A 90,906-nucleotide genomic window follows, 5' to 3' on the forward strand; every position below is an offset into this window, starting at 1 on the left:
GGATTTCACCACATTGGCTACCCGCGAGGCCAATTGCCGCGAGGAAGTCCGCCTCAACCGGCGGCTCGCGCCGCAGATTTTTCTGGGAACGGCGCCTCTCTCCGAAAACGTCATCGGCGCCCGGGCGAACGCACAGGAGGGCCGACCACACCACGAGATACGATCCTCAGAGCTCTCAGCCTTTTGCGGCTATCCACGCGTCAAAGGGGGAAGGTTCATGAGCGCGGCCGAGTTCGGGAAGCTGCTGCCTGTAGCGGGTTACGATCCAGCGGATTAGTTCGGCAGGATCGTCGATGCAGCAACGGTTCCCGTCATGGCTGTCTTCGTTCGCGAGGAGTCACCGCTATGATGCGGCGTTGCGCGCCGGATGCTCCGCATTCTTGATGGTTATGTGGAGCGAGCGTGCGATCCGCTCGGCGCGTTCGACAACATGGGCCGCTCCAGCCGGTGTGCAGGTCTCGGCGGCGGTTTCGCGGAAGAGTTCCAGCCAGCGTTCGAAATGCTGCCAGGTTACCGGCAGGCCCGCATGTCTGACAACCGGACTGCCGTGATAGCGCCCGGTCATCATTGCGACCGAGGACCAGAAATCGACCATCCTGGCCAGATGCGGCTCCCAGTCGGAGATCCGTTCAGCAAAGACGGGCCCGAGCATCGGGTCGGCGCGCACCTTGGCATAGAAGCGTTGAACCAAAGCCGCCAACCGGACCTCATCCAGCCCGGTCTCCTCCATGATGCCGGCGGTCAGCGCCGGCCGGGTCGAGCGGATCGATGGAAGTATGGCTGGGTTCCGCGGCATGGGGACTCCGGTCGAACAGGGTTGTATTTCCGTCTAATGCCGTTAATAGGTATTGTAAATACCACTTATACAGATCTGGACGGCTATGCGCCTCACCTCCTTCACCGATTACGGACTTTGGGTGCCCTTGCGCATTGCCGGCGCGCCGGGGCGCGGTGTTTCCACCGCAGAGCCGGCGCGGGAATTTGTCGATGATCTGTCCGTGATATCTCGCCGTTTCACCATCGCGGCGGTCCACAACCGCCGGCGGACAGACGCATGAGCATGGTCACCATCACGGCGGACAGCTTCGTGGTCGACGTCGAAATTCTGGCGGAAGCCTTCGCGCTCGATCCCGCGACGGTGCGCGCGCGGATGGCCGCGGGAGAGATCACCAGCCGCTGCGAGACCGGGATCGATGAAGACAGCGGCCGCTTCCGGCTGACCTTCTATCATGGGCGCTGGGCGCTGAGATTGACTTTGGACGCACAGGGCCGGATTCTGTCGCGGTCGACATTTCTGCCGGGGGCATCCCAGCGGCGCCGGGTGTGAGCAGGGATACGGCCTGCCTCGACGGACCGGGTGCTATGGGCGACGTGGATCGGCCGACTTGGGTCGGATCATGTCCTGACCGGCTGTAAGATCGCGAAATCGCACCCCTCATCCGCCTGAAGCACCTCCTGGGCATAGATCTTGTCGTAGCCGCGCCGCTCGGACGCCGGTTTCGACGGCGATCGGAAGCTGCTGCGCCGCCGTTCCAGCTCGTCATCGTCGACCAGCAACTCGATCGTCTTGTTCTTGACCGACAGCTTGATGCGGTCGCCGGTGCGAACCAGCGCCAGCGGTCCGCCGATCGCCGCTTCCGGCGTAACGTGAAGCACGATCGTACCGAAGGCGGTTCCCGACATGCGCGCGTCGGAAATACGGATCATGTCCTTGACGCCCTTTGCCGAGAGCTTTTTGGGGATCGGCAGATAGCCGGCTTCCGGCATGCCGGAATCGCTGCGCGGCCCGGCATTCTGCAGGACCAGTATATCACCCTCCTCCACATCGAGGTCCGGTTCGTCGATGCGCTTCGCCAGATCGGCGAGCGATTCGAACACCACCGCGCGCCCTTCCTTTTCGAACAGCCCCTTGTCGGCCGCCGAACGCTTCAGGATGGCGCCGCCCGGCGCGAGATTGCCGAACAGCGCGACGAGGCCGCCTTCGGGTTCCAGCGGTTGCTCGGCGCTGGCGATGACCTTGTGGTCGACGGGGCCTGCATCCTCGCGAAGCCGGTCGCCGAGCGTATCGCCGGTCACCGTCAGACAATCGAGATGCAACAGCGGTTTGATCTCGCGCAGCACCGCGCCCACGCCGCCGGCGAAGAAGAAATCTTCCATGTAGTTGGCGCCGACGGGCTTGAGATTGACCAGCACCGGCGTCTCGTCGGACAGCTGATTGAGCCGCCGCAGCGAAACCGGAATGCCGAGGCGTCCGGCGATCGCCGTCAAGTGAATGATCGCGTTGGTCGATCCGCCAAGGGCGAGCAGGATTCGCAGGGCGTTCTCGACCGATTTTTCGGTGATGACATCGCTGGGACGAATGGGTTTGTCGATCATGCGCGCGGCCGCGAGACCCGTCGCCTCGGCGGCCCGCAGCCGATCGGCATGGACCGCCGGGATTGCGGCCGTCCCGGGCAGCGACATGCCGAGGGTTTCGGCGATGCAGGCCATCGTCGATGCCGTGCCCATGACGGCGCAGGTGCCGGCGGTGGTCGCCAGACGGCCCTCGATGTCGCCGATCGCATCGCCGGAGATCTCACCGGCGCGGTATTTTCCCCAGAACCGGCGGCAGTCGGTGCATGCGCCAAGCCGTTCCTCGCCGTAGCGCGAGGTCATCATCGGACCGGCGACGATCTGGATCGCTGGCAGGTTCGCCGATGCCGCCCCCATCAACTGCGCCGGCACGGTCTTGTCGCAGCCGCCCATCAAGACGACGGCATCCATCGGCTGGGCCCGGATCATCTCCTCGGTGTCCATCGACATCAGGTTGCGAAACTTGAGGCTCGTCGGATTGAGAAAAACCTCGCCGAGCGAGATCGTCGGAAACTCGATCGGCAGCGCGCCGCCGAGCAAGACGCCGCGCTTCACCGCCTCCAGCATTTCCGGAAAATGCCGGTGACAGTTGTTGAAGCCGGAAAAACTGTTCGCGATCCCGACGATCGGCTTCTTCAGGACCTCACGGGAATAACCCATCGAACTGGCGAAGGAGTTTCTCAGATAGAGCGAGAAATCCTTGTCGCCGTAGTTGGTCAGGCCGCGCGCGAACCCTCTTGCCTCGTCTTCACTCATGTTCAGCGCGCTCGCTCTTCCAGCTTGATCTTGACGTATTTCGTCTCGAGATAATCGCCGATGCCGAAGGAGCCGCCCTCGCGCCCCATGCCGCTTTCCTTGACGCCGCCGAACGGCGCTTCCGCGGTCGCGAGCAGCATCTCGTTGACGCCGACCATGCCGACTTCGAGATCTTCATAGGCCCGCGTCGCGGTGCGGAGATCATTGGAGAAGACGTAGCCGGCGAGACCGAAAGGCAGCGCATTGGCCCGCTCCATCACCTCGTCATAGCTTGTGAAGGTGGTCAGCGGCGCCACCGGCCCGAACGGCTCCTCACGCATGATGCGGGCGTCGTCGGGAACGTTGCCGAGGACGGTGGGCTCGAAGAAGAAGCCGCGGTTGGCTTCGGCCGGGACGCCGCCGCCGGCCAGAACCTCGGCGCCCTGCTGCCTGGCATCCGCGACGAGCTCCTGGATCGTCTCCAGTCCGCGCCGATTGGCGAGCGGCCCCATCTGGACCCCTTCCTCCATTCCGCGTCCGACCTTCAGGGATTTCGCGACTTCGGCGAAACGGCGGGCAAACGCCTCGTATTTCGACTCGTGGACGTAAAAACGCGTGGGCGAAATGCAGACCTGGCCGCAATTGCGGAACTTGGTATTGGCGCAGACCTCCGCGGCCTTTTCGGCGTCGACGTCGTCGAAGACGACGACCGGGGCGTGGCCGCCCAGTTCCATCGACACCTTCTTCACGCCGTCGGCGGCAAGGTGCAGGATCTGCTTGCCGACGGGCACGGAACCGGTCACCGAGACCTTGCGCACGATCGGCGAGGCGATCAGGCGCCGGGCGATCATGTCGGATTGGCCGGTGAGGAAATTGACCACCCCGCTCGGGACGCCGGCGTCGTGGCAGGCTCGCACCAACGCCGCGCAAGAGGCGGGTGCCTCGCCGGCCGGCTTGATGATGATGCTGCAGCCCGCGGCAAGCGCGGCGGCGATCTTGCGGGCTGGTAGCAAGGCCGGAAAATTCCAGGCGGAGAATGCCGCCACGACCCCGACCGGCTGGTGAATCACCGCCATGCGGCTATCGGCCGTGCGGCTCTCGATGAGCTGCCCATAGATGCGCTTGGTCTCTTCCGAATACCATTCGAACTGATCGGCCGCCGCGTTCACCTCGCCCTTGGCTTCGGCCAGCGGTTTCCCGGTTTCCAACGACATCAGTGTCGCAATCTCTTCGGCGCGTTCGCGAATGAGATCGGAGGCCTTGCGGATCAGCTTGGCGCGCTCCCAGGTCCCGGTCCGGCGCCATACGGAAAAGCCGGCCTGTGCGGCCGTCAACGCAGCATCGATATCGGCGTCGGTTGCCTCGGCGATGGAGCCGAGCGTATCTTCCGTGGCCGGATCGGTGACAGCCCGAGTTGCGCCGTTCGCGGCGCCACGCCAGGCGCCGTCGATGTAGAGTTCCAGATCACGATACATGGCCGGTTCCATTCAGATTTTCTGTTCGAGATAGCGGGCCTGGACGTCATCGACCCAGTTGCCGACATTCCAGGAGCCATAGGCTCCCATTTCCGCGATCGGATCACGACCGGCGTAGACGGGGATATGCACCAGCGACAGGCCGTCATGAGCATGGGCTTCGTCAAGCGCAGCGCGCAGAGTATCCCGTGTCGTGCCGCCGAATAGGGCCTTTACGCCGGCGAAGGCGCCGGCCATCGCGACATAGTCCACCGCGACACTGTCGTTGGTGCGAAATTCCTGCCCATACTGGGCGTATTGCAGGCTGGTTATGGCCCCCATCCGGCGATTGTCGAACAGCGCGACCATCCCCTTCACGCCGTGCTCGACCGCATCGATCAGGATCTGCGGGTTCATCATGAACGAGCCGTCGCCGGTGAAGGCGATGCCGTAGCGTGCCCCCTTCACGCCTGCGGACCCCAGCAGCGCCGAGGCGGCAAAGCCCATATAGGACGCGCCGGTTTCGGTGAACGTATCGCCGACCGTATCGTCTTCGACGATCTGAAAACCGTTGGCCTGGACATCGCCGGCATCGAAGAACTTGGCGGCTCCGATCCGCTTGGCGAATTCCGCGACGGTATGAATCGCCGCCGGCTGCGTCAGCACAGGCTGCTTCCAGACCGAATCCTCCAGCGGCGCCGCACCTGTCCGCTCGCGCTTGAACGCCCTCCACTCGGCCTTCTTGTCCGCGCAAAAGCGGAGCCATTCGCCGCGATCGTCTTTCAGGGCCGGCTTTTCGCGCAGAACATCGAGCAGGCGCCCGGCGACGCATCCGATATCGCCGGGCAGAGGCAAGGTGTTGGCGTAGTGGGTGACATCGGCGATGGCGCCGTTGATGTTGATGACCGCCTTGGCGTTGGGATAGCCGACGCCGGAGCAATCGGCCTGGCAGACACCGCGCGAGCCCACGAAGACGACCAGATCGGCCTCCTCCATGGCATAGTTGCCGCTGATCGTGCCTTTCGAACCGCCAACATGCATGTTCTGCGGGTGATCGTCGGGCAACACGCCGGTCGAACCCGGCGAAAGGACGACCGCGGCGCCGATCGCCTCGGCCAGGTCGCGAACCGCGGACGCGTGCCGACGGGCTCCGCCGCCCGCCTTGATCACGACCTTGCGGTGGCGGCCAAGCAGTGCCGCCGCGGCCGCATAGGCTTCCGCACCGGCCGGCGCCACGGCAGGAAGCGCCATGCGACCGGGAAGCGTCTCGACATTCAGCTTCATCGATTGCGGCTGCGTGTTGATGGGCAGCAAGATGAAGAACGGGCCCGGCATGTAGGGGTGATGCACGCAGTTGGTTCCGCGCCGCATGCACTCGCGCAGGGATTCCGGCGTATGCAAGGTGTGGGACTGGCCCATCAGCGCCGTGATCTTGCCGAAGATCCCCTGTTCGGGTTTCGGCACCTGCTGCATGTTGTAGCCTTCGCCGCGCGTCGTCTCGTCACCATAGATGTGGTACACGCCGACGCCGTTGGACGCGGCGGCCAGCGAGCCGGCCATGGCCTGCAGGCCGCCCGGCCCGATCGAGGTGACCACGGCCGGTGTCTTGCCATACTGCCAGGCGTGCGCCGTGGCGGCGTGCGCCATCTCGACCTCGTTGCGGCAATTGATCACCGTGACGACGCCGGCTTCGCTGTAAATTCTCAGAACATTTCCCAGATCGGTCGATCCATGCCCGAAAATCGCGAAGTAATGCGTCACACCCTGCTTCAGCAGCCCGATGACCAGCGCCTCGGACAAGCTGGTCTCGATCGGCATCTCGATATCAGGCGCGGCAAGAGCTGCATCGACGCTGTCATGGCAAGCGAGAAGCTCCGCCCTTCGCCTGATCTGGCTTTCCTCGTCCCCGGATCGGAACTCACTGTTAAGCATTGCTGGCTCCGACTTTCATCTTATTCCGTCTTCTGGCGAAAAACTCTCCCGACGTCTGCAGCGCGATGATGAACGCCGCGAGACCGAAGAACAGCAGCGCGGTTGGCGACGTGTAGAAGATGGCGAGATCGCCGCCGGAAAGGTTCATGGCCGTGCGGAATTCGCCTTCCAGCGTCGGCCCGAGCACCAGGCCGAGGATGATGGGGGTCACGGGAATTTCGGCCTTGATCACCGCGTAGGCGAGCAACCCGACGATCGCCATCGTGTAAATGTCGAAGATGCTATTGCGCACGGTGAACGCCCCGATGCCGCAGAGGACGACGATAACGACCGCCATCAGCCGGGGCGGCACTCTCAGGACATGGACGAACAGCCGGATCCCCACCAACTGCATGAACAGGATCGCGACATAGGCGACGACGATCGAGACATAGATTCCATAGACTTCGGTCTGGTGATTGAGGAACAGCGCCGGTCCCGGGACGATGCCGTGGATCTGCATTCCGGCCAGGACGATCGCCGTTGCCGGATCGCCAGGGATACCGAGTGACAGCAGCGGGATCATGGTGCCGCCGGTCACGGCGTTGTTCGCGGTTTCGGGCGCGACGACGCCCTCGATCGCGCCCTTGCCGAAACGGGAGGGATCCTTCGAAAAGCGCTTGGCATGATCGTAGGCAAGAAAGGAGGCGATCGGGCCGCCGGTGCCCGGAATGGCGCCGATGACGGTGCCGATCGACGAACAGCGGATCATCAGCCAGAAATTGCCCGCGATCAGCCGCAATGAGGGCAGTTCGGCACGAATGTCGCTCATCCGCGCGGGCGGCGCGATGCCTTTGCGGTGCTCATCGAAAACCTGAATGATGAAGGGAACGGCGAACAGCCCGATCATCGCTACCAGAAGGTTGACGCCCTGCAGCATGGTTGTGGTCCCGAAAGTCATGCGCGGCACCCCGTCCATGTTGTCGAGACCGATCGTCATGGCCATCAGGCCAAGCAGCCCGGCGATCAGCCCGCGCAACATCGACTTGCCGGCCATGCCGCAAATCGTCGACAGGCCGAACACGACGAGAGCGAAGATTTCGGCCGGACCGAACGACATCGCCATGCGCGACACGAGATTGACGGAAACGACCATCACGATCAGGCTGAAAATGCCTCCAAAGGTGGAAACGATCACAGCCATGCCGAGGGCGATGGAGGCGCGGCCCGTCTTGGCCATCGGATAACCGTCGATGACGGTGGCCGCGGCCGACGGCGTGCCGGGAATGCCGAGCAGAATGGCCGAGACCGACCCGCCGGTCATGCCGCCGATATAAGTGCCGAGCAGCAGCCCGATAGCCGGCACCGAGCCCATGCCGAAGGTGAGAGGCAGCGCCAGCGCCAGCGCCACGGTGAAGGTCAGTCCGGGGATGGAGCCGAAGATCAGCCCGATGAAGGAACCCAGGACCACCGCACCAAGGCTTTCAGGTTGCATCGCAATGACGGCCGCTGTCAGAAAGCTGTCCATGTCAGACCATCAACCCAAATTGATCCACGAACCGGTCGCCAGATAGACGCCAAGGATCTTTCCGAAGATCAGCCAGCAGGCGAAGGTAACGCCGAGGCTCATGGCCCCGATGCGCAAAGGCGACCGGTCGCTCGTGCAAAACAGCATGATCGACGCCACGACGACGAAAGTGGCGAGAACGAAGCCGATGCGTTGCATCAGAAATCCGTAGGCAAGAAGATGCGCAACGGTCAGGATCGGTGCGGCGAGATCGCCGCCGCCGCCCTGTTTTTCCGCTCGCGCGTCGTCCGCCGACACATCGGCCTCCAGCGCACCGGCACTATCACCGCGCTTGCGCAGCGCGGCGACCGTCAGCCACAGCGAGAAGAGCGCCAGGAACGCTCCCAGCAGGAGGGGGAAAGCGCGGGGACCGACGTCCCCGCCTCCCGTGCCCGGCGGTATCGTGCGCCAGACAATCAGCATCCAGACCGAAGCGAGAACAAGGAGCAGCGTGCCGGTTACGACATCACGCATTTTTTCCGACATCTGCCCCTCCCCGAAACGAAGTCTGCCGGTTTATTTCGTCATGCCCAGTTCGCCGAGGAGCTCGGCGTAGAACTTATCATCGCGGGCGATGATTTCGCCAAATTCCGCGCGCGACTTGAAGGCGGGCTCGAAGCCGATATTCTTTGATGCCGCGACGAATTCCTCCGACTCGGCCGCAGCCTTGGCCGCCGCCTCGAGCTTCGCAATCACCTCGTCTGGCGTTCCCTTGGGCGCCGCCAAGCCGCGCCACATCGAGATGTCAACGTCATAGCCCTGGCTCTTGGCGGTCTTCACATCGGGCAAGACGCTGACCGGCTCTGCCCCGGTCGAACCGAGGACAGTCAGATCACCCGACTGGACATAGGAAAGAAACTGGCCCGGCCATTGGATGGCGGCATCGATGCGGCCAGCCAGCAACTCCACGGGCGCCTTGCCGTCCCCGTAAGAGACGTAGTTGACCTGATCGGCGATGCCCATGGCGTCGAACAAGGCGGCCGAGGTCAAATGGGTAAACGAGCCCTTGCCGGAGATGCCGACATTGATCGTCTTGCCGCCTTCCTTGACGGCCTGGGCCATCTCCTCAAGCGTCTTCCATCCCGACGAGGCGTTCACCGCAAGCACCGGCACTTCAACCGACACTTGGGCGATGGGAGCGAATTCCTCATAGTTGAACGGCAAATTGCCGAGGTGATACGTCGTGTTGATGGAGTTCGAGTTCCAGACGATGTTGTAGCCGTCGGGACGTGTCGACTGGACGTGGGCATAGCCGATGGCGCCGCCACCGCCCGTGCGGGCGACCGGCACGACAGGCGAGCCGAGTTCACGTGACATCAGTTCCGACAACAGTTGCGCCGTGGTGTTGGCGGTGCCGCCGAACAGCACGGTCATTTCAACGGGCTTTTCGGGGTACTCCGCCCGCGCTGGAAGACTTCCGGCGAGTGTGACCGCAGCCACTGCGACAGCGAAGAAACCGCCACTCGATTTTAACGATTGCATGTTGTTCTCCTCCCAGTAATGCGCGCAGCGACGTCCCGCCGCGCTGAAATTCAACGTCTCCGGACGCACCTCCGGCCAGCCGGGCGAAAGTGTCCGGCCGATTCGAAAGCGCTGTCAGGGCCGTCAGTTGGCCATCTCCAGTTTGGCGGATTTTTTCTCTTCCAAACCCTGCAAGATGGATTCCGGTGTCGCCGGCAGCGCGGTAATGCGCACGCCGATCGCGTCGTAAATGGCGTTCATGATGGCTGGCGCCGTCGGCACCAGCGCCGGTTCGCCGATGCCCTTGGCGCCGAGCGGACTGCGCGGGTCGCGGTCTTCCACAAGCATCGTGTTGATCTGCGGAATGTCGAGCGACGTCGGCAGGATATATTTGGAGAAGCCGTGGGTCGTCGTGTGGCCCCGATCAAGCTGATAGTCTTCCATCAGCGCCTGACCCAAGCCTTGCACGATGCCGCCTTCGATCTGCCCCTCCACACCGCGAGGATTGATCGCGCGGCCGACGTCGTGAACGGCCCACATGCCCAGCACCTGAACCTCGCCCGTCAAGGTATCGACCTCGACCTCGGCGACCTGGCAGCCGAAGACATAGGCCTGCCAGGGAGCACCGGAGCCGTCTACGGGATCGAGACCGGTGCCATGGGCCGTGAACGAGCCGGAGCCGACGGGCACGACCCCCCGCTTCTTGCAGAGAGCCACGGCCTCATCGACGGTCATCCGGTTGTTGGTGCCCTCGGCCCAGATTTCGCCGTCGAACGCCTTGATCGTCGCGGCGTCGACCTGCCAGTGATCGGCCAGTTCGGCATCGAGTTTGGCGCGGGCGTCGCGGCATGCGATCGCGACGCTATTGCCGATCATGTAGGTCTGGCGCGTCGCGCCGGCGTGCGCGGCCTCGGGCGAGCGCGCCGTATCGTTATCGCCGATCGTCACGTCGTCGGGCCGGATGCCGAGCTCTTCGGCGGCGACCTGCGCAAGCACCGTCAAGATGCCCTCGCCGATCTCGGTGACGCCGGTGACGACTTTCGCGGTGCCGCCGTCGTCCATTTCCACCCAGGCGCCCGCACGGTCGATCGTCGCGGTCCGGGCGATGCCGTACCAGGATGCGGCCATGCCGCGGCCTCTCGCCCAGCGTTTCATCACGCCACCTCCTGCTTGCGGTCCGCCGCCGGGCGAAAACGCGCGCCGAGGGTGCAGGGCTGGCGCGTATCGGGACCGCCGAGATCGGATCGCGTGCCGCCGCGCCCCGTCGGCGCGCCTGTTTCCCATCGGCAGAACGTCTCGGCGGTTTTCAGCACCTCGCCGATGGAAACCGTGTCGAGCCGCTGCCCGGTATGGGTGCGCGACCCAACCGTCATCATGTTCCGTCGCCGGATCTCGAACGGATCGAGCCCCAATCTTTCGGCGCAGATGTCGAGGTGGGATTCGGTGGCGAACTGCGCCTGCATGGCGCCGAAGGTCCGGAACGCGCCCGACGGCGTGTTGTTGGTGTAGACGCCGAACGTGTCAATTTGCGCGTTGGCGATGTCGTATGGCCCGAGCGACAGAATCGCGGCCTTGCGCATGACACCTTCGGTGGACATGCCGTAGGCGCCGCCGTCGCTGATCATCTTGAACGAGACGGCCGTGATCCTGCCGTCGTTCTTAAGGCCCATCCTGTAGGTCACCTTCGAGGGGTGGCGCTTGGCCGTGGTGACGATCGATTCCTCGCGGGTGAAGACAAGGCGCACCGGGCGTCCGCTCTTCATGGCGGAGAGCGCCAGCATGCCTTGGTAGATCATGTCCTCCTTGCCACCGAAGCCGCCGCCGACCGGGCTCATGATGAAGCGGACCTTGTTGATCGGCTTGTCGATGATGGTCGACAGCATGTGGCGATGGTGGGTGATGTTCTGGCTCGGGGAAACGACGGTGACCACGCCGTCGTGATCGACATAGGCAAGCCCCGCCTCGGGCTCGAGATAGGCGTGCTCGACCTGTTGGGTCGAATAGCTGTTCTCGACGATGAGATCGGCATCGGCGAAGCCCTGCTCCACATCGCCTTTGCGGATGGGGATGTGCTTGACGACATTGTCCTGGGCATAGTCGTGCACGACGACCGCGCCGGGACGCATCGCCTCCTCGGCATCGAAGACGCCCGGCAGTTCCTCGTAGGCGACCTTGATCAGGCCGAGCGCCCTGCGCGCGATTTCCTGGGTTTCCGCCGAGACAGCGGCGACCGCCTCGCCGACATAACGCACCTTTTCGCGCGCCATCACCGGCTGGTCGTAGACGAAGACGCCAAACCCATCCTGGCCGGGCACATCCTGATGGGTGATCACGCATTCCACGCCTTCCAGCGCCTCGGCGGCGGACGTGTCGATCGACAGTATCTTCGCGTGGGGATGCGGACTGCGCAGCACCTGCATGTGCAGCATGTCCTGCATCGTCATGTCGCCGGCGTATTTCAGCGCGCCAGACACCTTGCTCGGCGCATCGAGCCGACGGACATTGTTGCCGATATAGGAGGCGCCCGCGCCGTCCGCGTCGAGCGCGGTGGCGGGAAGACGGCCGTTCATGACGTCGCGGGCCAGTTCGACCGCCTCGAAGATCTTCGTGTAGCCGGTGCAACGGCAGATGTTGCCGCCGAGCCGTTCCTTGATCTCTTGAAGGTCGGCGAACGGATTTTCGCGCAACGCCGACGTCGCCGCCATCACCATGCCCGGGATGCAGTAGCCACACTGGCTCGCACCGGTCTTGTGAAAGGCCTGCTGCAAGGTGGTCAGCTCGCCGCGCGGGGCGAGCCCCTCGATGGTCTGGATGTCCGCGCCGTCGGCTTTAACCGCCGGCATGAGACAGGATTTCACCAGCTTACCATCGACGAAGACCGAACACGTGCCGCACTCGCCAGCGCCGCAACCTTCCTTGCTGCCAGTAAGGTTGATCTCCTCGCGCAGATAATCGAGCAGGCGGTAACTGCCATTGAGCGGCCGGACGAATTTGCGGCCGTTGACGGTCATGGTCAGGACGCGGTCAGACATGGGCTGCTTCCCTCTGCTCAGCACTTGGAACCGGCGCGCCGCACGCAACGAGCGCGTCTTCCAGCGCGGCCTCGACGAAGCCGGTCACGACCCGCCGGCGATAGGCGACCCGCGAGCGCGAAGCGACGCGCTCAGCCGGCATCACGCTGGCTTCGGCCACCAACTTGCGGGTGATGGGCTGGCCGATCAGCATGGTCTCGATATCGTGCAGCCGGACGGGCACGGGACCGACCCCGCCGAGGGCCAGCCGGACGTCTTCGAAGACGTTGCCCACGGCATTGGTCTTGACCAGCGCGACGGCCGAGACCCTGGAGATGACGAGAGAGCGTCGCTGGCCCACTTTTTGAAACGAGCCGCCATAGCCTCGCATCGATTCGCAGATCACAGCGCTGATCAGTTCGCCGGGTCGCATCGCGGTGCGGCCGGGACCAAGAATGAATTGGCCGATCGGGATTGTGCGCCGGCGGATTTCGCCACTTTGCAGAGACGCTAGCTCCACATCCGCGTTCAGCGCGAGCAACGGTGGCACGCCATCCGCCGCTGGAGACGCATTGGCGATATTGCCCGCCAAGGTTGCCTGCTCGCGCACCTGGTCGTCGGCGAACCAGATCGCGCAATAGGGCATACAGGGCAGATGCTCGCGCAGGACGGGGTCGGTCAGAAAAGCCTGAAAGGCGACATTGGCGTTGAGCCGAACCCGGTTGCCGTCAAGTTCGTACCCCTGAAACTCGCGGACCCGGCTCAGATCGACGACGATCGAATAATGCACGTCGCCGCCCCGGCCCTCGCGGGCATAGGGCAGGACATCCGTCGCCCCCGCGATGACCTTGCCGTCGGTCGGCAGCGCGCCGACTGCCTGAAGCGCTTCCCGCAGGTCGCGCGGCGTAACGTACTCCTCAAAGGAAAACATTGTCTCGACCTTCGATCCTGATCATTCCGCCGCGATCGACTGGGCTTGCGCCTGCTTGTTGCGGACGACCACCTTGATCGCGTCTTCCACACGGTCCTTGGCGTAACGCAACGCCTCGGGCAGGTCTTCCATCGCGAAGGTGTGGGTGTGGATTTGGGTGGCGTCGAAGCGCTTCTGACGCATGAAGGCCTCGGCGCGGTGTGTCGCCGCCTTGCCCTCGCCCCGGATGCCGTAGACATAGATGTTGTTGCGGACCAGATAGGCTACGTCGACAGGCACCGGCGCGCCGGGGAAGGCCGCCAGGCAGATCTTGCCGCCGCGATTCAGCATCTGCGCCGCCTCGTTGACCGCGTTCGGCGCCCCCGAGCATTCCACCACATAGTCGACGCCCTTGCCGTCGGTCAGACGGCGAACGGCTTCGACCGGGTCTTCATTGCGCACATTGATCACGTGGTCGGCGCCGAGGCGCTTGCCGATCTCGAGCCGGTTGTCACGGGTTCCGGTCAGGATGACCGGCTGCGCGCCGAGCGCCTTGGCGACGGCGGCGCCCAACAGGCCGATCGGGCCCGGTCCGCTGACGACAACACTTTCGCCCGCAACGAGACCACCGAGTTCGGTCAGACCGTACATCGCGGTTCCGGCGGTAACGACGAGCGTCGCCTCTTCATCGCTCATGGAGTCGTCGACATGCACCAAGGTGTTGATGTTGTTCACCTGGTACTCGCAGAAGCCGCCATCGGTCGTAAAACCGTTGGCGCGGTGGCCCTTGTCGACGTCGCCGTAATTCTTGCCGTAGTTGTGGCAGGACGTGTACATGCCCTGGCGGCAGCGCTTGCACTGGCCGCAGCCGGCGTGAATCTCGACCGTGACGCGCTCACCGATGGCGTATTCGTCGACGCCCTGCCCGAGCGCGACCACGGTTCCCATATACTCGTGGCCCGGTGTGAAATTCTTGTTAAACGGCGCGCCACCCTCGATCTGTGCGGGCGGGCCGTGATGGATGATCTCGAGGTCGGTGGCGCAGATGGCGACCGCGTCGATGCGGACCAGAACTTCCGCTTTCTTGGGCGAAGGAACGGCCTTGTCGACAAAGGTCAGCTGACCCGGATCGCCCAGAACCCAGGCTTTCATCGTCTCGGGAACCGGATAGTCCGGGTGGGTCTTCACACCTTGTTCCATAGCCATCTCTTTTCCTCCCACGACGTCGCAACTGACCGAAACGACTGCTCTTAAAATTGGCCGACACGCAGCCTGTTGGATAATCTGCGGGCGCACTCGATCACCGCCCGGATCATGTGGGCGCGGTACTCGGTGGTCGCCCTGCTCTTCGGGATCGAGACGCTGATCGAGCCGAGCACCGCGCCGCTGCCGTCGCGCAGGGCCGCGCCGTAACAGATGACGTTCGGCTCCAGTTCTTCCTCGTCGACGGAGAAACCCGAACGGCGCACGATCCGCAATTCCTCGATCAGTGCGGAGAGCGAGGTGATCGTCTTTGCGGTAAACGGCGTCAGGCCGCTGTTGGAAACCACGCGCGCCAACTCGGTCTCGGGCAGCCAGGCGAGGATCGCCTTGCCCGTCGCCGTCGCGTGCGCCGCGCGCATCTTCCTCACCTCGTCCGGCTCCACATGGGTCGGCATCAACGACCCGAATTTCAGCCTGGTCATCAATATCGAGTCGCGCAGCACCGCGAGCTGCACGCTTTCGCGCAAGTTGACATTCAACTCCTGCAACTCGTCGCGAACGAATTCGCAAAGGTCGAATTCGCGGCTGGCGAGCGCCGCCAGATCCGCCAGTTTCGAACTGAGCATGTAGCCGCGGCTCCGGCCGGCATGAATGACGTAGCCGCGCGTCACAAGCGTCGCCACCAGATGATGGCAGGTCGACAAGTTGAGATCGGCCGCCCTGGCCAGTTCATTCAGCAAAATCGGACGGTCCTTGCCGGCGATCAGCTCGATCAGCTTCAGGGCGCGGTCCACCGATTGGATGACCCGCCCTTCGGCCGACTTCTTTTTATCGGCGCCGGAAGGCTCTTCATATTTGTCGTCGGGCTTGGCGGGAGACGACGACATTGGCTCGGCTTCGCTCATCTTCGGAAGGCCGTCGGCCCCTCTCTTCAAGTTGGTCGCAGACTACGGGCGATCTGGCTTTAACGTCAAATAAAATCCACATCGTCGAATTATTTTTCATAATGTGAAATTTGATTGGATTTTGTTGTGGTCTATATCGTGCCCGGGTAACAGACTTCGCCTCCACTCCGCCGGGCGGCGGAGGCTCGGAGGCGGGCAATCAGCGGGAGCCGGGGGCGTTGGTGAATTATCTGGTGTATGTCAGCCAAGCGCGGCAGGGGCTCGACGCCGCGGATCTCAGAGCGATCCTGTCGACGAGCCGAAACTACAATCCACTTCACGGCATTTCGGGGATGTTGCTGTTCGCCAGCGGAAGGGACGGCCGGCGCGGCAGCTTCATGCAGCTTCTCGAGGGCGATCGCCGCGCGATCGAAACCCTGCGCACGACGATCTTTGCCGATCCGCGTCATCACACCAAGATCGTCGTCGAACAGGGCGAGAAACCCGAACGCGACTTCGCTGACTGGTCGATGGCCTTCAGGAACGTGACCCGCGAAGATCTGACCGGATATCCGGAATTCGCCGATCTGGGGAGCGATCATTTCTTCGCGCGCTGCGAAGCCGGCGCGACCCATCGCTCACTGGAGTTTCTCAAGGATTTCTGGGCAGCCGAACCCCGGGAAGACGTTCCTTGATGCCGCCGGCGAACGTTCGCCATTAGAGACCGCCGGCGCTCGGCAGAAGAGACGTCAGCTGCGGCTCAGTCTATCTGCAGCGGAACGACTTTCCCGGTGTCGATGGTGACGGCCCGGTCCATGCGCGCGGCAAGTTCGTGATTATGGGTTGCGATCAGGGCCGCCACGCCGGACTGGCGCACCAGCGCCGTCAGCGCGTCGAAGACGTAGCCCGCCGTCGTCGGATCGAGATTGCCGGTCGGTTCGTCGGCAAGCAGCACATGCGGTGCGTTGGCGACGGCCCGGGCGATCGCGACGCGCTGCTGCTCGCCCCCCGACAGTTCGGCCGGGCGATGGTCGGCCCGCTTGCCGATGCGCATGTAATCGAGCAGCTCCCGCGACCGCTCAGCCGCTTCCGCACGGCTCCGGCCCAGAATCATCTGAGGCAGCATGACGTTCTCGAGCGCGGAAAACTCCGGCAACAAATGGTGAAACTGGTACACGAAACCGATCGAGCGACGGCGCATCTCGGTCCGCCGGTCGTCGCCGAGACTGCCGCAAGCCTCGCCATCGATATAGACCTCGCCGGCATTCGGCCGTTCCAGCAGGCCGGCGATGTGAAGCAGAGTGGACTTTCCCGCACCGGACGGCGCCACCAGAGCCACCATCTCGCCGGCGCTGATGCCGACATCCGCCGCGTCCAGAATGGTCAGGCGATCATCGCCCTGCTTGTAGTGCCGCTCGACCTGTTCGAGCCGCAGCGCAAAACTCTCAGCCATCATTCGTACCGCAACGCTTCGACCGGATCGAGCCGCGACGCCTGCCACGACGGCAGGATCGTCGCCAGAAACGACAGACCAACCGCCATCGCCACGACCAGCACCACCTCGGTCGGGTCGATCTCGGCGGGAAGCCGGCTAAGGAAATAGAACTCGGGATTGAACAACACCGTCCCGGAGAGCCAGGAGAAGAACTGCCGTATGTTCTCGATGTTCAGTCCGAACAGCACTCCCAGAATCAGTCCGGCGAATGTACCGGCGAGACCGATCGAGGCGCCGGTGATCAGGAAAACGCGCATCACCGCGCCCCGGGTCGCCCCCATGGTCCTGAGGATCGCGATATCCCGCCCCTTGTCCTTGACCAGCATGAACAGGCCGGAGATGATGTTGAGGGCGGCCACCAGGATGATCAGCGTCAGGATGATGAACATGACGTTCCGCTCGACCTCCAGCGCCGAGAAGAACGAGGCGTTCTGGTCCTGCCAGGTGACGGTGTAGTTCGGACGCCCGGCCGCCGCCTCCACCTTGGGCTGCAGCGCGCGGACAGCATCCGGATCATCGACGAACATCTCGATCGACTGCACCTGTTCCTCCTGATTGAAGAACAGCTGCGCTTCCGACAACGGCATATAGACATAGGCCGCGTCATACTCCGACAGGCCGATCTCGAAGATCGCAGTGACCGGATACGCCTTCACCCGTGGCGTTGTCCCGAGAGGCGTCACGTCGCCCTCGGGCGAGATCAAGGTGATGTTGTCGTTCAGCCGTAGCCCCAGCGACTCGGCCAGCCGGATGCCGATCGCCACACCACCGCCGGTGTCGAATTCGGCCAGCGTGCCCTGCCGGATGTTCTCCGACACTGGGGCGAGTTCATCGAGATCGGCGCCGCGCACGCCCTTGACCAGCGCGCCGGTGTTCGATGTTCCGGCCCCCGAGGCCAGCACCTGCCCCTGCACCAAGGGCATCGCGAAATCGACGCCCGGCACCGTCGCGATGCGCTTGGTGACCTCGTCGTAGTCACGGAGCGGCTGATCGATCGGAAACATGATGACATGACCGTTGACGCCGAGAATGCGGGTCAACAGCTCGCCGCGAAATCCGTTCATCACCGACATCACGATGATCAGCGCGGCCACGCCCAGCATGATCCCGACAAAGGAAAAGCCGGCAATCACGGACACCCCCGCATCTCGGCGCCGCGATCTCAGATAGCGCCCGGCCAGCATCCATTCGAAGCGCGAGAACGGCCGGGTCGAGATGCGGCCCTCAGGCGCCGCACGGGCTGCAAATGTGGTTTCGCTCACGCCAGTACCCGCCCGACCACGGCGGTGAGCGGCAGCGTATCGCGCTTGCCGGTCGCCCTCACCTTGACCTCCGCCTCGCCCGCCTTGGCGCCACGCGGACCGACGATCACCTGCAGCGGCAGGCCGATCAGATCCATGCTGGCGAATTTGACTCCGGCGCGCGTGTCCTGATCGTCATAAAGGACGTCGAGATCGGCGGCCTGGAGCTGGCGGTAGAGGTCATCGCAGGCAGCGTCGCAGGCGGCATCGCCCGGCTTCATGTTGATGAGGCCGACATCGAAGGGCGCGACCGATTTCGGCCAGATGATGCCGTTCTCGTCGTGCGAGGCCTCGATGATCGCCGCCAGCAGACGACTCGGCCCGATGCCATAGGAGCCCATGTGAACCGGCACGTCCTTGCCGTCCGGGCCGGTGACCACCGCTTTCATCGGCTCGGAATATTTGGTGCCGAAATGGAAGATGTGACCGACCTCGATGCCGCGTGCGGCGATCTTCTGATCGTCCGGCAGCCCGTCCCAGGCGGCGGTGTCGTGCATCTCGTCGGTCGCCGCGTAAGGCGTGGTCCAGGATTTGACGATCTCGGCGAGACCGGCCGCGTCGTCGAAATCGACATCCTCGCCGGGCACGTGGAGATCGAGATAATCGCGGTGACAGAACACCTCGCTCTCGCCGGTCGAAGCGAGGATGATGAACTCGTGGGAGAGATCGCCGCCGATCGGCCCGGTATCGGCCCGCATCGGGATCGCCTTCAGCCCGCAGCGCTGGAAGGTCCGCAGATAGGAGACGAACATCCGATCATAGGCGGTCTTGGCGCGCTCGAAGTCGATATCGAAGGAATAGGCGTCCTTCATCAGGAATTCCCGCGAGCGCATGACGCCGAAGCGGGGCCGCACCTCATCCCGGAATTTCCACTGGATATGGTAGAGATTGAGCGGCAGATCCTTGTAGGAGCGGACGTAGGACCGAAAAATGTCGGTCACCATCTCCTCGTTGGTCGGCCCGAACAGGAGATCGCGCTCGTGGCGATCCTCGATGCGCAGCATCTCCTTGCCGTAATCGTCATAGCGGCCGCTCTCGCGCCACAGATCGGCAGGCTGGATCGTCGGCATCAGCAGTTCGATCGCCCCGGAGCGATCCTGCTCCTCGCGGACGATTCGGCAGACGCGGTCGAGCACGCGCTTGCCGAACGGCAGGAAGGAATAGATCCCCGCCGCCTGCTGGCGGATCATGCCGGCGCGCAGCATCAACCGGTGGGAAACGATCTCCGCTTCCTTCGGGGTTTCCTTGAGAATGGGCAGAAAATATCGCGACAGGCGCATGAGGTTTCCGGTGAAATCGGTTGCCGCGGCGCCATGGCCGCACGGTCGCGTCTTAAACGCTTGATCCCTGATTGGAAAGACGGCAACGCGTTGCCGCGCGTGGGCGACTGATCGGGCTGACGGCGGCATGATCGTGACGGCTGCGCGCTCAAAAAGTGACACAGCCGTAAAATTCGCGTGACATTCGTGGCGGTGCTGGCTAACCTTCGCTTGCACAAAAAGGCGCCGGCAAGGCGCCATATTTGCGGTCTAGTCTTGGGAGGACGCGGTTTCCGGCGCGGCAGTCGTCGCAGCCCCGGTCAAAGTCACCGGCGGGAAATCCAGGCACGCGACCTAGAATGCAAGGTGAAAGCCTTGCATTTTTTTTGCGTCCGCGCTCCTCCGCCGGCCGGCATCAGGTGCCGGGAATAATGTGCGGAAGATCGTCCGGTCCGAAGCCGTAAACCTGCGTCACGATGTAGAAGACCGCGAAGATCGCCGTCGCGAGGAGCGTCGTCTGCGCGAGCTTGCGCCCCATCCGTGCGTTGGATGGCGCGCTATGCGCGGTCCCGAGGATCACGTCGTCGTCGTCGATCTGCGAGCGCACGCCCAGTGGCAAGATGACAAACAGCGAAACCCACCAGATGATGAAATAGATCGCGATCCCCGAGATCCAGCCCAACGTCACACCTCCTCGAGTTCGGTCAGCGTGCCGAACATGTCACCGGGATGGATGAACAGAACCGGACGCCCATGGGCTCCGATCTTCGGCTCACCGTCGCCGAGGACCCGCGCCCCGCCGGCGACCATCCGGTCCCGCGCCGCCTTCAGGTCGGCCACCTCATAGCAGATATGGTGCATGCCGCCTTTCGGATTCTTGGCGAGAAACGCGGCGATGGGCGACGCCTCGCCCAGCGGCTCGAGGAGCTCGACCTTGGTGTTGTCGAGCTCCACGAAGACGACCGTGACGCCGTGCTCTGGCAACGCCTGCGGCTCAGACACGGTCGCCCCCAGCGTCTCGCTATAACGCCGCGCCGCCCTTGCCAGATCGGGCACGGCCAGAGCCACGTGATTCAGTCGACCGAGCATGGCGCTTCCTTTTACCCGTTTCAGGACCGCGTGACGAACACCGTGACGATCGGCTTCTTGCCCCACGCCTCGAAAGCCGCGCCCCGTACCGCGCGGCGGACCGACTCGCCCAACTTGTCGAGATCCTTGCGGCGGCCTCGCGGCGTGCTCTCGACAGCGCCGGCGGCGGCGTCGATCAGGAGTTCCTCGATCTCCTCGCCGGCTGCATCGTCTTGCGGCAGACCGAGCGCCACAAGGTCGGGGTCGTCGCGCAATTCCAGCTTGCTGTCCAATTCCACCAGCACCGCGACATGACCGACGAAGGACAGCCTGCGGCGCTCGTTGATGCCCATGGCCTCGGCCGTTCCGATCAGGCGCCCGTCCTTGTAGAGGCGGCCGACAGGAACCTCGTGGACGACCTGCGCGGCGCCGGGCGCCAGCTGGACGGCGCGTCCGTTGCGCGCCTCGACCACCTGCTTGATCCCCAATTCCCGCGCGAGCGCCGCGTGGGCGGTCAGATGCGCCGCCTCGCCGTGGGCCGGAATGGCGATCGCCGGACGCACCCAATCATACATCTGGCACATCTCGCTGCGACGCGGGTGGCCAGAAACGTGGACGAGTTTCTCGCCATCCTCCAGCACCTTGACGCCGCGTTCGATCAACGCGTTCTTGATGTCGATGATGAGCTTTTCGTTGCCCGGGATCGATCGCGAGGAGAAGATCACAAGGTCGCCCCGCGACAGCGCGACACTCGGGTGCTCATCCCGCGCGATGCGCGCCAGCGCGGCACGGGACTCACCCTGACTGCCGGTCAGCACGATGACCGCCTTTTCCGGCGGAATATAGCCGAAATCCTGCTCGCCCAGGAACGGCGGAATACCCTCCATATAGCCGAGTTCGGTCGCGACATCGATCATCCGGCGCATCGAGCGCCCCATCAGCAGCACCTGCCGCCCGGCATCGCGAGCCGCCGCCGCGATCGAGCGGATACGTCCGACATTGGAGGAGAAGGTCGTGACGGCGACCCGCCCTTTCGCGCCACGGATGATCTCGGCCAGCGAAGCCGAGACCGCCATCTCACTCGGGCTGTCGCCCTCGCGAAGCGCGTTGGTGGAATCGGCGACCATGGCGAGGACGCCTTCATCGCCGATCTCGCGCAGCCGCTTCTCGTCTGTCGGCGCGCCGAGCGCCGGTGTCGGATCGATCTTCCAATCACCGGTGTGAACGACCGTGCCGGCCGGGGACCGGATCGCCAGCGCCACCGGCTCGGGAATGGAGTGTGTGACGTTGATAGCCTCGATCTCGAAAGGACCCACGGCAAATCGGTCGCCTGCGGAGAACAGCTCCACCGGGATCTTCGGCGCGCCCGGCTCTCCTTCCCGCTTGGCCGCCAGCAGTGCCGCCGTGAAAGCCGTGGCGAAGACCGGAACCTTCAGCCTCGGCCAGAGATCGAGCAGCGCACCATAGTGGTCTTCATGCGCATGGGTAATGACAATCCCCTTCAGCGCATTCTTCTGCTTTTCCAGAAACCGGATATCGGGAAGAACGAGATCGACCCCCGGAAAGTCGGGACCGGCAAAGGAAACGCCGCAATCGACGACGATCCACTGGCGGTCATCATCCGGCCCATAGCCGTACATGGCGAGATTCATGCCGATCTCGCCGATGCCGCCGAGCGGCACAAACATTAGCTTGTTCAAACTTCTCTCTTCTTTCAAGTCATTGCGCCGCCCGGTCATGATCGACCCACGGGGCTCGTTCGGAGTCGTCTTGGTTACATTCGTCGTTGTTCGATTGCCGTCCTAGTGGATGGAATTCGACATTCGATGCCCCCGTGCGGCTGTCTGGGAATCAAATGTCGAATTTGAAACATCCATGCGAGTCATAGGGTTGCTAGTGGTCCTTCGATTTCGACATTTGCTCGCCAGGGCGCTCCAACGGCGACGCAAACGTCGAAATCGAACCACTAGACGGCGGAGACCGGTGGCGCCATGCGCTCGTCGCTCTCCAGAAAAAACAGATCGCCCGCCGAAACCGTGGTTGCCTCGCCACCTTCACCCCGCAGGACCAGCCGACCGCGCTCATCGAGCGCCTCGAAGCGCCCGGTCAGCACGCCGTCCGTCAGATTGACGCGGCAGGGCCGGCCGATCCCCGCGGCATGGGCCAGCCATTCGCGCCTGATCGCGGCAAATCCCTCCCCACGCCGGAAGACTGCGAACGCCCGTTCCACCTCGTCCGCAACGCACGCAAAGACCGTGTCCAGGTCGTCGACAACGCCTTCTCGCGCCAGGCTCGTCACCTCGTTGGGCGTGCCGTCGGGGACGTGGAGAATATTGACGCCGCAGCCGACAACGACCGCCATCCGGCCGTCGGCGAGCCGCTCGCTTTCGAGGAGAATTCCGACCGTTTTGCGTCCTTTGACAAGGACGTCGTTCGGCCATTTCACCGCGACCGCCCCGTCATCGGCACCCTTGAGCTTGGCGAGCCCGTTGCGCACGCCGAGCGAGGCGACCAAAGGCAGGTTCGACAGATGTTCCAATGGCGCCGGGTCGATGACCAGCCAACTGGCATAGAGGTTTCCCCGCTCCGAGACCCAGGCGCGCCCTCTGCGGCCGCGTCCTGCCACCTGCCGTTCGGCCGTGACCCACAAACGCCCCGGATCACCAGCGCGCGCTGCCTCCAATGCCACCGAATTAGTCGAGGCGACTTCGCCGAGGGCGAGACGCCGCCGCATTGCTTTCGTGCCCGCCGGCACCGTCAGAAGAACGTTCGCGCCGCAGCCTCGGCGGCGGTGAAGATCGGTCCCCCGATGAAAAGATAGACCGGGAAGATGAACAGCGCCGCGGCCCACAGGACCAGCCGCAGTTCCATCGCCATCGGCACGAACTCGGTCGATGGTTCATCGAACCACATCAACTTCACGATCCGCAGATAATAGTAAAGGCCGACGACGCTCGCCAGTACGCCGATGACCGCCAAGGCGTAAAGCTCGGCCTCGACCGCCGCCATGAACACGAAATATTTGGCGAAGAAACCGGCCAGCGGCGGCAATCCGGCGAGCGAGAGCATCAGGATCGTCAGGAACAGCGCCATCACCGGGTTGGTCTTCGACAGACCCGCCAGATCCTCGATTTCCTCGACCACGCCATCCTTGCGCCGCATGGCGAGGATCACGGCAAAGGTGCCGAGCGTCATCGCCAGATAGATTGTCATGTAGATCAGGACGCCTCGGACGCCTTCGACACTGGCGGCCGCGAGGCCGACAAGGGCAAATCCCATATGGCCGATCGAGGAATAGGCCATCAGACGCTTGAAATTGCGCTGACCGATAGCCGCGAAGGCGCCGAAAGCCATCGATGCGATCGAGATGAAGACGATGATCTGCTGCCAATCCACCGCCAGCGGCTCGAAGCCCCGCACAGTGAAGCGGGTGATGAGCGCCATGGCGGCGACCTTCGGCGCGCCCGCAAGAAAGGCCGTGATCGGAGTCGGTGCGCCCTCGTAGACGTCGGGTGTCCACATGTGAAACGGCACCGCCGAAATCTTGAAGGCAAGGCCCGCGAGCACGAACACCAGGCCGACGACAAGACCCAAGGAGCGTCCCTCGCTGGTAATCGCCGATGCGATCGCGCCGAATTCGATCTGGCCGGTAAAACCATAGACCATCGAAGCGCCGTAAAGCAGCATGCCCGAGGACAAGGCGCCAAGGACGAAATACTTCAAGCCGGCTTCGGTCGAACGGGCCGAATCCCGATTGATCGCGGCGAGAACATAGATCGCCAGGGATTGCAGCTCGAGCCCGAGATAGAGCGTGATCAGGTCGCCGGCCGACACCATCACCATCATTCCGGTCGTCGACAACACGATCAGCACCGGAAACTCGAACCGGTTGAACCGCTCGCTCTCGGCGAAACCGACCGACATGATCACCGCGGCCGCCGAGCCGACGAGCACCAGAACCTTCATGAACCCGGCAAACGGATCGAGCACGAAAGAGCCGCCAAAGGCCTCGCCATAGGGCGTGACGAAGACAAGCCAAAGCCCCGCGATGATGATCAGCGCGACCGACAGGCCGGTTACCGTCTGGGCGCTGCGCTCACCGGCGAAGACACCGATCATCAAAAGAAGCATCGCGCCTCCCGCCATGATCAGTTCAGGACCGACGATCGGCAGACTGGAGGCGATCATTTGCGAATACATGTGCGTCCGATCCCCGCTGTTACTTCGCCAGGGCGACCGATTCGGCCGCCTCCAGCGCTGCGGTGTAGGTATTGAGCATCGACTCGACCGATGCCGCCGTCACGTTGAAGACCGGCATCGGATAGACGCCGAAGAAAATCACCAGGGCGACGAGCGGATAGAGCAGGATCTTCTCGCGCCGCGACAGGTCGAGGATCGCGCGCAGGCTCTCCTTCTCCAGCGCGCCGAAGATCACCCGCCGATAGAGCCACAACGCGTAGGCCGCCGAAAGGATGACGCCGGTGGTCGCGAAGATCGCCACCCAGCTGTTGACCTGGAACACCCCGACCAGGGTCAGGAACTCGCCGACAAAGCCACTCGTCCCGGGCAGCCCGACATTTGCCATGGTGAAGATCAACATCGCGGTGGCGTAATGCGGCATCCGGTTGACCAGGCCGCCATAGGCACTGATCTCACGGGTATGCATGCGGTCATAGACGACACCGACACAAAGGAACAGCGCGCCGGAAACCAGCCCGTGCGAGAGCATCTGGAAGATCGCCCCCTCGACGCCCTGGCTGTTGGCGGCGAAGATGCCCATCGTCACGAAGCCCATATGCGCGACAGAGGAGTAGGCGATCAGCTTCTTGATGTCCTCCTGCATCAGCGCCACCAGCGAGGTGTAGATGATCGCGACGACCGAAAGCGTGAAGACGAAAGGCGCGAAATCGGCCGAGGCCAGCGGGAACATCGGCAGCGAGAAGCGCAGGAAGCCGTAACCGCCAAGCTTCAAGAGAATGCCGGCCAGTATCACCGATCCCGCCGTCGGTGCCTCGACATGGGCGTCGGGTAGCCAGGTGTGAACCGGCCACATCGGCATCTTCACCGCGAAGCTGGCGAAGAAGGCGACCCATAGCCAGGGCTGCATCGATGCCGGGAAGTTATGCTGCAGTAGCTCCGGAATCGAGCTGGTGCCGGCGTTCCAATACATCGCCATGATGGCGATGAGCATCAGTACCGAGCCGAGGAAGGTGTAGAGGAAGAACTTGTAGCTCGCGTAGATCCGCCGCTTGCCGCCCCATACGCCGATGATCAGGAACATCGGGATGAGGCCGCCCTCGAAGAAGACGTAGAAGAGCACGAGATCGAGCGCGCAGAAAACGCCCACGACCAGCGTCTCCAGCACCAGGAAGGCGATCATGTACTCCTTCACGCGGGTCTGCACGGACTCGTAGCTCGCGAGGATGCAGATCGGCATGAGGAAGGTCGTCAGGATCACGAACAGCATCGAGATGCCGTCGACACCCAGGTGATAGGTGATCCCGCTGCCGAGCCAGTCCAGCCGCTCGACCATCTGGAAATCCGGGTTCGCCGTGTCGAATTCGACCCAGATCCAGAGCGAGACGACGAAGGTAAAGACCGTGGTCAGCAATGCGACGGTGCGGATATTGCGCCGCGCCAGCTCGCTCTCATCCCTGATGAACAGGATCAGCAGCGCGCCAACCAGCGGCAGGAAGGTGACGGTCGAAAGGATCGGCCAGTCGCTCATCAGTTCGCCCCCCCGAGCATCGTCCAGCTGACCAGCGCAGCGACGCCGATCAGCATCGCGAAGGCATAGTGATAGAGATAACCGGTCTGCAGGCGAACCACGCGATTGGTGACATCCAGGACACGCGCCGAGACCCCGTCGGGCCCAAGCCCGTCAATGACCTTGCCGTCGCCGGTCTTCCACAGAAAACGTCCGAGCGCCTTGGCCGGGCGTACGAAAAGAAAACCGTAGAGCTCGTCGAAGTACCATTTGTTCAGGAGGAACTTGTAGAGGCCGCGGTGTCGCTCGACGACTTGGTGCGGCAGCTCGGGCGAGCGGATGTAGAAAAGCCAGGCGATCGCGAAGCCGATCGCCATCATGACAGCCGGCAGGAAGGCGATGGCGAAGGGCACGTCGTGGAGGTCGTGGAGCACCTCGTTCTCGGGCCCCGTATACAGCGATGCGAGCCAGAACTCCTCATAGCCCTCACCGATGAACGCTCCGGCGAAGAGCAGTCCAGCAAGGAGCGCGCCGGCGGCGAGCACGAACAGCGGCACCAGCATCACCATCGGCGATTCGTGGATGTGATGCATGACGTCGGCCGAGGCACGCGGCTTGCCGTGGAACGTCATGAAAATCAGGCGCCAGGAGTAGAAGCTGGTCAGCAAGGCGGCCATGACCGTCAGGCCCCAGCCATACGTGGCGAAGGCATTATCACCGACGAAGGCTGCCTCGATGACGGCGTCCTTGGAAAAATAGCCCGCCGTGAACGGAAAGCCGGTCAGCGCCAGCGTGCCGATCACCATCAACCAATAGGTGGCCGGGATGTGCTTCTTGAGGCCGCCCATACGGCGCATATCCTGCTCGTCGGAAACAGCGTGGATGACGGAGCCGGCGCCGAGGAACAGCAGCGCCTTGAAGAAGGCGTGGGTGAACAAGTGGAAGATCGCCACGCTGTAGGCGCCGACGCCTAGGGCAACGAACATGTAGCCGAGCTGCGAACAGGTCGAATAGGCGATGACCCGCTTGATGTCGTTCTGGACCAACCCGACCGTGGCGGCGAAGATCGCCGTCGTCGCGCCGATGAAGGTGACGAAGGTCAGCGCGGTGTGACTCAACTCGAACAACGGTGACATCCGGGCGACCAGGAAGACGCCGGCCGTGACCATCGTCGCGGCATGGATCAGCGCGGAAACCGGCGTCGGACCTTCCATCGCGTCGGGCAGCCAGGTGTGGAGCCCGATCTGGGCGGATTTGCCCATGGCACCCATGAACAAGAGCAGGCAGATGACGGTGAGCGCGGCGCCCATCGACAGCGAGTAGCCGGCGAAGTCGAGGACGGCGTCGCCGAGCGCGGGAGCGGCCTGGCCCCCCTCGCCGCCCATCTGGCCGGCAATGTCGGCGGCACCGGCGAAGATGGTGTCGAGATTGAGCGAACCGAACAGCACGAAGACGCCGAAGATGCCGAGCACGAAGCCGAAATCGCCGACGCGGTTGACGATGAAGGCCTTCATCGCCGCGGCGTTCGCCGACGGCTTCTTGTACCAGAAGCCGATCAGGAGATACGAGGCGAGACCGACGCCCTCCCAGCCGAAGAACATCTGCACGAGATTGTTCGACGTCACCAGCATCAGCATGGCGAAGGTAAACAGCGACAGATAGGCGAAGAAGCGCGGCCGATGCGGATCGTGGTGCATGTAGCCGATCGAATAGACATGCACGAGCGAGGAGACCGTGTTGACGACGACCAGCATGACCAAGGTCAGACGGTCGATCCTGAGCGACCAGGCGACGTCGAGGCCACCGGACTGCATCCATTGGAACAGCGTCAGCCGCAATGTCTCGCCCTCGCCGAGGCCGAACGAGATGAAGCCGATCCACGACAGGACCGCCGCGACGATCAGGAAGCCGGAGGTGATATATTCGGACGCCTTGGCGCCGATCGCGTTGCCGAAGAGGCCGGCGATCAGGAAGCCGGCGAGCGGCAGGAGAACGATGGTCTGATACACGCCCGATCAGCCTTTCATCGTGTTGACGTCATCGACGGCGATGGAGCCGCGATTGCGGAAGAAGACGACGAGAATGGCGAGGCCGATCGCGGCCTCCGCCGCCGCGACGGTCAGCACGAAGAGTGCGAAGACCTGCCCGACCAGATCGTTGAGGAAGGCGGAGAAGGCCACGAAATTCAGATTGACGGCCAGAAGGATCAACTCGACGGACATCAGGATCGTGATGATGTTCTTGCGATTCATGAAGATGCCGAAGACGCCCGTGACGAACAGGATCGCCGCGACGGTAAGGTAGTGTCCGAGACCGACTTCCATTGCGTTCATTCCCTCGTCCTCAGATGCCCTTGCCGCTTTCGACCTTGCGGATTTCGATAGCCGTCGCCGGGTTGCGCGCGACCTGTGCGGGGATCGACTGACGCCGGATTCCCTCCTTGTGGCGCAAGGTCAGAACGATCGCACCGATCATCGCGACGAACAGGATCAGGCCGGCAAGCTGGAAAAACAGGATGTAGCGGGTGTAGAGCACCGCGCCGAGCGCCTCGATGTTCGACATGACGGCCAGCGGCGGCGTCGGCATGGCCGTCGCGACGGACAGCTGCGGGTCGTAATAGTTGCCGGTAACCGCGATGATCAACTCGGCCAGCAGCACGATGCCGATAATCGCTCCGAACGGCGCGTATTGCAGCGCGCCACGCTTCAACTTGGCGAAGTCGACGTCGAGCATCATCACAACGAACAGGAAGAGCACGGCGACGGCGCCGACATAGACGACGATCAGAATAAGCGCCAGGAACTCCGCGCCAGTCAGCAGGAACAGCCCGGCGGCGCTGACGAAGGTGAGAATCAGGAACAGCACCGAATGGACCGGATTCCTGGAGAACACGACCATCAGCGCCGCGCCGACCGCGATCAGCGCGAAGATGTAGAAGAATAGTGCCTGAAGGCCCAGCATCCTCGGGCTCCTTGTGATGGTATCGGGCGCGGCCCGACGGTCCTCGCCCCTGCCCCGTCGATCTTGTCAAATCAGGCGGAGAATCGCGTCCGGTCTGGCGATCCTCCGGCCAAAAAAACCCCTGCCCGCTTAGCGGTAAGGCGCGTCGAGCGCAATGTTGCGAGCGATCTCCCGCTCCCAGCGGTCGCCGTTCGCCAGCAGCTTTTCCTTGTCGTAGTAAAGTTCCTCGCGGGTCTCGGTCGCAAATTCGAAATTCGGCCCTTCGACGATCGCGTCGACCGGGCAGGCTTCCTGGCAGAAACCGCAATAGATACACTTCACCATGTCGATGTCGTAGCGCACCGTCCGGCGGGTGCCGTCATTGCGTCGCGGTCCGGCCTCGATGGTGATCGCCTGGGCCGGGCAGATCGCTTCGCAGAGCTTGCAGGCAATGCAGCGCTCCTGGCCATTGGGATAGCGCCGAAGGGCGTGCTCGCCACGAAAACGCGGGCTCTGCGGTCCCTTTTCGAACGGGTAGTTCACCGTCGATTTCGCCGCGAAGAAATACCGCATCGACAGGCCGAAAGCCTTGATGAACTCGACGAGAAACAGCGATTTGACGGTCTGGGCGATGGCGTTCAAGAGACTCTAGCCTCCCAAGTTCGAGGCGACGACCGGCCCGGCGAACCAGCCGACGACCGGGAAGAGAACGAGCTGCGAAATGCGGGCGATATTCAGTGCCGTCCCGGCTCCAAGGCGTTCGGCGGGCCGGCGCCGAGCCATGACATCGATGACATAGCCGAGAACGAAGAAGTCCGCGAGGCCGATGGCGAGGCCGAGCACGGCACCGAGGATCGCGGGATCGGTCATGCGGCCGCGGCGCCCCAGCCCATGAACTGTACGACGAAGGCAACGATCGCGACCATGGCGAGCGAAAGGGGCAGGAACACCTTCCAGCCAAGCCGCATCAACTGGTCATAGCGGTAACGGGGTACGAAGGCCTTGACCATCGCGAACATGAAAAAGACCAATGCGACCTTGGACAGAAACCAGATCACGCCCGGAATCCAGGTGAACGGCACGAAATTGAACGGCGGCAGCCAGCCACCCAGGAACAGGATGGTCGTCAGGCTGCACATCAGCGTAATCGCCGCGTATTCGCCGAGCATGAACATCATGTACGGCGTCGAGCCATACTCCACCATGAAGCCGGCGACGAGCTCCGATTCGGCCTCCGGCAGGTCGAAGGGCGGCCGGTTCGTCTCGGCCAGCGCCGAAATGAAGAACACGATGAACATCGGGAACAGGCCAAGCCAGTGCCAGTCGAGGAAGGTATTCGGCAGGCCGACCATGGTTCCGACGCCGGTCTGCTGGGCCAGGACGATGTCGGTGAGATTGAGCGAACCGACGGCCAGAAGCACCGTCACGATCACGAAGCCGATCGAGACCTCGTAGGACACCATCTGCGCGGCGGAGCGAAGCGCGCCGAGAAAGGCGTATTTCGAGTTCGACGCCCAACCGCCCATGATGACGCCATAGACTTCGAGCGACGAGATCGCGAAGACGTACAAAATACCGATGTTGATGTCGGCGATCACCCAGCCCTCGGCGACCGGCACGACGGCGAAGGTAGCGAGCGCCAGCGTTACGGCGACCAGGGGCGCCAGCAGGAACACGACCTTGTCCGCGCTGGCCGGGATCACCGGTTCCTTCAAGACGAATTTCAGCAAATCGGCGAAGGACTGGAACAGCCCCCAGGGCCCGACGACATTGGGACCACGACGCATCTGCACCGCCGCCCAGATCTTGCGGTCCGCCAAGAGGATATAAGCGACGAGGACGAGCAGGACGACGAGAAACAGAAGACTCTGCGCCAGAATGATCAGGCCCGGCCAGACATAGAGGGAGACGAATTCAGCCACTGTCAGCCGTCCTTTACTCTGCCGCTTCGAGGTGTTCGGCCCTTGCGAGCTGCGAGCACTCGGCCATCACCTTCGATGCGCGGGCGATCGGGTTGGTCAGATAGAAATCCCCGATATTGGACGCGAACATCCCCGCCGCCAGTGGTTTCGCTCGATCGGCCAGCCCGGTGATGACCGACGCGTCAACCGATTCGATCCGATCCGAGCGCATGAAGGCGTGCGACTGATACAGTTCACGGCGCAGGGCCGCAAGCGAATCGAAGGGCAGCGTCTCGCCGAGAACGGCTGACAGCGCCCGGATGATCGCCCAGTCCTCGCGCGCGTCGCCAGGGGGAAAAGACGCCCGGCTGCCGACCTGGGCCCTGCCCTCGACATTGACCCAGGTGCCCGACTTTTCGGTGTAGGCCGCGCCCGGCAGGATCACGTCGGCGCGGTGCGCGCCCCGGTCGCCATGGGTGCCGATGTAGACGACGAAGGGTCCGCCCGCGATCTCGATCTCGTCGGCGCCGAGATTGAACAGAACGTCGACCTCGCCGCCGGCCATCTCGGCCGCGGTCCTGCCACCCTCGCCTGGAACGAAGCCGATGTCGAGGCCGCCCACACGTGATGCCGCCGAATGCAGCACGTTGAAGCCGTTCCAGCCATCCGTTACGGCGCCGATTTCGCGGGCCAGCGCCGCGATGGAGGCCAGCACGTCGGCCCCATTCTCGCCGACGAGTGCTCCCTGCCCGACGATGATCATCGGCCGTTCGGCGTTCTTCAAGGCGTTGAAGAAGCCTGGGTTCGCGCCCTCGAGGTCGCTCAGCGTGTCGGTGCCGGCGCCGAGATAGATGGTTTCGTAGCGCAGATCGACATTCTCGCCGATCACCCCGATCGGGAAGCCGCCCATGCGCCAACGCTTGCGGATGCGCGCGTTGAGCACCGACGCCTCGAAGCGCGGATTGGCGCCGACGATCAACAGTGCATCGGCATTCTCGATGCCGGCAATCGTCGTGTTGAACAGGTAGGAGGCGCGGCCGTCGGCGGGATCCAGCTTCGCCCCGTCCTGCCTGCAATCGAGATTCGTCGAGCCGAGCTCGCCCATCAGACGCTTCAGCGCCCACATCTCCTCGACGGCGGCGAGATCGCCGGCGATCGCGCCCAGTCGCGCACCCTCGACGCCATCGACCTTGGCCTTGATCGCGGCAAAGGCCTCCTGCCAGCTGGCCGGACGCAGGCGGCCGTTCTCGCGTACATAGGGCTTGTCGAGCCGCTGGGTCCGCAGACCGTCCCAGACGAAGCGGGTCTTGTCGGAGATCCACTCCTCGTTGATGTCCTCATTGATGCGCGGAAGAATCCGCATGACCTCGCGGCCGCGCGTGTCGACGCGGATCGCCGAGCCGACGGCGTCCATCACGTCGATCGTCTCGGTCTTGGTCAGTTCCCATGGCCGGGCCTGGAATGCATAAGGCCGCGAGGTCAGCGCGCCGACCGGGCAAAGATCGATGACGTTGCCCTGCAGTTCCGACGTCATCGCCTGTTCTAGGAAGGTGGTGATTTCGGCGTCCTCGCCGCGGCCGACGAGACCCAGCTCGGAAATACCCGCGACCTCGGTGGTGAAGCGGACGCAGCGCGTGCAGTGGATGCAGCGCGTCATGATCGTCTTGACCAGCGGGCCGATATATTTGTCCTCGACGGCGCGCTTGTTCTCTTGATAGCGCGACGAATCGACGCCGAAGGCCATCGCCTGGTCCTGCAGGTCGCATTCGCCGCCCTGGTCGCAGATCGGGCAGTCCAGCGGATGATTGATCAGCAGGAATTCCATCACGCCCTCGCGGGCCTTCTTGACCATCGGCGTGTTGGTGAAGACCTCCGGCAACTCGCCGTTCGGCCCCGGCCGCATATCGCGTACGCCCATGGCGCAGGAGGCGGCGGGCTTCGGCGGACCACCCTTCACCTCGACCAGGCACATGCGGCAATTGCCGGCGATCGACAGCCGCTCGTGGAAGCAAAAGCGCGGAATCTCGGCGCCCGCCTCCTCTGCCGCCTGCAGCAGCGTGTAGTGGTCCGGGACCTCGATCTCTTTGCCGTCGACTTTGAGTTTGGTCATAGACCTATCCTGCTTATTCCGCCGCTTCGAGCACAGGCCGGCGATCTGCGTCGGCATTGCGCGAGAACTCGTCGATCCGCCGCTCGATTTCGGCGCGGAAATGGCGCACCAGCCCCTGGATTGGCCAGGCGGCCGCATCGCCAAGCGCGCAGATCGTATGGCCCTCGACCTGCTTGGTCACGTCGAGAAGCATGTCGATCTCGCGCTTCTGGGCATTGCCGATGGCCATGCGCTCCATCACCCGCCACATCCAGCCGGTGCCCTCGCGGCAGGGTGTGCATTGGCCGCAGCTCTCGTGTTTGTAGAAATATGAGATTCGGGCGATCGCCTTCACGATGTCGGTGGAGCGATCCATGACGATGACGGCGGCGGTGCCGAGCGAGGTCTTGATGTCGCGCAACCCGTCGAAGTCCATCGGCGCGTCGATGATATCCTCGGCCGGAACCAGCGGTACGGAGGAGCCGCCGGGGATGACCGCGAGAAGATTGTCCCAGCCGCCCTGGATGCCGCCGCAATGCTTTTCGATCAGTTCTCGGAAGGAGATGCCCATCGCCTCCTCCACCGTGCACGGACGCTCGACGTGGCCGGAGACGCAGAACAGCTTGGTGCCGGTATTGTTCTGGCGGCCAATACCGGCGAACCAGCCGCCGCCACGACGCAAGATCGTCGGCGCGACCGCGATCGATTCGACGTTGTTCACCGTGGTCGGGCAGCCATAGAGCCCAACATTGGCCGGGAACGGCGGCTTCAGGCGCGGCTGGCCCTTCTTGCCCTCCAGGCTTTCCAGCAGCGCGGTCTCTTCACCACAGATATAGGCACCGGCGCCGTGATGGACGATGATGTCGTAATCCCAGCCGCACTTGTTGTCCTTGCCGAGCAGCCCGGCCTCATAGCACTCGTCGATGGCCCGCTGCAGCGCCTGCCGCTCGCGGATATATTCGCCGCGAATGTAGATGTAGCAGGTGTGCGCGCCCATCGCGAAACCGGCGATGACGCAGCCCTCGATCAGCGTGAACGGGTCGTTCCGCATGATCTCCCGGTCCTTGCAGGTACCGGGTTCTGATTCGTCGGCGTTGATGACGAGGTAATGCGGGCGCGCACCGGGCTCCTTCGGCATGAACGACCATTTGAGTCCGGTCGGGAAGCCGGCACCACCACGTCCGCGAAGGCCCGATTCCTTCATCTCGTTGATGATCCAGTCGCGGCCCTTGCCGATGATGTCGGCCGTACCGTCGAAATGCCCGCGCTTCATCGCGGCCCGCAGGCTCTTGTCCCGCAGACCGTAGATGTTGGTGAAGATGCGGTCCCTGTCGTGAAGCATCTAATGTCTCCTCGTCCGCATCATTCCGTGCCCTGGGACCCGGCCGCCCCACTCTGCAAGGCCCTTGCCTGGGCCGTCCAGCCGTCGCGCACGGCGCGGCCCCGAAAGTTCAGATAATCGTCGACCCAGGAAAGCTCCGCATCGCTCCATTTGGCGATTTGCCGGAAGTGAAAGACGCCGAGTTCGTTGAGCTTGGCCTCGATGACCGGACCTATGCCCTTGATCTTTTTCAGGTCGTCCGCCGTGCCCTCCGGCTCGGTCAGAAGACCGGAGGGTTTCTCGCCGGCTTCGTCCGCTGGCCCGACGTCTCCCGCAGCGGCCGCATCCATGGGCCCGGCGTTGGTATCGGAAGTCGCACGGCGCTTGCCCTCTAGCTTCGCGGCGTCGTCTTTTCCGGAGAGGTCGACCTTCGCGTCTGTGACGCCCGGCCCTCTCGACGAATCGTTCGGAGCCAGCGCGATATCCGGGACCGTCGCCGCACGGGCTGCCGCCTCCTTCCGGCGGAGCGTGCCGCCAGCGGGCGCCGCCGCATTCGGGCTCTCAGCCGAAACCTGACCGGCTTCCGCCGCATCCCGCTCGGCTTCTCCGGTCTCGCCCTCGACCGCGCCGCCGGTGCGGCCCGCGCCTGGCCGACGGCCATTTGCGGTCAGTTTGTCGCTGACATTCTGCTCGGCCGACTGCGGCACGTTATCATCGTTCGCCTTGCCCGGCGCCGCAATCGTCGGATCGGTTTCAGGTGCCCCGGTATCCGGCCTTCCGGCTTCCGACGGCGGGGTCGTGGTGGCCGGTCCTGCGCCGGTGCCCTTGAAAGGCGTGCCCCCTTTCGGCGCCTCGGATTTGTCAGACGGCAAATCCTTGATCAGATCGTCGTAGTCGCCAGTGAGGCTGGTCAGGCCGCCGATTGGAGCCGACAGGTGGCGTCCGTTCTGCGGTCCCGGCTCGACCTCCCCGCCGCGCCCCGCCTCGAACAGATCGATGATCTCCTCGAGCCGCTCCGGCGTCAGATCCTCATAGGTGTCCTCGAAAACCATGACCATCGGCGCGTTGACACAGGCCCCGAGACACTCGACCTCCTCCCAGGACAGGGTGCCGGCCTCGTTGCGATGGAAGGGCTCGGGATGTATCTTCGACCGGCAAACGGCTTTCAGATCCTCCGCGCCGCGCAACATGCAAGGCGTCGTGCCGCAGACCTGGACATGCGCCCGGGTGCCGACCGGCTTCAGCTGGAACTGTGTATAGAATGTCGCGACCTCGAGCACCCGAATGAGCGGCATCGCCAGCATGTCAGCGACGTGAACGATCGCTGACTTGGTGACCCAACCCTCCTGGTCCTGCGCCCGCATCAGGAGGGGAATCACCGCCGACTGCTGACGACCCTCGGGATATTTACGAATCGTCGCCTGCGCCCAAGCCGCGTTTTCGTCGGTGAAGGCGAAGCCATCGGGCTGGACGGCATCTTCCGCGAGACGTCTGACAGACATCGGACCTCGACTCTGCAACCGGTTCAACATGCGATATTGCGGTGCGTTCTATCATACGAACGGCAAAAGGCCAGTGGCTAAGGCCGCATGATTCCGCTCTCGCTCGATTGTCGGGGCGGCGACGATTCAGATGTCCAGAAGCGCCTCGACCGAAACCATGTATCCCGGCGGAGAAAGATCGATCACGGCATCGGTGCCAAGGATCAGCGTGGTGATTTCGCCCACCCCCGATTGCCGGCGATCATGAATCACGCGCTTTTCGTCACCGTCCGTAGACGATCAGATAACGCACGATGCTCGGGACCGACGCTCAGCGGTCGACCTCGCCGAAGACGATGTCGAGCGAGCCGAGAATAGCCGAGACATCGGCGAGCATGTGCCCCTTGCACATCACGTCCATCGCCTGGAGATGGGCGAAGCCCGGCGCCTTCAATTTGCAACGATAGGGCTTGTTGGTGCCGTCTGCGACCAGATAGACGCCGAATTCGCCCTTCGGCGCCTCGACAGCGGCATAGACTTCGCCCGCCGGCACATGGAAGCCCTCGGTGTAGAGCTTGAAATGATGGATGAGCGCTTCCATCGAGCGCTTCATCTGGCCGCGCGACGGCGGCACGACCTTGCCTTCGGCCGACGACACCGGCCCGATGCGCTCGGCGCCCGCCAGCAATTCGACGCACTGCTTCATGATCTTCACGGATTCGCGCATCTCGACCATGCGGATCAGATAGCGATCGTAGCAGTCACCGTTCTTGCCGACGGGGATGTCGAAATCCATCTCGCCGTAGCACTCGTAAGGCTGCGACTTGCGTAAATCCCAGGCCGCGCCCGAGCCGCGCACCATCACGCCGGAAAACCCGAGTGCCCAGGCATCGTCGAGGCCGATCACGCCAATATCGACATTGCGCTGCTTGAAGATGCGGTTGTCGGTCAAAAGGCCTTCGATGTCGTCGCAGACCTTCAGGAACGGATCGCACCAGGCGCCGATGTCGTCGACGAGTTGCGGCGGCAAATCCTCATGGACGCCGCCTGGCCGAAAATACGCCGCGTGCATGCGCGAACCGGAGGCGCGCTCATAGAATACCATCAGCTTCTCGCGCTCTTCGAAACCCCAGAGCGGCGGCGTCAGCGCGCCAACGTCCATGGCCTGGGTCGTCACGTTGAGAAGATGGGAGAGGATGCGGCCGATTTCGCAATAAAGCACGCGAATCAACTGCCCGCGTCGGGGCACGCCGACCTCCGCCAGCCGCTCGATGGCGAGGCAGAATGCGTGCTCCTGGTTCATCGGCGCGACGTAGTCGAGCCGATCGAAATAGGGAATCGCCTGGAGATAGGTCTTGTGCTCGATCAGCTTCTCGGTACCGCGATGCAACAGACCGATATGCGGGTCGACGCGTTCGACGACTTCGCCGTCGAGTTCCAGCACCAGCCGCAGAACGCCGTGGGCGGCGGGATGCTGCGGCCCGAAATTGATGTTGAAGTTGCGGACGTCGATCTCGGCCATGTCTAGCTATCCTGCCCGGCAGCGAAGGCTGCCACGACTTCCGGCCCGGTCATCTTACGCGTCGCATCTGCGAATCTGTAAGTCTCGGGCTTTTCGTCGATAAAGATTTCCTCGGTGAACGCGAAGCGCGATGGGTCGTCGAATCCCTGCATGGAGACGGCCGCGTGACTGCCGTCCCGCATTCGCCAGAGGAGGCTCGATCCGCAGCTTTTGCAGAATAGCCGCTCGGCCCAATCCGACGAAACATATCGACTGAACTGCGTCTCGTCCTCAAGAGTCACTTCCGTACAAGGAACGGCCATGAATACGCCGCCGCTCCACTTCTGGCACATGCGGCAATGACAGACATCCATTTCCATTTTCTGCGGTTTTGCGGTGAACCGCGCCGCACCGCACAGACATCCGCCCTTAAGCGCCTCGCTCATGTCCAAACCTCAGTTCGGTTTTGCCTTCTCATCACCCGGCAGCACGTAGTCGGTCCCCTCCCATGGCGAGAGAAAGTCGAAATTGCGGAATTCCTGCCGCAGTTCGACCGGCTCGTAGACCACCTGCTTGCGCTGTTCGTCGTAACGCACTTCGACGAAGCCGGTCAGCGGGAAGTCCTTGCGCAGCGGATGACCCTCAAAGCCGTAATCGGTGAGGATACGGCGAAGATCGGGATGGCCGGTGAACAGAATGCCGTAGAAATCATAGGCCTCACGCTCGAACCAGTCGGAGCCGGCAAAAACGTCGCAGACCGATGGCACGGGATCGTCCTCGCCGACACGCACCTTCACCCGGATGCGTTGATTCTGCCGTGGCGACAGCAGATGATAGACCACATCGAAACGCTTTTCCCGTTCGGGATAATCGACCCCGCAGATGTCCGTCAGATTGACGAATTGGGTCTGCGGATCGTCGCGCAAGAAGGTCAGTACCTGGACGATGTCTGCGGGCGCGACGACCAGCGTCAGTTCGCCATATGCCATCTGATGCTCGGCGAGGCTGTCGCCCAGCGTTTCGGCCACGTAGTCGGCCAGATCCTCGGTCGCGAATTCGCGCATCACAATCGTCAACCTCAGCGCTCGATGGTGCCGGTGCGGCGGATTTTCTTTTGCAGCAGAAGCACGCCATACAGCAGCGCCTCGGCGGTCGGCGGACAGCCCGGCACGTAAATGTCGACGGGCACGATCCGGTCGCAACCGCGGACCACGGAATAGGAGTAGTGGTAATAGCCGCCGCCATTGGCACAGGAGCCCATCGAGATGACGTAGCGCGGCTCCGGCATCTGATCGTAGACCTTGCGCAGCGCCGGCGCCATCTTGTTGGTCAGCGTGCCGGCGACGATCATGACGTCGGACTGGCGCGGCGAGGCCCGCGGCGCGAAGCCAAACCGTTCGGCGTCGTAGCGCGGCATCGACATCTGCATCATCTCGACGGCGCAGCAGGCCAGCCCGAAGGTCATCCACATTAGCGATCCGGTCCTGGCCCACTGGATGGGATCGTCGGTCGAGGTGACCAGGAAGCCCTTGTCGGCCAGCTCATTGTTGATGTCGGTGACAAATGGGTCATGCGTCGGGGCGACGGCGCTCGCGCTCGCGGTCCCGGTCGACGGCGCGTGCGCCACAAGCGGCCGGTAACCTTCACTCAATCCCATTCCAGGGCCCCCTTCTTCCACTCGTAAATGAAGCCGACCGTCAGAACGCCGAGAAAGACCATCATCGACCAGAAACCGAACCAGCCGAGGGTGCCGAAGCTTGCCGCCCAGGGAAACAGGAACGCGACTTCAAGATCGAAGATGATGAAAAGGATCGACACGAGGTAGAATCGCACGTCGAATTTCATCCGCGAATCATCGAAGGCGTCGAAGCCGCACTCGTAGGCGGACAGCTTTTCGTCGTCAGGCGCTTTGAAGGCGAGCAGAAACGGCGACACCAATAGCGCCAGACCGATGACGAGGGCAACGCCGACGAAGATGACGATCGGCAGATAGGATGCAAGCAACTCCGGCATCTCGATATTCCAATCCCTGACGGACAGCTTGAAGATCGCGACGGTCCAGACGACGACCGCCGCCGCGCGGTGCCACCGAGGCGTATGGCACGCTGCCTCCCGGTCGCTGTTCAACGCGGCGAAGAGACCGGGCGCTTCCTCGCATTGCGGCGAGGATTATCGCCTTCCTTCTGTTGAGGCAAGGCTTTGAGAGCCAATGGTCGACGACCATTCACGACGGGACTTGCGAGCAGCGGTTTCGGGCACGTAAAGCGGTGGCAGGCGCACCTCTGGTGTTCCGGGTCGCGCAAGCGCTAGATTGGCGATCGCGGCGCGCGGCAGCCGGAATGCGACGTGTGTCGGCAAGCGTCCGGCGCAGCAACGACGGAGAGAGCGATGACACCCCGTGAGGTGCCGCAATGGCAGTCCATGCGAAGCGCGCAACGCGACGGCAATCGCATTCTCGTGACGCTTCGGGCGAGCGAACAAGGCCCGGCGGAAGTCGACACAGTGCGCTGGACGACGCCACGCAACGCGCCGGAAAAATGCTGGGTCGCCACGGATTGCGATCCGCAATGCCCCGTCACCTATCAGGACGACGAACTTCTGGCCTGGATGCCGATGCCGGCGCCGCCATCGGGCAAGACCGCGAGCGATCCCGTAGTAGACTGGCCGGAGCCGGCCCTCGAAAGTGACTTCCAAGAGGCGGCCGGATCGGGAATTTGAGCGCCGAGGTGACGCGGACCCGGCCGGTCCGCGAGCATGAGGCCGCTCTCCCCCATCGGGGAAGCGGCATCGGTGTCGATTGTCGTGGATAAAATGGCGCGAGTGACGGGGCTCGAACCCGCGACCTCCGGCGTGACAGGCCGGCACTCTAACCGACTGAGCTACACCCGCGCTCGACCGCTTGCTGCGGCTTGTGAGGCGGTCGTTTACGGACATCCCCCTATGCTGTCAAGCAGAACCGGGCAAAGTTTCTCGGGCTATTCGCGGGAAGCTCGACGCGCTCGCGACGCCGGTCATTTTCGCTGTCGCGGCCAGTGGCCACCAGGCGGTGAAACGGGCCCCTGTTGCGAGGCGCCATTGGGCCGTCGCGCACAACGACCGGCTTGCCAGCAAGTCCTCGAACGCTTAGACGAAGCATCGGCGGGCGATTAGCTCAGTTGGTAGAGCGCCTCGTTTACACCGAGGATGTCGGGAGTTCGAGTCTCTCATCGCCCACCACGCTCTTGCCGGACCGAGCACAGGCGCGATTTTGGCGGTCGAACCCGCTACCTGCTCAGCTGGCGCAAGCCCTGCCCCGGCTACGCTTGCGGGATGGGCGATCGAGCCCTCGTCCCGGCAGGCAGACGACCGGGGCTCGCCAAACGGCCCCCCACCGCCCTTCAAGTCAAAATCTCGCGTCTCCCGCCTTCGGGTTCGATCTGCCTGCCGCGCGAGGACCTGAACGCAATTCGGCCGGGCGCTGACGCCCGGCCGACATTCGAAAAGATCGCGATATGTCATCGTTATCGGTTGTTGACGGCGTCCTTGAGGCCCTTGCCGGCAGCGAATTTCGGCACGTTACGCGCCGGGATGTCGACTTCGGCGCCGGTCGACGGGTTGCGCCCCTTCGATGCGGCGCGGTGGGACACGGAAAATGTCCCAAAGCCTACCAGACGAATATCATCGCCTTTGGCCATCGCGCCCTGAATGGCTTCGAAGACAGCGTCCACCGCGGAGCTGGCCTGCTGCTTGGACAGTTCCGACTTCTCCGCGACAGCAGAAACGAGCTCATTTTTGTTCATTAGGATACCCTCCTGATTCTTTTGGCAATAACGACTCCGTGAGCACGGTGCGCGACCTTCGCGGATCGAAACGCCTTCGGCAACGGCAAGATGCCCGATTTCTCGGGCTTTGCAAAAAAAATGCCGCCGAAATCGGCGGCATTTTCAACAAATCTTAACGGTGCGCCTAGTGGGCAACAGCCGTGGCGCCGTCCTCGACATCGGCGCGGCCCGTCAACGGTTCGTCGGCCTCGGACCATTCGACCGGCGTAAGCTCCCTGACGAGCGCGTGCTTCAATACCTCGCCCATCCGCGCGACCGGCACGATCTCGAGCTGATTCTTCACGTTGTCGGGGATTTCCGCGAGATCCTTGGCGTTCTCCTCCGGGATCAGGACTTTCTTGATACCGCCGCGCAGCGCCGCCAACAGCTTCTCCTTCAGACCGCCGATCGGCAACACCCTGCCGCGCAGGGTGATCTCACCGGTCATGGCGATATCCCGGCGCACCGGTATGCCCGTCATCACTGAGACGATGGCGGTCGCCATCGCGGTGCCGGCCGACGGGCCATCCTTCGGCGTCGCGCCTTCCGGCACATGGACGTGGATGTCGCGCTTGTCGAACAAGGGCGGCTTGATGCCGTAATCCAGCGCCCGCGAACGGACATAGGAAGCAGCGGCGGAGATCGACTCCTTCATCACGTCCTTGAGATTGCCGGTCACGGTCATCTTGCCCTTGCCCGGCATCATGACGCCCTCGATCGTCAGCAATTCGCCGCCGACCTCGGTCCAGGCAAGCCCGGTCACCACGCCGACCTGATCGTCGAGCTCGGCTTCACCGTAACGATACCGGGGCACGCCGAGGAAATCGCCAATGTTGGCCGCAGTGACTTCAACCTTGGCCGCTTCACCCTTGAGGATCTGCGTGACCGCCTTGCGGGCCAGCGTCATCAGCTCGCGCTCGAAATTGCGTACGCCAGCCTCGCGAGTGTAACGCCTGGCGATTTCCTGCAGGGCGTCGGTGCCGACGGAGAATTCCTCCTCCTTTAACGCGTGATCGCGGATCGCCTTTGGCAACAGGTGCCGCCGGGCGATCTCGACCTTCTCGTCCTCGGTGTAGCCGGCGATCCGGATGACCTCCATGCGGTCCAGCAGCGGACCTGGAATATTCATCGTGTTCGCCGTGGTCACGAACATCGTCGAGGACAGATCGTATTCCACCTCGAGATAGTGATCCATGAAGGTCGAGTTCTGCTCGGGATCCAGCACCTCCAGAAGCGCCGACGACGGATCGCCGCGGAAATCGGCGCCCATCTTGTCGATCTCGTCGAACAGGAACAGCGGGTTGGTCTTTTTGGCCTTCTTCATCGACTGGATGACCTTTCCGGGCATCGAGCCGATATAGGTGCGCCGATGACCTCGGATCTCGGCTTCGTCGCGCACGCCGCCGAGCGCCATGCGCACATATTCGCGTCCCGTCGCCTTGGCGATCGATTTGGCGAGCGACGTCTTGCCCACACCCGGAGGGCCGACCAGGCAGAGGATCGGGCCCTTCAGTTTCGACTGCCGGCTTTGCACCGCGAGGTACTCGACGATCCGCTCCTTGACCTTTTCCAGCCCATAATGATCGCCGTCGAGGATCGCCTCGGCCTTCTTCAGGTCTATCTTGGTCCGCGACTTGACGCCCCAGGGCAGACCGAGCAGCCAGTCGAGATAATTGCGCACCACGGTCGACTCGGCAGACATCGGCGACATCTGCTTGAGCTTCTTCATTTCGGCGTTGGCTTTCTCGCGCGCCTCCTTGGAGAGCTTGGTCTTCTTGATCCGCTCTTCCAGCTCGGCCATCTCGTCGCGGCCTTCCTCGCCGTCTCCGAGCTCCTTCTGGATCGCCTTCATCTGCTCGTTGAGGTAATATTCGCGCTGGGTCTTCTCCATCTGGCGCTTGACGCGCGAGCGGATACGCTTCTCGACCTGCAGCACCGAAATTTCCGATTCCATGAAGCCGAGCGCTTTCTCCAGCCGTTCGCGCACGCTGACCAAGGTCAGCATGTCCTGCTTCTCAGCAATCTTGATCGCCAGGTGCGAAGCCACCGTGTCGGCGAGCTTGGAATAGTCGTCGATCTGGCCGGCCGCACCAACGACCTCGGGCGAGATCTTCTTGTTCAGTTTGACGTAGTTCTCGAACTCCGACACGACCGATCGGGCGAGCGCCTCGATCTCAACGGGATCCTCGTCCGTCTCCGCGATGATCCGCGCCGAAGCTTCGTGCCACTCGGTGCGCGGACTGAAGGTGTCGATATGGGCGCGGCCGATGCCTTCGACGAGAACCTTGACCGTCCCGTCCGGCAGCTTCAGCAACTGCAGAACGTTGGCGACGGTGCCAACGTCATAGATCGCGTCGGGCGCTGGATCTTCGTCGCTCGCGTTCTTCTGCGTCGCAAGCAGGATCTGCTTGTCGGCGCCCATCACCTCTTCAAGTGCCTTGATCGATTTTTCCCGACCGACGAACAGAGGAACGATCATGTGCGGGAACACGACGATATCGCGCAACGGCAGGACCGGATACAGCAAAGCCTCACCGGCTCCCTGGCGTTCTGGCATCTGAGTCATGAGTTTCCTTTCCACGGCATATGCCGTCTACGGCCGTCCGCTTCGAGCCTTCGTTAAGCACTCGTGGCCGACGCCTTCATCGATCGTCAATGTGGGCGCCAATGGCCGGCAATTCAAGCGATTCGGAGCATAACCGAGCCGCAAACCAGTTGCCCGACACCAAAAAAGCCCGCCCCGGCGGGAAGCCGGGACGGGCTCTCATGCCGTCCGCCGATTCCCGAAAATCGAGACTGTCAGGCGCTGACGTTTTCCTTCTCGCCGTTGCGCTCGGCATAGATGTAGAGCGGGCGGGCGTTGCCCTCGATCACATCCTCGGAGATCACGACCTCCTGCACACCTTCGAGCGTCGGCAGATCAAACATCGTGTCGAGCAGCATCGCCTCCATGATCGAGCGCAGACCACGGGCGCCTGTCTTGCGCTCGATCGCCTTGCGGGCGATCGCCTTCAGCGCATCCTCATGGAAGGACAGTTCGACATTCTCCATCTCGAACAGGCGTTGATACTGCTTGACCAGAGCATTCTTGGGCTGTTCCAGAATCTGGACGAGGGCTACCTCGTCGAGGTCCTCGAGCGTCGCCAGAACCGGGAGACGGCCGACGAATTCCGGGATCAGACCGAACTTCAGAAGGTCCTCGGGCTCCACCTGACGGAAGACGTCGCCGGTGCGCCGTTCGTCCGGCGCGGCGACATTCGCGGCAAAGCCGATGGAGGTCTTGCGGCCACGATCGGAGATGATCTTGTCGAGGCCGGCGAAGGCGCCACCGCAGATGAAGAGGATGTTCGCGGTATCGACCTGCAGGAACTCCTGTTGCGGATGCTTGCGCCCGCCCTGCGGCGGCACGGAGGCGACCGTGCCCTCCATGATCTTCAACAGCGCCTGCTGCACGCCCTCTCCCGATACGTCCCGGGTAATCGAGGGGTTGTCCGACTTGCGGCTGATCTTGTCGATTTCGTCGATGTAGACGATGCCGCGCTGCGCCCGCTCGACATTGTAGTCGGCCGACTGCAACAGCTTGAGGATGATGTTCTCGACATCCTCGCCGACGTAACCGGCCTCGGTCAGCGTCGTGGCGTCCGCCATCGTGAACGGCACGTCAAGGATGCGCGCCAGAGTCTGGGCCAACAGGGTCTTGCCACAGCCGGTCGGACCGATCAGCAAGATGTTCGACTTAGCCAGTTCGACGTCGTTGTTCTTCGCCGCATGGGCAAGGCGCTTGTAATGGTTGTGCACCGCGACCGAGAGCACCTTCTTGGCAAAGGACTGGCCAATGACATAGTCGTCCAGGACCGCGATGATCTCCTGGGGCGTGGGCACCCCCTCGCGGGACTTCACCATGGAGGATTTGTTTTCCTCCCGGATGATGTCCATGCACAATTCGACGCATTCGTCGCAAATGAAAACCGTCGGGCCGGCGATCAGCTTACGGACTTCGTGCTGGCTCTTTCCGCAGAAAGAGCAATAGAGCGTGTTCTTGGAATCGCCGCCGCTCGCTTTGCTCATTCGTCTTTCCTTCCGATCCGGTCCCCTCCAGGGATCCGTTTCTCATTGTCTTTGCCGAGCGTACCCCCAACAGGGCAGGCGGCAAAGCGACTTTGCCCCGAAGGGTCGCGGAACAGGCGTCTACGCACTTTTGCACATCATCCGACATAACGTCGATTGCTTGAGTGGTCCTTAACGCGTCGTCCGGCAATATCGAACGCGGAGTGTGGCCGCGACGTGGCAAATGGTATTTGCTACTTGTTTACATCGGCCTCAAGGGAGGCCCGCGACGAATACACCGTGTCGATCAGACCGAACTCCTTGGCCTCGTCGGCCGTCATGAAGTGGTCACGATCAAGCGTCCGGTCAATGGTCTCGTAGTCCTGGCCGGTATGCTCGACATAGACCTCGTTCAGACGGCGTTTCAGCTTGATGATGTCCTGCGCGTGACGTTCGATGTCCGAGGCCTGCCCGGAGAATCCGCCCGATGGCTGATGCACCATGATGCGCGCATTGGGCGTCGCGAACCGCATCTCCTTCTGCCCGGCGCACAATAGCAGCGAGCCCATCGACGCCGCCTGACCGATGCACAAGGTCGAGACCGCCGGCCGGATGAACTGCATGGTATCGTAGATCGCCATGCCGCTCGTTACGACGCCGCCCGGCGAGTTGATGTAGAGCGCGATTTCCTTTTTCGGGTTCTCGGCCTCGAGAAAAAGCAGCTGGGCGCATACCAGCGTCGCCATCGAATCCTCGATCGGTCCCGTGATGAAGATCACCCGCTCCTTGAGCAGACGCGAAAAGATGTCGTAGGCGCGCTCGCCGCGATTGGTCTGCTCGACCACCATCGGGACGAGATTCATCGCGGTTTCCAAGGGGTGCTTCATCAGTCGTCGTCTCGCTGCTTGTTCGGGTGGAGCGGCGCCGGACGGCCCCGCCTTTAAGAATCGATGATCGTGTCCGACGCCGTAGATAGGGCTTGGCAAAGGGCCGATGCAAGCCGTCAGCCGACGGCATTCTCGCAGTTTGGTTCGCCAACGTCGCGGATATGACGCAACTTCGCCGCGCCGACGTCAGCCACGGTCTCCGCCGGCGCTATCGATGTCGCTGTCGCTGGGCGGAATCGGATGGCCCGCCGCGTCGGTGGAGCCGTAGTCCGAGCCGCTGGTCTCCTGCGTCGCTCGCCCCGCGTCGCTCGACCTGGGCCCCGCGTCGATCTGGCGCCTTCCCGGCGCGACCATCTCCTCGGCCGCTATGCGCACGGGCGGCGCCTTGCCGGCCCTGTCCTCTCCGAACCAGACCGTCATATGCGGGAACGGAATTTCAATGCCACGTTCGTCGGCAAGGCGCTTCACGATCTCGCGATAGGCGCGACCTACACCCCATTGGGTGCTTGGCTTGGTCATGACACGGGCACGCACGACGACAGCCGAATCGCCAAGCTCCTGTACACCCCACATGTCGAGATCACTGATCAGATTGGCACCGACCGAGCTTTCCTTCAGTTCCTCGAAGGCGTCGTGCATCATCTGCTTCACGTCCTCGACATTTTCCCGATACGCGACCCCGATATCGGCGACGTAATAGGCGAAATCCTTGGAGTAGTTGGCGACCTGATCGACCGACGAGAACGGGATGAGATACCAGGTTCCGTCGACGGTCCTGAGCCCGACCGAGCGCACGGTGAGCTGTTCGACGACGCCGGAAACACCATTTAATTCGACGATATCACCCTCGTTCATGGCATTCTGGATCTGGATGAAGGCGCCGGTGATGATGTCCTGCACAAACTTTTGGGCACCGAAACCGATCGCCAGACCGACGACACCCGCACCGGCGAGCAGCGGCGCGATATCAATGCCGATTTGCGACAGGACCAGCATCGACACGATCACCACCATGGTGATGGTGAAGGCGTTGCGAAACAGCGAGAGCAACGTGCGTTCCCGCGCGGTCGGAACCGAGCCGAAATTCGGATTCATCCGATATTCGATCCAGGACGAGACGCCGATATAGAAGGCCACGCCGATAGCCAGGATGACGCCGGCCCCGATGAGGCTGCCCATGACGCGCTGGCTCAGCAGGCCGCCCAAACCGAAGCGGAAGCTGAACAGATGCCACGACTCCAGTATGACCCCGAGAACGATGAGGACGACGACGACCCGAACCACGGTGAGCATTTTCGGGATGAACGCATTCACGCGCCTTTCCAGCAGCGGTATCCGCTCGCGCCAGCCCTGCGGGATCGGAATGCCTTTGGCGATTATCCGTGACAGGATGGAGACGATCAGTCCGCCTAACGCCATCGCGCCGATCGACTTGAGGGTCGCGGTGACGACGAAGCTCAGACCTGAATCAGGACTTTGCAGCCACACCACGAACAGCGCCAGCACGAAGCCGATGGCCAGTATCCACCAGACCTGTCCGATGAACGCGTTGAAGCGCGCGCCGAAGCTCTTGTCGCCATGGTGCTTGGCGCGCTTCAGGCGTTCGCGGACGATGCCGCGGTTCTTCAGGATCAGGCCGACCGCGAGGAACAGCGACAACACTACGCCGATGAGCCGGGTGGCATCGGCTGCCGCCACGCTCGAAGACTGCTGCACGATCGGGGCGACGAAGAGAAACGTGTAGCCGAGAATCGAGATCAGACGGGAAATCCAGAAGTACCAATAGCTCGCCTGGCGGTCTGAAAACGGTGTCAGGCGAAGCTTGGGATAGGTCGGGGCAACGAATGTCCCGAGCGCCACCTTGATCATCTCGATCAAAAGGAAACCATTGAGGAACAGGGCCTGATTGAGGCCCGGCCGACCGCCGAAGAAGATGGTTGCCGCCACGTAGCCGGCCGCCCAGCTACCGACGATCGATACCGCGTCTACAAGGGCGGAAAGAAGCAGAAGCAGCAATTTGCGCACGGGGCCCGACTGCGAGGCTTCGGCCGCGAGCCGGCGAAAAATGGGCGTCTTCAGCAGACGGCTCGCAGCCAGGACAAGAAACACGACGATGGCAACGAGACCGACCGGCAAGGTCGCCACAAGGACGTTCGGGAGGTCGATAGCACCAGCACCGGCCAGTATGGCGAGCGCCGAGCTTGCGCTTTGCCGCAGATTTCCCCAGGTCTCGGCGACACCGCCGATGAGGGCCCGGGTGGATGCGGCGATCTCTCCGGGCAACGTTCCGATGACCGGCGCTCCGCCAGGCTGGGCGGCGCCATTCGTGCCCTCGGCTTCTGGCGCCTTGTAGGCCGCGGCTTTCAGTGATTCGACGAGTTTGGCGCGAGTCTCGTCGTTCTCCAGGATTTTGATCAGATCATCGAGATTGGCTGTATCGCCGGATCCGGCGGTCGCCGACGTGGTGCTGGAAAGCCCGGGAATCTGCGCCGCGCTGGTCCCGGCCCATAACCCGAAGCCAAGAAACAGTAAGGTGACGGCAAACGTCGTAAGTCGTTGCATACCGGAAATAGCCTGTGTCGTTTGGCGTGAGCTGACGCCTTCCGCTCTCGAGCCCGATCTATCGACCTGGGCTTTGACGAGACTGAGGCCCAAGACCGACAGCGCCACGCAAAAAGGGGCCGGCTTTCGCCGACCCCACGTTACATTTCGCTTCACAAAATAGCGCGCATCAGGAGGCGAGCGCCGCTTCCTTGTCATTATCGTCCTCGGCCATCAGATCTTCCTTGCTGACGGTCTTGTCGGTGACGTCGACCTCGGCAAGGAGGTGATCGACGACCTTCTCCTCATAGAGCGGCGCTCTGAGGCTTGCCACGGCGTCCGGCGTCTTCTGGAAGTACTCGTAGACCTCCTGCTCCTGTCCGGGGTAGCGGCGAACCTGCTCGAACATAGCGCGCTGCAGCTCCTCGTCGGTGATCTGCACGCCAGCCTTTTCGCCGATTTCCGACAAGACCAGGCCAAGCCGGACCCGACGTTCGGCCAGGCGACGGTACTCGGCCTTAGCGTCCTCCTCTGTCGTGTCCTCGTCCTCGAAGCTCTTGCCGTTCTGCTTCAGCTCGTTTTCGACCTGGGTCCAGATATTGGTGAACTCGGCTTCGACGAGCTTCTCCGGTAAGGCGAAGTCATAGGTTTCGTCGAGCGCATCGAGCAGCTGCCGCTTGACCTTCTGGCGTGTGGCAAGGCCGTACTGGCTTTCGATCTGCTCGCGCACGACCGTCCGCAGCCGCTCGAGCGATTCGAGCCCCAGTTTCTTGGCCATCTCGTCGTCGATCGCCGTCTCGACCGGCGCCGAGACCTCCTTGACAGTGACGTCGAAGGTGGCGGCCTTGCCGGCGAGATGGGCGGCGCCGTAATCCTCGGGGAATGTCAGCTCGACCGTCTTCTCGTCGCCCGCCTTGACGCCGACGAGCTGCTGCTCGAAGCCGGGAATGAACTGGTTGGAGCCCAGCACCAGATTGGAATCGGTGGCCGCACCGCCGTCGAAGGCTTCGCCGTCGATCTTGCCGACGAAGTCCATGGTGACACGATCGCCGTCCTTGGCCTTGCCCTTCTTGGGCTCGTAGGTCCTGGCGTTCTCCGCGATCCGCTTGACCTGTTCGTCGATCTCCTCGTCGGAAACCTCGACGACCGGGCGCTCGATCTTGATGCCCGTGGTGTCCTTGAGCTCGATTGCCGGGAGCGTCTCGTAGGCGAGCGTGAACTTGAAGTCCGACTGGCCGCTCAGAACCTTCTCCGCCTCGCCCTCGTCCTCGGTCATCCCGATCTCGGGCTGCATGGCGGAACGCTCGTTGCGCTCGGCGATGACCGTGCGAGGCGTTTCCGTCAGGATCTGGTTGACGATCTCGGCCATCATCGACTTGCCGTACATCTTGCGAAGATGTGCGACGGGGACCTTGCCCGGCCGGAAACCCTTCAGCCGCACCTGGTCCTTGGCCTCGTAGAGCCGTGTCTGGAGGCGCGCTTCAAGATCCGAGGCGGGCACGACGATCTCGATCTCGCGCTTCAGCCCCTCGGCCTTGGTCTCCGTTACCTGCATTCTCGATACCTTCTTGATCTTGCCAGGGCCGACCTGTGCCGACCGAGCCCGTTATGAATTCCTTGAAAGCGCCCGAATGGTGCGGGTGGAGGGACTTGAACCCCCATGCCTCTCGGCGCTTGGACCTAAACCAAGTGCGTCTGCCAATTCCGCCACACCCGCATGGTGCGCCGAACAATGGGCGACGCGAGGCGCGCGCCTCTATATCACCGGCATTCCGGCCACGAAAGGGCAAATTTGGCTTGAATCGGCCGTGCGCCCTGTTTGGAGAAGACCAGCGCCGACCGACGCCGATTGAGGACCGACGCGGCCTGATGCCTCACACGATGCTTAACCGCAGCTTAACGAAACGCTCACGCAGCACGCCTCGCAGAGCCCGAATGTCCCGATCCTCTCATCAACATATTGATTTCGCTCGTGTTGCGCCATATTTTTGTTGCGTTGCACAAATTGCAAAGCTGCCATGCGTTTGGACGGCTGGCATCCTTCGATCCGGCCGCCTAACTTCCTGGTCAACGAGGCGACGCTGAGGGATCAACCGGGCCGCTTCAATCGATTAAAGTCAGACAACCAGGTGAAGACAATGAACATCGTCCGCTCTTACAACAACTGGCGCCGCTACCGCGAGACGGTCAACGAATTGAGCCGTCTGTCGCAGCGCGAACTCACCGGCTTCGGCATCGCCCGCGGCGACATCAGCGCGATCGCTCGCCGCACGGTCGGCTGAACGGCCACCTGACCCATTCGGTTTCGCGACGGCCCATCCTCCTCCCAGGGCCTAGCGGATAAAGGTCCGCCCATCTTCCTCCCAGAATGGGGCGGATCTTTCAAAGACGCCCGCCGGGTCCTCCCCCCGGCGGGCGCCATAAAGATCAAAGTTTCGCCGAGGGTTGTTCCTCCCAGACCCCGAGGCGGACAAGTGCCCGCGCATCCTCCTCCCAGCGCGGGCATCTCTCGGTCGGCCGTCGGGTCCTCCCCCCGGCGGCCGATGAGAGGGAAGTTTCGCTGAAGGTCCACCTCCTCCCGGGCCGGATGCGGATTGTAGCCTGCGCATCCTCCTCCCAGCGCAGGTACGTTTGAAACCCGTCGGGTCCTCCCCCCGGCGGGTTTCGTCGTTTCCGGGCGTGGTGGGCGCCTTTATTGTCGTCCAATGCTCTCGACGCGCATCCGACCCTTTCGGGATGGCGCACCGGCTGCTAGAATCTTTTCCATGTCGAACAAACCCATTCATGTCGTCGGCGGCGGGCTCGCCGGCTCCGAGGCCGCGTGGCAGATCGCCGAGCGCGGCATCGCAGTGGTGCTCCACGAAATGCGGCCCGTGCGCGGTACCGACGCACACCAGACGGATCGCTTCGCGGAACTGGTGTGCTCGAACTCATTTCGCTCGGATGACAGCGAAACCAATGCCGTCGGCGTCCTGCACGCGGAAATGCGGCTGGCGAACTCGCTGATCATGCGCGCGGCCGACGCCCATCAGGTGCCGGCCGGCAGCGCGCTCGCCGTCGACCGTGAAGGGTTCGCGCAGGCCGTCACGACGGCGATCGAGGACCATCCTCTGATCCGGATCGAACGCGGCGAAGTCGAAGGTTTGCCGCCCGAGGAATGGGGCCCCAGCATCGTCGCCACCGGTCCGCTGACAGCGCCCGCCCTGGCCGAGTCCATTCGCGCCGCGACGGGATCGGATGCGCTGGCCTTCTTCGACGCGATCGCGCCGATCGTCCATTTCGATTCGATCGATCTGGACAAAGCCTGGTTCCAGTCGCGCTACGACAAGGTCGGCCCCGGCGGCACCGGCAAGGACTACATCAACTGCCCGCTCGACAAGGAAACCTACGAGCGCTTCGTGGCGGCGCTCATCGAGGGTGACCGCACCGAGTTCAAGGAATGGGAAGGCACGCCCTATTTCGACGGTTGTCTGCCGATCGAGGTGATGGCGGAGCGAGGCCCCGAGACACTTCGCCATGGCCCGATGAAGCCGATGGGTCTGACCAACGCCCACGAGCCCGACATCAAGCCCTATGCGGTCGTGCAGCTGCGCCAGGACAATGCCCTCGGCACGCTCTATAATATCGTCGGTTTCCAGACGAAGCTGAAATACGGCGCCCAGGGTGATATCTTCCGAATGATTCCGGGCCTCGAAAACGCCGAGTTCGCCCGACTGGGGGGCCTGCACCGCAACACCTATCTCAACTCGCCGGTGCTGCTCGATGCGACGCTGCGGCTCAAGGCCTTGCCGCATGTGCGCTTCGCCGGCCAGATCACCGGCTGCGAGGGTTACGTCGAATCGGCTGCGGTCGGCCTGATGACCGGGCGTTTCGCGGCCGCCGAGCGGCTCGGCGAGACATTGACCCCACCGCCGCAGACGACGGCGATGGGCGCGCTCGTCGCTCACATCACCGGCGGTCATCTGGCTCACGAAGAAGACGGCGGCAAGCGTTCGTTCCAGCCGATGAACGTTAATTTCGGCCTGTTCCCGCCGCTCGACCCCGGAACGATCCGGAAACCGGAAGGCCAGAAGCGATTTCGCGGCAAGGAAAAGGCGATCGCCAAGAAGAAGGCGATGTCAGCGCGTGCCCTCGCCGACTATGCCGCCTGGCTCGGGCTCGATCCGGTCGCCGCCGCCGCCGAGTGACGTTTTCGCCGCGGCGCCAGCAGGCACTTCGACCGCTTCGGCCTGCCAGTCGGCGGCCCGGTAATAGAGCGCCAGGGTCGCCGAGAGGATCGCCCCGGTGTCGCGGGACAGCGACAATTGGCGCAGCGCCAGCCGGATTCGACGCCCGCTTGCGCTCGTGACATCGACGATCGGCGGCGCCAACCGATAAGGGTCGGTGGTAAAGACGGTTTCGGGCAGCGCGGCGATCGCATCCGCCAGATCGACGCGATCCGCGACGGCGCCGATCCGGATCGTGAGTTCCGAGCCCGAAATCGCGAGCGCGACGTCGCCTGGTCGCGCCGGCATCACGCGTTTTGCTCCGCCGACGCCCTCGGTGACCGCTACAGCGCGTTCCAGCACCGCGCGATCGAAGCCGGCGAGATCGACGGCAGCCCCGGCGTTGGCGGCGAAGCTGCGAACCTCGCTCAGTGGCGACGGAGCAGCCAAGCCTAACTCGGCGAAGACCATATTCATTTCCGTGCCGGGGCTGCCGCGCTTTGCCTCGGCGTAGCGCGCCGCTGCCCCGGGATCGAGAAAGGGCAGAATTCGGTCGAGTTCGCCGGCCTCTTCCAGCGCATAAAGACGCGAGCGCAACCGGACCTGTGCATTCGCGGGGCGATCGGCTGCGGGGATTCCGGACCCGACCATTCCGTCGCTCCAGCCGAATTCGGTCACGATCAGGCTGGTCTGACTTCGCCCTACCGTGCTCGCCGCGCCCCAGGGTCCGAACGAGGACAGTGCCAGCAGCATGATCGGAACCGACGCCATCCACCGGATATCGCCGCGCGTGCGGGGTACGGCCTCCAGGCCAACCACGATCGCCGCCGCAACCGCGGCAAGAGCCAGATAGTAGCGCTCCAGCGTCACGCCCTCGGCCAGGATCCGCAGCGAGACGGCATAAAAGAGGAATGCGAGGGGGACGAGCAACGCCAACGCCCAGATCCGCGCCAACAGACGCGTCGGCCATGCCCCGCCCGCAATGAAGGGATCGCTTGCGATCCGCAGCGACAGCAGGAGGAATGCAAACGTGGCGACGATCCAGCCAATCTCGTTTTTCGGCACCTCCCCCGTGACGAGGATTTTCGCGGCGTAGAGATGCAGCACGATCGCGGTAGCCAACACCAGCGGTGCCGCCACCCAGTCGACCAGGATCCGCACACCGGCAATCAGCCGGTCATCGCCAGTGATCGCGATCGTTTCGTCGAAGTCACGCGGGATGCGCCCAAGGGAAAACAGCGGTCCGATCAGGGCGAAGGCGGTCACATAGATGTGCTCGTAGGCGTCATTCGGCAGTCCGACATCGAGCAGAAACCGAATCATTTCCAGAATTGCGGACAGGCCGAGCACGAAAAGCAGCACCGACAGAAACGCCAGCGCGACGCCGACGATGGTCCCCAGGGAGAAGACCCAGAAGCGGCACGCGTCGTGCCGTCCGATATAAGGTGCCAGCGGAACGGCAAGAGTTGCGGCGAGGATCAAGGGTGGCGCGGTGACACCAAGGTCAGGCCCGAACCAGATCACGAGTCCGACGATCAATGCGGCCGCGATCGGCGAGACAACCCGTACTGACACGGGCAAGCGCCGTGTCTCGGCGAAGATCGCCGCAACGACGGAACTCGCAGCCGCCCCGTAAAGTGCGGCGAGGAGCCAGACGAAATCGGCTTCGTTCGGCACATAGATGTTCCGAACGGCGAGGTTGGAGACAATTGCGATCGCGACGACCAACAGCGTCGCGACCGGGAAGCGAAGGGCCGCGGAGCCGGCCCCTTCCGCGAGCGATTGCGTGAATCGGCCGAACCGGCCCGGGACGCGTTTCAATCTGCCGATCATGACGATCCCCGTTGCGTCCCAGTCGCCCGTTTCCATATTGCAACGGACCGGACAACCGTCTCACGCGATCAGATACGCATCGTCCGCCAGCAGAGAAAGGTCTTTCTCAGCGGGCCGATCCCGACAGGTGTATCAAGCGCCGCGAGCCCCGCCTGTTCGATCCGGTCGAGATACGAAGCCGCCAGCGCCGCTGGCAGGAAGGCAGGGCGGACCGCTCGTGGCATGTCCGCCAGATCTTGCCGCCAAGCGCGATCATGGTCACGACCGAAGGCGACCATTGCGGCCAGGGCCCGACTTGATGGTTCGTCCTCGCCCGCGACGAGATCGCCGGCCGTGCATCCCGCCGCCGCCAGCAGATCGGCCGGAAGATAGACCTGTCCCCGCGCACGATGCACCGGCAGCGACCGCAGGACGCCCGCGACCATCGTTGCGACGCCGGCATGGCCCGCGGCGTCGCTGAAACGATCCGCCTCGCCCCGCGACAGGATCATCGCCGCCAGCATGATCAGCGTCGAAGCGGTTTCGCCGGCATAGGCCTCGAACGCCTCGCGCGACGGCATCGGGTCGTCATAGAGATCGAAAATCCGGGCATCGAGCAGGCGATCGAAGGCGGAACGGGGCAATTGGTGGCGCTCGATCGTCTCCGACAGGGCCGCCGCGACCGGGTGTGCGGCCGCACCCTCGCCGTCTCCCGACAGAACATCCCGCCACCATTGCAGCCGAATCTCGCCCGGCATCGGCTGACTGACCTTATCGCGAATCCGGGCGATCTCGACATCGAAGGCATAGAGCGCCGCGAGGCCCGACCGCTTGTCGGCCGGAGCGAAGGCCAGCGAGATCGCCCGGTCGCGGTCCTCCGCCTCGACCAGGCGGATGCATTCGTCGGTGCTCTCGCTCATTCGAGATCAGTCGACCGCGACGAGCGCCGCGGCCACCGGGCGGCGTTCGGCCAACATGACATTGAAAGTCCGAACGGCTGCCCCGGTCGACATTGGATCGCATGAGATTCCCGCCTGCCTCATCCGGTCGGCCAGCGCTGGCGGCAGGCGCCGAATTTCGCGGCCGGTTCCGAACAGGAGGAAGCGGATATCGGCCGCGTCCTCGAAGATCTTGGCCAGCCGATCCCCAGCGAACGGCTTTTCCTCGGTCGCACCCCAACCGTAGATGCCGGAGGGAAGGCACAGGATCGAGCCGCGATGCGACATCTCGGCAAACCGGAATCCGCCATTGCCGTAAGCTTCGATCGGGGCGCGGCCGGGAAAATGCGCGGCCCGCATTTCGATACCCTTCGCCATGGTCCGGTCAGCTTTCGCGCGCGGCCGGGATACCTGTCCGCGCGGCTGCGTTCTCCTCGCGGTCGGCCTGGAAATCGGCCGGGCGCAGCTTGAACAGGATGAGAATCGGCCCCGCAACGAAGATCGAAGAATAGGTGCCGATCACGACGCCGAACAACATCGCCAGGACGAAGGAGCGAATGACCTCGCCGCCGAAGATCGCCAGGGCGGTAAGCGCCAGCAGGGTCGTCAGCGCGGTGAGAGTGGTCCGTGACAAGGTGTCGTTGATCGACTTGTCGAACAGTTCGATCAGCGACAGCTTCTTGTAGCGACGCAGATTCTCACGAACGCGGTCGTAGACGACGACGGTGTCGTTCAGCGAGTAGCCGACGATGGTCAGGATCGCCGCGATACTGGACAGGTTGAATTCGATCTGCGTCACGACCAGGAAACCGATCGTCATGATGACGTCGTGCAAGGTGGCGACGATCGCCCCAATCGCAAATTGCCACTCGAAGCGTATCCAGACATAGACAAGGATCGCCAGCATGGCCGCGAGAACCGCGATCGTGCCGGCCAAAGCCAATTCGCCGGAAACCGTCGGCCCGACGACCTCCACCCGGCGGAAGTCATAGTCGGCCGAGAGCGCGTCGCGCACTTCGTTGACCGTCGCCTGTTGGGCTGCGTCGCCGCTTTGTCCATCGGCGTTCTGCGAACCGATGCGGATCAGCGCTTCTCTCGGCGAGCCGAATTCCTGCACCGACACGTCGCCAATCGGGCGTCCGGTCAAAGCCGAGCGGATGCCGCCAATGTCGGCCGCCTCTCCCTTGGCCTGCACCTCGATCAGCGTTCCGCCGGTAAAATCGATGCCGAAATTCATGCTGAAGGTCGCGAAGCCGACCAGCGCGGCGATCGAGGCCGCGAGACTGGCCGCGAAGGTCCATTTGCGAATGGCCATGAACGGGATCTTCGTCACGTCCGGCACCAGATGCAGGAAGCCCTTCGGCAATTCCTTCGGGCGCTTGCGGCGGACCCACTCGGCGACCAGCCAACGGGTCAGCGTGAAAGCGGTGAACACCGTGGTGACGATACCAAAGGCAAGCGTCACCGCGAAGCCACGGACCGGGCCGGACCCAAGCGAGAACAGCACGACCGCCGCGATCAGAGTGGTGATGTTGGCGTCGATGATCGTCGCCAGTGCCTTCTGGAAACCGACGTCGATCGCCTGCACGACCGAGCGACCGGTGCGTCGCTCCTCGCGGATGCGTTCGTAGATCAGCACGTTCGAATCGACCGCCATGCCGACAGTCAGCACGATGCCGGCAATTCCCGGCAGCGTCAGGGTCGAACCAACGACCGACAGGAGCGCTACTATCATGACGACGTTCGCGACCAGCGCGATGTTGGCGATGATGCCGAGAAACCCGTAGGCCGCCAACATGAAGGCGACGACGAGGATCGAGCCGATGATGCCGGCGATCTCACCCGCGGCGATCGAATCGGCGCCCAATCCCGGACCGACCGTCCGCTCCTCGATGATGTTCAACGTCGCCGGGAGCGCGCCGGCACGCAGCAGAACCGCGAGGTCATTGGCGCTATCGACGGTGAAATTGCCGCTGATCTGGGCCTGGCCGCCAAGGATGGGCTCGCGGATATTGGGCGCCGACAAAACTTCGTCGTCGAGAACGATGGCGAAGGGACGCCCGACATTTTGCTGCGTCACCGCACCGAATCGTTGCGCGCCCTGCGTGTCGAAGCGGATGTTGACGACAGGCTGGTTGGTCTGGCTGTCGAATCCGGCCTGCGCGTCGGTGAGATTCTCGCCCGAGACCATCACCTGGCGCTGGACCAGGATTGGCTGGGGCGGCTGGTCATTCGTGTAGCGCAGTTCCGAGCCGGCGGGCGCGCGGGCGCCCCTTGCGACCTCGTCAGCCGAAGCGCTTTGATCGACGAGCCGGAAGGACAGCTTGGCGGTCTGATTGAGCAGCGCCTTCAGCCGTTGCGGATCCTGCAAGCCGGGAACCTGCACCATGATCCGGTCGTCGCCCTGGCGTTGGATCAGCGGTTCCGTCGTGCCGAGCTCGTCGACGCGGCGACGCACGACCTCGATCGAGTGCGCGACCGCCGTGGACGTTCGGTAGGCGATTCCCTGGTCGGTCAACGACAGGCTCAGGACACCGGGCTGGGGTTCGGCGACCGCCACTTCCGTCACCGTACCGCCGCTCAGCAGTCCGCTCGAAAGCGGCTGGGTCAGCGGTTCCAGCGCCTGGCGCGCGGCGTCGGACTGCCCCGGATCGCGCAGCCGAACCGTCACCGTCGTGCCGGAATCACTGAGTCCCGAATAGCCGATGCGCTCGGTGCGCAAGATCTGGCGCGCGTCGTCGCGCAAGGTTTGCAGACGCTCGCCCACCAGCGACGGACCGTCGATCTCAAGCAGGATGTAAGACCCACCCTGCAGATCGAGCCCGAGCGTGATCTTGTCGTCAGGCACGAAGGACGGCATCTGGTCGAGCGTCTGGGATGAAAACAGGTTCGGGGCAGCGTAAACCACCCCGAGAGCAACCGTCAGCCAGATTAGGATCGTTTTCCAGCGCGAAAAATAGAGCATAGGGGTCCCGAAAGGGTCGACGGTCGCTCCAGGGGAGCGCGATCCGTATCAAGCGTTCAGTCGACGCGGCCTGGACACGCACATGGCGTGTCTCGGACTAAATTAAGGCCGTTGCCTCGTTTGCTCAAGCAAAGCGGCTATTTGGTGTTCGCCGCCGCCGGTTCACCCTTCACGCGCACTTCGGCGACCATCGCCTGCACCAGCCGCACGCGCACCTGCTCGGAAATCTGCACCTCGAGCTCGCCGTTATCCAGCACCTTGGTCACCTTCGCGACGATACCGCCGCCGGTCACGACCGTATCGCCGCGGCGAATGTTGCTGAGCATCTCCTGGCGTTTCTTCATCGTCGTACGCTGGGGGCGGATGATCAGGAAATACATGATCGCAAAGACCGCCACGAACGGCAGCACACTGATCAGAAGATCGCTTCCACCGGCAGCGGGCGCAGCTGTCTGGGCAAAAGCCTCGGACACGAACATCAGGAACCTCTCAGGAAATGGGGCGGCGCAAGGCCTTTACGATCAGCGCGGAATATACGATCGGTCGCCTCGAATGCAACAAGCCGGCGAAAGACCCGGCGGGCCGCAACGAAAGAGACGAGATTTCCTCATGGATTCCGCCGAGTTCACCCACCTGATGCAGACCATTGACCGGATCGCGCGAAGTCTTGAGCGACTTGCGCCGCCGCCAGCCGCCGCGCCAGATTTCACCGCGGCCGATTGCTTCGTATTCGAACCGCCTGCCGCCCTCGCGCCGGTACGGAGGGTTAACCGCGTCCCCATCGAACTGCTCAGGGGCATCGACCGCTCGCGCGACATTCTCCTGGAAAACACCGAGCGCTTTGCCCGCGGGCTTCCCGCCAACAACGCGCTCTTGTGGGGCGCCCGCGGCATGGGAAAGTCGTCTCTGGTCAAGGCCGCGCACGCCGCGGTGAACGCGGCCCTTCCCGCAGGCGCCGCACGCCTCAAGCTGATCGAGATCCACCGCGAGGATATCGATCATCTGCCGCAACTGATGAGTCTGGTACGCGAAGCGCCCTGCCCGTTTCTTCTCTACTGCGACGATCTCTCCTTCGACATGGGCGACAGCGCCTATAAGTCGCTGAAGGCGGCACTGGAGGGTGGGGTCGAGGGTCGGCCCCCTAACGTGCTGTTCTACGCGACATCGAACCGGCGCCACCTCTTGCCGCGCGACATGATCGAGAACGAGCGTTCGACCGCGATCAATCCCGGGGAAGCGGTCGAGGAGAAGGTCTCGCTCTCGGACCGCTTCGGCCTCTGGCTCGGCTTCCATCGCTGCAGCCAGGACGAGTATCTGGCGATGATCGACGGTTATCTAGCCGCGTATGACATTGCCGCCGACCCGGAGATGCTTCGGCGCGAGGCACTCGAATGGTCGACGACCCGCGGCAGCCGGTCAGGGCGCGTCGCATACCAGTTCGTCCAGGATCTGGCGGGGCGGCTCGGCAGGCAACTGACCACGCAAGACGGCGCCTAGGGGGCAGATTCCGCTTCATCGACGAAACTTGGCGACAGCTGCCGGTCCCGAATCACCCGGCATGCGCCGCAACGCATGGCCAGGCGGTAGGCGCCTGGAGGTCGGCGTCTATTGCAGATACTTGGTCGGATCGACCGGCGCCGAGTTCTTGCGCACTTCGAAATGCAGGACCGGAACGTCCGTGTCGCCGCTCATGCCGGACTTGGCGACCTCCTGGCCGCGCCGCACCTTCGCGCCGCGCTCCACGGAAATCGAATCGGCGTGGCCATAAACGGTAACGAGGCCGTCGTCGTGTTTCACAAGCACGGTGTTGCCGAATTCCTTGAGGCCATCGCCGGCATAGATCACCACGCCATTCTCGGCCGCCTTGACCGGCGTGCCGCGTGGCACGGAGATGTTGAGACCGTCATTGCGTCGCGACCCGACTTTCTCGCCGAATCGACTGATTACGCGCCCTTGAACCGGCCAGCGGAACTGGCTGATCCCAGTTGCGTCGGGCGCGATGGCGGCCACCTTGGACTCGACTTCCTTATTGTCCGTCGTTGTCGGCTGCGGCTGCTTCGAGACCACGTCGGCGGAAGGGCGGCCCGCCTTCTCGGCCGTTGCCGGCGGCGTGTAGGGCTCGGGCGCGGTGCTGTCGGTCCGCGGCTTGGCGACCTCCTTCGTCGGCGCAGTGACTTTGGTGTCGAGGCTGGCGACCTTGGGCTCGGCGACTTTTCCGCCAGGTACGCTGAGCTTCTGACCGATGCGGATGGTGCTGTCGTCCAGGCCGTTCGCACGCTTGATGTCGGATACCGAAGCTCCGGTTCGCCGGGCGATCGACAACAGCGTATCGCCGCTTTCGACCGTCACTTTCGCGCCGTCGTCAATCTGCCGTGGCGCAGGCTTGGCGATCCGCGCCGCCTGAGCTCCGAGTGTCGATGCCGGCGCGCCTCGTCCCGCTGGCGGCGTCGCAGAGGGCGCCACGGCGGCGGGAGTCGAAGCCTGGGAGGCAGGAGCGGAGGTCTGATAGCTCGGCGGCGGCGGAGGCGGCAGCGTGTTGCGCTGCACAGAAGTGGTGGGTGCGCGATCGGACGATGGCGTATATCCCGAAGAGCGGCTGATACTGGCCGTATTCAACTGATCGACATCACCCGGATAAGGCTGACTGGCAGCCGCCGTGCGGGTCGGCGTGCGCGGCACCGCTCCCGTGTAGAAGCCGTCATCGAAACGCGCCACGTCTGAGCTGCACCCGGCGGCAAACCCCGTCAAGCCGACCACCGCAACGGTTCGAACCATATTCAGTCGCAGAGATTTCAGCACATTGATTCGCATCGTCGTCCCTTGAACAGGCGGGATTACTCTCGAGACCATTGAAGCGCGTTAATCTTACTGCCGGGTTAAATCACCGCGCGACCGACGGTATTTCTTTTGGAGCAACCCCCTAGGCTCAGGACCTATTAATCGGTTGCGATAGCGATGCGGGGATGATTCCGTTTGCGGCATGGAGGTGCCGCGATGGATGACCTGATCTGGTTGACCGATGCGCAGATGGCGCGCATCGAGCCACACTTTCCGCTCTCGCACGGCGTGCCGCGAGTGGACGATCGCAAGGTCATCTCGGGGATCGTGTTCGTCATCAAGAACGGGCTTCGCTGGCGTGACGCGCCGAAGGCCTACGGACCGAACAAGACGTTGTATAATCGCTTCATTCGCTGGAGCCGGATGGGAGTGTTCGACCGCATCTTCGCTGATCTAGCCGCGCAGGCCGACGAGCCCGAAGAGGTTGCAATCGATGCCACGCATTTGAAGGCTCACCGCACGGCTGCGAGCCTTCTAAAAGGGGGGTGCTTCCCCGCCGTATCGGACGCACGAAAGGCGGCTTGAACTCGAAGCTGCACGCGGTGTGCGATGCCAAAGGCCGCCCGATCATCCTGTTGCTGACCGAAGGTCAGACCAGCGACTATCGCGGGGCAGCGACCATGCTGCCTGCGCTGCCGAACGCTACGCGCACGCTGATCGGGGACAAGGGCTACGACGGCGATCGGTTGCGCGATGCCATCCGCGCACGTGGCATCAAACCATGCATCCCACCCCGCAAAGGTCGCAAAAGCCCCGCTACCTACTGCAGGTGGACCTACAAGCGTCGCAACGTGGTCGAGCGCATGTTCGGTCGTCTCAAGGACTGGAGGCGCATTGCAACGCGCTACGACCGCTGCGCCGAAACCTTCTTCGCAGCCATCGTCATCGCTGCGACATTCGCCTTCTGGATCAATGAGTCCTGAGCCTAGCCAGTGGCTTGCACCGCCCATCCGGCTACAGCACCTCCGCCGTTCCGAACGCCAGCGGCTGGTAGCGGACCGGCCCGAGATCCTCGCGCTCGAACCGGCTTCCGACCTTGCGCAGACGCACCAGCGCCTGTTCTTGGCCTGCCTCGCCGAGCGCGCAGATCAGCACCCCGTGCGGACGAATCTGGTCGAGGAACAATCGCGGCACGGCCGGAAAGGCGGCGTGTACGATCACACGATCGAAGGGCGCCCCGGCGGCGAAGCCGTCGCTGCCGTCTTCGCGGAACAGAGAGACGTTGCTGACGCCGACCAGTTTCAACCGCCGGCTTGCCGCCTCAATCAGGCGCCGATAGCGATCGAAGGATGTGACGTGGGCGCAAAGGCGCGCCATCAGCGCCGTAACGTAACCGCTGCCGGTGCCGATCTCGAGAATATTCTGGTCCGCCTCGATCTCCAGTGCCGCCACCAGCCGCACCGCGAAGAGCGCGCCTGGCATGGTCTCCCCGCAATCGATCGGCGCGGACCGATCGTCATAGGCATTCTCAATGCTGTCAGGCAAAAAGAAGCGCCTGGGCACGGTCTCGATCGCCTCGAGCAGCTTCGGATCGGCGATCCGGCGGGTACGCAGGCTCAGGAGAAATGCCGCAAGGTCCTCGCGGTCCCGTGCCTCCGGCCTCACCGAAACAGATCTCCCAGTCCCTTGCGCAGTGCATGGGCGGTCAGATCGAGGTGCAGCGGCGTCACCGAGATTTTTCCGGCTGACAAAGCCGCGATATCGGAGCTCTCGACTTCCTCCCCGGCCTGGCGACCGAAGGTCAGCCAGAAATACGGAAAGCCGCGGCCGTCGCGCCGCTCTTCCATGCCGAGCGAATAGTCGAGCTTGCCCTGGCGGGTGACCTCGACCCCGCCTACCGCATCGGCCGGCACCGCCGGAAAGTTGATGTTGACCAGATGGCCGGGTGGCATCGGATAGCTGGAAAGCAAATCGAGGACAGCCGGGGCGTGTTGCTCGGCCGTGTCCCACAATGTCTCCCGGTTGCCGCCGCGGGTAAATTGCTGGCTCAGCGCCACCGATTTCAGCCCAAGCATCGTGCCTTCCATGGCGCCGGCCACGGTACCGGAATAGGTGACGTCGTCGCAAATGTTCTGGCCGGCATTGACCCCCGAGAGCACCATATCCGGCGGAGAACCCATCAGTCGCTTGACCGCCATGATCACGCAGTCGGTCGGCGTGCCCGAGAGCGCGAACCGCTTTTCGGAAATCTTGCGCAGACGCAGAGGTGAGGAAAGCGTCAGCGAGTGCGACAGGCCGCTCTGGTCGGTCTCGGGCGCAACGACCCAGACATCGTCGCTCAGCGTTCGGGCAATCCGCTCCAGGACCTGGAGGCCCTCGGCATGAATGCCATCGTCATTGGTGAGCAGGAGTCGCATCAGGCCGACCTCTCGATCCGTTCGATCCCGCCCATGTAGGGTCGGAGCACTTGGGGCACCGTGATGCTTCCATCGGCGTTCTGATAGTTTTCCATCACCGCGATCAGCGCGCGCCCGAGGGCGACCCCGGAGCCGTTCAGCGTGTGGACGAAGCGCGGCGACCTCTCGCCGTCCGGCCGGTAGCGCGTTCCCATGCGCCGCGCCTGGAAGTCGCCGCAGACCGAGCAGCTGGAGATCTCCCGATAGGCGCCCTGCCCCGGCAGCCAGACCTCGATGTCGTAGGTCTTGCTCGCGGAGAACCCCATATCGCCCGCGCACAGCGTGACGACGCGATATGACAGGCCGAGTCGTTTCAGCACCTCCTCGGCCGAGGCGGTCATACGCTCGTGCTCATCGAGGGATGTCTCGGCAGCCGTGATCGATACCAGCTCGACCTTGTAGAACTGGTGCTGGCGCAACATGCCGCGCGTGTCGCGGCCGGCCGAGCCCGCCTCCGAGCGAAAGCATGGCGTCAGCGCCGTTACCCGAGTCGGAAGGTCGGCCGGGTCGAGAATCTGCTCCCGGACGAGATTGGTCAAGGGCACCTCGGCGGTCGGGATGAGCCACCGCCCGGCGGTCGTATGGAAGAGGTCCTCGGAGAATTTCGGCAATTGTCCGGTGCCGAACAGCGCTTCGTCGCGCACCAGCAGCGGCGTCGCCACCTCCTCGTAGCCGTGCTCGCCAGTATGCAGGTCGAGCATGAATTGGCCGAGCGCGCGTTCCAGTCGCGCCAGCCCACCTCGCAGGACCGTGAAGCGTGCGCCGGAAATCTTCGCCGCCTGCTCGAAATCCATCATGCCCAGCGCTTCGCCGAGTTCGGCATGCTCCTTCGGCTCGAAGTCGAATTCGGGCTTCTCGCCAAAGCGGCGAATCTCGACATTGGCGCTCTCGTCCAGCCCGGCTGGAACATCGGCGGCCGGCAAATTCGGAATACGCGCCAGCGCGTCTTCAAGCGACTGGTCGATACGCCGCTCGGTCTCCTCGCCCTCCTGGATCGCCGCCTTGATCTCGGCAACCTCACGGATGAGTTTTTCGGCGGCGTCGGAATCGCCCGAGCCCTTGGCCTTGCCAATGGCCTTCGAAGCGTCGTTGCGCCGGCCCTGAAGCTGTTGAAGCCGTGTCAGATGTTCGCGACGAGCCTCGTCGAGCCTGATCAGTTCGGCCGAGGCGGGCGCGGCACCGCGGCGTGCGAGCGCTTCATCCAGCTTTTCTGGATTCTCGCGTATCCATCTGATATCGAGCATGTAATTCCCGTTCCCGACCGGTAAGCGACGGGACCCGGTTCCAAGGCGTCGAGGTCGGCCTTACGTCTCGCTCTCACCGAGTTTTTCGGCCCGCCTCTTCTCGATCATCCGCGCCGCAAAGATCGACACCTCGTAGAGAAGGATCGTTGGCAGGGCAAGACCGATTTGCGACATCGGATCGGGCGGGGTCAAGATCGCGGCGGCGATGAAGGCCAGCACGATGGCGTATTTTCGCTTCGAGGCAAGACCGTCGGCCGACGTGATTCCGGCTCTGACCAGCAAGGTGGCGACGACCGGCAGCTGAAACACCAATCCGAACGCGAAGATCAGCGTCATGATCAGCGACAGATATTCGGAGACCCGTGGCAGCAACTGAATGGCCGCTTGCCCACCGGTACCCGCCTGCTCCATCGACAGGAAGAACCACATCACCATCGGCGTGAAGAAATAATAGACCAGTGACGCGCCGAGCAGAAAAAGCAGCGGCGTCGCCACCAGAAACGGCAGGAACGCGCCCCTCTCCTCCTTGTAAAGGCCGGGCGCCACGAATTTGTAGATCTGCGCCGCGATCAGCGGGAAGGCGATGAAGAAGCCGCCGAAAGCCGCGATCTTGACCTGGGTAAAAAAGAACTCCTGCGGCGCGGTGTAGATCAGCTCGACCTGCCGGTCGTGAATTCCGGCCCAGATCGTCGCCGTCTGATAGGGCACGACCAGGAAATTGAAGATCTGCTTGGCGAAAAAGAAGCAGAAAATGAACGCGAGCAGAAATCCGGCAATGCTCCAGATCAGCCGCGTTCGCAATTCGATGAGATGGTCGATCAACGGCGCCGAAGAGGCCTCGATATCGCTGTCAGTGCGTGTCACGCGACGTCCTCGGTTGTCTTTTTCGCCGTGGGCTTGGCCTTGGGTGGCACCTTGGCCTTGGCAGCAGGCCCTCCCTTAGTGGCCGGCTTGGCTTTTGTCGCACGCTTGACGGGGGCAATCGCTCCGTTTCCGGAGGCCGCGGCCGGCTTCGCATTCGCGGCTGGCGCAGGCGCCGGCGACGAACGGCCGGCTTTCGCGGTCGCGCCGACCTTGTCAGGCTTGTCGGGACTCGCGTCGGCGGTGGGGCTCGGGACCGCTGGTTCCGGCGCCTTGGCGGCTGCCTTGAGCGAGGAGCGAATCTCCTCGCCCACCGCCTTCATCGGGTTCATCGCCGCGCGGACATCCTTGGTGGGATCCAGTTTGCGGATATCGCTCACCGTCGACCGCACGTCATCGAGTTCGGCCTCGCGCAACGCGTCGTCGAACTGCCGCCGAAAATCCCCGGCCATCGAGCGCAACTGCTTGGTCGTGCGCCCGAATGTGCGCAGCATGCGTGGCAGATCCTTGGGGCCGACCACGACCACGAGGATCACGGCGACCATCATCAGTTCGGCCCAACCAATATCAAACATCGCAAGGCCTCGAGAGCGACAACCAGGAACGATGGCGAGCGGGCACGAGCAGAATCCGGTCGCCGGACGGTGGAGCGATCAGACGATCAGTTGACCGTCTTCTTGGTCGCCACGTCGTGCCGTACGACGTCGCCCTCGGTGTGATCGAGCGTCCGACGCTCCTGCGCCGTCTCCGTCTTTTCCGCGTCCTCGTCCGACATACCCTTCTTGAAGCTCTTGATGCCCTTCGCCACGTCACCCATCAGCTCGGGAATCTTACCGCGACCAAACAGGAGCAGCACGACCGCAAGGACGATAAGCCAATGCCAAATGCTGAAGCTACCCATAACAATTCTCCATGGAACGCGTGAGCCGTTCGCTCCCGCCAATCTAACGATGATCCGGGGTCTTTTCAAACACGATAACGTCTTGCAAATCAACGGAAACAACGACATCGCGTTTACCGTCTGGTACGATTCCGGCGCGCATGCGCGATCGAAGCGGATAGTCGAGCCCCTCGATCGCGACGGTCATCAGGTCGACACCGCCGAGAAAACGGCGGGCGACGATGCGCCCGAGCACGCCGCTCGACTGTTCCTCCAGACGCAAGCCCATGAGGCGCAACGCCACCGTCACCGGCGTACCGTCGGACAGAAGCGAATCCGCGACCGGGCCGAGCGCCGTGACGACGCGGCCGCCGCGCACTTCCCCCTCGATGACGTTGAGCTCGGAAAAAAAGCCGGCCGTGAAAAGGTCGGCCGGGCGGCTGTAGAGTTGCGCGGCGGTCCCCACCTGCACGAGCCGACCGTCGCGCAGAAGCGCGATTCGGTCGCCCATCCGCATCGCCTCCTCGGCATCGTGCGTCACGATGATCGCCGTCGCCCGGCTTTCGCGCAGGATCTGCAGCGTATCGGTCCGCACGACGTCCTTGAGACGGCTGTCGAGGCCCGAAAACGGCTCGTCCATCAACAGGACCGTCGGTCGCGGGGTCAACGCCCGCGCCAGCGCCACCCGCTGCTGTTCACCGCCGGAAAGGGTATGCGGATATTGGCGCGCGACATCGGCGAGCCCGACCCGCTCGAGCGCCACCATCGCCTCCCTCTTCGAGGCCGCGCCTGAAAGCGCCGTCAGGCCGAAGCGGACATTTTCGGCGATGCTCATGTGCGGGAACAGGGCGAAATCCTGGAACATCAGGCCGATGCCGCGCTTTTCCGGCGGCACGAACGCATCGGGGCCGGCGATCTCCTGGCCGTTGAGCACCAGGCGGCCGGCGGTTTGACGCTCGATTCCCGCGGCAATGCGGAGCATCGTCGTCTTGCCGGAACCGGACGGCCCGAGCAGGCAGAGAATTTCGCCAGGTTCGGCCGTCAGGCTGATCCCCGACAGGATCGTGGTCGATCCCACGGTGTGGACGATGTCTTCAAACCCCAGGCGCGCGGCGAAGCTGACGCCGGCACTGGTGCGTCCGGCGCTCTTTGTCGATGGAGCGATGGCGGTGCTCTGTTGATCCTGCACGCTTCGGCCTGTCCGTCCGTTCGTCGGCAAAGCCACGCGGCCCGCCAATTCGCGACCTCGGTAGCCGGTCGCTACGGGAACGGCAACAGCGTTCGATGTCCATCCCGACACGCTTCCCGCGTTTACCGCCCAGATCCCGATGACATAGGATCGATCCGACCCGATTTCACATGCGAGCGCGATTCTTGTTCGTAAGCTAGAAACTCGGACCTATAGTCGCAGGCCGTTGCCAGAGGTTACGCGTCAGGCGGAGACGCTCACCAACGCGTCGTATTCGGCCCGAAACGCCGGCATATCGTCGTTCGTCGCGCGTGCGGAAATGGCCGATTCCGCCGCTTCGGCACGTCGCTGCGCGTCGCCGGACAACGGCCGCGCCGCACCCGCGATTTTTCGCATTTCGTCGAAATCGCCATTGCAATGGAGGACCACATCGCAGCCCGCGTCGAGCGCTCTCGCGCTCAGTTCGGCGAGATCGCCCGCCAGCGCCTTCATCGAGATGTCATCGCTCATCAACAGGCCGTCGAAGCCGATTTCGTCGCGGATCACGCTTTCGATGACCGTGGCCGACAAGGTGGCCGGGTGGACCGGGTCGATGGCGCTGTAGAGGATGTGCGCGGTCATCGCAGCCGGCAGCGTCTGGAGGGACCGGAACGGCGCGAAATCGGTGCGCGACAACTCGTCGCGCGGCGTCGTGACCACCGGCAGCGCGAGATGACTGTCGGCATTGCCGCGGCCGTGGCCGGGAATATGCTTCATGACCGGCAAGACGCCACCGGCGATGAGGCCGTCCGCCGCGGCCCCGCCAAGCGTCGCCACCGCTTCGGGATTTGTCGCATAGGCGCGGTCGCCGATCACCGAGTGCGCATCCATCGTCGGCACATCCACGCACGGCACGCAATCGGCGTTGATCCCAAAAGCCATCAGGTCATCGGCGAGCAGGCGGCCTTGCAGCCACGCGAGGCGCTGTCCGGCCGCCGGGTCGGACGCATAGACCCGCCCGATCGAGGCAGCCGGCGGATATTCCGGCGCCAGCGGCGGCCTCAAACGCTGTATCCTGCCGCCCTCCTGATCAATGAAGATCGGCGTCGTATCCCGGCCGCCAAGGTCGATCAGTTCGGCGACGAGGTCCTCGATCTGAGATGCCTCCGAGACGTTTCGCGCAAAGAGAATAAACCCCCACGGACGCTCGTCGGCGAAGAACCTGCGCTCGTCCGCGCTTAGCCGACGCGCCGCCGGCGCGGCGATCCAGGCCTTCGATCCGCTCATCCGTGTCTCCGATGCAAGAGCGGACGGCGAGGCTGCTCGGCCTGGCTGTCCTGCGTTATGGTCATGGGAAGAAGCGGCCGGGCCGGAGGCCCCGCCGAGAAGCGTGACAGCGCCGGCGCTCAGCGCGCCACGAAACAGCTGCCGCCTGCTGATTTCAATTCGCTGCAAAGGGTCGACGCCTCGGACTTCGATCTGGTGGCGATCCGCACGCGATAATAGGTCCCCTTACCGGGGATGTCCGCCGACTGGATCACGAGATCGCGCTGGCCGATGACCTCGGCATAGCGCTGCCCGAGCGTCTGCGACGTCTGCTTGGCGGCGGCCTCGTTGGGCTGCGACGAAATCTGGACGTAATAGCCGTCGGCGACCGGCGTCTGGGCCGCGGAAACAGGGGCCGGCGTCGCGGCGGGAGCGGCTGCGATCGATCCTACCGTCTCAGGCGCGGTCGTCGCCACGGCGACATCGGCGGTCAAGCCCCCCGCGTCCGACATCGGTTCCGGCGCCGTTACCGCAGCAACCCTGACCGGGGCGGAATTGTCGCTTCCCGGTCGCAAGACCGGCACGGGAACGCCGGACGACGACTGACCGACGACGCTGGCGTTCGCCTCGGCAGACGATAGCGCGGCACCCTCGGCGGGAACCATCGACCGGGATGATGCTTCGATCAGCGCCGCACCATTGCCGCGCATATCGTCCATGGAGGTCTCGGGAACCGTATTCGCCACAACGAGCGTTCCATCGGGTCGAACCGTCATGGTGCGCACGCGGCGGGGCGTCAGCACCGCGATCGGCGAGCCGTCACTCGCGGCATCGGCGATGCGCACCGGTTCCGCGGCGCGGGCGCTGCTGATCGGGTTCAGATCGACGCCCGGAAGGTCGACCGGCTCCTCGGCCGCCGTGACGAGGGTCTGCTGCGCCGGGACGATGTCGGCGTCGGCGCTTTGCACGCGTTCGTAGACCGCCTTGTTCTGGTTCGGGATCGCCCGGCCGCCGGGATCCTTGGGAGCCACTTTGACCGGATCCGTGTCGGCCCGCACGATCAACATATCGCCGGAGTCACCGGCAATATCGCCCGACGCCCAATAGGCCGCGGCGGCACCGACGACGGTGATCGCCAGCACGCTGGCGGCAAGTCCGGGCATGCGAGGTGAAAAGCGGGCGCGGCTCGCCGCTGCCGGCGCGAAAGCGGACGACATCGCATCCGCGACGGCAGGCCGGTCTTTAACATTGGCCGCGGGCACCTTGGCGGCGGACGCATCCTCGGTTGCCTTCGGATGCCGAACCGGCGCCGCCGCGTGACCCACGGGCGAGCCGACATCCGGCTCCGCCCCACCAACGGTGGGAAGCGTCGCCGCGACCGCCCGAGGCGTCGGATTCATCGCGGCGAGTTCGCTGGCGATCAATTCGTCGAAATCATCGAAGGGCTTGTCGGCGACGTCTGGAGACGGAGCCGTATCGCGGCGCGCTGGCGCAAAGGCCTCACTGTACTGCAAACCGATACCGCGAGGATTGACCGGCGCCGAAAGGGCGCGCAGCGCAACTTCCAGATCGCTGACCGGCATCGCCTCGATCCGTTGCATCGAGACACTGCCGGCGTCGGCTTTCACACCCCGATTTGCTAGCGGCGACGCGATCATTGCTGGATGGGAGATTGCGGCAGCAGGCTGGCCGGAGTGCTGCGTCGACTCCCGCGCGCCCTCCTCCTGGAAAGATGCATTCAGTTCCGCATCGAGGGCGCCGACCAGGTCGTCAATGTCGACACTCAGCGAATCCGCCGGCTCATCGGCCGGGATGCCCGGCGCGTCGGACACGGAAAAGCCGCTCGCATCGCCCACGGACGGGAGGTTCTCACCAACCTGCGCCAGAGATGCGGGCCGGTCGCTCGCCGGCTCCGAGCCCCATGGCTCATCGATCAGCCGTGACAGTTCGGCGAAAGGATCATCCTCGATATTGTCGACCTGCTGATCGCTCCACTGATTGGAACTCGTCGTATCCGCCATCGACATATCCCCTGCCCTTCCCCTCGTCCCGGGGCTGCCAGCCCCTCTCATCACCGCTAGGAGAGGAACTTGACCAAAGCGTGATGAATCAGCGCATTTCTTCCGGTGCGTCGGCACCAATCAAGCCGAGTCCGGTTTCGAGAACAACCGCTACAGCCCTGACCAGCGCCAATCGAGCTTGCGTTATCATGCCGTTCTCAGAGTTAACAAAGCGTAAGGCCGGAAAGTCCTTGCCGCGATTGTACTGGCTGTGGAAAGCCGAGGCGAGGTCGTAGAGATAAAAGGCCAGGCGGTGTGGTTCCTTGGCCTCAGCCGCGGCTTTGACGAGCCGCGGGAACTCCGCGAGTTTGCGAATCAGCGCCAGTTCGCCCTCATCCGAAAGTCCGGCGAGAACGCTAGCATCGAGCGTCGGAAAATCGGGTAGCCGTACGCCGACCTCCGCCGCCTGGCGAAAGATCGCCGCCGAGCGGGCGTGGGCATACTGCACGTAGAAGACCGGGTTGTCCTTGGACTGCTCGGTGACCTTCTGGAAGTCGAAGTCGAGCGGCGCGTCGCTCTTTCTGAACAGCATCATGAAACGCACCGGGTCGCGGCCGACCTCCTCGACCACTTCGGCGAGCGTCACGAAGTCACCCGAGCGCTTCGACATGCGCACCGGCTCACCGTCGCGGAACAGCTTCACGAGCTGGCACAACACCACGTCGATCTGAGCCGCTCCCCCGGAAACAGCCTTTGCAACGGCCTCGAGGCGCTTGACGTAACCACCGTGATCGGCGCCCAGGATATAGACCATCTCCTCGAAGCCGCGCTCGAACTTCTCACGGAAATAGGCGACATCGGCGGCGAAATAGGTGTAGCGGCCGTCGGACTTCACCAGCGGTCGATCCTGGTCGTCGCCGACCTCGGTGGAGCGAAGCAAGGTCTGCTCGCGGTCCTCCCAATCCTCCGGCGCCTGCCCCTTGGGCGGCGGCAGGGTGCCCTGGTAGATGTAGCCCTTGCCGCGCAGATCCTCGATCGCCTCGGCGATCTTTCCGCCCTCGTCGGCATGCAAGGTACGCTCCGAGAAAAACTCCTCATGTTCGATGCCGAGCAGTTTCAGATCGTCCCGGATCATCGCCATCATCGCGTCGATGGCGCGGTCGCGGACGTGCGGCAGCCACTCGGCCTCGTCCATCGCCAACAACCGGTCCGAGAATTCGGCCTTCAAGGCTTCGCCGACCGGCGTGAGATACTCGCCAGGATACAATCCCGCCGGGATCTCGCCGATCGTCTCGCCGAGCGCTTCGCGGTAGCGCAAAAACGCCGAACGAGCGAGCACGTTCACCTGCTCGCCGGCATCGTTGATGTAGTATTCGCGCGTGACGGTGTCGCCGGCAAAGGCCATGATGTTGGCGATGGTGTCGCCGACCACGGCGCCGCGGCAATGACCGACATGCATCGGGCCGGTAGGATTGGCCGAGACATATTCGACATTGACCTTATGGCCTGTGCGCCGTCCCCGCCCGTAATCGCCGCCGGCCTTCAGAATGGCCGCCAGGTGCCCGGTCCAGAACCCCGGCTCCAGCCTGAGATTGATGAACCCCGGCCCGGCGACCTCTGGGGTCGCGACGTCCGGGTCACGGGCAAGACGCGCCGCGATCTCCGTCGCGAGTTCGCGCGGCTTGACGCCAAGCGGCTTGGCCAGGACCATCGCCGCGTTGGTAGCAAGATCGCCGTGGCTCGCGTCGCGCGGCGGTTCCACCGCAACCCGCGACAGGTCGGGCAACGCGGTTTCGCGTGCCTTCAGAATCGCTTCCACCGCTTTTCTCACCCGATCTTCGAAATCGGCGAAGATATTCATGCCTGGCCTCGACTGGTTCCGGCGGGCCGAAATGGCCGCGCGCCCGGTGACTGCCTTCGCGGCCCGGGCGTCTTACCGTCTGCTGTGTAAAGAGGAATGGCCGGCTAACGCAATTGCGGCGTCGCGTCAAACAGGCGCCGATGCGCACTCAATGCGTACGTGTCGGTCATCCCGGACAAATAATCGGCGACCCGGCGCGCCCGCTTCTCCTCCGGCAGTCGGTCGGCATCGCGGCTCCACTCACCCGGCATCAGGTCAGGTCGTTCGAACAGACGCGCGAAGAGGTCCTCGACGATTCCCTCGGCGGTCTGCATGACGCGCATGACGTGATCGTTGCGGTAGACGCGCTGAAACAGAAATTTCCTGGTCTGCTTCACCGCCCGGTCCATGAGCGGGGAAAAGGTGACGAGCGGCAGCGCGGCCGCGCGCACCGCATCGACATCGGCCGGCGCGAGATCCGCGATGCCGGCGAACGCGGTTCCGATCACGTCCTCGACCATCCGCGTAATATGGCGGCGCAGGATTTCGTGCGCCATCCGGCCATGGTCGATTCCGGGATAGGCCGCCTGGACATCGTCGAGGATCGATCCCGCCAGATCCAGTTCACCCAGATCGGCAATGTCGATGAGGCCGGCCCGCAACCCATCGTCCAGATCGTGGGTATTATAGGCGATGTCGTCGGAGATCGCCGCCGCCTGCGCCTCGAGGCTCGCGAAGCCGCCGAGATCGAGCGGAAACAGCGCGTCGAAATCGGCAATCGGCTTCGGCACAGGGGCTTGCTTGGGAGCATTCGGACCAATCAGCGGGCCGTTGTGCTTGACCAGTCCTTCCAACGTTTCCCAAGTGAGATTCAGCCCGTCGAATTCGGCATAACGGCGTTCGAGCGCGGTGACGACCCTGAGCGACTGGGCGTTATGGTCGAAGCCGCCATAGGCCCGCATCCGGCGATCGAGCGCTCGCTCGCCGGCGTGGCCGAATGGCGTGTGGCCGAAATCGTGAACCAGCGCGATCGCCTCGGTCAGGTCCTCATCGAGCAGCAGCGCGCGAGCAAACGCGCGTGCGATTTGCGACACCTCGATTGTATGGGTCAGCCGGGTGCGGAAATGGTCGCCCTCATCGGCGACAAAAACCTGCGTCTTGTGGCTCAGCCGACGAAACGCCGTGGAGTGGACGATGCGATCGCGATCCCGCTGATAGGGCGTGCGCGTCGGGCTCGCGGCCTCGACGACGAGGCGGCCGCGGGTACGCTCCGGCCGCACGGCATAGGCGGCGCGCCCCAGGCCACCCATTCCGATCCGCGCGAAATCTGTCTCATCCATGCGGAAACGATCCGTCCCGATTGACCGGCTTCATCCGGGTCCATACTTAAGTGGCAGTTCTCGAACAAGGAGCGGTGCGGTCGTTTGATCCGCGCCGGACGCCAAGATGAGCGAAACAGCGACCCATTCCGTCACCATCTCCGAAGCCGCCACCCGACGCATAGCGGCGATCCTCTCGAAGACCGCCGAGGCCGACTCCTTGCGCATTTCGGTCGAGGGCGGCGGCTGTTCCGGCTTTTCCTACAAATACGACCTCACCAGAGGACGCGAGGACGACGATCTGGTTCTGGAGCAGGACGGCGCGCGCGTTCTGATCGATCAGGTCTCGCTCGCCTATATGGAAGGCGCGGTCGTCGATTTCGTCGACGATCTGATGGGCCAGTCCTTCCAGATCCGTAACCCCAACGCGGTCGCGTCATGCGGCTGCGGCACCAGCTTCACCGTCTGACCACCGGAAATGCTGATCGCCACCTGGAACATCAATGGCGTCAAGGCCCGCCTCGACGCCCTCCTCGCCTGGCTCGACGAGCGTTCACCGGACATCGCCTGCCTGCAGGAGATAAAAAGCGTCGACGAGAATTTCCCGCGCCAGGCCATCGAGGAGCGCGGCTACCACGTCGAAACCCACGGCCAGAAGGGTTTTAACGGCGTCGCCCTGCTCTCGAAGATGGCGCCTACCGCGGTTGATCGTGGCCTGCCGGGCGACGAGACCGACGAGCACGCCCGTTACATCGAAGGCGTTTGGGAGACCGACAGCGGCCCGCTCCGGGTGGCCTCGCTCTACCTGCCGAACGGCAACCCGATCGACACGCCGAAATTCGCCTACAAGCTTGCCTGGATGGAGCGGCTGATCGCCCACGCACGGGCCGCGCTGGAGCGCGAGGAGCCGCTGGTGCTCGCCGGCGACTACAATGTGATTCCACAGCGAGCCGACGCGGCGTTTCCGGACAATTGGCTCGGCGACGCGCTGTTTCAGCCGGAAAGCCGCGCCGCCTTCCGGCGCCTGATGAATCTGGGCCTGACCGATGCCCTGCGCGCCTCCACCGACGCGGACGGCACCTACACGTTCTGGGATTATCAGGCCGGCGCCTGGCAGAAGAATAACGGCATCCGCATCGACCATCTGCTGCTGTCGCCGGAGGCACAGGAGCGGCTCGTCTCCGTCGGCATCGACAAGCATGTCCGAGCTTGGGAAAAGCCCTCCGATCATGTTCCGGTCGTCGTCGAACTCGCCGATCAGCCTTGACCGGACGAGCGCCCCCGCGGCCGGGCGGAAAAGCTCAGTTCTTCGTGCTGACGACGTCAGCGGCCGATGCCATCTGCTGTTCGGCATAGGCGAGCGCGGTTCGTCTGTCAGCTTCCGATGCCAGCGAGAACGCCTCTTCCTGAAGCCCGCGGATCCAATCCTGATCCTGCGGCGATGCCTTCCTGAGCGCCATGGTCAGCATGGCGAGCCCACGGACGGGCGCGGCCGGGAGCGATATCTTTCGGCCCTCGAAGAGCAAATGACCGAGCAGGGCTTGCGCACCCACATGCCCTTTGTCGGCCGACAGCTTCAGCCAGCGCGCCGCCTGCCGTGGATTGGCTTTGCCGCCCTCGCCGTGAAGCGTCATGCGGCCGAGTTCGAACTGCGCCCTGGCGTCGCCGAAAAACGAGGCCGCATGAAAATAGAACTGGCGGGCGCGTGGCAGATCCACCGCGACCGGGCTGTTGACAATTCCTCGCCGGAGATAGTCGGCCAGCGCCACCACAGCGCTCGAGACATAGGCTGCGTTGGGGAATCCCCCGCCATCATCGTCCTGTTCGCGAACGATCTGCTCGAAGATCTTGTAAGCCTCGTAATCATTCTCCGGAACGCCGTCGCCCTCGGCATACATCTTGCCGAGCTTCCAGCGAGCACCCGGATGTCCCTTGTCGGCGGCGAAGCGCAGTGCCTCGAAAGCCTCCAGTTTCTCACCGCGCTGATAGGCCTTGAAGCCGAAGGAGAACAGCTCCAGCGAGCCGGCGTCCGGATCGACCTTCGCCTCCGGATCGAGAGCAAGGCTCCGCCCGCCGCCTGCGACAAGAGCCGTGGCGACAAGCGCAACCGAAAGGATCAATCTAGACGTCCGCATAGCAGTGTTTTTCCGCGGCTCCGCCGGGATGGGTCACCGCGCCATAACGCGCAGTTCCAACCAGTTCCGCATATTTCCAGATGGCGCCGGACTGAAAATCGGTCTCACGTGGTTGCCAGCCCTCGGCCCGTTGTTTCATATCGTCATCCGACAGGCCGACGTCCAGTGTGCCGTCGACAGCGTCGATGGTGATGATATCGCCGTCCCGCAGGAGCGCGATCGGACCACAGACGGCCGCCTCCGGACCGACATGGCCGACGCAAAAGCCGCGCGTCGCGCCGGAAAACCGCCCGTCGGTGATCAACGCGACCTTGTCGCCCATGCCCTGCCCGTACAAGGCTGCCGTTGTCGACAGCATCTCCCGCATACCCGGACCGCCCTTCGGTCCTTCGTAGCGGATGACGAGAACCTCGCCTTCCTTGTACTGGCGCTTCGAGACGGCCTCGAAGGCCGCCTCTTCGGAATCGAAGCAGCGAGCCGGACCGGAGAACTTCAGGTTCTTCATGCCGGCGACCTTCACGATCGCGCCATCGGGCGCGAGATTGCCCCTGAGACCGACGACGCCGCCGGTCACCGTGATCGGCTGGTCGGCCGGGCGCACGACATCCTGATTTGGATTCCAGGCGACCTTCGCCATGTTCTCGGCGATGGTGCGACCGGTGACGGTCAGACAATCGCCGTGCAGATAGCCATGCTCGAGCAGCGTTTTCATCAACAGCGGAATACCACCGGCCTCGAACATGTCCTTGGCGACATAGCGTCCGCCCGGCTTCAGGTCCGCCACATAGGGCGTCTTCTTGAAGATCTCGGCGACGTCGAACAGATCGAACTCGATGCCGCATTCGTGGGCCATCGCCGGCAAGTGCAGCGCCGCGTTGGTGGAGCCGCCCGAGGCCGCGACCACCGCCGCGGCGTTCTCCAGCGACTTTCTCGTCACGATGTCGCGCGGCCGGATGTTGCGGGCGAGGAGCTCCATGACGATCTCGCCGGAGGCGTAGCAGAACTTGTCGCGAATCTCGTACGGCGCCGGGGCGCCGCAGGAGTAGGGCAGCGCCAACCCGATCGCCTCGGCCACGGTCGCCATGGTGTTGGCGGTAAACTGCGCGCCGCAGGAACCGGCCGACGGACAGGCGACCTGCTCGATCTCGTCGAGGTCGGCGTCGGACATTTCGCCGACGGAATGCTTGCCGACGGCCTCGAACATGTCCTGCACCGTCACCTGCTGACCACGGAAATTGCCCGGCAGGATGGAGCCACCATAGATGAAGACGGAGGGCACGTTCAGGCGCACCATCGCCATCATCATCCCCGGCAGCGACTTGTCGCAACCGGCCAGCCCGACGAGCGCGTCATAGGCGTGGCCACGCATGGTCAGCTCCACCGAGTCGGCGATCAGGTCGCGCGACACCAGCGACGCCTTCATGCCCTGATGGCCCATGGCGATGCCGTCGGTCACCGTAATCGTGCAGAATTCGCGCGGTGTGCCCTTCGCGGCGGTGACGCCCTTCTTGACCACTTGCGCCTGCCGCATCAGCGAGATGTTGCAGGGCGCGGCTTCATTCCAGCATGAGGCGACGCCCACCAGCGGCTGATGAATTTCCTCCTTCGTCAGGCCCATCGCATAAAGATAGGATCGATGCGGCGCCCGCGACGGCCCCTCCGTCACATGCCGGCTGGGAAGCTTGCTCTTGTCGATTGCGTGCGCGTCCATTGTCCCCTCGTACTCTTTAACCGCCGCGCGACCGGACCCGAGCCGCGCCCTGGAGGTGACGGCGTTTTGTGGCGGCAACGGGGCATTGTGTGTCGCCGCGACTATAATCGATGCACGTCTGCAATAGTGTTGCCGCGATCCCACAGCGCCGATTTCGCGCGGCCATCGACGAACGCCAAACGCCAAAAGGCGCGCCCATCGGGACGCGCCTTTTACCGTTCGCACTTGCCGTGGCGCCCTTGGGAGGCGACCGGCGGTCAGGCGTCAGAAATTCAACTTGATCGAAGCATTTCCAGCCAGCACGACGTCATCGCCCACCGTTGCATTGAAATAAGCCCCGTCGCTGATCGACTGCGAGCCGTCGGTCCAGTAGCCGACCAGGCCGCCAACGCGAATTTCGCTCCACTTATTGGCCTTGAACGACAAGCCGCCAGCCACGGTGTACAGGTCGGTATAGGTTGTCTCAGAGCCGGTGGACACGCCCCGGTCGTAGCCCACGGAAATCGCGCCGGCGATCTCATCGGTAAAGGCGCGGCCGACACCAATCGAGGCGGTGTAGCCGTCGCGCCAGTTGTAGGGAGAGACGCTCGAAGAGGTACCGCGCGCGGTCGTAATCGAACTGATCGCGGACTTGTTGGTGCTCCAGTCAGTCCAGCGGAAGGACGCGAGCAGCAGCGTGCCCTCGGCGATGCCAGTTTGCGCGTTGATGTAGAGGCTCTGCGGGCTCGTGACCTCGTTGAAGTTCGACGTTCCGCCAGCGACCGTCGTGCCGGCAGGCGGCGCCGCGTTCGGAATCACAACCTGCTGCCCCCCCGCGCCGACGACAAAGGCGTTGCCCACCGCGGCCACCGTGCCAGTGCCGTTGAACGTATCGTGCGTGACTTCCGAGCGGTAGAGAATCTGGGCGCGCAGCGCAATCTCCGGCTTCTCGTAGGCAGCGCCGATGCGATAGCCGAGATCGTAATCACTCCGGGTATCAACGGAGGTCTGGACCGGCAGCAAGACCGGTTGCCCACCCAATACCCCGATCGGAGTGTTGGAGGCGCTTGTGCCCGTGAAATTGAAGTCCTCGGCGAACACACCGCCCAGCAGGCTGAACCGGCCCATGTCGCTGGCGTAGCTGGCCCGGCACGTCATGCCGAACTCGTTTGAATCGAACTCGTTGACGAGCGTGCGCGATCCGGCCGTCGGTCCGGGCGGCAGCGCCCCTCCGGGCGAGCCCGTATAGTCCGATTCCGCCGCGAAGGAGACGATGTACGTACCGGCGCAACCGAAATTTTCGCCGCCGAAGCCGACCGCATAGGTCGGAATATTGTAAGCTTGGGCGTAATCGCCGAAATCACCGCTCTGGCCGTTGATCGAATCGAAGCCGCGCATGGGGTTCACATAGATCAGGCCTGTACGCATCGTCACCGGACCCGCCTCATACAGGATGTCGGTGTCGGCCGTCCCGCGCTGAAAGCCGCCGGCGAACGCCGTCGTCGTCAGCGCCACGCTGGCGATCGATGCGCAGGCCATCATGTTCCGGAATGTCGTCATGGTCCCCCCGTTTCACGCTCCCGTATCCAAACAGCATATGCCCAGGGAGTTGACGCAAACGTAAACGAGAAAACTGATCGACGGAATGGACCCCGCTGAGACCGGGGCTCGTTTGCGGCAGTCGCGCAACAGTCGGCTCAACATCAATCGCCACTTGCGTGAAATTATTTAAGGAATTGTTTTCTAAACAGAAAAACTCCTCTTTCCTCAACCAATGCGCCGACGTACCGCCGTCCTTTTCGCGGATCCCCTCCGGGACGGCGCGAAATCGTGGCGGCAACGTGTCGAAGATGTGACACGCATCGCGGCCGCGAGCGGTTGCGATCTTTCAGCTCGCTGGTGATTCGCGGGTGATCGTAACGCTGCGGCCGCGGGCGGACCTATCGCAACCGCTCCAGCCCCGCGGCCAGCTTCTCGACTTCGAGCCGGTAGGCGTCGCGTTTCTCCCGCTCCTGCTCGACGACGTCTTCCGGCGCATTCGCCACGAATTTCTGGTTCGACAGTTTGCGATCGATCCGCTCGATCTCCGCCCACGCCTTGGTCTCAGCCTTCTCCAGCCGGCTGCGCTCTGCCGCAATGTCGATCATGCCAGTCAGCGGCAGGGCGAAGGTGGCGCTCCCCGCGATGATCTGGGCCGACTGGTCGGGCGCGTCATCGCTGATCTCAATCGATGAAAGCCGGGCCAGTCGCTTTAACGCCGTACTGTGCCTGTCGAGCCGCGCGGCTGTCGCGGCGTCGGGCGCGATCGCCAGCAGCGCCGCTTGCGCGCCCGCCGGTACGTTCATTTCAGCGCGAACCGAACGGATCTCGGACACCACGGCGATCAGCCAGTTGATGTCGTCGGCGGCATCCGGATCGGCGAAATCGAGCGACGGCCACGCCGCATGACACAACAGCGAAGGCCGGCTTTCGGTCGTCGTCGCCCACAGCTCCTCGGTCATGAACGGCATGAAGGGGTGCAACAGCGCATAGATGCGGTCGAGCACCGACCCCATGACGATCCGCGTTTCGTTCGCGGCAGCCTCGTCGTCGCCGCCGAGAGTCGGCTTGGCGAGTTCCACGTACCAATCGCAGAACAGGTTCCAGACGAAGCGATAGAGCGTTGCGGCCGCATCGTTGAAGCGATAGGCGCCGATCGCAGCCTCGGTCTCGGCGATGGTGCGACCAAGTTCGGTGGCGATCCAGCGGTTCAGCGGCAGCGTCAGCGGCGCCGGGTTGAGCGCGGCCCCGTGGAGCGCGCCGTTCATCTCGGCGAAACGGGTAGCGTTCCAGAGCTTGGTGCCGAAATTGCGGTAGCCGGCGATGCGCTGCGGATCGAGCTTCACGTCGCGGCCCTGCGCCGCCATGATCGCCAGCGTGAAACGTAGCGCGTCGGCGCCGTATTCGTCGATCAGATCGAGCGGGTCGACGACGTTGCCCTTCGACTTCGACATCTTGGCGCCGGTCTTGTCGCGGACAAGCGCATGGACATAAACCGTGTGGAACGGCTCCTCGTCCATGAACTCCACCCCCATCATCATCATCCGGGCGACCCAGAAGAAGATGATGTCGAAACCGGTGACCAGCACACTGGTCGGATAATAGGTCGCCAGTTCCGGCGTCTTGTCCGGCCAGCCGAGCGTCGAGAACGGCCACAGCGCCGACGAGAACCAGGTGTCGAGGACGTCCTCGTCACGATGCAGGAACCCGTCGCGGCGGGCCGGATCAGCCGCCATCGCCTTGGCTTCGTCGTCGGAGATCGTGCCGTTCGTGACGTAGTGGGCGAGCGCGGCGGCGACCGCTTCCTCCTCGCTCTTTTGGACAAAGATTTCGCCGTCCGGCCCGTACCACGCCGGGATCTGATGACCCCACCAGAGCTGGCGCGAAATGCACCAGGGCTGGATGTTGTCCATCCAGTCGAAATAGGTCTTTTCCCAGTTTTTCGGCACGAATTTGGTGCGGCCCTCGCGCACGCTGGCGATCGCCGGCTCGGCCAGAGTCTTGGCGTCGACATACCATTGGTCGGTCAGGAAGGGCTCGATCGGCACCCCGCCACGGTCGCCATGCGGAACGGTATGCGCGTGGTTCTCGACACGGTCGAGAAAGCCCCGCTCCTCCATCATCGCCACGAGCATGTCCCGCGCGACAAAGCGGTCCTTGCCATCGAGCTCGGCAATCGTGCGATCGAGATCGTCCGACGGGTCGATGCCCTCCAGGAAGTCCGGGTTCTCGCCAAGCGTCACCGCTGCCGCGACGGTCAGAATATTGACCTGACGAAGATCGTGCCGCTTGCCGACCTCGAAATCGTTGAAATCATGCGCCGGCGTCATCTTCACCGCGCCGGTGCCGGCCTCAGGATCCGGATAGTCGTCGGCGACGATGGGGATGCGGCGACCGACCAGCGGCAGGATGACATGCTTGCCGACGAGGCTCTTGTAACGCGGATCGTCGGGGTGCACAGCGACGCCGGTATCGCCCAGCATGGTCTCGGGTCGTGTCGTCGCGACCACCAGATGGTCGCGCGTCTCGTACCCCGCCGGTTCGCCGTCCGAGGGTTTCCAGGCGGCGCGATTGCCCTCCCCGTCCAGATTGTAAGGGTGCTCGTAGGTCGCGCCGTCGGCCAATGGATAGCGGAAATGCCACAGATGGCCCGCCACCTCCTTCTGCTCGACCTCGAGGTCGGAAATCGCCGTCAGCAGCTTCGGGTCCCAGTTGACCAGCCGCTTGTCCTTATAGATCAACCCCTTGCGGTAGAGCTCGACGAACACATGAAGAACCGCCTTCGACAGCCCCTCGTCCATGGTGAAGCGCTCGCGGGACCAGTCGCAGGAGGCGCCGAGGCGGCGCAGCTGGCCGAGGATCGCGCCGCCGGACTCGCCCTTCCATTGCCAGACCTTCTCGATGAAGGCCTCGCGGCCGAGTTCGCGCCGGCCCGGCTCGCCGCGTTCGGCCAGTTGCCGCTCGACGACCATCTGGGTGGCGATGCCGGCGTGGTCGAGACCCGGTTGCCATAGGACGTTCTTGCCCCGCATCCGTTCGAAGCGGATCAGGATGTCCTGCAGCGTGTCGTTGAGGGCATGCCCCATATGGAGCGAGCCGGTCACGTTCGGCGGGGGTATCACGATCGAATAGGCTTCCGAGTCTTCGGCCGCCCCCGCCCCGGCCCGAAAGGCGTCGGCTTTCTCCCAACGTTCGGCAATGCGCGGCTCGATCGCCGCGGCGTCGTAAGTCTTTTCAATCATGACATGTCCGGTGGCCCCGGCACGGGGCATTGCCCGAAGGCGTTGAAGCGTGCGTACCGGTTACAGCCTCGGTTTCGCGGCTGTCAACGAAGAGCGGCTTGCGACAGGCGCCCGGAGCCCTGCGAAACAGCCTTCCTCGGCGCGGTCAGCGGCGACCGCCTCGCGCGACCCGCTCGATTTCCTCGCGGACCAGCTTCTCGACCAGGCTCGGCAGATTGTCGTCCAGCCATTCCTGCAGCATCGGCCGCAACATCTCGCCGACGGTCTCGTCGATGGAATCCAGATGTTCCTCGCGAATGACGCGCGCAAGATTGTCGAAAGACGCGGCGACGCGGCTGCTCGCCTCCTGTGAGATCAGTTCGTGGATCGGGGCACTGGCCGCATTTCCAGGAACGATCTTCGCTCCCTCCGGCTCTTCCGGCCGATCCTGCTTGACCGCGTTAGCGGCGGCAGCCGGCGGCAATACCGCCTCACCCGGACCCGCATCCGCTGGATCCCGGCGTTCTTCCATAGGCGACTCCGGCGCAATCAGGCTGGCGTTCTCGTTCAACTCCCATGTGAACTCGTTTTCGTCGAATTCGCCGATGGCGTCCGCTACATCGGCCTCGCTGACCTGATCGCTCCCGCCGACCAGCCGGGCGCTATCCGGCGACAATTCCGCGGTTTCGCCCTCGTTATCCTCGGATACGGACGCCGGCGAGACCGCCCGCAGACGCGCGGCCGATGGCGGCAACCCGTCGCCGGAATCACGAAATCCGACCTCTTCCGGCGTCGTTCCGACCGCGTGCCCGTCCGGCAAACCGCTCGCCTCGGCGGCTGGCTCAGCCTTCAGGCCAAGTCCCAACCGATCGTCGACAGCCTCGTCCGGCAGGTCGGCAACCGCGACATCCACCGGTTCGACGGGCGGCACGATCCCCAGTCGGGGACGTCCGGGCGGATTGGCGCGCTCCGACCGGGATGGCGCGTCGCCTCTCCAGACCACCGCGTCGGCCGCCAGGTCCGCGGCGTTGCCGGCGGTGTTCGCCGGTTCGCCGTGCAAGGGCTCCAGGTCAGGCGCCGTTTTCGCGACGACCGTCTCATCGCCGCTCTCGATAATTCGCCTGATCGACGCCAGGATTTCGTCCATCGACGGCTCTTTGGCCGGAAGGGCATTGCTCATGGGACGCTCCCGCAAATTCCGCGACAGGGGCCGACCCTATCGATCGAATCATGCGCGAAGCCTAATTGGAAAGAACCCCGGCGTGAATCCCGCAAGCTCCTTGGCTGAAACTATCACCAGCTTCTTGGGCGAGGCTGTCGTTGCAGCCGGGCCAGCCGCACCCCCCCCCCCGCAGGCGCCTACCGCCCGTCGGGCGTCCTCAGGCCGTACCACTTGTCGTGGACCTCCTGGTAGTGATCTTCCGGCTTGTAGGTCTTGCCGGCCAACCCCAGCCGCTCAGCCGACAGCCGGCCGAGGGCCGAGACCACGGCATAGCCTGCCACCACCGCGTCGCGCTGCGATCCGACGAGCAGGATCTGCGCCGAGATCACCTCGGCCTGGGCGTTGAGCACGTCGAGCGTGGTCCGCTGCCCGACATTGCGCTCCTCGACGACGCCATCAAGCGCCAGGCGAGCGGCGCGCGCCTGCGCCTGAAAGCCATCGATGTTGGCGCGTGCCGCCTGCAATTGTGCCCAGGCGCTGGCGACCGCCGTCCTTACCTGATCGCGGGTTCCGTCGACCTCGATCCGGCGCGGGCCGAGAACTTCCTTGGACTGGCGCACCACGGAACTCGCGCGGCCGCCCTGGTAGATCGGAATCGTCAGTTGCGCGCCGACAGTGGCGGAGATTTCGTTCTGCGTGTTGACGGTCGGCCGGCCGAGCGAGGTATTGACGCCCGGCAGATTGCCGCCACTGGTTTCGCTCAGCGCATAGGTATCGTCGACCCGGGCGGTCAGATTCAGCGTCGGCAGCAGTGCCCCTTCGGCGGACTTGACCTGAAAGGCCGCCGCGTCGACGGCCGCGAGCGTCGCCAGAATCGCCGGATGCTCGCGCTGGGAAATGGCAAAGGCCGTTTCGAGCGACTTCGGGATGGCGCGCGACGGCGTGCGGCCCGGCTGAAGATTGGTTGGCGGGCTGCCGACGACATCGAGATAGGTCGCCTCGCTGGAGGCCACCTGCGCCAGCGCGCTGTTGAGCAGCGCAGTGGCGAGTGCCTGTTGGGACTCGGCTTGCGCCACGTCGGTACGCGTGCCCTCGCCCACCTCGAAGCGCGCCCGCGACGCACGCACCTGCTCCTGCAGAAAGCCAAGATTCTGGCGGCGCAATGCGGCGATCTGCCGGTCGCGCAGGACATCCATATAGGCCGTCGCCGCGTCGAACAGGGTGTTCTGCTCGGTATTGGCGAGGTTTTTACGCGAGGCGCGAACCTGTGCCTGCGCGGCGGCGACATTGTTGGGTGTCTGAAATCCGTCGAACAGGGTCTGGTTGAGCTGGATGCCGAAACCGATCGACTCCGACCGCGTGGTCTGGGTCGAGATATCGTCCCCGAAGGTCGTCCGACTCCGCGTCGCGTTGGCTGAGCCTACCCCGCTGACGAACGGCCTGAGGCCCGCCCGAGCCTGCGGAACATTTTCGTCAGTGGCGCGCAATTGCGCTCGCGCCGCATTCAGCCCCTGACTGTTGGCATAGGCCTTCGCCAATGCTCCGGTCAGGGTTTCGGCCGCCACGGTAGTGGGGGTCGAGGAAATTACACCGGCGACAAGAGCGGCGGCAATCCAGATTCTGCTACGCAACCCGATGACTCCAAACCGCAGACAAGGCGTATCGCAAGGGAGCGATCCCGCCACAGCGACCATTCTGCTTGTCCGTCCCACAGGGGTACCATCTGATCAGTTTTCCGCCCCCTGGATCAAGAGGCAAGGCTGCGCCCGGGATGCATTGCGCGGCAACGACACATATCTGCAACGACCGGTCGCTCAGAAAACAAACTGCCGCCTCTTCTCGAATCCCGGCAGCGGCTTCACGCTGCAATTGAAGCCGAACCGATCCGAGACCACGCCGTTCTCGTCCTTGAAATAAAGCTTGGCCGAGGCGGCGTTACCGATGCCCTCCACAACCACGAGGCGCCCGCCTTCGCGCAACTGCTCGAAGAAGGTCTCCGGCAAGCGCTCGACCGCGCCCTCGAAGACAATCACGTCGTACGGGGCCTCGGACGGGTAGCCCTCCTCCAGCTTTCCCTCGACCACGACGCAGGTGACGTAGTCGAGACGCGTCAAATTTTCACTGGCAAGCGCCGCGAGTTCGACATTCTCTTCCAGGGCCACCACGGAGCCGGCGAGATGCGACAGGATCGCCGAGGAATAGCCGGAGCCGCATCCCACATCGAGGACGACGTCGTCGGGCGTGACCGCGGCGAGTTGCAGGAGCTTGGCGAAAGGCGAGGCTTCCATGATGTAGCGGCCGTCGCCGATCGACAGGTCCTCGTCGATATAGGCCAGCGGCCTGCGCGATGCGGGCACGAATTCTTCCCGCGGCACCTGCAGGAACGCCCGCAGGATGTCATGACGGGTCACGTCCGTGGTGCGGATCTGGTTGTCCACCATTTTCGTGCGGGCAGTCTCGAAATCCATGGCCGAAATCCTCGTGTCCTGCCGCATCGTCGCCTTGCGGCCGCCCGTTTCCATAGTCGCGGCTCCGGTTGCACGCAAGGCGCCACGACCGTTCGCGACAGCCTGATCCACGATGCTTCAGCGCTCGATCCGATCGATGAACCACCGGGTAAGCCGGGTCCAGACCTCGTCCTTCTCCTCGATCAGGAAAACGCCCTCGTCGGTCTCCTTGAGATCGACACCGTAAAGTCCGTCGCCGATGCAGCGAGCCGCCCTCAGTCCGGCATCCAGCACATGCGGGGGCGTTTCCCCCAGCGAGAACGCCTTGAACCCGCCCTCCAGGGGTCGTCCCCCATTGTCGTGGTTGATGATCTGCCAGTGGCTCTTGGCCATCAGGTACTGGACCGCGAACAAGGGCTCGCCGCCGAGTACGCCGATCCGCCAGTCGAAGCTGGTCGGCATGAACTTCTGGGCGATCAAGAGGTCGCTATCCTCCAGCCAGGCGTTCGCCAGCGTCACCAGGCCCGCCACGTCATCGACCTTCTTCACCCCCCGGGAGAAGGATCCGTCGGGGATTTTCAGCACCATCGGAAAGCTCAGCTCGTCCGCCGCCCGGGCGAAGTCCTCCTTGCCCCCGATCATCACCGACGCCGGCGTGGCGACACCATTCGCCGCCATCAGCTCGTTGAGATAGACCTTGTTCGTGCAGCGTATCATCGAGATCGGATCGTCGATGACCGGCATGCCCTCCTGCATGGCGCGACGGGCGAACCGGTAGGTATGATTGGAGATCGAGGTCGTCTCGCGGATGAACAAGGCGTCGAAATTGGCTAGCCGCGGCAGATCCTTGCGACCGATCGGCTCGACATCGACACCGAGCCGTGCGGCAATACGCGCCCAGTGCCGCAATGTGGCCACCGAGGACGGCGGCAGTGCCTCCTTCGGATCATAAAGGGTCGCGAAGGCGTATTTGGCTGGCGTCTTCGCCTTGGCGGCACGCCATTGGCGCGCGGTATATCGCTCCATGGCGGTCAGCAGGCGCGCCGTCTCGGCGCTGTCGAGCTTGCCGATCGAGGCAAAACCGATGCGGCGAATTCGCGGCGGCGCGGCCTTCGGTTCCAGATGGATCTCGAGGGCGGGCGCCCGGAACCAGTCGAAGATCAGCTTGGCGAACCGATCGAGGCGGGGGTCATCGGCATGGCCGAAATAGATGCGTATCGGGGAAGCCGGCGCTCCGCCCTTGTCGAGCGCCTTCGACAGCGCCGCCTCGAGTTCGGGCAAGGCGTTTTCGTAAAGCTTCCTTTCCGACAGGTCGATCATCGTCTCGACCGAGGGGATGATGCGGTGGCCCCGGGCCTCGGCGAGGAGCGAGGCGTAGTAGCCCCTGCTTTGATAGGCATAGGATCGCGACAGGTTGATCACCTTGGGCCGCTGCCCCCGGAAGAGGCCGGATCGCGCAAGATAATCGCGGCTGGTCATGATCTTGTGCGGCGTCGCGCCGTTATCGAGATCGGACGCGCGCCCGACGAGGACGACCCATTGAGACATCGGACGACCTCTTAAGCCACACGCCGGGAGAGAAAAACGGCGGCGCGCAGGCCGACCTTTCCGAAACGCGCTATCCGGTCAAATGTTTCGTAGGGAATCGGGAGGCTCGCGGCATCGGCGACGGATTCGCCACGCTCGTCCGCCACCCATGGATCGTGGATGATGATGTGGCGGCCATCATCGCCATGGGCGAGCACCCAGTGCGGCACCTTCTTGTCGAACATATGATAGCCGGAAATCAGGACGACGGCGGTCTTGCCCGCGGCGATCGCGGCGCGCAGTTCGACGAGGGTGAAGGGGCGAATGGTGACCGCAATCGCATAGGCGTCGGCGCGGCGGCGAAAATCTTCCTGGGCCAGCGCCATCACCCGCTGCTTCTCCGCGCTTCGAACCCCTTCCAGAAACAGATCACCCGGTTCCGAGACATGGATTTCGGCGTCCAGCCCGGCTTCATGCGCCGCCACCGCCAGGCCGTAGGGCTCGCAACCGCCCGGCCCCGACATCATGAAGATCGTCGTCGCCTCGCGCCAGAGACGGATCTCCGCCACCGGCTCCAGCACGAAACCGGGCACATCGCGTGCCATCGCCATCATCAGGCAGCACGCGCCGCAGGTGAAATCCGTGGTCTGCTCGTAGTAGGGAATGCCGGTCTCGATCGCCTGGTCTCCGCGCAAGGTCTTTTCAAAGCGCAACGCCGACATGTGGTCGGCATAATAGTCGAGATAGCGTCCGATCGAGCGAAAATGGCGGGACTGATAGAGGGCGATCGCCGCGGCATTGTCCGCGCGAACCTCGAGACGAAGGGCGATGCGGTCGCGATCGAAGGCCGCGGACTCGGCTGCCTCGAGTAGTCTTCTGCCGATCCCAAACCCCGACGATTCCGGTGCGACGGCGAGGGAATACAGCCGCGCAAGCCCCGTGCCGCGACGCAGCAGGATGGCGGCATAGCCGACGATCCGGCCAGCTTGAGGATCACCTCCGCCCTCCTCGGCGATGAGGACGATGGCGCTGTCTGCACTGACGAGATTGCGGAACGAGCGGCGCGAGATGCGATCGACATCGAAAGCGGAGGCCTCGATTTCGACCAGCCGATCGACATCATTCGTCCGAGCCGGACGAATTTTGATGTCGGCGGCGAGGATAGCAGGCCCGGCTTGCGCTCGCGATGGGTTCCGAATCATGTCTTCTACGTCGAGACGTTGGGCCGCTGTTTTGAATAGGCCTGCGCTCATTCCCGGCGATTGGCAAGACGGGACGCGCCTCGCCCACCGCTTTGCCGGCGGTTTCAGGCGAAAGCGACAACGGAACGGGTGCCGAAGGACGATACGACAGCGGCCCGCGCCGAGATGGCGCGGGATGCCAGATATCCGCAATCACGCGCTCACCGACGCCACTGTGCCGCGATCGCTCGGTCGAAACGGCGCGAGGACCGGATTTTCCGGATGAAATTTTCCGGCCTTGCGGAAACCCAACGAAATCCGTAGGTACGGCGCCGGTGAGGCCTCGTGGCGGAGTGGTTACGCAGAGGACTGCAAATCCTTGTACGGGGGTTCGATTCCCTCCGAGGCCTCCATTCCTCCGTGCGCCCCTCAAAACCGTCGTTGCCGCACGCTTGAATGCTCTTTTGGCAAGTCGAAGACGGGTTCTCTCGCGATGGCTGTGACGCCTGGCCCGCCCGAAAGGCGAGGGTGCATCCCCAAGGTCGAGGAGCGCTTAGCCGTGTGTGTCGCCGCCAAGGGTCGCGGGGCCGCGATCAGCAACGCCCATCGTCTGCCCGCCGACCGCCGCCGGGGCGAGCCGCCGATGGTCCGCCCGCGCTGCCGGGAGTATTATCGTGGCGCGTGACGTCGAAACCGACGCGGGCAACGGGGGAAACAAGCTCGGGGCCGGCTCGCGTGGATCGTTCGTCGCGGTGGTCGGACCAAGCGGCGCCGGCAAGGATTCGCTGCTGGCGATCGCCGCCGCGACGCTTGCTCCCGAAACCGGCTTCTTCTTCCCCCGCCGCGTCGTCACCCGCACCGCGCTCGTGGACGCGGAAGACCACGACAGCCTGACCCCGGCGGCATTCGCGGCGGCCGAGACCGCCGGGGCGTTTTGCCTGACCTGGGCGGCGCACGGCCTCTCCTACGGCCTGCCGACGGAGATTTCGAAGCGCCTGGAGGCTGGCGAGACCGTCGTCGCCAACGTCTCGCGCGGCGCTTTATGCGACGCTTCAAAACATTTCGCCCGCCTTCACGTCATCGAGATCACCGCCCCGCGCCACTTGCTCGTGGAGCGGATCGCGGCTCGGGGACGGGAAACGCCGGAGGAGATAGTCCGGCGACTGGGCCGTCCGGCGCTGCTCGAAGTGCCCCTCGGGGTCGAAGCGATCCATCGCATCGACAATGGCGGAAAAATCGACGCGGCGGCCGCCGCCTTTGTCGCCATCCTCAGGCGGATCGGCGACGACGCGCGGGCCACACCGCCTGGGTCGGCGATCGCCAATTCGCCCGCGCCACGATGACGCTCAATGAGAGCGATCCACCGAAAGCGCCGCGGCGGCTCCCTCCTCTCCGGCATCCGCATGCTCACCAGAGGCCCCTAAGATTCGACCTCTGCGCGAATTC

The 90,906-nt window shown here is 63.7% G+C and carries 78 protein-coding genes, 4 tRNA genes and 1 pseudogene; 13 read left to right on the top strand and 70 right to left on the bottom strand.

Features of this window, described 5'->3' with window-relative positions; genetic code table 11:
• Nucleotides 1-277 (top strand): annotated as a pseudogene (locus tag MJ956_RS08850) (hypothetical protein); the annotation flags it as partial.
• 66 nt (nucleotides 278-343) lie between these two features.
• Here MJ956_RS08850 and MJ956_RS08855 read toward each other — a convergent pair.
• Nucleotides 344-796, bottom strand: a complete 453-nt coding sequence (locus MJ956_RS08855) for a group III truncated hemoglobin (RefSeq protein ID WP_253964115.1) — start codon at nucleotides 794-796, stop codon at nucleotides 344-346.
• A gap of 258 nt (nucleotides 797-1,054) precedes the next feature.
• On the opposite strand from MJ956_RS08855, the gene MJ956_RS08860 reads away from it, so the two are divergent.
• The gene (locus MJ956_RS08860; protein WP_253964116.1) at nucleotides 1,055-1,327 is read left to right on the top strand and encodes a DUF6522 family protein; all 273 of its coding nucleotides are present in this window, start codon (nucleotides 1,055-1,057) and stop codon (nucleotides 1,325-1,327) included.
• A 68-nt stretch (nucleotides 1,328-1,395) separates the two neighbouring features.
• Here the strand turns inward: MJ956_RS08860 and MJ956_RS08865 are convergent, their stop codons facing one another.
• The 11 genes from MJ956_RS08865 to MJ956_RS08915 all read right to left on the bottom strand — a co-directional run bounded on the left by MJ956_RS08865 (nucleotide 1,396) and on the right by MJ956_RS08915 (nucleotide 15,509).
• Nucleotides 1,396-3,108 carry a dihydroxy-acid dehydratase gene (locus MJ956_RS08865; protein ID WP_253964117.1) on the bottom strand — a complete coding sequence of 571 codons (1,713 nt, stop codon included), beginning with the start codon at nucleotides 3,106-3,108 and terminating at the stop codon, nucleotides 1,396-1,398.
• Between the two features lie 2 nt (nucleotides 3,109-3,110).
• On the bottom strand, nucleotides 3,111-4,562 hold the full coding sequence (locus MJ956_RS08870; RefSeq protein ID WP_253964118.1) for an NAD-dependent succinate-semialdehyde dehydrogenase: 1,452 nt from the start codon (nucleotides 4,560-4,562) through the stop codon (nucleotides 3,111-3,113).
• A 12-nt stretch (nucleotides 4,563-4,574) separates the two neighbouring features.
• The gene (locus tag MJ956_RS08875; RefSeq protein WP_253964119.1) at nucleotides 4,575-6,473 is read right to left on the bottom strand and encodes a thiamine pyrophosphate-dependent enzyme; all 1,899 of its coding nucleotides are present in this window, start codon (nucleotides 6,471-6,473) and stop codon (nucleotides 4,575-4,577) included.
• Entirely contained in the window at nucleotides 6,466-7,980 is a 1,515-nt protein-coding gene (locus tag MJ956_RS08880) for a tripartite tricarboxylate transporter permease (RefSeq protein WP_253964120.1), read from the bottom strand. The genes MJ956_RS08875 and MJ956_RS08880 overlap by 8 nt, the downstream gene beginning before the upstream one ends.
• A 9-nt stretch (nucleotides 7,981-7,989) precedes the next feature.
• Nucleotides 7,990-8,505, bottom strand: a complete 516-nt coding sequence (locus MJ956_RS08885) for a tripartite tricarboxylate transporter TctB family protein (RefSeq protein ID WP_253964121.1) — start codon at nucleotides 8,503-8,505, stop codon at nucleotides 7,990-7,992.
• Between the two features lie 30 nt (nucleotides 8,506-8,535).
• Entirely contained in the window at nucleotides 8,536-9,501 is a 966-nt protein-coding gene (locus tag MJ956_RS08890) for a Bug family tripartite tricarboxylate transporter substrate binding protein (RefSeq protein WP_253964122.1), read from the bottom strand.
• A 123-nt stretch (nucleotides 9,502-9,624) separates the two neighbouring features.
• Nucleotides 9,625-10,635: a xanthine dehydrogenase family protein molybdopterin-binding subunit gene (locus tag MJ956_RS08895; RefSeq protein WP_253964123.1), complete on the bottom strand. Its 1,011-nt coding sequence runs from the start codon at nucleotides 10,633-10,635 to the stop codon at nucleotides 9,625-9,627.
• Nucleotides 10,635-12,512 (bottom strand): molybdopterin-dependent oxidoreductase, encoded by a 1,878-nt coding sequence (locus tag MJ956_RS08900; protein WP_253964124.1) that lies wholly within the window; start codon nucleotides 12,510-12,512, stop codon nucleotides 10,635-10,637. The genes MJ956_RS08895 and MJ956_RS08900 overlap by 1 nt, the downstream gene beginning before the upstream one ends.
• Complete coding sequence (locus MJ956_RS08905; RefSeq protein ID WP_253964125.1) at nucleotides 12,505-13,422, bottom strand: FAD binding domain-containing protein; 918 nt, start codon at nucleotides 13,420-13,422, stop codon at nucleotides 12,505-12,507. Before MJ956_RS08905 ends, MJ956_RS08900 begins: the two co-directional genes overlap by 8 nt.
• A 21-nt stretch (nucleotides 13,423-13,443) precedes the next feature.
• Nucleotides 13,444-14,607 (bottom strand): zinc-dependent alcohol dehydrogenase, encoded by a 1,164-nt coding sequence (locus MJ956_RS08910; protein WP_253964126.1) that lies wholly within the window; start codon nucleotides 14,605-14,607, stop codon nucleotides 13,444-13,446.
• 44 nt (nucleotides 14,608-14,651) lie between these two features.
• Nucleotides 14,652-15,509 (bottom strand): IclR family transcriptional regulator, encoded by an 858-nt coding sequence (locus tag MJ956_RS08915; protein WP_253964127.1) that lies wholly within the window; start codon nucleotides 15,507-15,509, stop codon nucleotides 14,652-14,654.
• Nucleotides 15,510-15,730: 221 nt separating this feature from the next.
• Between MJ956_RS08915 and MJ956_RS08920 the strand changes: the two genes are divergently transcribed.
• Complete coding sequence (locus MJ956_RS08920; RefSeq protein WP_253964128.1) at nucleotides 15,731-16,183, top strand: BLUF domain-containing protein; 453 nt, start codon at nucleotides 15,731-15,733, stop codon at nucleotides 16,181-16,183.
• Between the two features lie 65 nt (nucleotides 16,184-16,248).
• Here the strand turns inward: MJ956_RS08920 and MJ956_RS08925 are convergent, their stop codons facing one another.
• The 24 genes from MJ956_RS08925 to MJ956_RS09035 all read right to left on the bottom strand — a co-directional run bounded on the left by MJ956_RS08925 (nucleotide 16,249) and on the right by MJ956_RS09035 (nucleotide 39,564).
• On the bottom strand, nucleotides 16,249-16,941 hold the full coding sequence (locus MJ956_RS08925) for an ABC transporter ATP-binding protein (RefSeq protein ID WP_253964129.1): 693 nt from the start codon (nucleotides 16,939-16,941) through the stop codon (nucleotides 16,249-16,251).
• On the bottom strand, nucleotides 16,941-18,167 hold the full coding sequence (locus MJ956_RS08930) for a lipoprotein-releasing ABC transporter permease subunit (RefSeq protein ID WP_253964185.1): 1,227 nt from the start codon (nucleotides 18,165-18,167) through the stop codon (nucleotides 16,941-16,943). The genes MJ956_RS08925 and MJ956_RS08930 overlap by 1 nt, the downstream gene beginning before the upstream one ends.
• 74 nt (nucleotides 18,168-18,241) lie before the next feature.
• Nucleotides 18,242-19,564, bottom strand: coding sequence for a proline--tRNA ligase (gene proS, locus MJ956_RS08935; protein WP_253964130.1), 1,323 nt, complete (start codon nucleotides 19,562-19,564; stop codon nucleotides 18,242-18,244).
• A 394-nt stretch (nucleotides 19,565-19,958) separates the two neighbouring features.
• Nucleotides 19,959-20,225, bottom strand: a complete 267-nt coding sequence (locus MJ956_RS08940; protein ID WP_253964131.1) for a DUF1467 family protein — start codon at nucleotides 20,223-20,225, stop codon at nucleotides 19,959-19,961.
• A gap of 2 nt (nucleotides 20,226-20,227) precedes the next feature.
• Complete coding sequence (gene mce / locus MJ956_RS08945; protein WP_253964132.1) at nucleotides 20,228-20,632, bottom strand: methylmalonyl-CoA epimerase; 405 nt, start codon at nucleotides 20,630-20,632, stop codon at nucleotides 20,228-20,230.
• 20 nt (nucleotides 20,633-20,652) lie between these two features.
• Nucleotides 20,653-22,350: a ribonuclease J gene (locus tag MJ956_RS08950; RefSeq protein WP_423724826.1), complete on the bottom strand. Its 1,698-nt coding sequence runs from the start codon at nucleotides 22,348-22,350 to the stop codon at nucleotides 20,653-20,655.
• A gap of 227 nt (nucleotides 22,351-22,577) precedes the next feature.
• Nucleotides 22,578-23,345 carry a biotin--[acetyl-CoA-carboxylase] ligase gene (locus MJ956_RS08955; protein ID WP_253964133.1) on the bottom strand — a complete coding sequence of 256 codons (768 nt, stop codon included), beginning with the start codon at nucleotides 23,343-23,345 and terminating at the stop codon, nucleotides 22,578-22,580.
• 23 nt (nucleotides 23,346-23,368) lie between these two features.
• Nucleotides 23,369-24,811 carry an NADH-quinone oxidoreductase subunit NuoN gene (gene nuoN / locus MJ956_RS08960; protein ID WP_253964134.1) on the bottom strand — a complete coding sequence of 481 codons (1,443 nt, stop codon included), beginning with the start codon at nucleotides 24,809-24,811 and terminating at the stop codon, nucleotides 23,369-23,371.
• Nucleotides 24,812-24,830: 19 nt separating this feature from the next.
• Nucleotides 24,831-26,339 (bottom strand): NADH-quinone oxidoreductase subunit M, encoded by a 1,509-nt coding sequence (locus tag MJ956_RS08965; protein WP_253964135.1) that lies wholly within the window; start codon nucleotides 26,337-26,339, stop codon nucleotides 24,831-24,833.
• A complete protein-coding gene (gene nuoL / locus MJ956_RS08970) occupies nucleotides 26,339-28,327 on the bottom strand; it encodes an NADH-quinone oxidoreductase subunit L (RefSeq protein WP_253964136.1) in 1,989 nt (662 codons plus the stop codon). The genes MJ956_RS08965 and nuoL overlap by 1 nt, the downstream gene beginning before the upstream one ends.
• 6 nt (nucleotides 28,328-28,333) lie before the next feature.
• A complete protein-coding gene (gene nuoK, locus MJ956_RS08975; protein WP_206454386.1) occupies nucleotides 28,334-28,642 on the bottom strand; it encodes an NADH-quinone oxidoreductase subunit NuoK in 309 nt (102 codons plus the stop codon).
• Between the two features lie 19 nt (nucleotides 28,643-28,661).
• Complete coding sequence (locus tag MJ956_RS08980) at nucleotides 28,662-29,279, bottom strand: NADH-quinone oxidoreductase subunit J (protein ID WP_253964137.1); 618 nt, start codon at nucleotides 29,277-29,279, stop codon at nucleotides 28,662-28,664.
• 129 nt (nucleotides 29,280-29,408) lie between these two features.
• Entirely contained in the window at nucleotides 29,409-29,900 is a 492-nt protein-coding gene (nuoI, locus tag MJ956_RS08985; RefSeq protein ID WP_253964138.1) for an NADH-quinone oxidoreductase subunit NuoI, read from the bottom strand.
• A 6-nt stretch (nucleotides 29,901-29,906) separates the two neighbouring features.
• A complete protein-coding gene (locus MJ956_RS08990) occupies nucleotides 29,907-30,128 on the bottom strand; it encodes a hypothetical protein (RefSeq protein ID WP_253964139.1) in 222 nt (73 codons plus the stop codon).
• Nucleotides 30,125-31,180: an NADH-quinone oxidoreductase subunit NuoH gene (gene nuoH, locus MJ956_RS08995; protein WP_253964140.1), complete on the bottom strand. Its 1,056-nt coding sequence runs from the start codon at nucleotides 31,178-31,180 to the stop codon at nucleotides 30,125-30,127. Before nuoH ends, MJ956_RS08990 begins: the two co-directional genes overlap by 4 nt.
• A 13-nt stretch (nucleotides 31,181-31,193) precedes the next feature.
• On the bottom strand, nucleotides 31,194-33,269 hold the full coding sequence (gene nuoG, locus MJ956_RS09000; protein ID WP_253964141.1) for an NADH-quinone oxidoreductase subunit NuoG: 2,076 nt from the start codon (nucleotides 33,267-33,269) through the stop codon (nucleotides 31,194-31,196).
• A gap of 13 nt (nucleotides 33,270-33,282) precedes the next feature.
• A complete protein-coding gene (gene nuoF / locus MJ956_RS09005) occupies nucleotides 33,283-34,590 on the bottom strand; it encodes an NADH-quinone oxidoreductase subunit NuoF (protein WP_253964142.1) in 1,308 nt (435 codons plus the stop codon).
• Nucleotides 34,591-34,610: 20 nt separating this feature from the next.
• Complete coding sequence (gene nuoE / locus MJ956_RS09010; protein WP_253964143.1) at nucleotides 34,611-36,071, bottom strand: NADH-quinone oxidoreductase subunit NuoE; 1,461 nt, start codon at nucleotides 36,069-36,071, stop codon at nucleotides 34,611-34,613.
• 126 nt (nucleotides 36,072-36,197) lie between these two features.
• On the bottom strand, nucleotides 36,198-36,323 hold the full coding sequence (locus MJ956_RS18785) for a hypothetical protein (protein ID WP_256477798.1): 126 nt from the start codon (nucleotides 36,321-36,323) through the stop codon (nucleotides 36,198-36,200).
• 58 nt (nucleotides 36,324-36,381) lie between these two features.
• Nucleotides 36,382-37,572, bottom strand: coding sequence for an NADH-quinone oxidoreductase subunit D (locus MJ956_RS09015; protein WP_253964144.1), 1,191 nt, complete (start codon nucleotides 37,570-37,572; stop codon nucleotides 36,382-36,384).
• A 2-nt stretch (nucleotides 37,573-37,574) separates the two neighbouring features.
• Nucleotides 37,575-37,997 (bottom strand): GFA family protein, encoded by a 423-nt coding sequence (locus MJ956_RS09020; protein ID WP_253964145.1) that lies wholly within the window; start codon nucleotides 37,995-37,997, stop codon nucleotides 37,575-37,577.
• A gap of 9 nt (nucleotides 37,998-38,006) precedes the next feature.
• The gene (locus MJ956_RS09025) at nucleotides 38,007-38,615 is read right to left on the bottom strand and encodes an NADH-quinone oxidoreductase subunit C (protein ID WP_253964146.1); all 609 of its coding nucleotides are present in this window, start codon (nucleotides 38,613-38,615) and stop codon (nucleotides 38,007-38,009) included.
• A 14-nt stretch (nucleotides 38,616-38,629) separates the two neighbouring features.
• Entirely contained in the window at nucleotides 38,630-39,208 is a 579-nt protein-coding gene (locus tag MJ956_RS09030; RefSeq protein WP_253964147.1) for a NuoB/complex I 20 kDa subunit family protein, read from the bottom strand.
• Nucleotides 39,199-39,564: an NADH-quinone oxidoreductase subunit A gene (locus tag MJ956_RS09035; RefSeq protein WP_206454294.1), complete on the bottom strand. Its 366-nt coding sequence runs from the start codon at nucleotides 39,562-39,564 to the stop codon at nucleotides 39,199-39,201. The genes MJ956_RS09030 and MJ956_RS09035 overlap by 10 nt, the downstream gene beginning before the upstream one ends.
• A 375-nt stretch (nucleotides 39,565-39,939) precedes the next feature.
• Between MJ956_RS09035 and MJ956_RS09040 the strand changes: the two genes are divergently transcribed.
• Nucleotides 39,940-40,269 carry a hypothetical protein gene (locus tag MJ956_RS09040; RefSeq protein ID WP_253964148.1) on the top strand — a complete coding sequence of 110 codons (330 nt, stop codon included), beginning with the start codon at nucleotides 39,940-39,942 and terminating at the stop codon, nucleotides 40,267-40,269.
• 94 nt (nucleotides 40,270-40,363) lie between these two features.
• Here MJ956_RS09040 and MJ956_RS09045 read toward each other — a convergent pair.
• A tRNA-Asp gene (locus MJ956_RS09045) sits at nucleotides 40,364-40,440 on the bottom strand.
• Nucleotides 40,441-40,691: 251 nt separating this feature from the next.
• Here MJ956_RS09045 and MJ956_RS09050 point away from each other — a divergent pair.
• A tRNA-Val gene (locus tag MJ956_RS09050) sits at nucleotides 40,692-40,767 on the top strand.
• A 284-nt stretch (nucleotides 40,768-41,051) separates the two neighbouring features.
• Here the strand turns inward: MJ956_RS09050 and hupB are convergent.
• From hupB to MJ956_RS09085, 7 genes are all read right to left on the bottom strand, one after another.
• Nucleotides 41,052-41,330: a DNA-binding protein HupB gene (gene hupB, locus MJ956_RS09055; RefSeq protein ID WP_253964149.1), complete on the bottom strand. Its 279-nt coding sequence runs from the start codon at nucleotides 41,328-41,330 to the stop codon at nucleotides 41,052-41,054.
• A gap of 166 nt (nucleotides 41,331-41,496) precedes the next feature.
• Entirely contained in the window at nucleotides 41,497-43,908 is a 2,412-nt protein-coding gene (lon, locus tag MJ956_RS09060; protein WP_253964187.1) for an endopeptidase La, read from the bottom strand.
• A gap of 242 nt (nucleotides 43,909-44,150) precedes the next feature.
• Entirely contained in the window at nucleotides 44,151-45,419 is a 1,269-nt protein-coding gene (gene clpX, locus MJ956_RS09065; RefSeq protein ID WP_253964150.1) for an ATP-dependent Clp protease ATP-binding subunit ClpX, read from the bottom strand.
• A gap of 233 nt (nucleotides 45,420-45,652) precedes the next feature.
• A complete protein-coding gene (locus tag MJ956_RS09070; RefSeq protein ID WP_253964151.1) occupies nucleotides 45,653-46,285 on the bottom strand; it encodes an ATP-dependent Clp protease proteolytic subunit in 633 nt (210 codons plus the stop codon).
• A gap of 186 nt (nucleotides 46,286-46,471) precedes the next feature.
• A complete protein-coding gene (locus tag MJ956_RS09075) occupies nucleotides 46,472-48,847 on the bottom strand; it encodes a mechanosensitive ion channel domain-containing protein (RefSeq protein ID WP_253964152.1) in 2,376 nt (791 codons plus the stop codon).
• 169 nt (nucleotides 48,848-49,016) lie between these two features.
• A complete protein-coding gene (tig, locus tag MJ956_RS09080) occupies nucleotides 49,017-50,381 on the bottom strand; it encodes a trigger factor (RefSeq protein ID WP_253964153.1) in 1,365 nt (454 codons plus the stop codon).
• A 77-nt stretch (nucleotides 50,382-50,458) separates the two neighbouring features.
• Nucleotides 50,459-50,543, bottom strand: a tRNA-Leu gene (locus MJ956_RS09085).
• 421 nt (nucleotides 50,544-50,964) lie between these two features.
• On the opposite strand from MJ956_RS09085, the gene MJ956_RS09090 reads away from it, so the two are divergent.
• Nucleotides 50,965-51,108: a DUF1127 domain-containing protein gene (locus MJ956_RS09090; protein ID WP_253964188.1), complete on the top strand. Its 144-nt coding sequence runs from the start codon at nucleotides 50,965-50,967 to the stop codon at nucleotides 51,106-51,108.
• Between the two features lie 483 nt (nucleotides 51,109-51,591).
• The gene (trmFO, locus tag MJ956_RS09095; RefSeq protein WP_253964154.1) at nucleotides 51,592-53,013 is read left to right on the top strand and encodes a methylenetetrahydrofolate--tRNA-(uracil(54)-C(5))-methyltransferase (FADH(2)-oxidizing) TrmFO; all 1,422 of its coding nucleotides are present in this window, start codon (nucleotides 51,592-51,594) and stop codon (nucleotides 53,011-53,013) included.
• Here the strand turns inward: trmFO and MJ956_RS09100 are convergent.
• The 5 genes from MJ956_RS09100 to yajC all read right to left on the bottom strand — a co-directional run bounded on the left by MJ956_RS09100 (nucleotide 52,945) and on the right by yajC (nucleotide 59,225).
• Nucleotides 52,945-54,864 carry a DUF4153 domain-containing protein gene (locus tag MJ956_RS09100; RefSeq protein ID WP_253964155.1) on the bottom strand — a complete coding sequence of 640 codons (1,920 nt, stop codon included), beginning with the start codon at nucleotides 54,862-54,864 and terminating at the stop codon, nucleotides 52,945-52,947. The two genes, trmFO and MJ956_RS09100, sit on opposite strands and share 69 nt — an antisense overlap.
• Nucleotides 54,865-54,932: 68 nt before the next feature.
• Complete coding sequence (locus tag MJ956_RS09105) at nucleotides 54,933-55,763, bottom strand: phytoene/squalene synthase family protein (protein ID WP_253964156.1); 831 nt, start codon at nucleotides 55,761-55,763, stop codon at nucleotides 54,933-54,935.
• A gap of 6 nt (nucleotides 55,764-55,769) precedes the next feature.
• On the bottom strand, nucleotides 55,770-56,159 hold the full coding sequence (locus MJ956_RS09110; RefSeq protein ID WP_253964157.1) for an Mth938-like domain-containing protein: 390 nt from the start codon (nucleotides 56,157-56,159) through the stop codon (nucleotides 55,770-55,772).
• A 7-nt stretch (nucleotides 56,160-56,166) separates the two neighbouring features.
• A complete protein-coding gene (gene secDF / locus MJ956_RS09115) occupies nucleotides 56,167-58,746 on the bottom strand; it encodes a protein translocase subunit SecDF (protein WP_253964158.1) in 2,580 nt (859 codons plus the stop codon).
• Between the two features lie 137 nt (nucleotides 58,747-58,883).
• The gene (yajC, locus tag MJ956_RS09120; protein ID WP_253964159.1) at nucleotides 58,884-59,225 is read right to left on the bottom strand and encodes a preprotein translocase subunit YajC; all 342 of its coding nucleotides are present in this window, start codon (nucleotides 59,223-59,225) and stop codon (nucleotides 58,884-58,886) included.
• A gap of 130 nt (nucleotides 59,226-59,355) precedes the next feature.
• On the opposite strand from yajC, the gene MJ956_RS09125 reads away from it, so the two are divergent.
• Nucleotides 59,356-60,243 carry an ATP-binding protein gene (locus MJ956_RS09125; RefSeq protein WP_253964160.1) on the top strand — a complete coding sequence of 296 codons (888 nt, stop codon included), beginning with the start codon at nucleotides 59,356-59,358 and terminating at the stop codon, nucleotides 60,241-60,243.
• 108 nt (nucleotides 60,244-60,351) lie between these two features.
• Here MJ956_RS09125 and MJ956_RS09130 read toward each other — a convergent pair whose 3' ends face one another.
• Entirely contained in the window at nucleotides 60,352-61,557 is a 1,206-nt protein-coding gene (locus MJ956_RS09130) for a peptidoglycan DD-metalloendopeptidase family protein (RefSeq protein WP_253964161.1), read from the bottom strand.
• A gap of 183 nt (nucleotides 61,558-61,740) precedes the next feature.
• Here MJ956_RS09130 and MJ956_RS09135 point away from each other — a divergent pair.
• Nucleotides 61,741-62,507 (top strand): IS5 family transposase gene (locus tag MJ956_RS09135; RefSeq protein ID WP_423724827.1). Its coding sequence is split into 2 segments (ribosomal slippage): nucleotides 61,741-62,073 and nucleotides 62,076-62,507, totalling 765 coding nucleotides; the frame shifts between segments, so codons are not numbered across the junction.
• Between the two features lie 31 nt (nucleotides 62,508-62,538).
• Here the strand turns inward: MJ956_RS09135 and MJ956_RS09140 are convergent.
• The 11 genes from MJ956_RS09140 to MJ956_RS09190 form a co-directional block, all read right to left on the bottom strand.
• A complete protein-coding gene (locus MJ956_RS09140; RefSeq protein WP_253964163.1) occupies nucleotides 62,539-63,189 on the bottom strand; it encodes a protein-L-isoaspartate(D-aspartate) O-methyltransferase in 651 nt (216 codons plus the stop codon).
• Nucleotides 63,186-63,941, bottom strand: coding sequence for a 5'/3'-nucleotidase SurE (gene surE, locus MJ956_RS09145; RefSeq protein ID WP_253964164.1), 756 nt, complete (start codon nucleotides 63,939-63,941; stop codon nucleotides 63,186-63,188). Before surE ends, MJ956_RS09140 begins: the two co-directional genes overlap by 4 nt.
• Nucleotides 63,941-65,224, bottom strand: coding sequence for a serine--tRNA ligase (gene serS, locus MJ956_RS09150; protein ID WP_253964165.1), 1,284 nt, complete (start codon nucleotides 65,222-65,224; stop codon nucleotides 63,941-63,943). The genes surE and serS overlap by 1 nt, the downstream gene beginning before the upstream one ends.
• Before the next feature lie 60 nt (nucleotides 65,225-65,284).
• The gene (gene tatC / locus MJ956_RS09155) at nucleotides 65,285-66,088 is read right to left on the bottom strand and encodes a twin-arginine translocase subunit TatC (protein ID WP_253964166.1); all 804 of its coding nucleotides are present in this window, start codon (nucleotides 66,086-66,088) and stop codon (nucleotides 65,285-65,287) included.
• The gene (gene tatB / locus MJ956_RS09160) at nucleotides 66,085-66,660 is read right to left on the bottom strand and encodes a Sec-independent protein translocase protein TatB (protein WP_256477799.1); all 576 of its coding nucleotides are present in this window, start codon (nucleotides 66,658-66,660) and stop codon (nucleotides 66,085-66,087) included. Before tatB ends, tatC begins: the two co-directional genes overlap by 4 nt.
• An 86-nt stretch (nucleotides 66,661-66,746) precedes the next feature.
• A complete protein-coding gene (locus MJ956_RS09165; protein ID WP_253964168.1) occupies nucleotides 66,747-66,986 on the bottom strand; it encodes a twin-arginine translocase TatA/TatE family subunit in 240 nt (79 codons plus the stop codon).
• Between the two features lie 43 nt (nucleotides 66,987-67,029).
• Nucleotides 67,030-68,154 (bottom strand): ABC transporter ATP-binding protein, encoded by a 1,125-nt coding sequence (locus tag MJ956_RS09170; RefSeq protein ID WP_253964169.1) that lies wholly within the window; start codon nucleotides 68,152-68,154, stop codon nucleotides 67,030-67,032.
• Between the two features lie 243 nt (nucleotides 68,155-68,397).
• Complete coding sequence (gene nagZ, locus MJ956_RS09175) at nucleotides 68,398-69,420, bottom strand: beta-N-acetylhexosaminidase (protein WP_253964170.1); 1,023 nt, start codon at nucleotides 69,418-69,420, stop codon at nucleotides 68,398-68,400.
• Nucleotides 69,421-69,539: 119 nt separating this feature from the next.
• Nucleotides 69,540-71,420 carry an SPOR domain-containing protein gene (locus tag MJ956_RS09180; protein WP_253964171.1) on the bottom strand — a complete coding sequence of 627 codons (1,881 nt, stop codon included), beginning with the start codon at nucleotides 71,418-71,420 and terminating at the stop codon, nucleotides 69,540-69,542.
• Nucleotides 71,421-71,508: 88 nt separating this feature from the next.
• Nucleotides 71,509-73,260, bottom strand: coding sequence for an arginine--tRNA ligase (gene argS / locus MJ956_RS09185; RefSeq protein ID WP_253964172.1), 1,752 nt, complete (start codon nucleotides 73,258-73,260; stop codon nucleotides 71,509-71,511).
• A 104-nt stretch (nucleotides 73,261-73,364) separates the two neighbouring features.
• Complete coding sequence (locus MJ956_RS09190; protein WP_256477800.1) at nucleotides 73,365-74,579, bottom strand: deoxyguanosinetriphosphate triphosphohydrolase; 1,215 nt, start codon at nucleotides 74,577-74,579, stop codon at nucleotides 73,365-73,367.
• A gap of 106 nt (nucleotides 74,580-74,685) precedes the next feature.
• Here MJ956_RS09190 and MJ956_RS09195 point away from each other — a divergent pair, with 106 nt between their 5' ends.
• Together MJ956_RS09195 and xth are read left to right on the top strand one after the other, a co-directional pair.
• On the top strand, nucleotides 74,686-75,027 hold the full coding sequence (locus tag MJ956_RS09195) for a HesB/IscA family protein (protein WP_253964173.1): 342 nt from the start codon (nucleotides 74,686-74,688) through the stop codon (nucleotides 75,025-75,027).
• A gap of 9 nt (nucleotides 75,028-75,036) precedes the next feature.
• On the top strand, nucleotides 75,037-75,825 hold the full coding sequence (gene xth / locus MJ956_RS09200; protein WP_253964174.1) for an exodeoxyribonuclease III: 789 nt from the start codon (nucleotides 75,037-75,039) through the stop codon (nucleotides 75,823-75,825).
• 34 nt (nucleotides 75,826-75,859) lie between these two features.
• Here xth and MJ956_RS09205 read toward each other — a convergent pair whose 3' ends face one another.
• The 9 genes from MJ956_RS09205 to MJ956_RS09245 form a co-directional block, all read right to left on the bottom strand.
• Entirely contained in the window at nucleotides 75,860-76,693 is an 834-nt protein-coding gene (locus MJ956_RS09205; RefSeq protein WP_253964175.1) for a tetratricopeptide repeat protein, read from the bottom strand.
• Entirely contained in the window at nucleotides 76,680-78,404 is a 1,725-nt protein-coding gene (gene ilvD, locus MJ956_RS09210) for a dihydroxy-acid dehydratase (RefSeq protein ID WP_253964176.1), read from the bottom strand. The genes MJ956_RS09205 and ilvD overlap by 14 nt, the downstream gene beginning before the upstream one ends.
• Nucleotides 78,405-78,668: 264 nt before the next feature.
• Nucleotides 78,669-79,943: a long-chain fatty acid transporter gene (locus MJ956_RS09215; protein WP_253964177.1), complete on the bottom strand. Its 1,275-nt coding sequence runs from the start codon at nucleotides 79,941-79,943 to the stop codon at nucleotides 78,669-78,671.
• A gap of 380 nt (nucleotides 79,944-80,323) precedes the next feature.
• Nucleotides 80,324-83,164, bottom strand: a complete 2,841-nt coding sequence (locus MJ956_RS09220; protein WP_253964178.1) for a valine--tRNA ligase — start codon at nucleotides 83,162-83,164, stop codon at nucleotides 80,324-80,326.
• Nucleotides 83,165-83,309: 145 nt separating this feature from the next.
• Complete coding sequence (locus tag MJ956_RS09225; RefSeq protein WP_253964179.1) at nucleotides 83,310-84,323, bottom strand: PopZ family protein; 1,014 nt, start codon at nucleotides 84,321-84,323, stop codon at nucleotides 83,310-83,312.
• Nucleotides 84,324-84,502: 179 nt separating this feature from the next.
• The gene (locus MJ956_RS09230; RefSeq protein WP_479768635.1) at nucleotides 84,503-85,957 is read right to left on the bottom strand and encodes a TolC family outer membrane protein; all 1,455 of its coding nucleotides are present in this window, start codon (nucleotides 85,955-85,957) and stop codon (nucleotides 84,503-84,505) included.
• Nucleotides 85,958-86,119: 162 nt separating this feature from the next.
• Nucleotides 86,120-86,773, bottom strand: coding sequence for a protein-L-isoaspartate O-methyltransferase family protein (locus tag MJ956_RS09235; protein WP_253964181.1), 654 nt, complete (start codon nucleotides 86,771-86,773; stop codon nucleotides 86,120-86,122).
• A gap of 117 nt (nucleotides 86,774-86,890) precedes the next feature.
• Nucleotides 86,891-88,300, bottom strand: coding sequence for a RimK family protein (locus MJ956_RS09240; protein WP_253964182.1), 1,410 nt, complete (start codon nucleotides 88,298-88,300; stop codon nucleotides 86,891-86,893).
• An 11-nt stretch (nucleotides 88,301-88,311) separates the two neighbouring features.
• On the bottom strand, nucleotides 88,312-89,481 hold the full coding sequence (locus MJ956_RS09245) for a peptidase C39 family protein (protein ID WP_253964183.1): 1,170 nt from the start codon (nucleotides 89,479-89,481) through the stop codon (nucleotides 88,312-88,314).
• A gap of 318 nt (nucleotides 89,482-89,799) precedes the next feature.
• Here MJ956_RS09245 and MJ956_RS09250 point away from each other — a divergent pair.
• Both MJ956_RS09250 and phnN read left to right on the top strand, forming a co-directional pair.
• Nucleotides 89,800-89,873: transfer RNA gene (locus MJ956_RS09250), tRNA-Cys, on the top strand.
• 261 nt (nucleotides 89,874-90,134) lie between these two features.
• A complete protein-coding gene (phnN, locus tag MJ956_RS09255; RefSeq protein WP_253964184.1) occupies nucleotides 90,135-90,803 on the top strand; it encodes a phosphonate metabolism protein/1,5-bisphosphokinase (PRPP-forming) PhnN in 669 nt (222 codons plus the stop codon).
• Nucleotides 90,804-90,906: the final 103 nt, after the last annotated feature.

The organism is Aurantimonas marianensis, assembly GCF_024195285.1.
GTDB lineage: Bacteria > Pseudomonadota > Alphaproteobacteria > Rhizobiales > Rhizobiaceae > Aurantimonas > Aurantimonas marianensis.

Coding starts and splice junctions, on each gene's coding strand:
- MJ956_RS08855 (WP_253964115.1), bottom strand. CDS start 796: ATGCCGCGGAACCCAGCCATACTTCCATCGATCCGCTCGACCCGGCCG.
- MJ956_RS08860 (WP_253964116.1), top strand. CDS start 1,055: ATGAGCATGGTCACCATCACGGCGGACAGCTTCGTGGTCGACGTCGAA.
- MJ956_RS08865 (WP_253964117.1), bottom strand. CDS start 3,108: ATGAGTGAAGACGAGGCAAGAGGGTTCGCGCGCGGCCTGACCAACTAC.
- MJ956_RS08870 (WP_253964118.1), bottom strand. CDS start 4,562: ATGTATCGTGATCTGGAACTCTACATCGACGGCGCCTGGCGTGGCGCC.
- MJ956_RS08875 (WP_253964119.1), bottom strand. CDS start 6,473: ATGCTTAACAGTGAGTTCCGATCCGGGGACGAGGAAAGCCAGATCAGG.
- MJ956_RS08880 (WP_253964120.1), bottom strand. CDS start 7,980: ATGGACAGCTTTCTGACAGCGGCCGTCATTGCGATGCAACCTGAAAGC.
- MJ956_RS08885 (WP_253964121.1), bottom strand. CDS start 8,505: ATGTCGGAAAAAATGCGTGATGTCGTAACCGGCACGCTGCTCCTTGTT.
- MJ956_RS08890 (WP_253964122.1), bottom strand. CDS start 9,501: ATGCAATCGTTAAAATCGAGTGGCGGTTTCTTCGCTGTCGCAGTGGCT.
- MJ956_RS08895 (WP_253964123.1), bottom strand. CDS start 10,635: ATGAAACGCTGGGCGAGAGGCCGCGGCATGGCCGCATCCTGGTACGGC.
- MJ956_RS08900 (WP_253964124.1), bottom strand. CDS start 12,512: ATGTCTGACCGCGTCCTGACCATGACCGTCAACGGCCGCAAATTCGTC.
- MJ956_RS08905 (WP_253964125.1), bottom strand. CDS start 13,422: ATGTTTTCCTTTGAGGAGTACGTTACGCCGCGCGACCTGCGGGAAGCG.
- MJ956_RS08910 (WP_253964126.1), bottom strand. CDS start 14,607: ATGGCTATGGAACAAGGTGTGAAGACCCACCCGGACTATCCGGTTCCC.
- MJ956_RS08915 (WP_253964127.1), bottom strand. CDS start 15,509: ATGAGCGAAGCCGAGCCAATGTCGTCGTCTCCCGCCAAGCCCGACGAC.
- MJ956_RS08925 (WP_253964129.1), bottom strand. CDS start 16,941: ATGGCTGAGAGTTTTGCGCTGCGGCTCGAACAGGTCGAGCGGCACTAC.
- MJ956_RS08930 (WP_253964185.1), bottom strand. CDS start 18,167: ATGCTGGCCGGGCGCTATCTGAGATCGCGGCGCCGAGATGCGGGGGTG.
- proS (WP_253964130.1), bottom strand. CDS start 19,564: ATGCGCCTGTCGCGATATTTTCTGCCCATTCTCAAGGAAACCCCGAAG.
- mce (WP_253964132.1), bottom strand. CDS start 20,632: ATGCTCGGTCGACTGAATCACGTGGCTCTGGCCGTGCCCGATCTGGCA.
- MJ956_RS08950 (WP_423724826.1), bottom strand. CDS start 22,350: ATGACCGGGCGGCGCAATGACTTGAAAGAAGAGAGAAGTTTGAACAAG.
- MJ956_RS08955 (WP_253964133.1), bottom strand. CDS start 23,345: ATGCGGCGGCGTCTCGCCCTCGGCGAAGTCGCCTCGACTAATTCGGTG.
- nuoN (WP_253964134.1), bottom strand. CDS start 24,811: ATGTATTCGCAAATGATCGCCTCCAGTCTGCCGATCGTCGGTCCTGAA.
- MJ956_RS08965 (WP_253964135.1), bottom strand. CDS start 26,339: ATGAGCGACTGGCCGATCCTTTCGACCGTCACCTTCCTGCCGCTGGTT.
- nuoK (WP_206454386.1), bottom strand. CDS start 28,642: ATGGAAGTCGGTCTCGGACACTACCTTACCGTCGCGGCGATCCTGTTC.
- MJ956_RS08980 (WP_253964137.1), bottom strand. CDS start 29,279: ATGCTGGGCCTTCAGGCACTATTCTTCTACATCTTCGCGCTGATCGCG.
- MJ956_RS08990 (WP_253964139.1), bottom strand. CDS start 30,128: ATGACCGATCCCGCGATCCTCGGTGCCGTGCTCGGCCTCGCCATCGGC.
- nuoG (WP_253964141.1), bottom strand. CDS start 33,269: ATGACCAAACTCAAAGTCGACGGCAAAGAGATCGAGGTCCCGGACCAC.
- nuoF (WP_253964142.1), bottom strand. CDS start 34,590: ATGCTTCACGACAGGGACCGCATCTTCACCAACATCTACGGTCTGCGG.
- nuoE (WP_253964143.1), bottom strand. CDS start 36,071: ATGTCTGTCAGACGTCTCGCGGAAGATGCCGTCCAGCCCGATGGCTTC.
- MJ956_RS09015 (WP_253964144.1), bottom strand. CDS start 37,572: ATGGCCGAGATCGACGTCCGCAACTTCAACATCAATTTCGGGCCGCAG.
- MJ956_RS09020 (WP_253964145.1), bottom strand. CDS start 37,997: ATGAGCGAGGCGCTTAAGGGCGGATGTCTGTGCGGTGCGGCGCGGTTC.
- MJ956_RS09025 (WP_253964146.1), bottom strand. CDS start 38,615: ATGCGCGAATTCGCGACCGAGGATCTGGCCGACTACGTGGCCGAAACG.
- MJ956_RS09030 (WP_253964147.1), bottom strand. CDS start 39,208: ATGGGATTGAGTGAAGGTTACCGGCCGCTTGTGGCGCACGCGCCGTCG.
- MJ956_RS09035 (WP_206454294.1), bottom strand. CDS start 39,564: ATGCCGGAGTTGCTTGCATCCTATCTGCCGATCGTCATCTTCGTCGGC.
- MJ956_RS09040 (WP_253964148.1), top strand. CDS start 39,940: ATGACACCCCGTGAGGTGCCGCAATGGCAGTCCATGCGAAGCGCGCAA.
- hupB (WP_253964149.1), bottom strand. CDS start 41,330: ATGAACAAAAATGAGCTCGTTTCTGCTGTCGCGGAGAAGTCGGAACTG.
- lon (WP_253964187.1), bottom strand. CDS start 43,908: ATGCCAGAACGCCAGGGAGCCGGTGAGGCTTTGCTGTATCCGGTCCTG.
- clpX (WP_253964150.1), bottom strand. CDS start 45,419: ATGAGCAAAGCGAGCGGCGGCGATTCCAAGAACACGCTCTATTGCTCT.
- MJ956_RS09070 (WP_253964151.1), bottom strand. CDS start 46,285: ATGAAGCACCCCTTGGAAACCGCGATGAATCTCGTCCCGATGGTGGTC.
- MJ956_RS09075 (WP_253964152.1), bottom strand. CDS start 48,847: ATGCAACGACTTACGACGTTTGCCGTCACCTTACTGTTTCTTGGCTTC.
- tig (WP_253964153.1), bottom strand. CDS start 50,381: ATGCAGGTAACGGAGACCAAGGCCGAGGGGCTGAAGCGCGAGATCGAG.
- MJ956_RS09090 (WP_253964188.1), top strand. CDS start 50,965: ATGAACATCGTCCGCTCTTACAACAACTGGCGCCGCTACCGCGAGACG.
- trmFO (WP_253964154.1), top strand. CDS start 51,592: ATGTCGAACAAACCCATTCATGTCGTCGGCGGCGGGCTCGCCGGCTCC.
- MJ956_RS09100 (WP_253964155.1), bottom strand. CDS start 54,864: ATGATCGGCAGATTGAAACGCGTCCCGGGCCGGTTCGGCCGATTCACG.
- MJ956_RS09105 (WP_253964156.1), bottom strand. CDS start 55,763: ATGAGCGAGAGCACCGACGAATGCATCCGCCTGGTCGAGGCGGAGGAC.
- MJ956_RS09110 (WP_253964157.1), bottom strand. CDS start 56,159: ATGGCGAAGGGTATCGAAATGCGGGCCGCGCATTTTCCCGGCCGCGCC.
- secDF (WP_253964158.1), bottom strand. CDS start 58,746: ATGCTCTATTTTTCGCGCTGGAAAACGATCCTAATCTGGCTGACGGTT.
- yajC (WP_253964159.1), bottom strand. CDS start 59,225: ATGTTCGTGTCCGAGGCTTTTGCCCAGACAGCTGCGCCCGCTGCCGGT.
- MJ956_RS09125 (WP_253964160.1), top strand. CDS start 59,356: ATGGATTCCGCCGAGTTCACCCACCTGATGCAGACCATTGACCGGATC.
- MJ956_RS09130 (WP_253964161.1), bottom strand. CDS start 61,557: ATGCGAATCAATGTGCTGAAATCTCTGCGACTGAATATGGTTCGAACC.
- surE (WP_253964164.1), bottom strand. CDS start 63,941: ATGCGACTCCTGCTCACCAATGACGATGGCATTCATGCCGAGGGCCTC.
- serS (WP_253964165.1), bottom strand. CDS start 65,224: ATGCTCGATATCAGATGGATACGCGAGAATCCAGAAAAGCTGGATGAA.
- tatB (WP_256477799.1), bottom strand. CDS start 66,660: ATGTTTGATATTGGTTGGGCCGAACTGATGATGGTCGCCGTGATCCTC.
- MJ956_RS09165 (WP_253964168.1), bottom strand. CDS start 66,986: ATGGGTAGCTTCAGCATTTGGCATTGGCTTATCGTCCTTGCGGTCGTG.
- nagZ (WP_253964170.1), bottom strand. CDS start 69,420: ATGAGCGGATCGAAGGCCTGGATCGCCGCGCCGGCGGCGCGTCGGCTA.
- MJ956_RS09180 (WP_253964171.1), bottom strand. CDS start 71,420: ATGGCGGATACGACGAGTTCCAATCAGTGGAGCGATCAGCAGGTCGAC.
- argS (WP_253964172.1), bottom strand. CDS start 73,260: ATGAATATCTTCGCCGATTTCGAAGATCGGGTGAGAAAAGCGGTGGAA.
- MJ956_RS09190 (WP_256477800.1), bottom strand. CDS start 74,579: ATGGATGAGACAGATTTCGCGCGGATCGGAATGGGTGGCCTGGGGCGC.
- MJ956_RS09195 (WP_253964173.1), top strand. CDS start 74,686: ATGAGCGAAACAGCGACCCATTCCGTCACCATCTCCGAAGCCGCCACC.
- xth (WP_253964174.1), top strand. CDS start 75,037: ATGCTGATCGCCACCTGGAACATCAATGGCGTCAAGGCCCGCCTCGAC.
- MJ956_RS09205 (WP_253964175.1), bottom strand. CDS start 76,693: ATGCGGACGTCTAGATTGATCCTTTCGGTTGCGCTTGTCGCCACGGCT.
- ilvD (WP_253964176.1), bottom strand. CDS start 78,404: ATGGACGCGCACGCAATCGACAAGAGCAAGCTTCCCAGCCGGCATGTG.
- MJ956_RS09215 (WP_253964177.1), bottom strand. CDS start 79,943: ATGACGACATTCCGGAACATGATGGCCTGCGCATCGATCGCCAGCGTG.
- MJ956_RS09220 (WP_253964178.1), bottom strand. CDS start 83,164: ATGATTGAAAAGACTTACGACGCCGCGGCGATCGAGCCGCGCATTGCC.
- MJ956_RS09225 (WP_253964179.1), bottom strand. CDS start 84,323: ATGAGCAATGCCCTTCCGGCCAAAGAGCCGTCGATGGACGAAATCCTG.
- MJ956_RS09235 (WP_253964181.1), bottom strand. CDS start 86,773: ATGGATTTCGAGACTGCCCGCACGAAAATGGTGGACAACCAGATCCGC.
- MJ956_RS09240 (WP_253964182.1), bottom strand. CDS start 88,300: ATGTCTCAATGGGTCGTCCTCGTCGGGCGCGCGTCCGATCTCGATAAC.
- MJ956_RS09245 (WP_253964183.1), bottom strand. CDS start 89,481: ATGATTCGGAACCCATCGCGAGCGCAAGCCGGGCCTGCTATCCTCGCC.